This window comes from Phenylobacterium sp. LH3H17, from assembly GCF_024298925.1.
Taxonomy (GTDB): Bacteria; Pseudomonadota; Alphaproteobacteria; order Caulobacterales; family Caulobacteraceae; genus Phenylobacterium.
This window is the reverse complement of the sequence record NZ_CP101283.1, coordinates 1-110,553: the sequence shown is the minus strand read 5'-3', so window position 1 is coordinate 110,553 and position 110,553 is coordinate 1. Positions and strand designations below refer to the sequence as shown.

General features: G+C 69.4%; 114 protein-coding genes (1 of these 114 only partly in view). 76 read left to right on the top strand and 38 right to left on the bottom strand.

What is annotated here, in order from left to right:
• The 3 genes in view from M9M90_RS00570 to M9M90_RS00560 are tightly spaced (at most 9 nt apart) and all read left to right on the top strand, a layout consistent with a single transcriptional unit that may run on beyond the window.
• Positions 1–488: the 3' portion of a co-chaperone YbbN gene (locus tag M9M90_RS00570; RefSeq protein ID WP_254835226.1), read on the top strand. The gene continues 409 nt to the left of window position 1, outside the view; 488 of the gene's 897 nt are visible here — the last part of the coding sequence; its start codon lies beyond the left edge, outside the window; its stop codon occupies positions 486–488.
• A gap of 8 nt (positions 489–496) precedes the next feature.
• Positions 497–1,162: an LON peptidase substrate-binding domain-containing protein gene (locus M9M90_RS00565; protein ID WP_254835225.1), complete on the top strand. Its 666-nt coding sequence runs from the start codon at positions 497–499 to the stop codon at positions 1,160–1,162.
• A 9-nt stretch (positions 1,163–1,171) separates the two neighbouring features.
• Positions 1,172–1,372: a Trm112 family protein gene (locus M9M90_RS00560; protein WP_254835224.1), complete on the top strand. Its 201-nt coding sequence runs from the start codon at positions 1,172–1,174 to the stop codon at positions 1,370–1,372.
• A gap of 162 nt (positions 1,373–1,534) precedes the next feature.
• Here the strand turns inward: M9M90_RS00560 and M9M90_RS00555 are convergent, their stop codons facing one another.
• A complete protein-coding gene (locus M9M90_RS00555) occupies positions 1,535–2,788 on the bottom strand; it encodes a UbiH/UbiF/VisC/COQ6 family ubiquinone biosynthesis hydroxylase (RefSeq protein WP_254835223.1) in 1,254 nt (417 codons plus the stop codon).
• A 152-nt stretch (positions 2,789–2,940) separates the two neighbouring features.
• Between M9M90_RS00555 and M9M90_RS00550 the strand changes: the two genes are divergently transcribed.
• From M9M90_RS00550 to M9M90_RS00540, 3 genes are read left to right on the top strand one after another with little or no spacing between them, the layout of a single operon-like run.
• The gene (locus tag M9M90_RS00550; protein ID WP_254835222.1) at positions 2,941–4,038 is read left to right on the top strand and encodes an HlyD family secretion protein; all 1,098 of its coding nucleotides are present in this window, start codon (positions 2,941–2,943) and stop codon (positions 4,036–4,038) included.
• Between the two features lie 7 nt (positions 4,039–4,045).
• Positions 4,046–5,656 (top strand): DHA2 family efflux MFS transporter permease subunit, encoded by a 1,611-nt coding sequence (locus M9M90_RS00545; RefSeq protein ID WP_254835221.1) that lies wholly within the window; start codon positions 4,046–4,048, stop codon positions 5,654–5,656.
• Positions 5,656–6,264 (top strand): TetR/AcrR family transcriptional regulator, encoded by a 609-nt coding sequence (locus M9M90_RS00540; RefSeq protein WP_254835220.1) that lies wholly within the window; start codon positions 5,656–5,658, stop codon positions 6,262–6,264. The genes M9M90_RS00545 and M9M90_RS00540 overlap by 1 nt, the downstream gene beginning before the upstream one ends.
• On the opposite strand, the gene M9M90_RS00535 is transcribed toward M9M90_RS00540, so the two are convergent.
• Entirely contained in the window at positions 6,261–7,076 is an 816-nt protein-coding gene (locus tag M9M90_RS00535) for an enoyl-ACP reductase (protein WP_254835219.1), read from the bottom strand. The genes M9M90_RS00540 and M9M90_RS00535 overlap by 4 nt on opposite strands.
• A 152-nt stretch (positions 7,077–7,228) precedes the next feature.
• Between M9M90_RS00535 and M9M90_RS00530 the strand changes: the two genes are divergently transcribed.
• Positions 7,229–7,540 carry a hypothetical protein gene (locus tag M9M90_RS00530; RefSeq protein WP_254835218.1) on the top strand — a complete coding sequence of 104 codons (312 nt, stop codon included), beginning with the start codon at positions 7,229–7,231 and terminating at the stop codon, positions 7,538–7,540.
• On the opposite strand, the gene fabB is transcribed toward M9M90_RS00530, so the two are convergent.
• From fabB to M9M90_RS00515, 3 genes are all read right to left on the bottom strand, one after another.
• The gene (gene fabB, locus M9M90_RS00525) at positions 7,537–8,748 is read right to left on the bottom strand and encodes a beta-ketoacyl-ACP synthase I (protein WP_254835217.1); all 1,212 of its coding nucleotides are present in this window, start codon (positions 8,746–8,748) and stop codon (positions 7,537–7,539) included. The genes M9M90_RS00530 and fabB overlap by 4 nt on opposite strands.
• 11 nt (positions 8,749–8,759) lie before the next feature.
• Positions 8,760–9,275 (bottom strand): 3-hydroxyacyl-[acyl-carrier-protein] dehydratase FabA, encoded by a 516-nt coding sequence (gene fabA / locus M9M90_RS00520; protein ID WP_254835216.1) that lies wholly within the window; start codon positions 9,273–9,275, stop codon positions 8,760–8,762.
• Between the two features lie 91 nt (positions 9,276–9,366).
• Positions 9,367–9,921 (bottom strand): SH3 domain-containing protein, encoded by a 555-nt coding sequence (locus tag M9M90_RS00515; RefSeq protein WP_254835215.1) that lies wholly within the window; start codon positions 9,919–9,921, stop codon positions 9,367–9,369.
• A gap of 74 nt (positions 9,922–9,995) precedes the next feature.
• Here M9M90_RS00515 and M9M90_RS00510 point away from each other — a divergent pair, with 74 nt between their 5' ends.
• Complete coding sequence (locus tag M9M90_RS00510) at positions 9,996–10,982, top strand: D-glycerate dehydrogenase (RefSeq protein WP_254835214.1); 987 nt, start codon at positions 9,996–9,998, stop codon at positions 10,980–10,982.
• Here M9M90_RS00510 and M9M90_RS00505 read toward each other — a convergent pair.
• The gene (locus M9M90_RS00505; RefSeq protein ID WP_254835213.1) at positions 10,979–11,719 is read right to left on the bottom strand and encodes a molybdopterin-synthase adenylyltransferase MoeB; all 741 of its coding nucleotides are present in this window, start codon (positions 11,717–11,719) and stop codon (positions 10,979–10,981) included. The genes M9M90_RS00510 and M9M90_RS00505 overlap by 4 nt on opposite strands.
• A 41-nt stretch (positions 11,720–11,760) precedes the next feature.
• Between M9M90_RS00505 and hslV the strand changes: the two genes are divergently transcribed.
• The 4 genes from hslV to M9M90_RS00485 all read left to right on the top strand — a co-directional run bounded on the left by hslV (position 11,761) and on the right by M9M90_RS00485 (position 15,635).
• Positions 11,761–12,306, top strand: coding sequence for an ATP-dependent protease subunit HslV (hslV, locus tag M9M90_RS00500; protein ID WP_254837189.1), 546 nt, complete (start codon positions 11,761–11,763; stop codon positions 12,304–12,306).
• An 81-nt stretch (positions 12,307–12,387) separates the two neighbouring features.
• Positions 12,388–13,227 (top strand): DUF4440 domain-containing protein, encoded by an 840-nt coding sequence (locus M9M90_RS00495; protein ID WP_254835212.1) that lies wholly within the window; start codon positions 12,388–12,390, stop codon positions 13,225–13,227.
• Positions 13,228–13,271: 44 nt separating this feature from the next.
• Entirely contained in the window at positions 13,272–14,579 is a 1,308-nt protein-coding gene (hslU, locus tag M9M90_RS00490; RefSeq protein ID WP_254835211.1) for an ATP-dependent protease ATPase subunit HslU, read from the top strand.
• A gap of 204 nt (positions 14,580–14,783) precedes the next feature.
• The gene (locus M9M90_RS00485; protein ID WP_254835210.1) at positions 14,784–15,635 is read left to right on the top strand and encodes a hypothetical protein; all 852 of its coding nucleotides are present in this window, start codon (positions 14,784–14,786) and stop codon (positions 15,633–15,635) included.
• Here M9M90_RS00485 and M9M90_RS00480 read toward each other — a convergent pair.
• Positions 15,632–16,195 (bottom strand): DUF2244 domain-containing protein, encoded by a 564-nt coding sequence (locus tag M9M90_RS00480; protein WP_254835209.1) that lies wholly within the window; start codon positions 16,193–16,195, stop codon positions 15,632–15,634. The genes M9M90_RS00485 and M9M90_RS00480 overlap by 4 nt on opposite strands.
• 47 nt (positions 16,196–16,242) lie before the next feature.
• On the opposite strand from M9M90_RS00480, the gene nth reads away from it, so the two are divergent.
• Positions 16,243–16,920: an endonuclease III gene (gene nth, locus M9M90_RS00475; RefSeq protein WP_254835208.1), complete on the top strand. Its 678-nt coding sequence runs from the start codon at positions 16,243–16,245 to the stop codon at positions 16,918–16,920.
• Here the strand turns inward: nth and M9M90_RS00470 are convergent.
• Positions 16,917–17,372: a PA2169 family four-helix-bundle protein gene (locus M9M90_RS00470; RefSeq protein ID WP_254835207.1), complete on the bottom strand. Its 456-nt coding sequence runs from the start codon at positions 17,370–17,372 to the stop codon at positions 16,917–16,919. The two genes, nth and M9M90_RS00470, sit on opposite strands and share 4 nt — an antisense overlap.
• Before the next feature lie 162 nt (positions 17,373–17,534).
• Here M9M90_RS00470 and M9M90_RS00465 point away from each other — a divergent pair, with 162 nt between their 5' ends.
• On the top strand, positions 17,535–19,544 hold the full coding sequence (locus M9M90_RS00465; RefSeq protein ID WP_254835206.1) for a transglycosylase domain-containing protein: 2,010 nt from the start codon (positions 17,535–17,537) through the stop codon (positions 19,542–19,544).
• Positions 19,545–19,679: 135 nt separating this feature from the next.
• On the top strand, positions 19,680–20,222 hold the full coding sequence (locus M9M90_RS00460; RefSeq protein WP_254835205.1) for a hypothetical protein: 543 nt from the start codon (positions 19,680–19,682) through the stop codon (positions 20,220–20,222).
• 60 nt (positions 20,223–20,282) lie between these two features.
• Here the strand turns inward: M9M90_RS00460 and M9M90_RS00455 are convergent, their stop codons facing one another.
• Complete coding sequence (locus M9M90_RS00455; protein ID WP_254835204.1) at positions 20,283–20,570, bottom strand: hypothetical protein; 288 nt, start codon at positions 20,568–20,570, stop codon at positions 20,283–20,285.
• 129 nt (positions 20,571–20,699) lie between these two features.
• Here M9M90_RS00455 and M9M90_RS00450 point away from each other — a divergent pair, with 129 nt between their 5' ends.
• The 6 genes from M9M90_RS00450 to M9M90_RS00425 are packed head-to-tail and all read left to right on the top strand — an operon-like array spanning position 20,700 to position 24,765.
• Positions 20,700–21,689, top strand: coding sequence for an adenosine kinase (locus M9M90_RS00450; RefSeq protein WP_254835203.1), 990 nt, complete (start codon positions 20,700–20,702; stop codon positions 21,687–21,689).
• Positions 21,690–22,280 carry an imidazoleglycerol-phosphate dehydratase HisB gene (gene hisB, locus M9M90_RS00445; RefSeq protein WP_254835202.1) on the top strand — a complete coding sequence of 197 codons (591 nt, stop codon included), beginning with the start codon at positions 21,690–21,692 and terminating at the stop codon, positions 22,278–22,280.
• A gap of 10 nt (positions 22,281–22,290) precedes the next feature.
• Entirely contained in the window at positions 22,291–22,923 is a 633-nt protein-coding gene (gene hisH / locus M9M90_RS00440; protein WP_254835201.1) for an imidazole glycerol phosphate synthase subunit HisH, read from the top strand.
• Positions 22,920–23,642 (top strand): 1-(5-phosphoribosyl)-5-[(5-phosphoribosylamino)methylideneamino]imidazole-4-carboxamide isomerase, encoded by a 723-nt coding sequence (hisA, locus tag M9M90_RS00435; protein ID WP_254835200.1) that lies wholly within the window; start codon positions 22,920–22,922, stop codon positions 23,640–23,642. Before hisH ends, hisA begins: the two co-directional genes overlap by 4 nt.
• On the top strand, positions 23,642–24,436 hold the full coding sequence (gene hisF / locus M9M90_RS00430) for an imidazole glycerol phosphate synthase subunit HisF (RefSeq protein ID WP_254835199.1): 795 nt from the start codon (positions 23,642–23,644) through the stop codon (positions 24,434–24,436). Before hisA ends, hisF begins: the two co-directional genes overlap by 1 nt.
• Positions 24,433–24,765: a phosphoribosyl-ATP diphosphatase gene (locus M9M90_RS00425; RefSeq protein ID WP_254835198.1), complete on the top strand. Its 333-nt coding sequence runs from the start codon at positions 24,433–24,435 to the stop codon at positions 24,763–24,765. Before hisF ends, M9M90_RS00425 begins: the two co-directional genes overlap by 4 nt.
• On the opposite strand, the gene M9M90_RS00420 is transcribed toward M9M90_RS00425, so the two are convergent.
• Both M9M90_RS00420 and M9M90_RS00415 read right to left on the bottom strand, forming a co-directional pair.
• Positions 24,762–25,907: a hypothetical protein gene (locus tag M9M90_RS00420; RefSeq protein WP_254835197.1), complete on the bottom strand. Its 1,146-nt coding sequence runs from the start codon at positions 25,905–25,907 to the stop codon at positions 24,762–24,764. The two genes, M9M90_RS00425 and M9M90_RS00420, sit on opposite strands and share 4 nt — an antisense overlap.
• A 21-nt stretch (positions 25,908–25,928) precedes the next feature.
• Positions 25,929–26,612: an AraC family transcriptional regulator gene (locus M9M90_RS00415; RefSeq protein ID WP_254835196.1), complete on the bottom strand. Its 684-nt coding sequence runs from the start codon at positions 26,610–26,612 to the stop codon at positions 25,929–25,931.
• 355 nt (positions 26,613–26,967) lie between these two features.
• Here M9M90_RS00415 and M9M90_RS00410 point away from each other — a divergent pair, with 355 nt between their 5' ends.
• Positions 26,968–27,831, top strand: coding sequence for a CPBP family intramembrane glutamic endopeptidase (locus M9M90_RS00410; protein WP_254835195.1), 864 nt, complete (start codon positions 26,968–26,970; stop codon positions 27,829–27,831).
• Here M9M90_RS00410 and M9M90_RS00405 read toward each other — a convergent pair.
• The 4 genes from M9M90_RS00405 to timA form a co-directional block, all read right to left on the bottom strand.
• Positions 27,812–28,120, bottom strand: a complete 309-nt coding sequence (locus M9M90_RS00405) for a polyhydroxyalkanoic acid system family protein (RefSeq protein ID WP_254835194.1) — start codon at positions 28,118–28,120, stop codon at positions 27,812–27,814. The two genes, M9M90_RS00410 and M9M90_RS00405, sit on opposite strands and share 20 nt — an antisense overlap.
• A 62-nt stretch (positions 28,121–28,182) precedes the next feature.
• Positions 28,183–28,749, bottom strand: a complete 567-nt coding sequence (locus M9M90_RS00400; RefSeq protein ID WP_254835193.1) for a Smr/MutS family protein — start codon at positions 28,747–28,749, stop codon at positions 28,183–28,185.
• Complete coding sequence (locus M9M90_RS00395; RefSeq protein WP_254835192.1) at positions 28,746–29,900, bottom strand: MltA domain-containing protein; 1,155 nt, start codon at positions 29,898–29,900, stop codon at positions 28,746–28,748. Before M9M90_RS00395 ends, M9M90_RS00400 begins: the two co-directional genes overlap by 4 nt.
• Before the next feature lie 31 nt (positions 29,901–29,931).
• On the bottom strand, positions 29,932–30,546 hold the full coding sequence (gene timA / locus M9M90_RS00390) for a TIM44-related membrane protein TimA (RefSeq protein ID WP_254835191.1): 615 nt from the start codon (positions 30,544–30,546) through the stop codon (positions 29,932–29,934).
• A 152-nt stretch (positions 30,547–30,698) separates the two neighbouring features.
• Here timA and secB point away from each other — a divergent pair, with 152 nt between their 5' ends.
• Positions 30,699–31,196 carry a protein-export chaperone SecB gene (gene secB / locus M9M90_RS00385; protein ID WP_254835190.1) on the top strand — a complete coding sequence of 166 codons (498 nt, stop codon included), beginning with the start codon at positions 30,699–30,701 and terminating at the stop codon, positions 31,194–31,196.
• A 45-nt stretch (positions 31,197–31,241) separates the two neighbouring features.
• Here the strand turns inward: secB and dnaQ are convergent, their stop codons facing one another.
• Genes dnaQ through M9M90_RS00360 form a run of 5 tightly spaced genes read right to left on the bottom strand, consistent with a single transcriptional unit; the run spans position 31,242 to position 34,886 of the window.
• Positions 31,242–31,949, bottom strand: coding sequence for a DNA polymerase III subunit epsilon (dnaQ, locus tag M9M90_RS00380; RefSeq protein ID WP_254835189.1), 708 nt, complete (start codon positions 31,947–31,949; stop codon positions 31,242–31,244).
• A gap of 6 nt (positions 31,950–31,955) precedes the next feature.
• Entirely contained in the window at positions 31,956–32,603 is a 648-nt protein-coding gene (coaE, locus tag M9M90_RS00375) for a dephospho-CoA kinase (protein WP_254835188.1), read from the bottom strand.
• Positions 32,603–33,445 (bottom strand): shikimate dehydrogenase, encoded by an 843-nt coding sequence (gene aroE, locus M9M90_RS00370; protein ID WP_254835187.1) that lies wholly within the window; start codon positions 33,443–33,445, stop codon positions 32,603–32,605. Before aroE ends, coaE begins: the two co-directional genes overlap by 1 nt.
• The gene (locus M9M90_RS00365) at positions 33,442–34,041 is read right to left on the bottom strand and encodes a nucleoside triphosphate pyrophosphatase (protein WP_254835186.1); all 600 of its coding nucleotides are present in this window, start codon (positions 34,039–34,041) and stop codon (positions 33,442–33,444) included. The genes aroE and M9M90_RS00365 overlap by 4 nt, the downstream gene beginning before the upstream one ends.
• Positions 34,038–34,886 carry a pyruvate, water dikinase regulatory protein gene (locus M9M90_RS00360; RefSeq protein ID WP_254835185.1) on the bottom strand — a complete coding sequence of 283 codons (849 nt, stop codon included), beginning with the start codon at positions 34,884–34,886 and terminating at the stop codon, positions 34,038–34,040. The genes M9M90_RS00365 and M9M90_RS00360 overlap by 4 nt, the downstream gene beginning before the upstream one ends.
• A gap of 512 nt (positions 34,887–35,398) precedes the next feature.
• Between M9M90_RS00360 and hemE the strand changes: the two genes are divergently transcribed.
• The 4 genes from hemE to rho all read left to right on the top strand — a co-directional run bounded on the left by hemE (position 35,399) and on the right by rho (position 39,756).
• The gene (gene hemE, locus M9M90_RS00355; RefSeq protein ID WP_254835184.1) at positions 35,399–36,430 is read left to right on the top strand and encodes a uroporphyrinogen decarboxylase; all 1,032 of its coding nucleotides are present in this window, start codon (positions 35,399–35,401) and stop codon (positions 36,428–36,430) included.
• Positions 36,431–36,587: 157 nt separating this feature from the next.
• Positions 36,588–37,631, top strand: coding sequence for a ferrochelatase (gene hemH / locus M9M90_RS00350; RefSeq protein WP_254837188.1), 1,044 nt, complete (start codon positions 36,588–36,590; stop codon positions 37,629–37,631).
• The gene (locus tag M9M90_RS00345) at positions 37,628–38,089 is read left to right on the top strand and encodes a CopD family protein (RefSeq protein WP_254835183.1); all 462 of its coding nucleotides are present in this window, start codon (positions 37,628–37,630) and stop codon (positions 38,087–38,089) included. The genes hemH and M9M90_RS00345 overlap by 4 nt, the downstream gene beginning before the upstream one ends.
• Before the next feature lie 242 nt (positions 38,090–38,331).
• Complete coding sequence (rho, locus tag M9M90_RS00340; RefSeq protein ID WP_254835182.1) at positions 38,332–39,756, top strand: transcription termination factor Rho; 1,425 nt, start codon at positions 38,332–38,334, stop codon at positions 39,754–39,756.
• 182 nt (positions 39,757–39,938) lie between these two features.
• On the opposite strand, the gene M9M90_RS00335 is transcribed toward rho, so the two are convergent.
• Positions 39,939–40,910 carry a quinone oxidoreductase gene (locus M9M90_RS00335; protein WP_254835181.1) on the bottom strand — a complete coding sequence of 324 codons (972 nt, stop codon included), beginning with the start codon at positions 40,908–40,910 and terminating at the stop codon, positions 39,939–39,941.
• Positions 40,907–41,611, bottom strand: a complete 705-nt coding sequence (locus M9M90_RS00330) for a dienelactone hydrolase family protein (protein ID WP_254835180.1) — start codon at positions 41,609–41,611, stop codon at positions 40,907–40,909. Before M9M90_RS00330 ends, M9M90_RS00335 begins: the two co-directional genes overlap by 4 nt.
• 99 nt (positions 41,612–41,710) lie before the next feature.
• Between M9M90_RS00330 and M9M90_RS00325 the strand changes: the two genes are divergently transcribed.
• The 6 genes from M9M90_RS00325 (at position 41,711) to M9M90_RS00300 (ending at position 47,739) form a co-directional block, all read left to right on the top strand.
• The gene (locus M9M90_RS00325) at positions 41,711–41,962 is read left to right on the top strand and encodes a DUF6489 family protein (protein WP_254835179.1); all 252 of its coding nucleotides are present in this window, start codon (positions 41,711–41,713) and stop codon (positions 41,960–41,962) included.
• Positions 41,959–43,293 carry a tRNA uridine-5-carboxymethylaminomethyl(34) synthesis GTPase MnmE gene (gene mnmE, locus M9M90_RS00320; RefSeq protein ID WP_254835178.1) on the top strand — a complete coding sequence of 445 codons (1,335 nt, stop codon included), beginning with the start codon at positions 41,959–41,961 and terminating at the stop codon, positions 43,291–43,293. The genes M9M90_RS00325 and mnmE overlap by 4 nt, the downstream gene beginning before the upstream one ends.
• A 265-nt stretch (positions 43,294–43,558) precedes the next feature.
• Positions 43,559–45,418 (top strand): tRNA uridine-5-carboxymethylaminomethyl(34) synthesis enzyme MnmG, encoded by a 1,860-nt coding sequence (gene mnmG, locus M9M90_RS00315; RefSeq protein ID WP_371876887.1) that lies wholly within the window; start codon positions 43,559–43,561, stop codon positions 45,416–45,418.
• Complete coding sequence (rsmG, locus tag M9M90_RS00310) at positions 45,396–46,067, top strand: 16S rRNA (guanine(527)-N(7))-methyltransferase RsmG (RefSeq protein WP_371876886.1); 672 nt, start codon at positions 45,396–45,398, stop codon at positions 46,065–46,067. Before mnmG ends, rsmG begins: the two co-directional genes overlap by 23 nt.
• A gap of 7 nt (positions 46,068–46,074) precedes the next feature.
• Positions 46,075–46,866, top strand: coding sequence for a ParA family protein (locus M9M90_RS00305; RefSeq protein ID WP_371876944.1), 792 nt, complete (start codon positions 46,075–46,077; stop codon positions 46,864–46,866).
• Positions 46,867–46,875: 9 nt separating this feature from the next.
• On the top strand, positions 46,876–47,739 hold the full coding sequence (locus M9M90_RS00300; protein ID WP_254835175.1) for a ParB/RepB/Spo0J family partition protein: 864 nt from the start codon (positions 46,876–46,878) through the stop codon (positions 47,737–47,739).
• A 232-nt stretch (positions 47,740–47,971) separates the two neighbouring features.
• Here the strand turns inward: M9M90_RS00300 and holA are convergent, their stop codons facing one another.
• From holA to M9M90_RS00280, 4 genes are all read right to left on the bottom strand, one after another.
• Positions 47,972–49,024 carry a DNA polymerase III subunit delta gene (gene holA, locus M9M90_RS00295; protein WP_254835174.1) on the bottom strand — a complete coding sequence of 351 codons (1,053 nt, stop codon included), beginning with the start codon at positions 49,022–49,024 and terminating at the stop codon, positions 47,972–47,974.
• Positions 49,025–49,036: 12 nt separating this feature from the next.
• A complete protein-coding gene (gene lptE / locus M9M90_RS00290; protein ID WP_254835173.1) occupies positions 49,037–49,537 on the bottom strand; it encodes an LPS assembly lipoprotein LptE in 501 nt (166 codons plus the stop codon).
• Between the two features lie 7 nt (positions 49,538–49,544).
• On the bottom strand, positions 49,545–52,127 hold the full coding sequence (leuS, locus tag M9M90_RS00285; protein WP_254835172.1) for a leucine--tRNA ligase: 2,583 nt from the start codon (positions 52,125–52,127) through the stop codon (positions 49,545–49,547).
• A gap of 190 nt (positions 52,128–52,317) precedes the next feature.
• Positions 52,318–52,806 (bottom strand): DUF3576 domain-containing protein, encoded by a 489-nt coding sequence (locus M9M90_RS00280; protein WP_254835171.1) that lies wholly within the window; start codon positions 52,804–52,806, stop codon positions 52,318–52,320.
• 284 nt (positions 52,807–53,090) lie between these two features.
• On the opposite strand from M9M90_RS00280, the gene M9M90_RS00275 reads away from it, so the two are divergent.
• The gene (locus M9M90_RS00275; protein ID WP_254835170.1) at positions 53,091–53,468 is read left to right on the top strand and encodes an NtrZ family periplasmic regulatory protein; all 378 of its coding nucleotides are present in this window, start codon (positions 53,091–53,093) and stop codon (positions 53,466–53,468) included.
• On the opposite strand, the gene M9M90_RS00270 is transcribed toward M9M90_RS00275, so the two are convergent.
• Positions 53,458–54,039: a thiamine phosphate synthase gene (locus M9M90_RS00270; RefSeq protein ID WP_254835169.1), complete on the bottom strand. Its 582-nt coding sequence runs from the start codon at positions 54,037–54,039 to the stop codon at positions 53,458–53,460. The genes M9M90_RS00275 and M9M90_RS00270 overlap by 11 nt on opposite strands.
• Positions 54,040–54,058: 19 nt before the next feature.
• Between M9M90_RS00270 and M9M90_RS00265 the strand changes: the two genes are divergently transcribed.
• The gene (locus M9M90_RS00265) at positions 54,059–54,718 is read left to right on the top strand and encodes a YggS family pyridoxal phosphate-dependent enzyme (protein ID WP_254835168.1); all 660 of its coding nucleotides are present in this window, start codon (positions 54,059–54,061) and stop codon (positions 54,716–54,718) included.
• A gap of 153 nt (positions 54,719–54,871) precedes the next feature.
• Here the strand turns inward: M9M90_RS00265 and M9M90_RS00260 are convergent, their stop codons facing one another.
• Complete coding sequence (locus tag M9M90_RS00260) at positions 54,872–55,426, bottom strand: L,D-transpeptidase (RefSeq protein WP_371876885.1); 555 nt, start codon at positions 55,424–55,426, stop codon at positions 54,872–54,874.
• A gap of 10 nt (positions 55,427–55,436) precedes the next feature.
• Between M9M90_RS00260 and M9M90_RS00255 the strand changes: the two genes are divergently transcribed.
• Positions 55,437–56,123: a response regulator transcription factor gene (locus tag M9M90_RS00255; protein WP_254837185.1), complete on the top strand. Its 687-nt coding sequence runs from the start codon at positions 55,437–55,439 to the stop codon at positions 56,121–56,123.
• 2 nt (positions 56,124–56,125) lie between these two features.
• Entirely contained in the window at positions 56,126–56,575 is a 450-nt protein-coding gene (locus M9M90_RS00250) for a hypothetical protein (protein WP_254835167.1), read from the top strand.
• On the opposite strand, the gene xth is transcribed toward M9M90_RS00250, so the two are convergent.
• From xth to M9M90_RS00235, 3 genes are all read right to left on the bottom strand, one after another.
• Positions 56,572–57,378, bottom strand: coding sequence for an exodeoxyribonuclease III (xth, locus tag M9M90_RS00245; RefSeq protein WP_254835166.1), 807 nt, complete (start codon positions 57,376–57,378; stop codon positions 56,572–56,574). The genes M9M90_RS00250 and xth overlap by 4 nt on opposite strands.
• Positions 57,379–57,589: 211 nt before the next feature.
• Positions 57,590–58,234 carry an outer-membrane lipoprotein carrier protein LolA gene (locus M9M90_RS00240; protein ID WP_254835165.1) on the bottom strand — a complete coding sequence of 215 codons (645 nt, stop codon included), beginning with the start codon at positions 58,232–58,234 and terminating at the stop codon, positions 57,590–57,592.
• 89 nt (positions 58,235–58,323) lie between these two features.
• Positions 58,324–60,465, bottom strand: coding sequence for an ATP-binding protein (locus M9M90_RS00235; protein WP_254835164.1), 2,142 nt, complete (start codon positions 60,463–60,465; stop codon positions 58,324–58,326).
• A gap of 108 nt (positions 60,466–60,573) precedes the next feature.
• Between M9M90_RS00235 and M9M90_RS00230 the strand changes: the two genes are divergently transcribed.
• The 4 genes from M9M90_RS00230 (at position 60,574) to M9M90_RS00215 (ending at position 65,581) form a co-directional block, all read left to right on the top strand.
• Positions 60,574–62,172: a PAS domain-containing sensor histidine kinase gene (locus M9M90_RS00230; protein ID WP_254835163.1), complete on the top strand. Its 1,599-nt coding sequence runs from the start codon at positions 60,574–60,576 to the stop codon at positions 62,170–62,172.
• Between the two features lie 238 nt (positions 62,173–62,410).
• Positions 62,411–64,240 carry a phosphoenolpyruvate carboxykinase (GTP) gene (locus M9M90_RS00225; RefSeq protein ID WP_254835162.1) on the top strand — a complete coding sequence of 610 codons (1,830 nt, stop codon included), beginning with the start codon at positions 62,411–62,413 and terminating at the stop codon, positions 64,238–64,240.
• A 60-nt stretch (positions 64,241–64,300) separates the two neighbouring features.
• A complete protein-coding gene (locus M9M90_RS00220) occupies positions 64,301–65,113 on the top strand; it encodes an EAL domain-containing protein (RefSeq protein ID WP_254835161.1) in 813 nt (270 codons plus the stop codon).
• Entirely contained in the window at positions 65,114–65,581 is a 468-nt protein-coding gene (locus tag M9M90_RS00215) for a BLUF domain-containing protein (protein WP_256549222.1), read from the top strand. It abuts the gene before it with no gap.
• Between the two features lie 9 nt (positions 65,582–65,590).
• Here M9M90_RS00215 and M9M90_RS00210 read toward each other — a convergent pair whose 3' ends face one another.
• Positions 65,591–67,954: a DNA translocase FtsK 4TM domain-containing protein gene (locus tag M9M90_RS00210; RefSeq protein ID WP_254835159.1), complete on the bottom strand. Its 2,364-nt coding sequence runs from the start codon at positions 67,952–67,954 to the stop codon at positions 65,591–65,593.
• Positions 67,955–68,092: 138 nt separating this feature from the next.
• On the opposite strand from M9M90_RS00210, the gene M9M90_RS00205 reads away from it, so the two are divergent.
• Positions 68,093–68,500, top strand: a complete 408-nt coding sequence (locus M9M90_RS00205; RefSeq protein WP_254835158.1) for a hypothetical protein — start codon at positions 68,093–68,095, stop codon at positions 68,498–68,500.
• A 7-nt stretch (positions 68,501–68,507) separates the two neighbouring features.
• On the opposite strand, the gene M9M90_RS00200 is transcribed toward M9M90_RS00205, so the two are convergent.
• Entirely contained in the window at positions 68,508–69,419 is a 912-nt protein-coding gene (locus M9M90_RS00200) for a dienelactone hydrolase family protein (RefSeq protein WP_254835157.1), read from the bottom strand.
• Between the two features lie 93 nt (positions 69,420–69,512).
• Positions 69,513–70,124, bottom strand: a complete 612-nt coding sequence (locus tag M9M90_RS00195) for an alpha-ketoglutarate-dependent dioxygenase AlkB (protein ID WP_254835156.1) — start codon at positions 70,122–70,124, stop codon at positions 69,513–69,515.
• Between M9M90_RS00195 and M9M90_RS00190 the strand changes: the two genes are divergently transcribed.
• The 3 genes from M9M90_RS00190 (at position 70,111) to dnaJ (ending at position 74,033) form a co-directional block, all read left to right on the top strand.
• The gene (locus M9M90_RS00190; protein ID WP_254835155.1) at positions 70,111–70,644 is read left to right on the top strand and encodes a hypothetical protein; all 534 of its coding nucleotides are present in this window, start codon (positions 70,111–70,113) and stop codon (positions 70,642–70,644) included. The two genes, M9M90_RS00195 and M9M90_RS00190, sit on opposite strands and share 14 nt — an antisense overlap.
• A gap of 152 nt (positions 70,645–70,796) precedes the next feature.
• Entirely contained in the window at positions 70,797–72,728 is a 1,932-nt protein-coding gene (gene dnaK / locus M9M90_RS00185; protein ID WP_256549254.1) for a molecular chaperone DnaK, read from the top strand.
• 150 nt (positions 72,729–72,878) lie between these two features.
• Complete coding sequence (dnaJ, locus tag M9M90_RS00180) at positions 72,879–74,033, top strand: molecular chaperone DnaJ (RefSeq protein ID WP_254835153.1); 1,155 nt, start codon at positions 72,879–72,881, stop codon at positions 74,031–74,033.
• Positions 74,034–74,054: 21 nt separating this feature from the next.
• Here dnaJ and M9M90_RS00175 read toward each other — a convergent pair whose 3' ends face one another.
• Complete coding sequence (locus tag M9M90_RS00175; protein WP_254835152.1) at positions 74,055–74,582, bottom strand: GNAT family N-acetyltransferase; 528 nt, start codon at positions 74,580–74,582, stop codon at positions 74,055–74,057.
• Positions 74,583–74,686: 104 nt separating this feature from the next.
• Here M9M90_RS00175 and mutS point away from each other — a divergent pair, with 104 nt between their 5' ends.
• The 20 genes from mutS (at position 74,687) to trmB (ending at position 95,187) form a co-directional block, all read left to right on the top strand.
• A complete protein-coding gene (gene mutS, locus M9M90_RS00170) occupies positions 74,687–77,365 on the top strand; it encodes a DNA mismatch repair protein MutS (protein ID WP_254835151.1) in 2,679 nt (892 codons plus the stop codon).
• Positions 77,365–77,970 carry an HAD family hydrolase gene (locus tag M9M90_RS00165; RefSeq protein ID WP_254835150.1) on the top strand — a complete coding sequence of 202 codons (606 nt, stop codon included), beginning with the start codon at positions 77,365–77,367 and terminating at the stop codon, positions 77,968–77,970. The genes mutS and M9M90_RS00165 overlap by 1 nt, the downstream gene beginning before the upstream one ends.
• A gap of 131 nt (positions 77,971–78,101) precedes the next feature.
• Positions 78,102–78,356, top strand: a complete 255-nt coding sequence (locus M9M90_RS00160; RefSeq protein WP_254835149.1) for a hypothetical protein — start codon at positions 78,102–78,104, stop codon at positions 78,354–78,356.
• A 98-nt stretch (positions 78,357–78,454) separates the two neighbouring features.
• Complete coding sequence (locus M9M90_RS00155) at positions 78,455–81,280, top strand: [protein-PII] uridylyltransferase (protein WP_254835148.1); 2,826 nt, start codon at positions 78,455–78,457, stop codon at positions 81,278–81,280.
• A gap of 51 nt (positions 81,281–81,331) precedes the next feature.
• Positions 81,332–82,957 (top strand): murein biosynthesis integral membrane protein MurJ, encoded by a 1,626-nt coding sequence (gene murJ / locus M9M90_RS00150; RefSeq protein ID WP_256549221.1) that lies wholly within the window; start codon positions 81,332–81,334, stop codon positions 82,955–82,957.
• Between the two features lie 159 nt (positions 82,958–83,116).
• Positions 83,117–84,151 carry a tryptophan--tRNA ligase gene (gene trpS / locus M9M90_RS00145; protein ID WP_254835147.1) on the top strand — a complete coding sequence of 345 codons (1,035 nt, stop codon included), beginning with the start codon at positions 83,117–83,119 and terminating at the stop codon, positions 84,149–84,151.
• A 43-nt stretch (positions 84,152–84,194) separates the two neighbouring features.
• Positions 84,195–84,668 carry a universal stress protein gene (locus M9M90_RS00140; protein ID WP_254835146.1) on the top strand — a complete coding sequence of 158 codons (474 nt, stop codon included), beginning with the start codon at positions 84,195–84,197 and terminating at the stop codon, positions 84,666–84,668.
• 50 nt (positions 84,669–84,718) lie between these two features.
• Positions 84,719–85,294 carry a NifU family protein gene (locus M9M90_RS00135; RefSeq protein WP_254835145.1) on the top strand — a complete coding sequence of 192 codons (576 nt, stop codon included), beginning with the start codon at positions 84,719–84,721 and terminating at the stop codon, positions 85,292–85,294.
• Positions 85,295–85,343: 49 nt separating this feature from the next.
• The gene (locus M9M90_RS00130) at positions 85,344–85,835 is read left to right on the top strand and encodes a hypothetical protein (RefSeq protein ID WP_254835144.1); all 492 of its coding nucleotides are present in this window, start codon (positions 85,344–85,346) and stop codon (positions 85,833–85,835) included.
• On the top strand, positions 85,835–86,470 hold the full coding sequence (gene tsaB, locus M9M90_RS00125; protein ID WP_254837183.1) for a tRNA (adenosine(37)-N6)-threonylcarbamoyltransferase complex dimerization subunit type 1 TsaB: 636 nt from the start codon (positions 85,835–85,837) through the stop codon (positions 86,468–86,470). Before M9M90_RS00130 ends, tsaB begins: the two co-directional genes overlap by 1 nt.
• On the top strand, positions 86,467–86,922 hold the full coding sequence (locus M9M90_RS00120) for a GNAT family N-acetyltransferase (RefSeq protein ID WP_254835143.1): 456 nt from the start codon (positions 86,467–86,469) through the stop codon (positions 86,920–86,922). The genes tsaB and M9M90_RS00120 overlap by 4 nt, the downstream gene beginning before the upstream one ends.
• A 40-nt stretch (positions 86,923–86,962) precedes the next feature.
• Positions 86,963–87,370, top strand: coding sequence for a Fur family transcriptional regulator (locus tag M9M90_RS00115; RefSeq protein ID WP_254835142.1), 408 nt, complete (start codon positions 86,963–86,965; stop codon positions 87,368–87,370).
• Between the two features lie 53 nt (positions 87,371–87,423).
• Positions 87,424–88,758, top strand: a complete 1,335-nt coding sequence (miaB, locus tag M9M90_RS00110) for a tRNA (N6-isopentenyl adenosine(37)-C2)-methylthiotransferase MiaB (RefSeq protein ID WP_254835141.1) — start codon at positions 87,424–87,426, stop codon at positions 88,756–88,758.
• Positions 88,755–89,708, top strand: a complete 954-nt coding sequence (locus tag M9M90_RS00105; RefSeq protein ID WP_254835140.1) for a PhoH family protein — start codon at positions 88,755–88,757, stop codon at positions 89,706–89,708. The genes miaB and M9M90_RS00105 overlap by 4 nt, the downstream gene beginning before the upstream one ends.
• Entirely contained in the window at positions 89,705–90,169 is a 465-nt protein-coding gene (gene ybeY / locus M9M90_RS00100) for an rRNA maturation RNase YbeY (protein WP_254835139.1), read from the top strand. The genes M9M90_RS00105 and ybeY overlap by 4 nt, the downstream gene beginning before the upstream one ends.
• On the top strand, positions 90,162–91,037 hold the full coding sequence (locus M9M90_RS00095) for a hemolysin family protein (RefSeq protein WP_254835138.1): 876 nt from the start codon (positions 90,162–90,164) through the stop codon (positions 91,035–91,037). Before ybeY ends, M9M90_RS00095 begins: the two co-directional genes overlap by 8 nt.
• A 4-nt stretch (positions 91,038–91,041) precedes the next feature.
• Positions 91,042–92,604, top strand: coding sequence for an apolipoprotein N-acyltransferase (lnt, locus tag M9M90_RS00090; RefSeq protein ID WP_254837182.1), 1,563 nt, complete (start codon positions 91,042–91,044; stop codon positions 92,602–92,604).
• Between the two features lie 56 nt (positions 92,605–92,660).
• On the top strand, positions 92,661–93,074 hold the full coding sequence (locus M9M90_RS00085; protein ID WP_254835137.1) for a helix-turn-helix domain-containing protein: 414 nt from the start codon (positions 92,661–92,663) through the stop codon (positions 93,072–93,074).
• A gap of 126 nt (positions 93,075–93,200) precedes the next feature.
• Positions 93,201–94,421 carry a methionine adenosyltransferase gene (gene metK / locus M9M90_RS00080; protein WP_254835136.1) on the top strand — a complete coding sequence of 407 codons (1,221 nt, stop codon included), beginning with the start codon at positions 93,201–93,203 and terminating at the stop codon, positions 94,419–94,421.
• 88 nt (positions 94,422–94,509) lie between these two features.
• Positions 94,510–95,187 (top strand): tRNA (guanosine(46)-N7)-methyltransferase TrmB, encoded by a 678-nt coding sequence (gene trmB, locus M9M90_RS00075; protein ID WP_254835135.1) that lies wholly within the window; start codon positions 94,510–94,512, stop codon positions 95,185–95,187.
• Between the two features lie 181 nt (positions 95,188–95,368).
• Here trmB and ppa read toward each other — a convergent pair whose 3' ends face one another.
• On the bottom strand, positions 95,369–95,917 hold the full coding sequence (ppa, locus tag M9M90_RS00070; protein WP_254835134.1) for an inorganic diphosphatase: 549 nt from the start codon (positions 95,915–95,917) through the stop codon (positions 95,369–95,371).
• A 261-nt stretch (positions 95,918–96,178) separates the two neighbouring features.
• On the opposite strand from ppa, the gene rimP reads away from it, so the two are divergent.
• The 10 genes from rimP to pnp all read left to right on the top strand — a co-directional run bounded on the left by rimP (position 96,179) and on the right by pnp (position 107,880).
• Positions 96,179–96,727: a ribosome maturation factor RimP gene (rimP, locus tag M9M90_RS00065; RefSeq protein ID WP_254835133.1), complete on the top strand. Its 549-nt coding sequence runs from the start codon at positions 96,179–96,181 to the stop codon at positions 96,725–96,727.
• 12 nt (positions 96,728–96,739) lie between these two features.
• Entirely contained in the window at positions 96,740–98,467 is a 1,728-nt protein-coding gene (nusA, locus tag M9M90_RS00060; RefSeq protein WP_254835132.1) for a transcription termination factor NusA, read from the top strand.
• 8 nt (positions 98,468–98,475) lie between these two features.
• On the top strand, positions 98,476–99,126 hold the full coding sequence (locus M9M90_RS00055; protein WP_256549220.1) for an RNA-binding protein: 651 nt from the start codon (positions 98,476–98,478) through the stop codon (positions 99,124–99,126).
• A gap of 73 nt (positions 99,127–99,199) precedes the next feature.
• A complete protein-coding gene (infB, locus tag M9M90_RS00050; RefSeq protein ID WP_254835131.1) occupies positions 99,200–102,235 on the top strand; it encodes a translation initiation factor IF-2 in 3,036 nt (1,011 codons plus the stop codon).
• 72 nt (positions 102,236–102,307) lie between these two features.
• Positions 102,308–102,814 (top strand): DUF2939 domain-containing protein, encoded by a 507-nt coding sequence (locus M9M90_RS00045; RefSeq protein WP_254835130.1) that lies wholly within the window; start codon positions 102,308–102,310, stop codon positions 102,812–102,814.
• 38 nt (positions 102,815–102,852) lie between these two features.
• Positions 102,853–103,647 (top strand): dienelactone hydrolase family protein, encoded by a 795-nt coding sequence (locus M9M90_RS00040; RefSeq protein ID WP_254835129.1) that lies wholly within the window; start codon positions 102,853–102,855, stop codon positions 103,645–103,647.
• A 192-nt stretch (positions 103,648–103,839) separates the two neighbouring features.
• Positions 103,840–104,280 (top strand): 30S ribosome-binding factor RbfA, encoded by a 441-nt coding sequence (rbfA, locus tag M9M90_RS00035; protein ID WP_254835128.1) that lies wholly within the window; start codon positions 103,840–103,842, stop codon positions 104,278–104,280.
• Complete coding sequence (gene truB, locus M9M90_RS00030) at positions 104,280–105,224, top strand: tRNA pseudouridine(55) synthase TruB (RefSeq protein ID WP_254835127.1); 945 nt, start codon at positions 104,280–104,282, stop codon at positions 105,222–105,224. The genes rbfA and truB overlap by 1 nt, the downstream gene beginning before the upstream one ends.
• A gap of 3 nt (positions 105,225–105,227) precedes the next feature.
• Complete coding sequence (gene rpsO / locus M9M90_RS00025) at positions 105,228–105,497, top strand: 30S ribosomal protein S15 (RefSeq protein ID WP_254835126.1); 270 nt, start codon at positions 105,228–105,230, stop codon at positions 105,495–105,497.
• Between the two features lie 241 nt (positions 105,498–105,738).
• Positions 105,739–107,880 carry a polyribonucleotide nucleotidyltransferase gene (pnp, locus tag M9M90_RS00020; RefSeq protein WP_254835125.1) on the top strand — a complete coding sequence of 714 codons (2,142 nt, stop codon included), beginning with the start codon at positions 105,739–105,741 and terminating at the stop codon, positions 107,878–107,880.
• A gap of 64 nt (positions 107,881–107,944) precedes the next feature.
• On the opposite strand, the gene M9M90_RS00015 is transcribed toward pnp, so the two are convergent.
• Positions 107,945–108,211, bottom strand: a complete 267-nt coding sequence (locus M9M90_RS00015; protein ID WP_254835124.1) for a low affinity iron permease family protein — start codon at positions 108,209–108,211, stop codon at positions 107,945–107,947.
• A gap of 108 nt (positions 108,212–108,319) precedes the next feature.
• Here M9M90_RS00015 and M9M90_RS00010 point away from each other — a divergent pair, with 108 nt between their 5' ends.
• Positions 108,320–108,919 carry an SOS response-associated peptidase family protein gene (locus tag M9M90_RS00010; RefSeq protein ID WP_254835123.1) on the top strand — a complete coding sequence of 200 codons (600 nt, stop codon included), beginning with the start codon at positions 108,320–108,322 and terminating at the stop codon, positions 108,917–108,919.
• Between the two features lie 58 nt (positions 108,920–108,977).
• Here M9M90_RS00010 and dnaA read toward each other — a convergent pair whose 3' ends face one another.
• Entirely contained in the window at positions 108,978–110,432 is a 1,455-nt protein-coding gene (gene dnaA, locus M9M90_RS00005; RefSeq protein WP_254835122.1) for a chromosomal replication initiator protein DnaA, read from the bottom strand.
• Positions 110,433–110,553: the final 121 nt, after the last annotated feature.

The following is a 110,553-nucleotide window of genomic DNA, read 5'->3' as shown; positions in this document are numbered from 1 at the left end:
AGGAGTCGCTGGATGTCGGCGACGTCGGCGGCGCGGCCCAGGCCTACGCCCAGGTGCTGCAGGCCGATCCGGCCAATGTGAAGGCGCTTGGCGGCCTGGCCCGCTGCTATCTCGCCGGCGGCGATTCGGAGCGCGCCAAGGAGATCGCCGCCATGGCGCCGCCCGAGGCCAGGGATCCCGATCTCGACAGCGTCCGGGCCGCCCTCGCGCTCGCCGAGGAGGCGCCCGCCGAGACCACCGAGTTCGAGCAGCGCCTGGCCAGGGACGCGAACGACCACGAGGCCCGCTACGAGATCGCCAAGGCCCTGGCCGGCCGCGGGGCCTGGGCCCAGGCCAGCGACCACCTGCTGCACATCATCGCCGCCGACCGCACCTGGAACGAGGACGCGGCCCGCAAGCAGCTGATCACCATCTTCGAGGCCGCCGGGGCCGGCTCCGACATCACCCGGACGGGGCGGCGCCGGCTATCCTCGATTCTGTTCTCGTGAGGCTGAAGATGTCTGGCGCGCCCTATCGCCGAGCCTCCGACCTGCCCCAGGTCATCCCCGTCTTCCCGCTGGACGGCGCCATGCTGCTGCCCGGCGGCGACCTGCCGCTGCAGATCTTCGAGCCGCGCTATCTCAACATGATCGACGACGTCATGGCCGGCGACCGGATGATCGGCATGGTCCAGACCCGGGCCGGCGGCGAGCGGGCGCGGCCGAACCTGGCCAATGTCGGCTGCGCCGGGCGGATCACCAGCTTCTCGGAAACGTCCGACGGCCGCTACCTGATCACCCTGACCGGGATCTGCCGCTTCGCGGTGGGCGAGGAGGTGCCGGTCCGCACCCCCTATCGCCAGGTCCGGGCGGCCTTCGAGCCCTTCGCCGAGGACACGGCCGACGAAGAGGCTGACATCCCGGCCTTCGACCGTCGCCGGTTCGCCGCGGCGCTTAAGCGCTACCTGAACCGCCGCGAGCTGGACATCGACTGGGAGACCGCCGAGTCCGCGCCGCTGGAGGCCCTGGTCACCAGCCTGGCCATGGGCCTGCCCTTCGAGCCCGCCGAGAAGCAGGCCCTGCTGGAGGCGCCCGGCATGCTGGAGCGCTGCGACGCGCTCACCGCCCTGCTGGAGATCGATTCCCTGGAGGGCGACGATGACGAGCCGCACTCGATGCAGTAGAGGTCGCCCATGACCTCCTCCGTGCCCCTCTCCCTGACCGTCGAGGTTGATCCGCGCCTGCTGGAGGTGCTGGTCTGCCCGGTGACCCACGGCCCCCTGACCTATGACCGCAAGGCCGGCGAACTGATCTCCAAGGGCGCCAAGCTCGCCTATCCGATCCGCGACGGCGTGCCGATCATGCTCCCGGAAGAGGCCCGCGAGATCGGCTGAACTTCAGATCCTCCCCCAGCGCGCAGCGCGGATTGGGGGAGGTGGCGCGTCGCCCCCTTCGGCGACGTGACGGAGGGGGCTGAATCCCAAAAACAAGGGTCAATGTCCCCTCAGTCACCTGCGGTGACATCTCCCCCAGAGGGGGAGCATCTGGGTTTTCAGCTACAGGGCCTCGCCGCGCAGCAGCCTTGGCAAATCCCCGAGCGCGCCGCCGGCGTCATGCATGAAGAACCTTCGCGCCGGGGCGATGCGGTTCACCGCCGCCATGCCAGCGCCGCGCGCCAGCCGCAGAAGCGGGTGGTCGTTGGAGAACAGGCGGGTGAAGACGTCGGTGGCGGCGGCCAGCATCACGGTGTCGAAATTTCGCCAGCGGGCGTAGCGCTCCAGCACCAGCTCCGAGCCGATGTCCTCGCCCAGGCGTGAGGCCTCCACCAGCACCTCAGCCAGGGCCGCCGCGCCCTTCAGGCCCAGGTTCAGCCCCTGGCCGGCGATCGGGTGGATGCCGTGGGCCGCGTCGCCCAGCAGGGCCGCCCTCGGACCGGTCAGCCGCTCGGCCAGCTGCAGCGACAGGGGGTAGCTGAACACCGGCCCGTCCAGGGTCGCCTCACCCAGATAATCGCCGAACCGGCGTTGCAGGTGGGCGTGGAACACCTCAGGCCGCGCGGACTTCAGCGCCGCGGCGCGGGCTGTGGGCTCGGTCCAGACCAGGCTCGCGCGGTCGTCGGTCAACGGCAGGATGGCGAAGGGGCCGCCCGGCAGGAAATATTCGTGGGCCACACCCAGATGGGGTCTGGCCAGGCGCACGGTGGCCACGACTCCGGTCTGCGCATAGTCCCAGCCGACCACGCCGATCCCGGCCGCGCGGCGCACCACCGAACCGCGCCCCTCGGCGCCCACCACCAGCGGCGCGGTCAGCACCTGGCCATCGTCCAGGGTGACCCGGGCGGCGCGGGGGTCGAAGTCGACGGAGGCGACCTTGGCCGGGGCCAGGACCCTGATCCCGGCCCGGCCCACGGCGGCGGCCAGGGCGGCGCGGGTGCGGCGGTTCTCCAGCATGTAGCCCAGGGGCTCGCCCTCCGAGCGCTCGGCGATCTCTCCGGAGTCGAACCGCAGGTAGAAGGGGCTCGGCCCGCCGGCCGCGGCGCCCGGCGAGGAGCCGTCGGTGACCAGGATCTGCTCGATCCGCTGGGCGTGGGGTTCGATGTCGGCGGCCAGGCCCAGCGTCCGCCACTGGCGGAAGGCGGCGAAGGCGATGGCTGAGGCGCGCCCGTCGAAGGTGGGCGCCAGCTGGGCGTCGAAGACGATGGGATCGATCAGGATCGGAGTCAGGCCGCCGCTCTTCAGCGCCAGGGCCAGGGTCGCGCCCGCCATGCCCGCGCCGGCGATGATCACGTCCGCGTCGTACGTCTCAGCCATGGGCCGATATGCCGATGTTCAGGGGCCGGCGCCAAGCGGGTTGATTTTTAGACTAATCCGTCCACTTTAAGTATGGCGCATTACCGCGCCCGGGCCTTGGGCCCGCGGCCAATTTTTGACCTTCGTCTGTTTGACCCTTTTCGAGCTCTCCGATGCCCCTTCCGAAGAACCTCGTCCCCATCGCCGCGGCGTCCCTGGTCGCGGTCGTCGTCATCGTGGGCGGCAGCGTGTGGTGGTTCGATAAACAGAAGCACGAGAGCACCGACAACGCCTTCGTGGAGGCCGACAAGGTCACGGTGGCGCCCCAGGTCGACGGCTATGTCGCCGAGGTGCTGGTGGGCGACAACGCCCGGGTCGCCGCCGGTCAGGTCGTGGTCCGGCTGGACGCCGCGCCGTTGAGGGCGCGCCTGGCCCAGGCCGAAGCCAACGCCGCGGCCCTGGACGCCGCCGTGCGCGGGGTGGACGACAAGGCGCGGCTGGAACAGGCCATGATCGCCCAGAAAGCCGCCGGCGTGCAGAGCGCCGACGCCCAGGCCCTGATGGCCCAGTCGGAACTCGCCCGCTATGGGGCGCTCGCCAACCAGGGCTGGGTCTCGCCCCAGCGCGCCCAATCCGCCCACGCCGCGGCCAGCCAGGCCACAGCCGGCGTCGCCGAGGCTCGCGCCACGCTGGAAGCCGAGCGCCGCACCGCCGCCTCCCTGGGCTCGGCCCGCGCCCAGACCCTGGCCCAGGCCCAGGCGGCGCACGCCGCCGTCGATCAGGCGCGGATCGACCTCGATCGCACCGAGATCCGCGCGCCGGTGGCTGGCGTGATCGGCGCCCGCGCCGTCCGCGCCGGCCAGTATGTGCGGCCGGGCTCGGCCCTGATGAGCGTGGTGCCGCTGGGCAAGGCCTATGTGGTGGCCAACTTCAAGGAGACCCAGGTCTCGCGACTGCGCATCGGCCAGCCGGTGACCATCCGCGCCGACGCCTTCGGCAAGCAGGCCATCTCTGGGCGCATCGACAGCTTCGCCCCGGCCACCGGCTCGGAATTCGCCATGATCCCGGTGGAGAACGCCGTCGGCAACTTCACCAAGATCGCCCAGCGCCTGCCGGTGAAGATCGTGGTCGATCCCAAATCGCCCCTGGCCGGCGCCCTGCGGCCGGGCCTCTCGGTCCAGGTCAAGGTCGACGTCACCGCCGACACCGGCCCCAGCTTCGCCGAGACCAGCGCCGCGCCGCAATTCGCCCGCCACGGCGTCTCCCGCTAGCCGTCCCATGCGCCCCGAAGCCCTGCCCCACGGAGCCCACGACGCCGACCCCCTGGTGCGTCACCGCAAGCCGTCCGGCGAGGTCAACTGGACCGCCGTCTTCCTGGGCTTCGGCGGCATGGTGCTGGGCCAGTTCATGGCCGTGCTCGACATCCAGATCGTCGCGGCCTCGCTTTCGCAGATCCAGGCCGGGATCGGCGCCACCGCCGACGAGATCAGCTGGGTGCAGACCAGCTATCTGCTGGCCGAGGTCGTGATCATCCCGCTCACCGCCTACCTCTCGAAGATGTGGAGCACCCGGACGGTCTATGTCTGGGCCTGCGGCGCCTTCATCGTCACCTCGGTGATGACCGGTTTCTCGACCAATATCGAGATGATGATCCTGACCCGCACCCTGCAGGGCCTGGCGGCGGGCGCGATGATACCGGCCGCCTTCGCCACGGCCATGACGGTCTTTCCTCAGGAGCAGCGGGTCACGGCCAATGTGGTGTTCGGCCTTGTGGTGACGCTCGCGCCCACGGTCGGACCGACCCTCGGCGGCCACCTGACCGACGCCCTCTCCTGGCACTGGCTGTTCTTCATCAACGTCCCCGTCGGGCTGGTGGTGATGTTCCTGGTCTCGCGCTACGCCGACTTCGACCGGGGCGATCCGCGCCTGGGCAGCGGCATCGACTGGCTGGGGCTGGTGCTGATGACTGTGGCCCTGCTCTCCATGCAGTATGTGCTGGAGGAAGGCGCCAGCGAGAGCTGGTTCGACGACGAGCTGATCCTGGGCCTGACCGTGCTGGCCGTCATCACCGGGGTGAGCTTCATCCTGCGCGAGCTCAACTACCGACAGCCCATCGTCTCGCTGAAGCCGTTCCAGGACCGCAACTTCGCCCTGGGCGCGGTGATGAACTTCGTGGCCGGCGCGGGGCTGTTCGGCGGCACCTTCATCCTGCCGCTCTTCCTGGGCCAGGTGCTGCGCTACAACGCCGCCGAGGTGGGGACCACCATGCTGGTCTCCGGCCTGGTCATGTTCGCCATGGCGCCGGTGGCGGGCCGCATGGTGCGGGCGCTGGACGCCCGCATTCCCCTTGTGGTGGGCTTCGGCGTCACCGCCTACGGGATCGGCCTGGGCTCTCACGTCACCGCCGACTGGGGGTTCTGGGACTTCGCCCTGCTGCAGGTCTTCCGCGGCATGGGGGTGATGACCGCGATGATCGCCGCCTCCCAACTCTCGGTCTCGACCCTGCCGCCCTCGATGATGAAGGACGCCTCGGGGCTGGTGAACCTTGTGCGAAATGTCGGCGGGGCGGTGGGCATGGCCGTGCTGACCACGGTGCTCAGTCACCAGACCGCCGTCCATCTGGGCGAGCTGTCGGCGGCGGTGACCAGCGCCAGCCCGGCGGCCCAGGGCATGGTGGAGGGCCTGACCGGCATGATGAGGGAGCGCGGCATGGCCGACCCCGAGGGCGCGGCGAACAAGGCGCTCGGCATGATGCTGCGGCGGGAGGCTAGCGTCATGGGCTTCGCCGACGGCTTCGCCTTCCTCGCCCTGGCCTGCGCGGCCGCTGCGGCGCTGGGGATCCTGGCCAAGCCGGCCAAGGCCCCGCCCGTGCCCGCGGCTGGGCGCTGATGCCGCGCGTCGCCGGACAGATCGACCCGGCCAAGACCGAGGCGATCCTCGACGCCGCCGCCGAGGTGTTCGGCGAGCGCGGGCTGTCGGCCTCCATGGACCTGGTCGCCCGCCGCGCCGGGGTCTCCAAGCAGACCGTCTACAACCGCTATGGCTCCAAGGCCGAGCTGATGCGCGCCATGGTCGACCGTCGGGTGGCCGAGATCACCGCCCCGCTGGTGGTCCCCGGCGCGCAGGAGCATCCCGAGGAGGCGCTGGCCGCCTTCGGCCGCGTGATGATCGAGGCGGTGCTGAAACCCCGCGGGGCCTCCATACTGCGCATGACCGTGCAGGGCGCCGCGGAGATGCCCGACTTGGCCCGGGCCTTCTACGAGGCCGGCCCCGTCACCTCCCGCCGTCGCCTGGCGCGGTTCCTGGAGCTCGAGACCGCCGCCGGTCGAATCGCCGTCGACGATCCGGCCCTGGCGGCCGAGTTCTTCGCCGGCATGGTCATCGGCGTGCACCAGATCGCCCACCTGCTCGGCGCCGGCAGCGACCTGGAGGCCGGCGAGATCGACCGCATCGCCTGCGAGGCGGCGCGGCGGTTCATGAAGGCCTATGCGGACTAGCCTTCTTCGTCCTCGGTGAAGCCCATCATGTGGAAGCCGGCGTCCACATGGATCAGCTCGCCGGTGGTCGAGCGGCCGAGGTCCGACAGCAGCCACAAGGCCGCGCCGGCGACGCCTTCCATCGACGTGTCCTGCTTCATGGCAGAGAGGTCGCGACCCTTGGCCAGCATGCCCTTGCCGCCGGAGATCCCGGCCAGGGACAGGGTGCGCATGGCGCCGGGCGACAACGCGTTGACACGAATGCCCTTCGGACCAAGGTCGCGGGCCACATAGCGGCTTGCGGCCTCCAGGGCGGCCTTGGCCACCCCCATGGTGTTGTAGTTCGGGATCGCCCGCTCCGAGCCCATATAGGTCAGGCAGATGATGGAGCCGCCGTTGGGCATCAGCTTCTCGGCGCGCCGGGCGCAGTCGACGAAGCTGTAGGCCGAGATGTCCATGGCCTGCAGGAAGCCCTCGCGGCTGGCGTTGTCCACGAACGACCCCTTGATCTGGTCGCGCGGGGCGTAGGCGATGGCGTGGACGAAGAAATCGATGGTCCCGAAGGCCTTCTCGACGGCCGCGAAGGCCGCGTCCATCTGGTCGTCCTGGGTCACGTCCACCGGCACGATGACCTTCACCCCGATGCTCTCGCCCAGCGGCTGCACTCGGCGCTCCATGCCCGGCAGGTGGAAGAGGGCCATCTCGGCGCCCTGGGCGGCGAGCTGCGAGGCGATGCCCCAGGCGATGGAGTCATGATTGGCCACGCCGATCACGACGCCCCTCTTGCCCTTCATCAGCTCGCCCGTGGGCAAGTCCCAGCCGTCCTTGGCCATGCGCGTCTCCCTCGCGTTTTTTCGAGCAGGTTTGTGAACTCGCGCGTTCAGGCGCGCAAGCGGCAACCAGGGCCGGTCGACGACTCTGGTCGTGGCGCCTCCGAAGCCCTAGCCTCGCAATTCGACCATTCGGCGTAGTGCGGAGCATGTCGATGACAGTAGCAAGCCTCACCTTGGGAGCATCGGTTCCAGGCCAGGAGGATTTTGAGATTTCCCTGGAGATTGGCGCGCCCTACCTCGACCAATCGAGGGCGTGGCGGTGTCCAGTGTCACTGCGCCCCCTCTATGCCAAGCTGTCTGACATCACGGGAGAAAACTCGTTTCAAGCCCTGTGCCTTGCGATCGCCTTAGCGCAGGACCTACTGCACGATTTTGTCGAGAAAGGCGGATCTCTAACATCAGATGGCGAAGAGTTTCCGCTCGATGCGTACTCGATGAAGTGGCAGCGGGAAGGGCGGTCCTAAACCCGCGCCATCACCAGGCAGCCGTTGGTGCCGCCGAAGCCGAAGCTGTTGGACATCACGGTCTGAAGCTCCACGTCCTTGCGCTCGAGAAGGATCGGCAGGTCGGCGAACTCCGGATCGAGGTTTTCGATGTGGGCGCTCTTGGCCGCGAAGCCGTTGTTGAGCATCAGCAGCGAATAGATCGCCTCCTGCGCGCCGGCCGCCCCCAGGCTGTGGCCAGTGAGCGACTTGGTGGACGAGATCAGCGGCGGCTTGGCGCCGAACACCTCGCGCACCGCGCCCATCTCCTTGGAGTCACCCACCGGCGTGGAGGTGCCGTGCGGGTTCAGATAGTCGATGGTCCGATTGCCGGCGCCTTCGAGGGCCAGTCGCATGCAGCGCACCGCGCCCTCGCCCGAGGGGGCGACCATGTCGAAGCCGTCGGAATTCGCGGCGTAGCCGACGATCTCGCCATAGATCTTGGCCCCGCGGGCCTTGGCGTGCTCGTACTCCTCCAGCACCACGATCCCGGCCCCGCCGGCGATCACGAAGCCGTCGCGGGCCACGTCATAGGCGCGGCTGGCGGTGGAGGGCCGGTCGTTGAAGTTGGAGCTCATGGCGCCCATGGCGTCGAATAGCACCGACAGGGTCCAGTCCAGCTCCTCGGTCCCGCCGGCGAAGACGATGTCCTGCTTGCCCATCAGGATCTGCTCGTAGCCCGAGCCGATGCAGTGGGTGGAGGTGGCGCAGGCCGAGGAGATCGAGAAGTTCAGGCCCTTGATCTTGAACCAGGTGGAGAGCGTCGCCGAGGCGCCGGAGCTCATGGCCTTGGGCACCGCGAAGGGGCCGACCCGCTTGGGGCCGCGTTCCTTGGCGATGTGGGCCGCCTCGACGATCGCCTTGGTGGACGGTCCGCCCGAGCCGACGATCAGGCCGGTGCGCACGTTGGAGACCTGCGCCTCCTCCAGGCCGGAATCGGCGATGGCCTGTTCCATGGCGATGTGGCCGAAGGCCGTGCCCTGGGCCAGGAACCGGGCGGCGCGGCGGTCGACCATGCTCTCCCACTCGATGGCGGGCGCGGCATGGACCTGGGAGCGGAAGCCCAGCTCGGCATATTCCGGCGCGGCGCTCACGCCCGACTTGGCCTCGCGCAGCGAGGCCAGGACCTCGTTGGCGTTGTTTCCGATCGAGGAGACGATTCCGATCCCGGTGACGACGACGCGGCGCATGCTACGATCCCTTACCGCTGATAAAGGCCGACGCGCAGATCTTGGGCCCAGTAGATGGGCTCGCCGTCGGCTTCCAACACGCCGTCGCCGATCCCCATGACCAGCCGGCGATTGATGACCCGCTTCATCTCGACCTTGTAGGTGACCTTCTTGATCGAGGGCGTCACTTCGCCGCCGAACTTCACCTCGCCGCAGCCGAGCGCCCGGCCGCGGCCCTTGCCGCCGATCCAGCCGAGATAGAAGCCGACAAGCTGCCACAGGGCGTCGAGGCCCAGGCTGCCCGGCATGACCGGGTCGTTGATGAAGTGGCAGTCGAAGAACCAGAGCGCGGGATTGATGTCGAACTCGGCCTCGATCCGGCCCTTGCCGTGTGCGCCGCCCTCATCGGTGATCTCGATGATGCGGTCGAACAACAGCATCGGCGGGGCAGGCAACTGGGCGTTGCCCGGGCCGAACATCTCGCCGCGGGCGCAGGCCATCAGCTCCTCGAAACTGTAGTGGTCCTTGGCCTTCACACCCTGGCTCATGGTCGGCTTTCTTGGCGGCGGCCCGATGGGCCGGTGAATTGTGACGGTCAGGCCCTATCAGAGCCGACGCGGTTGCTCAACGCCAGGGAGGTCAACGGCGGGCCGGCGCCTTGCACTGCAGGGCGCCCGACACGCCCCAAAGGCCGCGCGCCGGCGTCCAGCCCGTCGCGCCGTCCAGCTTGACCTTGCACCAGCCCTTTTCGCACCGGTTCAACGCGGCCATTGATCTCGGGTTCAGATAGGCGACGATCTCGGCCTCGGCCTTGGGCTTCTTGCGGATCGCCACCGGCGCCCCCTGCGTCACCAGGACATTGCGCCGCCCGTCGGTCAGCCGCTTGTGCACCCAGGCCATGCCGCCGGAGGGATCGCAGATCCGCCGCCACTCGCTGTTTTCCGCCACGACCTGCACCGGCAGGCCCTTCACGCGGTAGACCCAGAGCAGGCGATGGTCTTCCCCGGGGCCGGCCCGGGCATAGACCTGGTCGAACTTCAGGGTGATATAGCGGGGCACGGGATAGCCGGACGGGGTCGCCCGCTCCGCCGCCCGCGCCGGCAGGCACGAAAGGGCCAGCACCAGCAACGCCGCCAGGACAGGCGCCGCCCAATTGTTACGCTCGATCAGTTGAGGCTCGCCTTGGCCGTCCATGGGGGCTTTGCTAGAGGTTCCGGGTTACAACTCAAAGCGCGCCGCGCGCAGTTAAAGATTCCTTTCAGACGCCCATGCCCGCCCGCAAGCCGAAAGTCATCGTCACCCGCCGACTCCCCGATGTGGTGGAGACCCGGATGCGCGAGTTGTTCGACACCGAGCTCAACCTCGAGGACGCGCCCATGAGCCGCGCGGCCCTGGTCGACGCGGTGAAGCGCGCCGACGCCCTGGTGCCCACCATCACCGACCGGATCGACGCCGACCTGATCGCCGAGGCCGGCGACAGGCTCAAGCTGATCGCCAATTTCGGCATGGGGGTCGATCACATCGACGTGGCCGCCGCCAACGCCCGCGGCATAGCCGTGACCAATACGCCGGGCGTGCTGACCGAGGACACCGCCGACCTCACCATGGCCCTGATCATGGCCGTCTCACGGCGGATCGTGGAGGGGGCCAATGTGGTCCAGACCGGCGGCTTCACCGGCTGGACTCCAACATGGATGATGGGCCGCCGGGTCAACGGCAAGCGGCTGGGGATCATCGGCATGGGCCGCATCGGCCAGGCGGTGGCGCGCCGGGCGCGCGCCTTCGGCATGCAGATCCACTACCACAATCGCAAGCCGGTCAGTCACCTGATCGCCGAGGAGCTGGAGGCCACCTACTGGGAGAGCCTCGACCAGATGCTGGCCCGGATGGACATCATCTCGGTCAACTGCCCGCACACCCCGGCCACCTACCACCTGCTGTCGGCGCGGCGGCTGAAGCTGCTGCAGCCTCACGCCATCGTGGTCAACACCGCCCGCGGTGAGATCATCGACGAGGGCGCGCTGACCGACCTGCTGGCCCAGGGCGCCATCGGCGGCGCGGGCCTCGACGTCTTCGAGTTCGAACCGGCGATCAATCCCAAGCTGCTCAAGCTGCCCAACGCCGTCCTGCTACCCCACCTGGGCTCGGCCACGGTCGAAGCCCGCACCGACATGGGCGAGAAGGTGATCATCAACCTCAAGACCTGGATGGACGGCCACCGGCCGCCGGACCGGGTTCTGACCTCGATGCTCTAGGCGCCGCCGCAGACCTCGCACTCGGGGTCGGCGCCGATCCTGACCGTCCGGGTCTCGGCCGCCAGGGCGTCGTAAATCAGCAGACGGCCGGCCAGGGGCTCGCCGGCGCTGGTGATCAATTTAATCGCCTCCAGGGCCATCATCGAGCCGACCACCCCGGCCAGGGCCCCGACAACGCCCACGGCCGAACAGGTCTCGGCCTCGGGCGGGATCTCCGGGACCAGGCAGCGGTAGCAGGGCTTGCCGCGGAACACGCCCACCTGGCCGGTCCAGCGGCCGATCGCCCCGGAGACCAGGGTCCGCTCATGGGCCACGCAGGCGGTGTTCACCGCGAAGCGGGTGGCGAAGTCGTCCGTGCCGTCCAGCACCAGGTCGACCCCGGCCACCAGGGGCCCGGCGTTGCAGGCCTCCAGATGCACCGGCGCGCAATCCACATGGACGTGGGGATTGAGGCCCCGCAGGCGTTCGGCGGCGGCCTCGACCTTCAGCCGGCCCACATCGGCGTCGGCATAGATCACCTGTCGCTGGAGGTTGGAGGCGTCGACCACGTCGGGATCGGCCAGGACGATGCGGCCCACCCCGGCGGCGGCCAGATAGAGGGCCGCGGGCGCGCCCAGCCCTCCCGCGCCGACGATCAGCACGCTTGCGGCCTTCAGCCGCTGCTGGCCCGGACCGCCCACCTCGCGGAGCACCAGATGGCGGGCGTAGCGTTCGACTTCGTCGTCGGTGAAACTCATCGCGCTTGACCTTACACGCGGCCCTGACCACATCGCAGGACATGACGAACAACAATTTTCCGGACTGGCACGGCACGACCATCCTGGCGGTGCGCAAGGACGGCAAGACCGTGATCGCCGGCGACGGCCAGGTCTCGATGGGCCAAACCATCGTCAAGGGCAACGCCCGAAAGGTGCGCGCCCTGGCGGGCGGCAAGGTCCTGGCGGGCTTCGCCGGGGCCACGGCCGACGCCTTCACCCTGATCGAGCGCCTGGAAGCCAAGCTGGAGCAGTATCCGGACCAGCTGGCGCGCGCCTGCGTGGACCTGGCCAAGGACTGGCGCACCGACCGCTATCTGCGCCGGCTGGAGGCCATGCTGCTGGTGGCCGACAAGGACGCCATCTTCACCGTCACCGGGGTCGGCGACGTGCTGGAGCCGGAGACCGGCGTCGCCGCCATCGGCTCTGGCGGCAACTACGCCCTGGCCGCCGCCCTGGCGCTTTCCGACAGCGCGTTGTCGGCCGAAGACGTGGCCCGCAAGGCCATGGGGATCGCTGCCAGGATCTGCGTCTACACCAACGGCGAACTGACCGTCGAAACGCTCTAAACGCGCGCCGGACTGGGGGTTTTCGCGTTTTCGCCGCGCGGCGGACGGCGCATGGTCACGCTCGGACATCGGAGACATCGCGTGCGCCTGATCCTCGCCCTCGCCCTGTTCGCCACGCCGGTCGCGGCCGAGGTGGATCCCGCCCCGGTGGTCGCCGCCGAGCGAGCCTTCGCGGCCGACGGCCTGACGCTGGGCGTCCGCGACTCCTTCCTCAAGCACTCCGCGCCCGAGGCCATCGTCTTCCAGCCGGACCTGGCCAGGGTCCACGACACCTTCCCCAAGCTGCCGGACGACAAGGGCGGACCGCCGCTCGCCTGGTGGCCGCTCTGGGCGGGGATCGCGCTCTCCGGCGACCTCGGCTTCACCACCGGCCCCTACACGGTGGGCGGCAAGCCGGGCGGCTACTACTTCACGGTTTGGCGCAAACAGCCCGACGGCGGCTGGAAGTGGATCTATGACGGCGGGCCGGGCAGCGATCCGGCCGGCGCGGCGCCGGCGGGAAGTCCGGTCGCGTATCTGCCGCTCGCCACCGCCAAGGCCGGCTCGCCGGAGCGGGCCAGGTCGGAGGTCGCCGCCCTGGAAGCCAGGCTCAACGCCGCCGCCGCGGTCGACCTCGCCCAGGCCTTCACGCCGGCAATGGCGCCGGACGGCCGGATCGCCGGTTCTCGCACCGCGCCGCAGAACAGCCCCGCCGGCCAGGCCCGCGAATTGGCGACGCGGCCGAAGACCATGACCCTGCGCGCCGTCGGCTCGGAAGCCTCCCAGGCCGGCGACCTGGTCTGGACCCATGGCGAGGCGGCCTGGACCCGCGACGGCCAGCCGCGCGAGGGCCGCTACATCCGGGTCTGGCAGGACCGCAAGGAGGGCTGGAAACTGGTATATGACGCCATCCTGCCTAGCCCGCCCAGGCCACCGGCCTGACCGTCGACAGGTGACATGCCCGCGCGGACGCCTATATCGCGGGTATGACCGAATTTTCCCCGCGCGAGATCGTCTCCGAACTCGACCGCTTCATCGTCGGCCACCCCGAGGCCAAGAAGGCCGTGGCCGTGGCCCTGCGCAACCGCTGGCGCCGCCGCCGTGTCCCCGCCGACCTGCGCGACGAGGTGACGCCCAAGAACATCCTGTTGATCGGCCCCACCGGGGTCGGCAAGACCGAGATCGCGCGGCGGCTAGCCAAGCTGGCCCACGCCCCTTTCCTCAAGGTCGAGGCCACCAAGTTCACCGAGGTGGGCTATGTGGGCCGCGACGTCGACCAGATCGTGCGCGATCTGGTGGAGAGCGCCATGGCCATGGTGCGCGACAAGCGCCGCGCCGCCGTCCGCGCCCGGGCCGAGGCCTCGGCGGAGGAGCGGCTGCTGGACGCCCTGACCGGGCCCGGCTCCACGGCCGCCCGCGAAAGCTTCCGCAAGAAGCTCCGCGCCGGCGAGCTTGACGACAAGGAGGTGGAGCTGACCCTGGCCGACACCGGCGGCGGCATGCCCGCCTTCGAGATCCCCGGCCAGCCCGGCGCCTCGATGGGGGTGCTGAACCTCTCGGAGATGATGGGCAAGGCCTTCGGCGGCCGCACCAAGACCCACAAGACCACGGTGTCGGGCGCCTGGGCGCCGCTGATCGCCGAGGAGAGCGACAAGCTGCTCGACCAGGAGGCGCTGGTGCAGGAAGCCCTGGCCCTGGCCGAGAACGAGGGCATCGTCTTCCTCGACGAAATCGACAAGGTGGCCTCCTCCCGCGAGCGCTCCGGCGGGGCCGACGTCAGCCGCGAGGGGGTCCAGCGCGACCTGCTGCCGCTCATCGAGGGCACCACCGTCTCCACCAAGTACGGGCCGGTGAAGACCGACCACGTGCTGTTCATCGCCTCGGGCGCCTTCCACGTGGCCAAGCCCTCGGACCTGCTGCCCGAGCTGCAGGGCCGCCTGCCGATCCGGGTGGAGCTGAAGGCGCTCAGCCGCGACGATTTCCGCCGCATCCTCACCGAGCCGGAGGCCAATCTGGTCCGCCAGAACCAGGCGCTGCTGGCCACCGAGGGGGTGACGCTCACCTTCACCGAGGACGCCATCGACGCCATGGCCGACGCCGCGGTCACCGTGAACAACGCCGTGGAAAACATCGGCGCCCGCCGGTTGCAGACCGTGATCGAGAAGGTGCTGGAGGAGATCAGCTACACCGCCTCCGACCGCAGCGGCGACACGGTGGCGGTGGACGCGGCCTATGTGAAGGCCAGGGTCGGGGATCTCGCGAAGAACGCCGATCTCAGCCGGTTCATCCTCTAGCCGACCCTACACTCGTCATCCTCCGGTCGCCCGAAGGGCGATCCGGGGGACCCATGCGCCCTTGCCCAACTGGCGCCTCAGCTTGGGTCCCCCGGACCAGCGTTCCGCTGACCGGAGGATGACGACTTTGGCGGCGAACGATTGCGCTTGTCCTTCGCGCCGCATTCGGCGCTGAATTCCCCATCGCCGCAGGGGAACTCGCGCATGCAGGTCGAACTCGCCGAGGAGCGGGTGTTCCGGATGACCGACCGGTTCACCCTGGAGCACGCCGAGGGCCGCGCCTGGTCCAAGCGGATCGAGGCCTTCGGGGCCATGGCCCGGGTCACCGGCCTGTTCGCCCAGCCCAAGGACGACGAGTTCGAGGTCGTCTATCGCGAGCGCCGGCTCCAGCCGTTCTGGCGGCTGATCGTGTCGACCTCCACGACCTATGAGCGGGCCCGCGACTACGAGATGAAGGTCCTGCCTGAGGTCCGCGAGGTGACCATCGGCGAGCAGGTGCTGCCGGTGGTCGCCGGCCAGTTCAAGGTCCGCGGCCTGGAGAGCTGCAAGGATGAAACCCGCCGCGAGACTCTGATCGACGGGCTATCCAAGCAGGTGACGCCCGGCCTGTCGGCCTATCTGCAGCACGACGCCATCGAGATCGACGCCGACGCGCTGGCCGCCGCCACGGCCGAGGGCCTGGTGGTGGTGCCGCCCGAGGCCAAGGCCTCCATGGTGGTGCGCGACGTCATCGCCGCGGCCATCGGCAAGATCGACGCCGACCGGGTGCTGGAGGAGCTGGTGCGTGTCGAGGCGGTGGACCTCTACTACCGGCCCGTCCACGCCTTCCGCTATCGCCGGGCCGGCAAGGAGGCGGTGGTGGAGTTCGACGCGGTGACCGGCGAGGTTCGGACCGGCGGCGCCACCTTCGAGCAGCACCTCGGCAAGGTGATGGACACGCAGTTCCTGCTGGATGTCGGGGCCGAGACGCTGAACATGGTCATCCCCGGCGCGAACCTGGCCAAGCTAATGATCGTCAAGGGCATGGCCCTGCGCGAGAGGCGCGACCCCAGCTAACCCCGGCGCGCCTCGTAGATCGCCCATTCCAGGTGCCGCGCGAAGTCGGCGCGCTCGGGCGGGCTTAGCGCCATAGCCACCGAGGCGTGGCGGCCGGAGACCGCCAGGCGCACCGCCTGGACCACCTCATCCTCGTCCAGCTCGAGGGCGACCCGGGTGAAGGCGGTCGGGCTCTCCCAGACCACCTCGCTATGGCTTGGCGTCTCGCGCACCACCCGCACCTCGCGGGAGGTGACCCGCACGCGCTCCACCCGCCGGGCGGCCGCGTAGCTGGCCAGGAAGGCGGCGATCACCGCCAGGACGTCGAGGCCCAGGAAGAAGGGCACCAGGGTCGCGCCCATGGCCAGGAAGACCGCGGCGGCGGCGCAGTTGAAGAAGGTGACGATGCAGATCAGCACGATGAACCCCCGCTGCGACAACGAGCGGTTGGGGGTGATCACGGCGTCCATATAGACGAGGCCATCCATCGCCCGCAGACCATAGACCTGTTTGCCGGGACGCCAAGGCTCCGGATCGTTTTCCGGCGAAGCGGCCCCGGTTCGCCGAAGAAAACGGTCCAAAACAAAAACTCTGGGCGTCGTCGCCGACGCAAGCGATGGTCCCGGCCATGGCCAAGCCCCCCGCCAAGCGCAAACCCCTTCCAAAGGCCGAGCGAGCCCGGATCGAGGAAATCTTCCACCGGTTCCTGGCGCTCTCCGACGATCCGCGCACCGAGCTGAACTATGACAGCCCCTACACCCTGGTCACCGCCGTGGCGCTCTCGGCCCAGGCCACCGATGTCTCGGTGAACAAGGCCACGGCCCGGCTGTTCGCCGTGGCCGACACCCCCCAGAAGATGGTGGCGCTGGGCGAGGAGGGGCTGATCCCCTACATCGCCTCGATCGGCCTCTACCGGACCAAGGCCAGGAACGTCATGGCCGCCGCCCGGATGATCCTGGAGCAGCACGGCGGCGAGGTGCCCCTAGAGCGCACGGCCCTGCAGGCCCTGCCGGGGGTGGGCCGCAAGACCGCCAGCGTCGTCCTGAACGAGCTGTGTATCGAGCCCGCCATCGCCGTCGACACCCACGTCTTCCGTGTCGCCCACCGGCTGAAGCTGTCGACGGGCAAGACCCCGGACCAGGTCGAGGCCGACCTGATGGCCTTGGTCCCCGGGCCCTACCTGACCCGGGCCCACCACTGGCTGATCCTGCACGGCCGCTACACCTGCGTGGCGCGGCGGCCGAAGTGCGAGGATTGCCCGGTGGCCGATCTCTGCCCGTCGAAGCTGCTGTTCGTCGCGGCTTAGTTCAGCGAGTGCTTCAGGGCGCTGACCTCATCGTGGTCGGCCTTGATCGTCACATAGGCGCGCTGGACCGCCTGACGGGCCGTCGGCGGCAGGTCGTCGTCCTTCAGCGCGTGTTCGTACTTGCCCTTGATGAAGTCCTCGCCGCGCTCGACCTCGGTGATCACCGCCTTGTCGTCATGGCCGCCGGTGAGCGCCGCCTTGAGGTCGACGAACTTGTTGTGGGCCTTGCCCAGCAGCGACTGGTCGTCCTCGGGCTCGCCGCCGAAGGTGCGGACCTCGGCCTGCAGCTCGCGGGTGATCTCCATGCGCTTCTGCGAACGCTGGGCGAACATGGTCTTGTATTGGCTGCTGTCGGCGTTCTCGGCCGCTTCCTTGTAGCCGTTGGCGCTGTCGAGGGTGGTTTCGATGAGGCTGTTCAGAACCTTGACGGCGTGGTGATGGGTCGAGTCCATGGCGGGTCTCCAATTGTTGGCCTGGACGCCTAAACCGTCCGGCGCGCGGGCCGTTCCTAAAGCTCAGCTCCGTCGCGCCTCGCCAGGGGCGCCTTGCCCGCCGGCGCTCGCCTGGGACGCGCGAGGGCTTGCCCCCGTTTTCCGGCTCAGCCATGAGTCGGTATGGCCGACGCCCCTCCAGTCATACCCGGCGAAGGACAGGCGGCGGTCCGCCATCGACCCATAAGCTGGCCGCTGGCCGGCGCGGTCGTCCTGCTGATCGTCAACCTGCTGCTGGGCGGCTGGGCGGCCTTCGACCTCGCCTTCCTGCGCGACCTGCCGCCCATGCCCAAGCGCGAAGCGCTATGGGCCATGGGCCGGCCGGCGGGGATCACCTTCCTCGGCCCCGACGGGCGGGTCGTGGCCTATCGCGGCCCGCGCCACGGCCAGGCGGTGAAGCTGGCCGAGCTGCCGGCCCATGTCCCCCTGGCCTTCCTGGCCATAGAGGACCGCCGGTTCTACCAGCATGGCCCGGTCGATCTGCGGGCCATCGTCCGCGCCGCCTGGACCAACCAGCAGGCGGGTCACACCGTCGAGGGCGGCTCGACCCTGAGCCAGCAACTCGCCCGCACCCTGTTCCTCGCGCCGGACAAGACCCTGCGGCGCAAGGTGCAGGAGACCATCCTGGCCGCCCGCCTGGAGCGGATGCTGACCAAGGACGAGGTGCTGGAACTCTATCTGAACCGAATCTATTTCGGCGATCGCGCCTACGGCATCTCGGCGGCGGCCCAGACCTATTTCGGCAAGCCGGCCTCGGACCTCACCCTGTCGGAGGCGGCGCTGCTGGCCGCCCTGCCCCGCGCCCCCAGCAAACTCGCCCCCACCAACGATCCCGCCGCCGCCTGGGCCCGCGCCCGCATCGTGCTTGAACGGCTGGCGGAGATGGACTGGATCGATCCCAGGACCGCCCGCGCCGCCGCGGCCGGCCCGCCGCCCGCCATCGTCAAGCAGGCCATGGGCCATGAGGGCGACATGGGCTGGGCGCTCGACGCCGCCCAGGCCCAGGCCCTTGCGCTGGTGGGCGATGCGACCCCCGACCTGATCATCCGCCTGACCGTGGATTCGGTCGCCCAGGCCAAGGCCGCCAATATCGTGCGCGGTGCCATGGCCCGGGACGGACGCCGGCGTGGCGCGCGCCAGGCCGCCCTGGTGGCCATGGCCACCGACGGGGCGATCCGCGCCATGATCGGCGGGGTCAGTCGCGACACCGACCGCTTCAACCGGGTGATTCAGGCCCGCCGCCAACCCGGCTCGGCCATCAAGCCCATCATCTGGGCCGCGGCCCTGGAGCGCGGGGTGCGGCCTCTCGACCGGCGTGACGACGCTGCGATCCGCGTGGGCGCCTGGCGGCCGCAGAACTATGGCGGCGGCTATCGCGGCGAGGTGACGGTCCAGGCGGCGCTCATCCAGTCGATCAACACCGTCTCGGTGCGGCTGGCGCGGGAGACCGGCCTCGAAGAGGTGGGGGCCCTGGCGCGGCGCTTCGGCCTGGTGGAGACCCCGGCCCATCCCCTGCCCTCCCTGGCGCTCGGCGCCTACGAGGTCAGCCTGCTGCAGCTGGCCGGCGCCTACCAGGTGCTGCAGACCGGCGGCGGCCAGAGCCGGCCCTACCTGATCTCCAGCATCACCGACGCGCGGGGCCGCCTGCTCTACGCCCACCCCGCCAGCGACGCGATCCCGGTCTATCCGGTGTTCGAGGCCGCCCAGATGGTGCGCATGATGGAGGGTGTCATCAGCTCAGGCACGGCGCGCGGCGCGGGCTTCGGCCGTCCGGCCGCCGGCAAGACCGGCACCAGCCAGGACCATCGCGACGCCTGGTTCGTGGGCTTCACCCCCGACTGGCTCTGCGCGGTCTGGGTGGGCAATGACGACAATCGGCCGATGTCGAAGGTGACCGGCGGCCAGATTCCGGCCGACATCTGGCGGCGCTTCATGGTCGAGGCCCATCGCGGCCTGCCCGTCCGTGGCTTCGACTGGTTCCCGGCCATACTGCCGCCCGCGGTTCCGGTGCTGCAGCCGGAGCGGCCGCGGGTCATCCCGGTGCGCCGGGAGTACGCCGTCTCACCCGACAGCCTCGACCTCGCCGACGTCTCCGCCCGCGAGCCCGATGCGTGGTCCGAGATTCCGTACTGAGGCCCGACGGACCGATCCCCAGGTCGTCACGGCCGGCCTCCGTACCGTCGCATCGTTGACGCGGCGCTCCGGGAAATACCTGCTACGCGCGAGTGGCCCCAACCGCCGACAAATGGCCGATCAACCGGAGCAGGAATGGGCGTCAGAAATTACTTGATCGAAGGCGTTTCGGGCGCCGGGAAAACGGCAGTCGCCACAGAACTGCAGCGGCGCGGCTACCAGGCCATCCATGGTGACCGGGAATTGGCGTATCGCGGCGATCCGAAGACGGGTCTTCCGATGGCCCCGGAAACGGGCACGCCGACGGCTATCTGGATGTCCGACCACCAGATCTGGGATGTAGACAAAGTAAAAGCCTACGTCGCCAACCAGGATGAGGCGGTCACCTTCTTCTGCGGCGGCTCCCGGAATTTTTCAAAATTCATCGACTTGCTCGACGGCGTTTTTGTCCTGGAAGTCGACTTGGCGACCATGAACCGGCGGATTGATGAGCGAGTGGCGCTGGATCCAACTGACTTCGGCGGAAAACCGGAGGAACGTGAGCTCATTGCGCGATTGTATGCGACGAAAGAGGATATTCCGAAGAACGCGATGAGCATTGACGCTACGGCGCCGATCGCCCGCGTCGTCGACGATATTCTGTCGAAATGCACAGAGGCCGACCACGGGACCGACTAGGAGTTGTCGGTCCCGGCGAATGCCCGGCGAGGATTACGAACGGGTAGGGCCGGCCAACCCTTAGGTGATCCGCTTGACGCTCACGGGATCGCTCGACGGGAAGCTCTCTTCCAGCGCCTCGTCCAGCAGGGCCTCCTGGCGATCCTCCGCCAGGGCCTCCTTGTCGGCGAGCTGGTCGTGCTTCTCGCCCTCGACGAGGGGTTCGACCCGGCGCGCATGGGGCGCGAAGCTCTTGTGGTCCTCCAGCTGCGGCTTGCCCTCGACGGCCGCGTCGGCGGCGCCGCCGCCCTGGCCCTTCATCGGGTCGCGCTTCTTGTCGCTCGGAGTGTCGCGGGTGTGGGTCGGCATGATCGTTCTCCCAACTGAGCCACGAGAACGCCCCGGCGCGGCGAGAGTTGCAGGGCCCTTGCGTTGCCCCAACGGCCTTTTGCCTGTAGTCACCCCGCCACCGTCCTTCGCAAAAGCTGACCTCCCCACATGCCCGAGCTCTACGACGTCGCCGCCATCGGCAACGCCATCGTCGACGTGATCGCCCCGGCGACCGACGAATTCCTGCGCGAGCAGGCCATGGACAAGGGCGCCATGATGCTGGTGGACGAGGTGCGCAGCGCCGCCCTCTATTCGGCCATGGCGCCGGGCCTGGAAGCCTCGGGCGGCTCGGCGGGCAACACCATCGCCGGGATCGCCTCGTTCGGCGGCCGCGCGGCCTTCCTGGGCAAGGTCGCCGACGACCAGCTCGGTGAGGTCTTCACCCACGACATGCGCGCCATCGGCGCCCACTTCGACACCCCGCCCCTGGTGAACGGCAAGGCCACGGCCGTCTCGATGATCAACGTCACCCCGGACGGCGAGCGGACCATGTCCACCTTCCTGGGCGCCTCGACCGAGTTCGCCCCGGACGACATCGACCCCGTCGTCATCGAAGGCGCCAAGATCGTCTATCTGGAAGGCTATCTGTTCGACGCGGAGGCCGCCCGCCACGCCTTCGCCAAGGCCGCGGGCCTGGCCCGCGCCTCAGGCCGGATGATCGCCATCACCCTCTCCGACGGTTTCGTGGTCGAGCGTCATCGCGAAGCCCTGCTGGGTTTCCTTGAGACCCAGGTCGACCTGGTGTTCGCCAACGACACCGAGATCACGGCCCTTTTCCAGACCGACGACTTCGATTCCGCCGTCGACCAGCTGCGCGGCAAGGTGAAGATCGCCGCCGTCACCCGGGGCGCCCAGGGCTCGGTGATCACCGCAGGCGGGGAAACCTTCACCGTTGACGTCTTCCCGGTGGAGAAAGTCGTGGACACGACGGGCGCTGGCGACCAATACGCAGCCGGGTTCATGTACGGCCTCGCGACGGGCCGGCCGCTCAATGTCTGCGGCCAGTTGGGTTCGCTCGCGGCCGCCGAGGTGATCTCGCACTACGGCCCGCGTCCTCTGGTGTCCCTGAAGGACCTGGCGGCGGCGAAAGGACTCTAGATGGCCCGCACCGCGGAAGTCGTCCGCAACACCAAAGAGACCCAGATCACGGTTCGCGTCGATCTGGACGGCTCGGGCGTGTCCGATGTCGAGACCGGCGTCGGCTTCTTCGACCACATGCTGGACTCGTTCGCCCGCCACGGGGGGATCGACCTCTATGTCCGCACCCAGGGCGACCTGCACATCGACTTCCACCACACGGTGGAGGACACCGGCATCGTGATCGGCCAGGCCGTCGCAAAGGCGCTGGACGGGTTCAAGGGCATTCGGCGGTTCGGCCACGCCTATATCCCCATGGACGAGACCCTGACGCGCTGCGCCATTGACCTCTCCAACCGCGCCTATCTGATCTGGAAGGTCGCCTTCAAGACCCCGAAGATCGGCGAGATGGACACCGAGCTGTTCAAGGAATTCCACCACGCCTTCGCCATGAACTGCGGCGCCTGCGTGCATCTCGAGACCCTCTACGGCGACAACAGCCACCACATCGCCGAGAGCGGCTTCAAGGCCCTGGCCCGCGCCCTGCGCACGGCCGTCGAGCTGGACCCCAAGACCCATGGTCACGCGCCGTCGACCAAGGGCGTGCTCTAGGATCTCATCCATGCAGAGCGTCGCCCTGATCGACTATGGGTCGGGCAATCTCCGCTCGGCCGAAAAGGCGCTCGTTCGCGCGGCGGACGGGTCGGCGGAGATCCGTGTCACCAGCGACCCCGCCGTCATCCTGGCCGCCGACCGCATCGTCCTGCCCGGCGTCGGCGCCTTCGCCGCCTGCATGCGCGCCTTCCAGGCACGGCCGGGGCTGGAGGCGGCGCTGAACGAGGCCGTGCGGGAAAAGGGGCGGCCCTTCCTCGGCATCTGCGTCGGCATGCAGCTGGTCGCCACCCGCGGCCTGGAGTTCGGCGAGACCAAGGGCCTGGGCTGGATCGCCGGCGACGTGCGCCGCATCGAGCCCGACAATCCCGCCGCCAAGGTCCCGCACATGGGCTGGAACGAGCTGATCGATCCGCACGGACCCCCGCTTATCGCCGGGATCGGACAGGCGCCGATGTATTTCACCCACTCGTTCGCCTTCTATCCGGACGACCCCGCCGACGTGGCGGCCTATGTGGACCACGGGGGGAAGTTCCCCGCCGCGGTCGCCAAGGCCAATGTGGCGGGCGTACAATTCCACCCTGAAAAGTCGCAGAGCGCCGGGCTTGCCCTCCTGGCGCGATTCCTGGAGTGGCGACCGTGATCCTCTATCCCGCCATCGACCTGAAGGACGGCCAGTGCGTGCGCGTCCTGCACGGCGACCTCAACACCGCCACCGTGTTCAACAACTCGCCGGCCGCCCAGGCGGCCAGCTTCGTGGAGAGCGGCTTCCACTGGGTGCACGTGGTGGACCTGAACGGCGCGGTCCAGGGCCGGGCGATCAATGAGAAGGCCGTCGAGGCGATCCTCGAGGCGGTGTCGATCCCCGTCCAGCTCGGGGGCGGCATCCGCAACCTCAAGGATATCGAACGCTGGATCGAGGCCGGGGTCAGCCGGGTGATCCTGGGCACCATCGCGGTCACCGAACCCCATATCGTCAAGGAGGCCGCCCTGCTCTGGCCCGAGCAGATCGCCGTCTCTGTGGACGTCCGCGCCGGCAAGGTTGCGACCCAGGGCTGGACCGAGAGCTCCGACCTCGACGCGGTCACCGTCGCCCGCCGCTTCGAGGACGCCGGGGTCGGCGCCCTGATCATCACCGACATCGACCGCGACGGCACGGTCATGGGCTTCAATGTCGAGGCCTTCGGGGCCATCGCCGACGCGGTGGCCATCCCGGTGATCGCCGCCGGCGGCTTGGCCAGCGTGGACGACATCGTGCGGCTGAAGTTTCGCAAGGGCGTGCCGATCGCCGGGGCGGTCCTGGGGCGGGCGCTCTACAACGGCGCCATCTCGCCCGAGGAAGCCCTGAAGGTCGCCGCCTGATGTTGCGGGTGCGCGTCATCCCCTGCCTGGACGTCAAGGACGGCCGCGTGGTGAAGGGCGTGAACTTCGTGGCCCTGCGCGACGCCGGCGATCCGGTCGAGCAGGCCCGCGCCTACGACGCGGCCGGCGCCGACGAACTGATGTTCCTGGACATCACCGCCAGCCACGAGCGCCGCGGCGCCATCCTCGACGTCATCGCCCGCACCGCCGACGTCTGCTTCATGCCGCTCAGCGTCGGCGGCGGCATCCGCCAGGTCGAGGACGCCCGGCGGCTGCTGCTGGCCGGGGCCGACAAGATCAGCGTCAACACCGCCGCTGTGGAGAACCCCGACCTGATCAGCGCCTGCGCCGACGCCTTCGGCAGCCAGGCCGTGGTCGTGGCCATCGACGCCAAGCATGGTCCCTCGGTCTCCGGCCGCGGCGCACGCAACGACGGCTGGCGAGTGTTCACTTATGGCGGACGCAACGATACGGGCCTCGATGTGATCGAATACGCCGTCGAAGCGGTGAGGCGGGGGGCCGGAGAGATCCTGCTCACCTCCATGGACCGCGACGGCGCCAAGACCGGCTACGATCTCGACCTGTTGAAAGCGGTGACGAACGCGGTCAACGTGCCGGTCATCGCCTCGGGGGGGGCCGGGAACGCGCAGCACATGGTCGAGGCCGTCACCCTGGGCGGCGCCGACGCGGTGCTCGCCGCCTCCATCTTCCATTTCGGCGAGGTCTCGGTGTCCGAGGTCAAACAGGCGATGGCCGCCGCCGCCATCCCGGTCCGCATGGTGGAGCCCGCATGAGCCGTTTCTCTGAGACCCTGGACCGCCTGGCGGCCACCATCGAGAGCCGTCGCGGCGGCGACCCGGCGAGTTCCTACACCGCCAAGCTGCTGTCCGAGGGTCCCGACCGCGCGGCCAAGAAGTTCGGCGAGGAAGCCTTCGAGACCGTGATCGCGGCCATGCAGGGCGACAAGGACGGCCTGGCCGCCGAGAGCGCCGACCTGCTCTACCACTGGCTGGTCCTGCTGGCCCGCTCCGGCGTCAGCCTGGACGAGGTCGCCGCCTGGCTGGAAAGCCGCGAGGGCCGCTCGGGCCTTGAGGAAAAGGCCTGGCGCAAGAAGTCGACCTAGGTCTTCGCGGCCGGCGTTACCCACAACTGATCCGCCGGCCTGCCCAGCACCCTGGCCGCCGCGGCGTGCAGGCTGGCCGGGGCGAGCTTGCCGCCCTTGGCCGCCGCCGACATCCAGGCCTCCAGATCGCCGCCCGTCCGGTCGTAGCCGTCGGCCTTCAGCAGGCCGTAGAGGCCTGCGGCGAGCACGTGCATCCCCTGGTCGTTCTTCGTCCAGCGCTCGGCCGCCGGCCGCACCACATAGCCCAGCCGTTCCTGGATGATCTGGTCGAGCGCCTGGCAGGTGTCCTCATTGAGGATGCCGTCCAGCTCGTTATAGCCGGTTCCCTTGTCCTTCTCCGCCAGGATGCGTGTGAAGAGGGCGTCCTTCTCCAGCACCGCCAGGCAGGCCCTGGCGGTCGGTCCCGCCATGTCGAAGGGCGGGTGCAGGATCTCGTGGGCGGCGGTCAGGACCATGACCTGGTCGCTGGCTCCCACATGGGCGATGAACCTCTGGCCCTGCACCTTGACCCCGTGCGGCCGGCAGAACCACGAGAGGTCGATCTCGATCCGCGGGTCCAGTCGTCGGCCCAGCAGCCGTTCCTGCTCGGCGATGATGTCGAGGCGGGCCAGCAGCGGGTTGAGTTCCGCGATCCGCCTGGCGGCCGGCGCCTCGGCCAGGCTCCTGCGGAACTCGGGAAAGCCCGCGTCGCGCAGGCCGGTCAGCACCAGGCGCAACCGGTCGCGGCCGGCCAGGAAGCGGGCCCAGTCGGCGGCGTCCCAATAGACACTGGCCTGGAAGGGCGGCTTCAGCACGGTCTCGGCGGCGTCGAGGCTCGCCAGCAGATCGCCCAGCGTCGCCGTCGGCCCGCCGGAGAACACCAGGGTCAGGCCGGGCCAGAGCAGGCCGCCCGCCGCGTCGGCCTCGGCGTGCAGGCTCGTCAGCGCCTCGGCCGCCGCGGCGGGGAGCCGCGGCTTGAAGACCGCCATCTCGGCCTCGCAATAGCGGGCGTAGAAGGGCTTGCCCGACAGCGGGCCCAGGATGGCGATGGCGTCCAGCCCCTCGGAGCTTTTCACCGTCCAGCGGGTGCGGATCGAGGTCTGCGCCAGGGCGGGCGCGGCGATGAGGGCCAGGGTCGTGGCCAGGAGGGTGCGTCTGAGCATGAGCCAAGTTTGGGCCCAGGCTCAGGCGGCCGTCTTGCACCCACTTGACCAACGCCGCCAGGCGCCGGGGGCGTGGCCGGTCAGGTCGCTCACCGCGCGGCTCATATGGGCCTGGTCGGCGAAGCCGGCGTCGAGCGCCAGGCCGGCCAGGGGCGCGGCGCCGCCGAACACCGCGCGCAGGGCCGCCCGCGCCCGCCCCTCGTAGCGGAACCGCTTGGGACTGACCCCGAAGGCCCGGCCGAAGCCGCGCGAGAGCGTCTCCACCGCCAGGCCGCGGGCGCGGGCCCAGTCGCCCAGGGCCAGGCCGGGATCGGCGGCCAGGTCGCGGGCCAGCAGATCGGGCCAGTCCAGCACCTGGGCGGCCATCGGGACCAGGCCGGCCCGGAGCAAGTCGGCGGCGGCGGCGGCGTCGCGCTCGGCCAGCCGCGCGACGGCGTCCGGGTCGGCGATGGTCGCGAAGCCGCCCGGCAGGCCGCCCGTCTCCAGGTTCAGCACCACCGCGCCGGTCCGGTCCACAGCGTTCAAGTGGCCGTCGAACATCTCATGGATCGCCACGTCGCCGGGCGCCAGGCGCCGCCGACCGGCCTCGCCCCCCTCCTCGTAGCCGCCGCGCAGCACCAGGGCGACATAGGCCCGCTCATGGCGATGGCGGCCGAACCGCTCGCGCGGGGCCAGGCTCTGGCGGACGGGAGGTTCGGCGACCATGGGTCGGTTTTCGCCCGAGCTTCGCGGCCCGGCAAGTTAAGGCTGGGTCATGCTAGTCCGGCAACACCAGGACGTGGCGCGTTCCGGGTCGCGCCGGCCAGACAGATTCCCGCGCAGGCGACCTCGACCCCCCCGTCGAGGCGCGACGCCGGTCAACCGGTCCGGCAAGTTCAGGTCGCCCAGCCCTCGCATGGGCCCAGGTCCTGCGCGCGAAGGTCCACGGTCAAGGCCGGTTTCGCCTGACAGGCGAACTATCTGCCCCTTTACGCCGTCGGCTGGCGGGTCGGGAGAAATTGTTGCGGCGAAAGGGTTTCGGGCTCGACCGGCCGCGTCGCGCGGCCGCATAGTCGCCGACGTGACCTCACCATTCCTCCAGTCCCTGACCCCGCATGACCGCCACTGGCCGCGGGTGATCGTCATGCTGGTGTCCGCGCCCGTGGCGGGCCTGCTGATCAGCTTCCCCGTCATGATCGCCCTGTACGCCCTGGGGGCGGCGGAGCCGGAAGGACCCCGGCTGCAGCGTTCTGCGCTCTATGTCCTGCAGCTCGCCCTCATGCTCGGCTCACTGGCGGCCGGGGTGGTGCTGGCCGCCCGGGTGATCTTCGGCCGGCCGGTGGCCACCTGGGTCACCGCCATGCCGCGGTTCCGCAAATCCCTGTTGCTCCTGGGCGCCGCGGCGACCCTGCCGGCCGTGGCCGTGCTGATGGCGATCGACGCCCTGGCGTTCGGCGGCGACCTGCAGTTCCCGATCCTTGAGCCCGGAGGCCTGGACCTGCGGCTCGGCTATCTCTGCGCCATGGTCGTCGGCCTGCTGGTGGCCGCCGCCGCCGAGGAGGTGGTGTTCCGGGGCTATGTGCTGCAGCAGACCGCCGCCTTCACCCGCAATATCTGGGTGATCGTCGCGGTGAACGGGGTGCTGTTCTCCCTGTTCCACCTGGAGTTCGACCCCTCGGCCCTGGCGGCGCGGGCGCTGGCCGGGGCGGCCTTCGCCTGGGCGGCCCTGCGGCTGGGCGGGCTGGAGTTCGCCATCGGCGCGCACCTGGCGGCCAACCTGATGCTGGCCCTCTTCCAGGCGCCGATGCTGCCCGAGGACCCGGTGGCGGCTGGCGGATTGGACGAGGTCGTGGGGGAGGTGGCGCTGGCCGCCTACACGGTCTGGATCGTCGAACTCCTGCGCCGCCGACCGAACCTGACGGGCGCTATTTCTTCTCCAGCATGAGCTGGCCTTCCTTCTTCAGGCGACCCTTCACCTTATCGGCGATCATCGCGAAGAAGGGCGGCAGGTCGACCTCCATCTTCACGGCCTCCTCCAGGACGTCCAGGCGGCCGGACACGGCCTGACCCACCACCTTGGCGGCGAAGCTCAGCCGGTCGCCTTCCCAGGTGTGGGTCATCCTCACACCCTCGCCGAACTGCTGGAGCATCCGACCCATGCCCTCCTCGACGCGCTTGCGGGCCTCGGCCTTGCCGAGGTCGTGGGGGATGCTGACGGTGATCGGCTTGGCCATGGGTGTCCTCCTGAACCAGCTATAACGCCTTAGCCGGCCGATTGGCGCCAGGACCTACCCGCTTATCCCCGCGTCTTGCGCTTCAGCGCCACATAGAGCGCGCCTTCGCCGCCGTGGCGGCGGTGGGCCTCGGATATCCCGGCGACCACGTCGCGCAGGGCGGGATCGGCCAGCCATTCCGGCGTGCGGCGGCGCAATATGCCGTCGCCCTGCACGCCCTTGCCGGTGATCACCAGCACGGCCCGGGCGCCGTCGTCATGGCTGCGGCGCAGGAAGGCCTCCAGGGCCGCCCGTGCGCGGTCCTGGGTCATGCCGTGCAGGTCGATCCGTCCGCCGATGGGGTCGCGCTCCCGGGCGATGCGATGCTTGCGGCGCGGCTCGATGGCCCTGTCCTCGGCGTCCGCCTTGCTCGCCCGCAGCGCGGGCCGGCGCCCCGCGAGCTCGCCGACCGCGAAGGCCGCGCCGTCCCACCGCGGGGTCGGCAGCGGATCGGCCGTCGCCCTGGGCGGAGCTATCGGGGCGGACTCGGCTTTCGGGACGGGCGCGGGCTTGCGGCCCGGCAGGGGGTGGACCGTGGCCGCCACCATCGACCAGAGCCGGTGCTCGTCTGGCCTGATGGGGCGTTTCACCGTCCCGGACCAACCTTGGGAACCAGGCGGTGCATCCGCAGCGTATGACGCACGCGTCCGGCCTCGACCCCGGCCTCGGGGCCCTGACCGAGATAGAGGTCGGCGCGCACCTGGCCCTTGATCGCCCCGCCGACGTCGAGCGCCACGACCGTGCGGCGATAGCTGGGGAAGGCGCCGCTGAGGGTGGGCGCCTGGCCGTCGATGAAGAAGGGCTGGCCGAGGGTGTTGCGGCTCACATCGACGGCGATCGCCCGGCCCGGGGGCAGGGGAACCCCCGCCGCGCCCACCGGCTGGCGCCCGTCGTCCGGCGCCAGGGTGAAGAACACGTAGCGGGGATTGAGCGCCATGACCTGCTGGGCGTCGGCGCCGCGATGGCTGGCCAGCCAGGTCCGGATCGCCTCGCCCGAGGTGTTGTTGGCCGCTAGCAGGCCTCGGTCGCGCATGGGATTGGCGATGCCGGCGAAGGGCAGGCCGTTGGTGGCGGCGAACACCGCCTTGAGCCGCCGCCCGTCGGGATAGGTCAGCACCCCCGAGCCCTGGATCTGCAGGAAGAACTTCTCCTCCGGCCGCATCCAGGCGAGCACCGGGCCGCCGCTTTGCGCCTCGATGGCCGCGCGGTCGGGATAGGGGGCGAGCTTGCCGTCGGGACCGCGCTTGAGCGCGTCCTTGGCGCCGGGGCCCGAGGTCACCAGGTCGGCGGGCTTGGGGCGCAGCGGGGCGGAAAACTCGGCGTTGGGCCGATCGCGGGCCTCATAGACCGGCGAGAAATAGGCGGTCAGCACCCCTTCGCCGGCCACCAGCTCGGGCCGGAAGCTGTCCTCGAAGAAGGCGCGGGCGGCCGGCGCGCTGAGCGGCGGCAGGCCCCGGGCCCGACGGCAGATCTCCGCCAGGGCCGCATCGCGGGCCACCCCGCAGGTGGCGCGGAAGGCGTCGAAGGCCGCGGCGTGGTCGTCGTTCGCCCAGCCGGGCAGGTCCTCGAAACGCTCCAGTCGCTCGGGCGGCGGCGTCGGCGCCGGCGCGGGCAGGGGGCTGACGGGCGACGGACGAACCGGCGCGGTGGGCCGGGGCGTGGCGCAGGCGGCCAGGCTGAGCGTCAGCAGGACCGCGGCGAGGACGCTCCATGGCGCGCGGGGCGTGAGTCTGCGGGCCAAGATCACCCCTCCAATCGGGAAACGGGCGGTCCTACGCCTCGGCGGCGTCGACGTGAACCAGCATCCAGTTGGGATCGCGGCTCTTGAGATTGCGCTCGAAGGTCCAGAGTTCGGCGGTGCGCTTGTCGTCCACGGCCTCGCCCTCGGGGCCCTTGGAGCGGCTGCGGAACTCGGCCAGGAAACGTACCGTGATGCGGGCGGCGTCGCCCACCAGCTCGGCCCGCTCCATGTCGGCGCGGGGGGCGTGCAGGAATTCCACGGTTTCCGTGGCGCCGCTGGCCTCGCGCGCGTCGATCCCGGCCTCGAAACTGGACATCACGTTGGGCGCCAGCAGGTTCTTCAGCGTCTCGCGGTCGCCCGCGGCGAAGGCGCGCACGATCATCTCATAGGCGCCCTTGGCCCCCGCCAGGAACCGCGAGAGGTCGAAGGAGGGGTCGCGGTGCTTCACCGCCGGCAGGCCGGTGAGCCCGACCCCGTCGTCCGGGGCGTCGAGCACCGGCGTCGCGGGCGCCCCGGAAACCGCGGCCTTGTCGGCGGCGGTGTCCTCGGGCTGGCGGCCCACACGGCGGCCCAGCACCGAATACAGCTGGTAAAGCACCACAGCAGCCAGGCCGGCGAAGATGATCAGCTCGAGAACGTTGGACAACGGTTAGGGCTCGTAGAAACGGGAAAGGCTCAATATAGGACAGCGGAACGCCCCCGTCAGGGGCGACGTTGCATCGGCTTAGGCCACATGATAGCAGCCCGCGCCACAAACAGGACGTGAATGGACGTCCGATCAACCGGATTTTCCAGAACATGACCGATACCGACGTGGCCCCCGAGACCAACGGCGCCGATACCGAAGAGCCCGGCATCCGCATCCTGGCCCAGTTCATCCGCGATCTGTCCTTCGAGAATCCCCGCGCGCCCGAGACCCTGCGCACCCAGTCGGCGGGTCAGCCGCAGATCGACATGGGCGTCGAGATGAACGCCCGGGGCCGCGAGGACGGCCTGTTCGAGGTGGACCTGAAGCTCTCGGCCCGGGCCACCCGCGAGGACGGTCCGGTCTTTCATGTGGAGCTGCTGTACGGCGGTGTCTTCCAGATCACCGGCGTCGCCCCGGCCGATATCGAGCCCGTGCTGCTGGTGGAATGCCCGCGCTTCCTGTTCCCCTTCGCCCGCCGGGTGATCGGCGACGTGACTTCGGACGGCGGCTATCCGCCCTTCCTGCTGGACCCCATCGACTTCGCCGGCGTCTATGCCGCCCGCAAGGCCGGCGGCGAGATCCAGGGCCCGGCCATGGGCAACGCCTAAACCACGTCGTCATCCTTCGGCTGACCGGAGGATGACGACGGGTGGCTACAGGCCGTGCTTCTTCCAGAGCAGGTCGCTCTTCACGACCTCGCGGATGAAGCTGGCGTGCAGTTCGCGTTCGGCGTCGGTCGAACGGAAGGCCAGCGGCCTCGGGCGCGCGCCATAGGCCCCCTGGGTCGCGATGGACACCGCCTGGGCCAGGGCCTGGCTGGTGGTCAGCTCCAGGCGGCGCTCGCGCCCGCCCTTCAGCTCCAGATAGACCGCCGCCAGCAGCCGGGCGTCGATAAGCGCCCCGTGCTTCTCGCGGTCGGCCAGCGAGATCTTGAAGCGCTTGCAGAGCGCGTCCAGCGAGTTGTGCATGCCCGGAAACCGGGTGCGCGCCAGGGCCAGGGTGTCGACCCAGCGGTGCTCCGGGATGATCTCCCGGCCGCAGACGGTCAGCTCGTGGTTCACGAACGCCCGGTCGAAGCCGGCGTTGTGGGCGATGATCGGGGCCTCGCCGACGAATTCCAGGAAGGCGTGGTGGATCTCCAGGTCGGCGAACTTCGGCTTGCCGCGCAGGAAATCGATGGACAGGCCGTGGACGCGCTGGGCCTCGGGCGGCATGTCGCGCTCGGGATCGATATAGACGTGGAAGGTCCGCCCGGTCGGGACGAAGTCCTCGATCTCCAGGCAGGCCAGTTCCACCAGCCGGTGCCCCAGGTGCGGCTCGAAGCCCGTGGTTTCGGTGTCGAGGACGATCTCACGCGCCATGGCCGATCAATCGCCCCGTTTGGCCTGGCCTTCAAGCGGGGCCTGTTGTCGCGTGGGACGCTTCTGTGGATCGCGCATCGTGGCGATAATCTCGGCCACCTGGGCCCGCGCCGGCTCCAAGCCGCGCCCGGTGTCGACCACGAAATGGGCCCGGGCGCGCTTCTCGGCGTCGGGCGTCTGGCGCGAGAGGATGGCGTCCAGCCGTTCCGGTGTCATGCCGGGCCGCGCCAGGACCCGCTCGCGCTGCTGGTCGGCGGGGGCCGAGGCCACCACCACCGCGTCCATGTTGGCGTCGCCGCCGGTCTCGTAGAGCAGGGGGATGTCCAGCACGACCATGTCGGCGCCGGCCGCCTCCGCCGCCCTGAAGAAATGCCCTCGGTCGGCGCCCACCAGCGGATGGACGATGGAATTTAGCTTGGCCATGGCCGCGTCGTCGCCCAGGACCCGGGTCCGCAGGGCCTCGCGGTCCACCGCCCCGTCCTTGGTGACGCCGGGAAACGCCGCTTCCAGCGGTCCGACCGCCGCGCCGCCCTGCACATAGAGGTCGGCCACCGCCGCGTCGGCGTCATAGACCGGAATGCCGGCCTCGCGGAACATGGCCGCCGTGGTCGACTTGCCCATGCCGATGGAGCCGGTGAGCCCAAGGACCAGCATCAACGCCCCTCCAGGAATTTCAGCGCCAGGGCGCGGACATCGACATCGGCCGGTGGCGGTCGGCCATAGAAAGCCTCGAATGACGGGATCGCCTGGCCGATCAGCATGGCCAGGCCGTCGACCGTGCGGCGTTCCAGCGCCTGGGCCCGCGCCAGGAACGGCGTGAGCAGCGGCTTGTAGACCATGTCCATCACCACGCAGGTCGTGGGGGTTGCCTCCAGCGGTGCGTCCAGTTCGCCCTCGCCCGCCAGTCCCGCCGAGGTGGCGTTGACCACCGCGATAACCCCCTCGAAGGCGGCCGCCGCCCGGTCCAGGCCGAAGGCCTCGCCGCCCAGCACGTCGGTGATCGCCTGGGCCCTGGCCTGGGTTCGGTTGACGATGCGCACCTCGGGGCAGCCGGCCGCGGTGAAGGCCGCCGCCGCGCCCCGCGCGCCGCCGCCGGCGCCCAGGATCGCCACCGGCCCGGATCCTGGATCAAAGCCCGGCGCCTGCCCCGCGAGGGCGGCCAGCAGGCCCAGGCCGTCGGTGTTGTCGGCGAGAATGCCACCGTCCGCCTCGAAGACCAGCACATTGGCCGCGCCCGCCATGGTCGCCCGCTCGCCCGGCCGATCGGCCAGGGCCAGGGCCTGCTCCTTGAAGGGGATGGTGACGTTGAGCCCCCGCACGGAGCCGCCACGCAAGGACTCCACGAAGCCCGTAAACCGGTCCTCGGCGACCCGGAACGGGACATAGGCCCCGTCGATCCCCGCCGCCGCCAGCCAGGCGTTGTGCAGGATCGGGCTCATGGAGTGAGCGATGGGGTTTCCCACTACCCCGGCCAGCAAGGTCGCGCCGCTGATCATGCCTTAAGCGCCCCATGCCTGCGGAACAGGTCCAGCAGGCCCATCAGGGGCAGGCCGAGGATGGCGAAATAGTCGCCCTCGATCTTCGAGAACAGCTGGGCGCCGGGACCTTCCAGCCGGTAACAGCCCACCGAGCCAAGAGCCTGGTCGCCCTCGGTGACCAGATAGGCCGTGAGGAAATCGTCGGAGAAGTCGCGCATGGTCAGCGTCGCCGAGACCACCTCGCGCCAGATCGGCGCCCCGTCCTTGGCCACCACCACGGCGGAGTGCAGCTTGTGCGGCTTGCCCCGCATCGCCTTCAGCCGCTCGGCGGCGGCCTCCATGGTCTCGACCTTGTCATAGAGCCGGCCCTCGAACTCCAGGGTCTGGTCCGAGCCGATCACGAAGCCGGGCTGCGAGCGCGACACCCGGATGGCCTTCAGTTCGGCTAGGGCGTCGGCCACGTCGCGCGGGCTCGCGCCCTGCGCCAGCATGGCGGTCTTGACGGCGTCCTCGTCGACCCCGGCCACCGACACCTCGAACGGCACGCCGGCGCCGGTCAGCACGGCGCGACGCGCAGCGCTCTTGGAGGCCAGGATGATCGGCTCCGCGCTCATCCGAGCACTTCCACCTGGCCGTGGCCGCCGTGCAGCAGGTTGAGGACCGACGCGGCGGTCTCCTCGACGCTGCGGCGGGTGACGTCGATCACCGGCCAGCCCTGGCGCTCATAGAGCCGCCGGGCCTTCACCGTCTCCTCGCGCACCGCCTCGATGTCGATATAGGAGGATTCCCGGTCTTCCTTGAGGCTGAGCAACCGGTTGCGGCGGATCTGGATCAGCCGGTCCGGCGAGATGGTCAGGCCCACCACCAGGGTGTTCTTCAGCTCGAACAGCTTCTCCGGCGGCGGCCGCGTCGGCACCAGCGGCACATTGGCCGCCCGCACGCCGCGGTGGGCCAGATAGATGCAGGTCGGGGTCTTCGACGTCCGCGAGACCCCCACCAGCACCACGTCGGCCTGCTCCAGATCCTGGCCGCCCTGGCCGTCGTCATGGCCGATGGCGTAGTTCAGGGCGTCCATGCGGTTGAAATAGTCGTTGTCGAGCGCGTGCTGCACCCCCACCCGGCGGCTGATCGAGGCGCCCAGATAGCGCTGCAGGGACGAGACCAGCGGGTCCAGGGCGGCGATGCAGGGCATGTCCAGCCGCCGAACCCCTTCTTCGAGCGCCGTGCGCAGCTGGTCGTCGACGATCGTATGGATCACGACGCCGGGCGCCTCCTCGATGTCGGTCAGCGCCCGCTCCAGCTGCCGGGGCGAGCGCACCAGGGCGTAGATGTGCTCGATGGGCAGCACGTTCTCGAACCGGGCGCAGACGGCGCGCGCCATGGCGTTGAGGGTTTCGCCGGTGGAGTCCGACACCAGGTGCACATGGAAGTAGGTGGCGATGCGCGAGGGCGAGGTCATCGGATCCTAAGGCTGGCTGCGACGAAATGGCTTAGGCGGAAATCTGGGGATCAAAGAGTCGATACCTTCTTAGCGAAGGCGAACGAAATTGGGGATAGCCACGCCGCCGGCCGGCCAGCGGTGGACGGATGGGAGAACTGGCCCGGTTTGAGTCCGACTGATCCACGCTCTGGGAGGTTAATGAAGTCTTACCAAGGTATGACCAAAGGATTAACCAGCGACCGGCGTTCAGCCACGATCGGCCCCCGGTCAGGGGTTAACAAAAGGTAAACCCTAACGAGGGGTTAACGACGCTCCCCGCAATTCACAGGCTTTACCGTGAGCGTCTCGAAACCGTCGTATGGCTTGTGGGCGAAGGCTTCGCGGCATGTGCGGGGCGCGACTTGTCCCCATTGATCGGCGGCCCTGCTTCTACCCCTTCCGCTTAGATTCAAGATTCTAATTAGGAAGAAGGCAGGCGGGTTTGAGCCCAGGCCTTGAGCCCGGCGCGCTAAGCCGGTTTAACGGCGCCCATGTCAGAAGGTTCAAAACCGCGCCTCTTGCGGGCGCTCGCCGGCGAAACCCTGGACCGGCCCCCGGTCTGGTTCATGCGCCAGGCCGGACGCTCCCTGCCGGAGTACCGTGAGCTGCGCACCCGGGCGAAGGACTTCATCGCCTTTTGCCACAATCCGGAGATGGCGGCCGAGGCGACCTTGCAGCCCATGCGCCGCTTCCCGCTGGATGCGGCCATCGTCTTCGCCGACATCCTGCTGATCCCGCGGGCGCTGGGCCAGGAGGTCTGGTTCGAGGCCGGCGAGGGGCCCCGCCTGGGCGAACTGCCGCCCCTGGAAAGCCTGGCGGACCAGGTCGAGGCTTCCACGGAACGCCTGAGCGCCATCGGAGAGACCCTGGCCCGGGTCCGCGCCGAGCTGGAGCCCGACCGCGCCCTGATAGGTTTCGCGGGCGCGCCCTGGACCGTGGCCACCTACATGATCGAGGGCCGGGGGTCCGACCGCACCGGGGCGAGGACCTACGCCTACGAACACCCCGAGAAGCTGGACCGGCTGCTGGACATACTGGTGGAGTCCACCGCGCGCTACCTGGTCATGCAGGCGAAATCCGGCGCCCAGGTGCTGAAGCTGTTCGAGAGCTGGGCGGAAGGCCTGGCGGAGGACGTCTTCGAGCGGATCGTCATCAGGCCGCACATCGCCATCATCGAGCAGGTCCGCGCCGCGGGGATCGACACCCCGTTCATCGGCTTCCCGCGCGGGGCCGGCGCGCTGGTCGAGACCTATGCCGAGAAGGTCCCTGTCCAGGCCGTGGCCCTGGACACCCAGGCCTCGGCCGCGCTCGGCCGCAAGATCCAGGCGGGGGGCAAGACCATCCAGGGCGCCCTGGACAACCTGCTGCTGCGGGCCGGCGGTCCGGCCCTGGACGCCCGGGTCGACGCCCTGATCGCCCAGTGGAACGACAGGCCCTACATCTTCAACCTGGGCCACGGCGTCCTGCCCGACACGCCCATCGAACACATCGAGCGCACCATCCGCCGGGTGACGGGACGGTGAGAGACCCCCTCCGTCTCTCCGCTTCGCTCCGAGCCACCTCCCCCAAAACGCGCTGCGCGCTGGGGGAGGATCTGGATTGGCGTAACTCAGGTGCTCCCCTCCTGGGGGAGCTGTCAGCGAAGCTGACTGAGGGGGACTTTGACTCTAGCGCGGCCGGATCATGACCAGGCTCGCCGTCGTCCTCTTCAATCTCGGTGGCCCCGATGACCAGGCCACGGTCCGTCCCTTCCTGCAGAACCTGTTCAGCGACCCGGCGATCCTCGACCTGCCGGCCATCGCGCGCGGGCCGCTCGCCTGGTGGATCGCCAAGCGGCGGGAGAAGGCGGCCCAGGCCAACTACGCGCTCATGGGCGGCGGCTCGCCCCTGCTGCCGGAGACGCGCAAGCAGGCCGCGGCGCTCGAGGCCAGCCTGGCGGCGGCGCGGCCGGACCTGACGGTGAAGGTCTTCATCGCCATGCGCTACTGGAAACCCTTCGCCGGCCAGACGGCCAAGGAGGTCGCGGCCTTCGCGCCGGACCAGATCGTGCTCCTGCCGCTCTACCCGCAGTTCTCGACCACCACCTCGGCCTCGTCCCTGAAGGACTGGGAGGCCGCCTATGCCGGTCCGGGGACCAGCCGAACGGTCTGCTGCTTCCCCACGGCGCCGGGCCTCACCGAGGCCCACGCCGCGGCGATCCGCGCGACCTGGGAGCAGGCCGGAAGCCCTGCCAGTGTCCGGCTGCTGTTTTCCGCCCACGGCCTGCCGGAAAAGGTCATCGCCGCGGGCGATCCCTACCAGGCCCAGGTGCAGGCCACGGCCCAGGCGGTGGTCTTCCGGCTGCCGGAGTTCACCGACTGGAACGTCTGCTACCAGAGCCGCGTCGGGCCGCTGAAATGGATCGGTCCCTCCACCGACGACGAAATCCGGCGAGCCGGCGCCGAGGGCAAGGGCGTGCTGATCTGCCCGATCGCCTTCGTCTCCGAGCACGTCGAGACCCTGGTGGAGCTGGATCACGAATACGGCGAGCTGGCCCGCGAGGTCGGATGCGCCCCCTATCTCCGCGCGCCCGCGCTCGGGACGGCGCCCCGTTTTATCGGCGCCCTGACGACGGCCGTGACCAATGCGCTCGCCCGGCCCGGCGGCGCCCGGCCAGACGGCCCGTGGCGCTGCCCGCAGGACTATGCGAAATGCGCCTGTCAGACCATGGGAGCTGCGGCGTGAACCTCTTCGATACCTTGCGGGGCCTGCACATCATCGCAGTCATCGCCTGGATGTCTGGGATGATGTACCTGCCGCGGCTCTACGCCTACCACACCGAAACCGCGCCGCCCGGCAGCGAGTTCGACGCGAACTTCCTGGTCTGGGAGCGCAAGCTCCTGAAGATCATCATCAATCCGTCCATGATCCTGACCTGGATCCTGGGCGTCAGCCTGATCTTCTGGCACGTCCATGCGGCCAAGGAGGGTTGGGCCTTCCTGGCTCAGCCTTGGATGATCGTGAAGCTGGCGGCGGTGATCTTCCTCTCGGGCTGGCATGGCTTTCTGGCCGGGTCGTACAAGAAATTCCTGGCCGGCGAGCGCTCGAAGTCCGCGAAATTCTGGCGCGCCACCAACGAGCTGCCGTTCCTGGCGGCGGTCGTCGCGGTGCTCGCCGTGACCCTTCAATTCGGCCAGCGCTGACCCTATCTGTCTCGGCGACGGCGACCGCGCGGCTTGACCCCGGGCCCAGCATGTGGTTCGGCTCATCCCACGTGGCGTCGGATTTCCGAAGCCGCGCCCCGCCCTACCTCCGTGCGCCGCGCGCTTGTCAAAGCCGCATCGGCCCGGCCCTCGAACATAAATCGGCGTCCCCCTAACGCCCCCGACGATTCTCCCCGCGCCCGAAAACCGTTCGGCCGGCGGGGACCTATCAGAGTAATCCCATGACTGAAGACACCCCAACCGACGTCGTCGACACCCAGGTCGAAGCTGAGTCCGCCATCGAGGACGCCCAACTCGAAGCCTCCGCCGAGGCCGCCTCGGGCGAAGATGACGGCGACGACGACCATTCCGAGGTCGCCGCGGCCATCGCCGCCATGGGCCTCACCCGCATGTCGCTCCAGGAGCTGAAGGACAAGTCGCCCGTCGACCTGCTGGCCTTCGCGGAGACCATGGAGATCGAGAACGCCAATTCCATGCGCAAGCAGGACATGATGTTCGCGATCCTCAAGACCCTGGCGGAGGAGGGGATCGAGATCTCCGGCTCGGGCACCCTGGAAGTGGTGTCCGACGGTTTCGGCTTCCTTCGCTCGCCGGAGGCCAACTACCTGCCGGGTCCCGACGACATCTATGTCAGCCCCTCCCAGATCCGGAAGTTCGGCCTGCGCACCGGCGACACGGTCGACGGCGCGATCCGCGCGCCCCGGGAAGGCGAACGCTACTTCGCCCTGACCAAGGTCGACCTGACCAATTTCGAGAACCCCGAGAACGTCCGCCACAAGGTCCTGTTCGATAACCTGACCCCGCTCTATCCCGACGAGCGGTTGAAGATGGAGATCGAGGATCCGACCCTGAAGGATCGCTCGGGCCGGCTGATCGATATCGTCGCCCCGCTGGGCAAGGGCCAGCGCTGCCTGATCGTGGCGCCGCCCCGGGTCGGTAAGACCGTGATGCTGCAGAACATCGCCAAGTCGATCGCGGCCAACCACCCCGAGTGCTACCTGATCGTCCTGCTGATCGACGAGCGGCCGGAAGAAGTCACCGACATGCAGCGCACCGTGCGCGGCGAGGTGATCTCCTCAACCTTCGACGAACCGGCCACCCGCCACGTCCAGGTCGCCGAGATGGTGATCGAGAAGGCCAAGCGCCTGGTCGAGCACAAGCGCGACGTGGTCATCCTGCTGGACTCGGTGACCCGCCTGGGCCGCGCCTACAACACCGTGGTGCCGTCGTCCGGCAAGGTGCTGACCGGCGGTGTCGACGCCAACGCCCTGCAGCGCCCCAAGCGCTTCTTCGGCGCGGCGCGGAACATCGAGGAGGGGGGTTCGCTGACCATCATCGCCACCGCCCTGATCGACACGGGCAGCCGGATGGACGAGGTGATCTTCGAAGAGTTCAAGGGCACCGGCAACTCCGAGCTGATCCTGGACCGCAAGGTCGCCGACAAGCGCATCTTCCCGGCCATCGACGTGCTGAAGTCCGGCACCCGCAAGGAAGAGCTGATCACGCCCAAGGAGCACCTGCAGAAGACCTACATCCTGCGGCGCATCCTCAACCCGATGGGCGCCCAGGACGCCATCGAGTTCCTGCTCGACAAGCTGCGCACCTCGAAGAACAACGAGGACTTCTTCCAGTCGATGAACACCTAGCCGGGCGTCGACCCACCGAAACGAAGAAGGGGCCCGCAGCGATGCGGGCCCCTTTTGCGTAGGCGGCGCCACGTGTCGGCCGCCGGCTCATCCACCGTCGTCATCCCGGGTTGCGCAGCAAGCCCGGGACCATACGTGAGCTAACCATTTGAAGTAACTCAAATTCCACGTGAAACGCCGGCCTACGGGATGAGCAAACTCGCGCCAACCGTTTCACGCCCCTCCAATGCCTCGTGCGCGGCGCGCGCCTGCGCCAGTGGGAAGGTCTGGCCGATCTCGATCTTCACCGCGCCGGAGGCGATGACCTCGAACAGGGCCGCGGCGCTGGCGTCGAGCTCCTCGGTGGTGGTCTGGTAGTCGCCCATGGTCGGTCGGGTGAAGAACAGCGAGCCCGCCTGGCTCAGGCGAAGCGGGGCGAACGGCGGGACGGGCCCAGAGGCGTTGCCGAATGAGACGAACAGGCCGCGCCGCGCCAGGCTGCCCAGCGTTCCCTCGAAGGTGGCCGCCCCGACGGAGTCATAGGCCACGGGGACGCCCTTGCCGTCGGTCAGGCGGCGGACCTCGGCGGCCACGTCCTGGTCCCGGTAGAGTATGACGTGATCGGCCCCAAGCGCTCGGGCCCGATCGGCCTTGGCCTCCGACCCGGCGGTGGCGATCACCCGGGCGCCCAGGTGCTTCGCCCACTGCACGGCGATAGAGCCGACGCCGCCGGCCGCCGCGTGGATGAGGATGGTCTCGCCCGCCTGCACCGGATAGCAGCGGCGCAGCAGGAACTCGGCGGTCATACCCTTCAGCAGGGCCGCCGCGCCGGTCCGGGCGTTGACGCCCGGGGGCAGGAGGATGGTCCGCGCCGCCGCCGGGGTGTTGTACTCGGCATAGGCCCCCATGGGCCCCGAGGCATAGGCCACGGTGTCGCCCACCCTGAACCGGGTCACGCCTTCGCCCAGGGCTTCGACGACGCCCGCCGCCTCCATGCCCAGGCCGCTGGGCAGCTTTAGCGGATAGAGGCCGGAGCGATGGTAGGTGTCGATGAAGTTGACACCCACGGCCTCGTGCCGGACCAGGACCTGGCCTGGGCCGGGCGTCGGGGTGGGCAGGTCGACGACCTGCAGGACCTCGGGGCCGCCCGTGGTCTCGAAGCGGATCGCCTTCACTGGTCGTCTCCCAGGTGCTGTTGGAAGAAGGCCAGGGTGCGGCCCCCGGCCGACTTGGCGTCGGCCTCGTTATAGTGCTCCCCGCCCACCCGGGCGAAAGCGTGGTCGCGGCCCGGATAGGTGTGGATCTGGATCTGCGGGTGGTTCTTCAGGGTGGTCAGGATCAGGGCCTGGGCTTCCTTGGGGACGAACTGGTCCTCCTCAGCGATGTGCATCAGCAGGGGATTGGCCAGTTTCTCAGCCTCGGCCAGCCGACCCTCGATCCCGACGCCATAGTAGGAAACGCTAGCGTCGGAGTCGGTGCGCGCCGCGGTCAGGAAGGCCAGCAGCCCGCCCAGGCAGAAGCCCACCGCCCCGACCTTTCCGTTGACCTCGGCCATGGCTCGCACTTGGTCGATGGTCGCGGCGATGTCCTTCATCCCGGCCTCCACGTCGAAGGCGTTGAACAGCTCGAAAGCCCGTTTCCACTCGGCCTCGGACTGGTCGGTGATGTCGATGCCGGGTTCGATCCGCCAGAACAGGTCCGGGCAGACCGCCAGGAATCCCTCGGCCGCCAGGCCGTCGCAGATATCCCGCATGACGGCGTTGACCCCGAAGATTTCCTGGATCACCACCACGGCCGGCGCCTTGGGCTTGGCCGGTCGCGCCAGATAGGCGGTGAAGTCGCCGTCCTCACCCTTGATCGTGATCGTCTCGCCCATGGCCATCTCCCGTTGCACGTGAAGCCCTCGCGGGGGCTACTAGCGCGCGGGCGGCGACACCGGCCATAACAATGTCGTCAGGACGCCGGAGGATTTGAGATGAAGATGACGATCGAAGTCGACTGTTCCGCGCAGGAAGCCCGCGCCTTCCTGGGTCTGCCGGATGTCACAGCCCTCAACGAGAAGCTGGTCGAGGAGATGCAGAGCCGCATGACTTCCAACATGGCCATGCTCTCGCCCGATGAGCTGATGAAGAACTGGACCGCCTTCGGGGTCGGCGCCCAGGAGCAGTTCCGCAAGCTGATGTCCGCTGCGGTCGACGCGGGCATGGGCAACACCCGCCCGAAATGACGGATACGATCTTCGCCGCCGCCACCGCCCCGGGCCGCGCGGCGGTGGGCGTCGTGCGATTGTCCGGTCCGAAGGCGGGCGGGGCGGTCGACGCCCTGGCCGGCCGCCGTCCCCGCACGCGCCAGGCGGCCCTGCGAACCCTGAGGCACGAAGGCGCGATCTTGGACCAGGCCCTGGTCCTATGGTTCGAGGGGCCGCACAGCTATACGGGCGAGGACTGCGCAGAGTTTCATGTGCATGGCGGGCCCGCGGTCATGACCGGGCTGCTGGAGGCCCTTAACAGCCTTGGCCTACGCCTGGCCGAACCGGGGGAGTTCACCCGCCGCGCCTTCCAGCACGGAAAGTTGGACCTGGCCCAGGCCGAGGGCGTGGCCGACCTCATAGAGGCCGAGACCGAGGCGCAGCGCCGCCAGGCCCTGGATCAGCTGGGTGGGGCGTTGGGCCAGGCCCAGACCCGCTGGCGCGACGCCCTGATCGAGGCCTTGGCCATGTTTGAAGCGGCGGTCGACTTCCCTGACGAGGAGGTGCCGGCGGACGTGGCGGCCCGCGCCAAGCCGATCCTGGCTGGGCTGATCGGCGAACTGGAACACGCACTTGCCGACACCCGGCGGGGTGAGCGGGTACGGGAGGGTTTCAAGGTCGCTCTGATCGGCGCGCCGAACGCCGGCAAGAGCACCATCCTCAACGCCCTGGCGCGCCGGGAGGCGGCCATCGTCACTGCCACCCCGGGCACTACCCGCGACATCATCGAGGTTCCCATGCGGTTCGCGGGCTACAAGGTCCTGCTGGCCGACACCGCTGGCCTGCGCGAAACCAATGACGAGATCGAGGCCGAGGGCGTGCGCCGGGCCCGCGCCTGGGCCCACGAGGCCGATCTGCGGGTCTGGGTGGTGGACGGGGCCAGCGACGCCAGGGCCAGCGCCCCAGGCGACCTGCATCCGCACGATCTCTGCCTGATCAACAAGGCCGACCTGCCGGCGGGGGCGGAGACCGGTCACGCCCTGGTGGAGGCCCGGGCGCTGGGGATTGATGTCCTGCGGCTCAGCGCCCGTGAAACCGCCGACATCGCCGCCCTGGAGGCCGCGTTGGAACGCCGAGTGGTCGAGGCGCTGGCCGGGGCCGAGCCGCCCACCGCCACCCGCCTGCGGCACCGGGAGCTGCTGGGGGAGGCGCTGGAGCGACTCCAGCGGGCCGAAGCCTATGACGACCAGCTCGAGCTGGCGGCGGAGGACGTGCGCCTCGCCGGCCGCGCCCTGGACCGGATCACCGGCCGCATCGACCCCGAGGATGTCCTCGACCGGGTGTTCTCCAGCTTCTGCATTGGAAAATAGGCTGTTTCACGTGAAACAGGGGACCGTCTAGATCCTCCCCCAGCGCGGAGCGCGGTTTGGGGGAGGTGGATCGTCGCCGCTTCGCGACGAGACGGAGGGGGTTGAAGCGCGTTAAAGCGAGCCAAAGCCCCCTCAGTCAGCTTTGCTGACAGCTCCCCCAGAGGGGGAGCATCGAAACCGGCCAACCTTTCACGTGAAAAATGGCACGCCCTTCGCTATACAGGCCTCGCTCGCCCCCGGTCCGCCGGGGGCGTCTTTCTTCGGGATGCGAAGCTTGAGCGCTTGGGACGTCATCGTCATCGGGGGAGGGCACGCCGGCTGTGAGGCCGCGGCGGCCTCGGCGCGCTTCGGCGCCCGCACCCTGCTGCTGACGCACAAGCTGGAAACCATCGGCGAGATGAGCTGCAATCCGGCCATCGGCGGGCTGGGCAAGGGTCATCTGGTCCGCGAGATCGACGCCCTGGACGGCCTGATGGGCCGGCTGGCCGACCAGGCCGGCATCCAGTTTCGCATGCTGAACCGCTCCAAGGGCGCGGCCGTGCGCGGACCGCGCAGCCAGATCGACCGCAAGCTCTATCGCCAGGCCATGCAGGCCGAGCTCGCCCAGACCCCGAACCTCACCGTCCTGGCCGAGGCGGTCGAGGATCTCATCGTCGTGGACGGCGTGGTCCTGGGCGTCGTGGGGGCCACGGGGACCGAGTACCGGGCCGGACGCGTGGTCCTGACCACGGGAACCTTCCTCAAGGGCCTGATCCATCGCGGCGAGATGCGGATCCCTGCCGGCCGGGTGGGCGACGCCCCCGCCATCGGGCTGTCGGACCGGCTCTATGCCAGCGGGCTCTCCATGGGGCGGCTGAAGACCGGCACGCCCGCGCGGCTGGACGGCTCGACCATCGCCTGGGACGGGCTGGAGATGCAGGCGGCTGACGCGGAGCCCATCCCGTTCTCCTTCCTGACCGACAAGATCACCACGCGCCAGATCGAATGCGGGGTGACCTACACGACCGCGGCCACCCACAGGATCATCGCCGAGCGGCTGACGGAGTCGGCGGTCTACGGCGGCCGGATCAATGGGCGCGGGCCGCGCTATTGCCCGTCCATCGAGGACAAGGTGGTGCGCTTCGGCGACAAGGACAGCCACCAGATCTTCCTGGAGCCGGAAGGCCTCGACGACGACACGGTCTATCCTAACGGCATCTCCACCTCGGTCTCGGAAGAGACCCAGGACCTGTTCCTGCGGACCATTCCGGGGCTGGAGAACGTCCAGGTGCGCCGCTACGGCTACGCCATCGAATACGATTATGTGGACCCCCGCGAACTTTACCCGAGCCTGGAGGTCAAGCGGCTGCCCGGCCTCTACCTGGCCGGCCAGATCAACGGCACCACCGGCTACGAGGAGGCGGGCGCCCAGGGGCTGGTCGCCGGACTCAACGCTGCCCGGGCCGCCTCGGGCCTCGACGCCGCCGCCTTCGGTCGCGACGAGGCCTATATCGGCGTCCTGATCGACGACCTGGTCACCCGCGGTGTGACCGAGCCCTACCGCATGTTCACCAGCCGGGCGGAGTTCCGTCTGTCCCTGCGCGCCGACAACGCCGACCAGAGGCTGACCGATCGCGGCCTCGCCCTGGGCGTCGTCGGTGTTTCACGTGAAACAGCATGGAAGCGAAAGTCGGACGCCCTGGCCCAGGCGCGATCCCGCGCCGCCGAACTGACCCTCACCCCCAATGTCGCGGCCAAGGCCGGCCTGCCGGTCAAGGCCGACGGCGTCGTCCGAGACCTGACCCAGCTCCTCGCCTACCCGACCATCGGGTTCGAGGACCTCTCGATCATCTGGCCAGAGATCGCCGCCTGGGCCCCGGAAATCCGCGAGCAGGTGGAGATCGACGCGGCCTATGCAGGCTACCTGGACCGTCAGGCGGCCGACGCCGCGGCCTTCCGCCGCGACGAGAACCTGCGCCTGCCGGCCGAGCTGGACTACGCCGGGGTCGGCGGTCTCTCGAACGAGGTCCGCGAGAAGCTGGGCGCTGTCCGCCCCCTGACCCTGGGCCAGGCGGCCCGCATCGAAGGCGTCACCCCCGGCGCGCTCACAGCCCTGCTGGCCCATGTCCGTCGCCACGCGGCCTGACCCCGCCCCAGAGCCTGGCCGCGTGATCGAGGTGGCTGACGCCGCCGATTTTGCGGCCGCCACCGGCGCCGGTCCTGCCGCCCTGGCCGATCTCGAGCAATACCGGTCATACCTGGTCGACTGGAACCAGAGGATGAACTTGGTCGGCCCCGCGACCCTCGACGTCTTCTGGTCGAGGCACGCCTGGGACTCGGCCCAGATCCTTCCCCTGGCGCCCGACGCCCTGACCTGGGCCGACCTCGGCACGGGTGCAGGATTGCCCGGTATCGTTCTGGCGATCCTGCAAAAAGATCGCCCCGGCTTTCACGTGCATCTGGTCGACAGCCTGGCCAAGCGCTGCCGGTTCCTCACCGAGGTGGTGGACGGACTGAAGCTGCCGGCCACCGTTCACAATTCTCGTGCGGAGGACTTGTCCCTGACTGTGGATATCGTCACCGCCCGGGCTTGCGCGCCCTTGCACCGGCTGTTGGGGTATGGCCAGCCTTACCTGAAGCGTGGCGCCGTGGCGCTGTTCCTCAAAGGCCAAGATGTTGCGTCCGAACTCGAAGACGCTACGAGATATTGGGATTTCGAGGCGGACGTGTTGCCCAGCTTAAGCGATGCCAGAGGCCGGATCGTGCGCGTCAGGAGGCTCGGCCGTGGCCGCTGAACGAAAACTGCGCGTGCTGGTGATCGCCAACCAGAAGGGCGGGGTGGGCAAGACCACCACGGCCATCAACCTGGGCACGGCGCTCGCCGCCGTCGGCGAGCGGGTGCTGTTGATCGATTCCGATCCGCAGGGCAACGCCTCGACGGGCCTGGGCATCGGCCGGGCCCTGCGCAAGGTGACCCTCTACGACGTTCTGATGGGCGAGCATTCCCTCGCGGAGTCGGTGATCAAGACCGCCATCCCCGGCCTCGACCTGTCGCCCTCGGACCCGGACCTTTCCGGGGTCGAGCTGGAGCTGGGCCAGATGCCGCGGCGCTCCTTCAAGCTGCGCGACGCCCTGGAGCCAGTCCGGGCGTCAAAGGCCTACACCTATGTGCTGATCGACTGCCCGCCGTCGCTGAACCTGCTGACGGTCAACGCCATGGCTGCCGCCGACGCGGTCCTGGTGCCCCTGCAGTGCGAGTTTTTCGCCCTGGAAGGCCTCACCCAGCTGATGCGCACGGTGGAGCTGGTCAAGGGCAGCCTGAACCCCGCCCTGGATATCCAGGGCGTGGTGCTCACCATGTACGACCGCCGCAACAGCCTGTCGGAACAGGTGGCGCGCGACGTGCGCGGTCACTTCGGCGACACCGTCTACCAGACCGTGATCCCGCGGAACGTGCGGGTCTCCGAGGCGCCGTCCTTCGGCAAGCCGGTGCTGGTCTATGACCTGAAGTGCCGGGGCTCGCAGGCCTATCTGAAACTCGCCCGCGAGGTGGTGGTGCGTGAGCGCGACCGCCGCGCCAAGGAAGCCGCGTAGGGAATGAGCATGGCCGAGAAACGCGGACTGGGCCGGGGCCTGTCGGCCCTGCTGGGCGACGTCGAGGAGACCAACCTCGCCACGGGGACCGGCGAGGCCGCGAGCGTGCGCGAAATCCCCATCGAGCTGATCCACGCCAACCCCGACCAACCGCGCACCCACTTCGCAGCCGCCGAGATCGACGAGCTGGCCGACTCCATTCGCGGCAAGGGCGTGCTGCAGCCGATCCTGGTGCGGCCCGATCCCGGCGCAGCCGGCGGTTTCCAGATCGTCGCCGGCGAGCGCCGCTGGCGCGCCAGCCAGAAGGCCGGCCTGCGGGTTATGCCGGCCCTGATCCGCGAGCTGGACGACCGGCAGGTCCTCGAGATCGCGGTCATCGAGAACGTCCAGCGGGCCAACCTCAACCCGATGGAAGAGGCCGCGGCCTACCAGCAACTGGTCGATCGGTTCGGCCACACCCAGGACGAGGTGGCGCAGAGCGTCGGCAAGAGCCGCAGCCATGTGGCCAACACCCTGCGGCTGATGAACCTGCCGGCCTCGGTCCGTGACCTGGTGCTGGAGGGCAAGCTCACCGCGGGCCACGCCCGAGCCATCCTCACCGCCGAGGACCCGGCGCGGCTGGCGCAGGAGATCGTCGCCCGCGGCCTCTCGGTGCGCGATGCCGAGGCCCTGGTCCGCAAGCCGTCCGCCGGCAAGGCCAGGTCGAGACCGACCAAGGACACCGACACCCTGGCCCTGGAGAGCGACCTCTCGGATGTGCTGGGTCTCGACGTCGAGGTGGTCGATCGGGGCGGCGTGGGCGAGCTGCGGATCAAGTACGCGACCCTGGAGCAGCTCGACGAGCTCTGCCGCCGGCTGACCACCCGAGGCTGATTTTCACCCTCCGCTAAGTCCTTGATTTATAAGGGCGCGTTTTCGGAATTCGACCTGTGGCGAAACGACCGTGTACGAGTACGGACGGTCGGTCCTCTGTGCGCGTGAGAGGCAGTTTTCCGAGGGCGGCTTTGGGCCATCCGCCGCGAGTCAAAGTCCCCCTCAGTCAGCTTCGCTGACAGCTCCCCCAGGAGGGGAGCGTCGCCCTCTTCGGCGACGTGACGGAGGGGGCCTACAGCCCCAGCCGCCGCGCCCGGCCCGCCACGGTCAGCGCCAGCCGCTCGGCGATCAGGCCGTCCGGCGAGCCGGCGGTCTTGCAGGCCTTGTCGGCGGCGAGCACCTCCGGCTGCAGCCGGTCAAGGTCGTCGAGGGTCCAGGACCGCGCCTGGCGGAGGAACTCGCGCTCCTGTTTCCAGAACACGCCGCTGGCCTTGGCGGCCTCCTGCAGGCCGGCGCCGTTCTTGGCCAGGGTGAGGGTGCGGCGCATGCGGCCGAGGTACATGCCGATGGCGCGGACCGCGGCAGGCCCAGCCTCACCCTCGGCGGCGGCGCGGCGCAGTCCGGCCTGGGCCTCGGCAAGCCGGCCGCCGAAGGCGTCGGCGGCGGCGTCGGACAGGGAGGCCTCGGGTTCGACCCCCAGGAAGTCCTTCAGGTCCTTCGGCGAGGCGGTGCGGCCGCTGCCTGGCTCGAGATAGAGGGCCAGGCGCTCGATCTCCTGGCGGGCTACCCCGCGCTCCTTGGGCATGCGGCTGACGAACAGCTGCAGGGCCTGGGCGTCGAGGCCCACCCCGTCCTTCGACAAGGTCTCGCGGACCAGGCGGGCCACATCGCCGGGCTCGTCCTCGTAGCAGGGGATGACCGCCGCCCCTGGCGCCTTCTCGGCGGCCTTGCGCAAGGCGGAGTCGCGGCCGAGCGCCCCGGCCTCGATCAGGAAGAAGGCGTCCGGATTGAGCTTGCCCTCGGCGTGGGCGGTAAGCGCCTCGGCCACCTGCTTGTCGAGGCTGGCCTTTTCGGTGGCGAACTTCAGACGGACCAGGCGCCGGCCGCCCATCAGCGACTGGGAGGCGAGTTCGTTCTCCAGCCGCGCCCCGTCGCCGTCCAGATCGCTGTCGGTGAGCAGGGCCACATTGAAGGGGTCGTCCGGATCGGCGGCCACCTTGCGGGCCAGGTCCTTGGCCCGGTCGCGCACCACCCCGATGTCCCGGCCATAGATCAGCACCGCGCGGATCTGCGGGTCCGGCCGGGCCAGGAAGCGTTCGATATCCGGCCGCTTGGCGAGGATCACGGCCTGCGCCGCCTAGGACTTGTTGGCCTGGGTGGCCAGCCAGGCGGCGAGTTCGAGCTCGATCTTGCGGGCGGCCTCGGCCGCGGCGCGGTCCTGGGCGTCCTGCTGGGCCGAGATCGAAGCGTAGGGCTGGTCGGCGCTGTCATAGGTGACCTCGACCCGCGCCACGCCATTCTTCACCGGCGAGCCCGAGGGCAGGGCCGAGAGGGTGTAGGCCGCGGTCAGCACGTATTCGTAGCGGGTGGCCACGTTGTCGACCCGCACCCCGCGCGGATAGCGGGTCTCTGAGAGCTGCAGGTCCATGCGGTAGCGGGGGGCGGCGCCCTTGTCGCGGGCGAGCGCGTCGTCCAGGTGCTCGCGGATCAGCTGGCCGGTACGCCCCGGCGGGGTGGTCACCTGGATGGCGGTGAGCTGGGCGGTGACCCCCGGCGCGCCGTAGAGCGGCGTGAACCCGCAGCCCGCCAGGCCGAGGCCGGCGGTCATGAGGGCGGCAGCGAAGACGAGGCGGTTCATGTCTGGCTCACCCGGCCACGATGTTGACGATGCGATCCTTGACCACGATGACCTTGCGGATCGTGAGACCCTCAAGGCGCCGCGCGATCTCCGGATCGTCAAGCACGATCTTCTCCACATCGGCCGGTTCGGCCCCCGCGGCCACGGAAATCTCGCCGCGCCGCTTGCCGTTGACCTGGACGGGCAGGATGCGGACGGCGTCCTGCGTCAGTGCCGGGTCGAAATCGGGCCAGGCGGCGGAGACCACCATGCCGGTCCCGCCGATACGCGCCCAGGCCTCTTCGGCCAGGTGCGGGGTGAAGGGGGAGATCAGCCGGGCGAAGGCCGACAGGGCCTCGTGGCGCGCCGCCAGGACCGGGGCGGTCGCGCCATCGGCCGGGAATTCCTTGAGTTTATTAAGGAACTCGTACATCCGCGCGATGCCCGAATTGAACCGGAAGCCCTCGACCGCCTCGGTGACCGCCTTGATCGTGCGATGGGTGAAGGCGCGCAGCTCGTCGGCCCTCGGGTCGGGCGAGGCGCCGGGGGCGGGGCCGGCCGGCTGGCTGTCGAACTCGTTCCAGACCCGGTTGACGAACCTCCAGGCGCCCTCGACGCCGGAGGCCGACCAGATGGAGTCGCGCTCGGGCGGGCTGTCCGACAGCACGAACAGGCGCGCGGCGTCGACGCCGTAGACGTCGAAGATGTCGCCGGGAGCCACGGTGTTGCGCTTCGACTTCGACATCTTCTCGATGTCGCCGATGATCACCGGCTGGCCGTCCAGGGTCCGCCGGGCGCGGCGGGTCTGGCCCTCCACGACGATTTCCAGCTCCTTGGGCTCGACCCAGTCGCCGTTCTGCAGGCGGTACGTCTCGTGGGTCACCATGCCCTGGGTGAACAGGCCTGCGAACGGCTCCTTGGCCTCCAGCATGCCGGCGTCCGACAGGGCGCGGTTGACGAAGCGGGCATAGAGCAGGTGCAGGACGGCGTGCTCGATGCCGCCCACATATTGGTCGACCGGCATCCAGTAGTCGGCCGCGGCCTTGTCGATCGGCTCGGCGGCGGTCGGGTTGGTGAAGCGTGCGAAGTACCAGGACGAGTCCACGAAGGTGTCCAGGGTGTCGGTCTCGCGCGTCGCCGGGCCGCCGCAGCCGGGGCAGGTGGTGTGCTTCCAGGTGGGGTGGCGGGTGAGCGCATTGCCGGGCTTGGAGAAGTCGAGGTCCTCGGGCAGGGCCACCGGCAACTGATCCTTCGGTACAGGGACGACCCCGCATGTTTCGCAGTGGACCACCGGGACCGGGCAGCCCCAGCCGCGCTGGCGGGCGACGCCCCAATCGCGCAGGCGGTAGACGGTCGCGCCCTGGCCCTGGCCCTGGGCCTCCAGCCGCGCCACGGCCGCGGCCTTGGCCGGCTCGATCTCCAGCCCATCAAGGAAGTCGGAATTGAAGATGGTCCCGGGGCCGACATAGGCCTCGTCGGCCACGTCGAAGCCGGCGGGATCTTCGCCGGGCGGCAGCACGACCGGCTTGACCAACAGCTTGTATTTGCGGGCGAAATCCAAGTCGCGCTGGTCATGGGCCGGACAGCCGAAGATAGCGCCCGTGCCGTAGTCCATCAGGATGAAGTTGGCGATCCAGACCGGCAGCTTCCAGTCGAGATCGAAGGGGTGGGCGACGGTCAGGCCGGTGTCGAAACCGATCTTGTCGGCGGTCTCGATCTCGGCCTCGGAAGCGCCCCCCTTGCGGCACTCGGCCAGGAAGGCGGCGACCTTGGGGTCCGCGGCCAATTGCTCCGCCAACGGATGATCGGGCGCGATCCCGACGAAGCTCGCGCCATAGAGGGTGTCGGGACGGGTGGTGTAGACCTCCAGCCCGGCCTCGAAGCCGGCCGGGGGTTCGCCCGCGAACTGGAACGCGAACCGGGCGCCCTTGGAGCGGCCGATCCAGTTCTCCTGCATCAGGCGGACCTTCTCGGGCCAGCGGTCCAGGGTCTTCAGGCCCTCCAGAAGTTGGTCGGCATAGTCGGTGATGCGCAGGAACCACTGGTTCAGCTTGCGCTTCTCGACCACCGCGCCGGAGCGCCAGCCGCGGCCGTCGACCACCTGCTCGTTGGCCAGCACGGTCTGGTCGACAGGATCCCAGTTGACCACCCCCTCGCGGCGATAGACCAGGCCGCGCGCCATCAGGTCCAGGAACCAGGCCTGCTGCTGGCCGTAATAGGCCGCGTCGCAGGTGGCGAACTCGCGACTCCAGTCGATGGTCAGGCCCAGCTGCTGCAGCTCGGCCCGCATCTTGGCGATGTTGTCGTAGGTCCAGGCGCGCGGATCGACGCCGCGCTCCATGGCGGCGTTCTCGGCGGGCAGGCCGAAACCGTCCCAGCCCATGGGATGCAGGACGTTGAAGCCGCGGGCGCGCTTGTAGCGGGCGTTGGCGTCGCCCAGCGTGTAGTTGCGCACATGGCCCATGTGCAGGCTCCCCGACGGATAGGGGAACATCTCGAGCGCGTAGTACTTGGGAACGCCCGGCGCGGGCGGGCCCGCACGGAAGACGTCGGCGTCGGCCCAGGCCTTACGCCACTTCGGCTCGGTCTCTTTCGGATTGTAGCGGGCCATGCGGGCTCTTCAGATCAGTAGGAATTCGGCCAGCGCCGATATCGCGCCGACCCGATGTGGGAGAGCGCATCCTGACTGGTGTCCCCGAATGCGCCCGACCATTTTCCGACGAAGTGGTAGCCGGTTCGTCGAAGAAAATGGTCGCCTTTAGAAACCCTCTCGCGAAATCCAAGAGGATCTCGCGGGTTGGTTAGCCGATGTTCGACAGTCGAAGCTGCCGGGCCTTGGTAAGGATGGCGTTTTCCAGGTCCGTCTCGGTCTGGCCGGCCGAGGCCGCGTCGACCCAGTTGCCGGCCGCGTCCTTGTTCTGCTTGAAGACCGCCACGTTCAGTCCGTCGGCGCGCAGGCGCGAGTCCAGGATATAGACGGTGCACTTGAAGCGCTCGTCCGGCTTTTCCGGATTGACGTACCAGTCGGTGATCACCACGCCGCCGTAAGGGTCGGCCGATGCCAGCGGCATGAAGGAGAGCGTGTCCAGGGTGGCGCGCCACAGATAGCCGTTGACGCCGATGGTCGGCGCGCCGCCGGCCGGGCCGCTGGACTTCTTGCCGCCGCCGAACAGGCGGAAGCCGCCGCCTTCTTCCTGGCTTTGGAAAGTGCGCGAGCCGCCGCCCACGCTCGAGCAGGCCGTCAGGCCCACGAGGCTGAGCAGCAGCACTCCGGTCGTCACGCCACGCATAAACTCACCGCGCACAAACGGCATATAGTGCTCCCAGTCGTTAGTCCGCGTCGGATCAGCGCCGCGGCGCCGCCCCCCGAGCCGGAGGAGCCTCTATAACAACGCCCGTGGAACCGCCAAACAGGAATCGCGTTGCCCTGCCGCCACAGGCGCCGATGGATTCGACCGGGGGCCCGGGCGGAGGGGCCGCATTCAGTTGACCTGGGGTCCGGCGCGACTTTAATCGATCCAACGGTTCCGCCGTGTAATGGCGGGGCCGGGGCTTAGGGGCTATATAGGTGGTCATGTCCAAGCGTTTGGTCATTTCGTTGGTCGGTGCGGCGCTCCTCGCGAGCGGCGCCTCGGCGGCGCATGCCCAGGCGGCGAAGGGCAAGACCGCCGATTTCACCGTGCGCGGTGAGACCACCGCGACCCCGCAAGGGACCAAGTCGCTGTGGGATTCGCGCAAGGGGCGCTGGGGGGTCACGCTCAACCTCAATCAACGGGCTGAGCGCGACATGCAACTGAACGACATCCAGGCGGGGGCCTACTTCCGGGTGACGCCGAGCCTTCGGGTCGGCGGCGCGGTGGCGTTCGGCGAGCAGGAAACCCCGGAATACAAGAAGACCCAGCCGGTCGACGCCGCCCCGCGGGTCCGCCTCGAGACCGCCTTCAAGTTCTAAGCGCCTCCACGGCCGCGATCCCGACCACGCCCGTAGGCAGCAGCCTGCGGGCCGTTTTGTCATTGACGCCGCCCAGGGCGTAGACCGGCCCGCCGGCGGCGCGGACCAGGATGGCCAGCCGGACCGGCCCCATGGGCGATCCAGCCGAGGGGCTGGCCGAGGGGAAGATCGCCGAGACCACCACCGCGTCGGCGCCCCAGGCGAAGGCTCTGCGCGCCGCGCGCAGACCGTGGGCCGCTGTGGTGACCCGGAAACCCGGCCGCCCAAGGCCGCGCGCCTGGGCCGCCAGCCGCTCGGGCAGATGGACGCCGTGGGCGCCGATCCGTCGGGCCAGTTCGGCGTCGGCGCCGATCAGGAGGAATAGACCCCTGGCGCGGGCGATCGCCAGCAGGCCGCGCGCCCGGCGTTCGGCCTTGGGATCGCCGAAGCTGCGATAGACCACAGCCGCGCCGCGCGGCAGGCGCAGCATGGCGGCCTCGATGTCGGGGGTGCGGTCGGGATCGGTGAAGAACAGCAGGGAGGGCTTCCGCCACGCGCCGCGCGCGCCTAAGGCTGCCGCCGTCCGCGCCACTGTCCAGAAGCCGCCCGAAATGACCGTCTCTCCCGCTAGCCTGACCGACGTCCTAGACCGGATCGCCCGCGCGGCGAAGGCGTCGGGCCGCGAGCCGTCCGACGTCACACTGGTCGCGGTCTCCAAGCAGCAGCCTTGGGAGAAGGTGGCGCCCATCCTGGCGGCCGGCCAGACCGTGTTCGGCGAGAACCGGGTGCAGGAGGCCATGGAACGCTGGGCCGAGCGGCGCGAAGGGGTCGAGCTGCGGCTGATCGGGCCGCTGCAGAGCAACAAGGCCAAGGAGGCGGTCGCCTTCTTCGATGTGATCGAGAGCCTGGATCGGGAGAAGCTGGCCGTCGCCCTGGCTGCCGAGGTCCGGAAGCAGGGCCGCTCGCCCCGGCTCTACGTCCAGGTCAATACCGGCGAGGAGCCGCAGAAGGCGGGCGTGATCCCGGGCGAGGCCGACGCCTTCATCGCCGCGGTCCGCGGGACCCACGGTCTGGAGGTCGAGGGCCTGATGTGCATCCCGCCGGTGGGCGAGCCCCCCGGTCCGCATTTCGCTCTTCTGGCCAAGATCGCGGCGCGCAACGGCCTGGCCAAGCTCTCCATGGGCATGAGCGACGACTTCGAGACCGCGGTGCGCTTCGGCGCCACCAGCGTGCGGGTGGGCTCGGCCCTGTTCGGGGCGCGGGCGACGTAGGGCGCCCTCTGCTAGATCCTCCCCTTCTGGGGGAGGTGGATCGTCGCCTCTTCGCGACGAGACGGAGGGGGTTGCAGCCCACGACCGCGAGTCACGGTCCCCCTCAGTCAGCTTCGCTGACAGCTCCCCCACGAGGGGAGCATCTTGAGGGCGCTAAGCCCGCACGATAGCGATGGCGTCGCCCAGCCTGGCCTTGGCGAGCAGCTCCAGCAGGTCCTCCCGCGCCAGGGCGACGCATCCCTGAGTGGGCGGGTAGCCCGGCTTGGCCAGGTGGAGGAAGATCGCCGAGCCGAGCATGGGGACCGGCGGGTCGTCGTTGTGGGCCAGGACGCAGACCAGGTCGTAGATGTCGTCGCCGCGCCACATGTGCTCGGCGCTGGCGGGGTGGGGTAGCTTGACGGCGCGGTTGTAGGCCGGGTCCAGCGGGGCGTCGCACCAGCCGTCGTCGCGGGCGAGCGCCTTGGTGGGCAGGCCGGTCTCCGGGGCCTCGCCCTTGTCGGGCCGGTAGAGCACGCGGCGGATGGCCCAGGTTCCGAGCGGCGAGGCGCCGTCGCCTTCACGCTTGTCCTTGGCGGCGATCACCCCGCCCATGCCGAGCGCGCAGCTTACCGTCCGGCCGCCCAGATCGAAGGTTCCGTCTGACATAGCCGTGAAGATCATGGTCTGCCGGGCTTCCAAAGGTTGGCGCGCGGGGGCGATGCGGTGCATGTTCCGGCTCATGGCTCAACGCAAGACCTTACTCGTCGTGGACGACAACGAAGACCTGCGCGGCGCGATCGCCGAGCAGCTTCAACTTTCCGAGGAATTCTCGGCCATCGAGGCCGCCACCGCCAGCGCGGGCGTGAAGTCGGCGGTGGAGAATCGCCCGGATCTCATCCTGCTGGACGTAGACTTACCGGACATGAACGGCCGCGAGGCCTGCCGGCAGATGCGCGCCCAGGGGGTGGCGTGCCCGATTATCATGCTGACGGCGGCCGACACCGACGATGATCAGATCTCCGGCCTGGACGCCGGGGCCAACGATTATGTGACCAAGCCCTTCAAGTTCCAGGTGCTGCTGGCCCGCATCCGCGCCCAGCTGCGCAGCCACGAGCAGTCGGAAGGCGCGGTCTTCCACCTGGGTGCCTACGAGTTCCGCCCCTCGGCCAAGATGCTGGTCGACGCCAACCAGAAGAAGATTCGGCTGACGGAAAAAGAGACCAACATCCTGAAGTACCTCTACCGGGCCGGCGAGAAGCCGGTGAGCCGCGAGGAGCTGCTGGCCGAGGTCTGGGGCTATAACGCCGGGGTCACCACCCACACCCTGGAAACCCACGTCTACCGCCTGCGCCAGAAGATCGAGCCCGATCCCGGCAATGCACGACTGCTGCTGACCGAGGCGGGCGGCTACCGGCTGGCGCCCTAGCCGTGGCGGCGGCCCGGTGGGGACTGGCCAGGACCTTTCCCCTGATGATGATCGGGGCTCTGGTGGTCGGCATGACGGCGGTGGCCGTGACCTCCTACCAAAACCGCATTCACAAGATCGCCGAATCCGAGGCGGCCACCACGCCGTCGGCCTTGACCGGCCTGCCGTGCCCGGTGCTGACCAAGGCCGAGTTCGACGCCCTGGCGGTGAAGCCCAGCAAGACCTTCATCTTCAATGAGGTGACCTTCGTCCGCCGCTTCGGCCATGTGACGTGCAACGTCATCAGCCATGGCGGCGGAACCGGTTTCGCGCCGCTCTGCGAGTTCACCGCCCCGGCCGTGCTCAAGGTGACCACCAGGCAGGGCGAGTTCTACTTCAAGACCGGCGTCGGCAAGCCGGTGAGCGTGAGCACGCCGGGCGGCATTCCGAAGTGCGTGGTGGCGGCTCGTTAGAGCCCGAAATCCGCGCTGACCGGGGCGTGGTCGCTGGGGCGCTCCCATTCGCGGACGTCGTCGTGGACCCGGGCCGCCGCCGCGCCGAGGCGGAAGGCCGCCTCGCGCAGGCCGGGTGAGATCAGGATGTGGTCCAGCCGCAGGCCGCGGTTGGAGGCGCGGAAGTCGGCGGCCCGGTAGCTCCACCAGGAGAACAGCTTCTGCGGATCTGGCACGGCCTCGCGCACCAGGTCGGTGAAGCCGAGGCTGGCCTTGAGCGCGGCGAAGGCCTCGAGCTCGATGGGGGTGTGGCTGACGATCTTCGACATCTGCTTGTGGCTCCAGACGTCGAACTCGCCCGGCGCCACGTTCAGGTCGCCGACGATGGTCAGGGGATCCTTGGGGTCGCGGCGGGCCATCTCGGCGCTGAGCTTTTCATAGAAGTCGAGCTTGTGGTCGAACTTGGCGTTGACCCCCCGGTCGGGGATGTCGCCGCCGGCCGGGATGTAGAAGTTCTGCACCTCGACCCCGGCCACCTTGCCGGAGACGCAGCGGGCGTGGCCCTCGCGGCACACGTCCAGGGGGGCGACGTCCTCGATGGGCAGGCGCGAGGCGATGGCCACGCCGTGCCAGCCCTTCTGGCCGGCGATCTTGATGTGCGGCAGGCCCATCTGCTCGAAGATGGCGCGGGGGAACTCGCCCTCCTGGCACTTGATCTCCTGCAGGCACAGGACATCGGGCGCCTGCTCGTCGACGAAGCGGGCGACCTGTTCGGCGCGCAGGCGGACGGAGTTGACGTTCCAGGTGCAGAGTCGAAGGCGCATGGGTGGATGTCTAGTGGGGGTCGGGCGCAAAAGAAACGCCCGGGCACTGGAGAAGCCCGGGCGCTAGTTGTCTCTCATGCCGCCGCCGGGAGGGGATAGGTTCCGGCACGGATCAGGTCCGCGATCGCGCGAACCTCATAGTTGTATTAATGACACTTCACCCCGGAAAAATCAAGCCCTATCAGGTAAGATATTGCCTGTTGTGATTGTGTCACATTTTGGCACGGCCGACGTTCTTCGGCCGCGGATCGTTGAGCACGAAGAGCGACGGGGCCAGGCCCGAGGCGGGCGCAAGGTCGATGAGCTGGATGCGGGTGGAGGCGCCCTGGGCGTCGGTCACCGTCCAGCCGGCGAGCCGCAGGGGCTTCTCCGTGAAGGTCAGCGTGATCTGCCCCTCCGCCTGCTTCTTGCCGTCGCGGGCGGTGATGGCGAAGCCGTCGGCGAAGCGGACCACCCGGCTGATCACCACCCCCTGATCCAGGCGGACCTGGCGGGCGAGGAACAGCGACAAAGGCGTCGCCATCAGCGGGTAGGACTCGAAGGTCTTCAGTCGCGCGTCGTGGATGGAGACCTTGCCTCCGTCCGAAACCACCAGCAGGCCCGAGGGCGGCTCATAGTCGAACCGCGCCTTGCCGGGGCGCTTCAGATAGACCGCGCCGCGAGTGGTGACGCCGCGGGGATCGGTCTGGACGAATCGTCCCTTGGCCTGGGTCAAGGCCTGCAGATAGGCGGAGGCGCGGTCGACCAGGGCCTTGTCGGCGGCCGACAGCGGCGTGGCGGCGGGCCGCTGGGCCAGGGCGGGCAGCGGCAGGGCCGCCAGTCCGATCGCCAGGGCGCGGCGGGAGAGTTGGGTCATGGTCGCTCCAGGTTCGCAGCACGCAGGCCTATAGGGCGCTGCGGGCGTCAATAGGGCGCAACAACGGCGGAGACGAGGGCGGCGTTCCGTCAGCCGGCCAGCTCGGCCGCCGGATCGGCGTCCTCGCGAGGCGCGGACCAGATGGCCAGGGCTTCCAGGAGCTTGGCCGGTTCGATGGGCTTGCCCAGGTGGTCGTTCATGCCGGCCTCGTGGCAGCGGTCGATCTGATCGGGCAGGACGTTGGCGGTCATGGCGATGATCGGGGTCGAGCGGGCGCGCTCGTGGGGCAGGGCGCGGATCGCCCGGGTGGCGGTCAGGCCGTCCATCACCGGCATCTGGACGTCCATCAGCACGATGTCGAAGGCGCGGCGTTCCATGGCCTCGACAGCTTCCTGGCCGTTCTCGGCGGTCTCGATCTCCAGGCCGAATGGGCCGAGCAGCGCCTGGATCAGCTCGCGGTTCACCGCGACGTCCTCGACCAGCAGCAGGCGCAGGGGACGCTCCAGGGCCTCCGCGGGCTGGATCTGCGGCTCGCCGGTCACCGGCTCGTCGGTGCGCGGCAGGACAAGCTCGAACCAGAAGGTCGAACCCGCGCCCGGGCTGGAGGTGGCGCCGATCGCGCCGCCCATAAGCTCGATCGTGCGCTTGCAGATGGCCAGGCCGAGGCCCGTTCCGCCGTACTGGCGCGAGACCGAGGCGTCGGCCTGGGTGAAGCGCTCGAACAGGTGCTCGATCTGGTCGCCGCGCAAGCCGATACCGGTATCGGCGACCTCGATGCGCAGGCGGCCGCAATCGCCCGGAGCCGCGGTCTGGCGCACGGTGACGGCGACCTCGCCCTGGGCGGTGAACTTGATGGCGTTGGAGACGAAGTTCAGCAGCACCTGGCGGATGCGGCCGGCGTCGCCCAGCAGGGGCAGGAGCTCGCCCTCGGTTTGGACGGTGAGGGTCAGGCCCTTGGCCTGGGCCTGCTCGCTCATCAGCGCGGCCATGGCGCGGGCGGGGGCGGCCGGGTCGAAGGGCCGGACCTCCACCTCCACGGCGCCGGCCTCCAGCTTGGAGAAGTCGAGCACGCTGTTGACCAACTCCAGCAGCGAGCCGCTGGCGTCGTGGATCAGCCCTACATGGCGGGCATCGTCACCCGTCAGTCGCGGCGAGACCCGCAGGACGCCCGAGAAACCGATGATGGCGTTGAGCGGGGTGCGCAGCTCGTGGGTCATGTTGGCCAGGAAGTCGGACTTGGCCGCTGCGGCCTGCTCGGCGCGGCGGCGGGCCTCCTTGAGCTCGGTCTCCATCTGCTTGCGCGCCTCGATGTTGCGAGACACCGAAACCACCTGCGGCGGCGCGTCGGGATCGTCGTTGGCGACCCGGCAGAAGGTGGTCTCCACCCATATGGCCACGCCGTCCTTGCGGACGATCCGGTACTCCAGCGTGATCTTGCCCGGCCCCGCGGCCATGTCGGCTATGGCGCGCGGCAGCCAGACGGCGTCGTCGGGGTGCAGGTAGGTGTAGGTGGGGGTCTCGAACAGTTCATGGGCCGTGTAGCCGGTGGCCCCCGCGATGCTGGGCGACAGATATATCCGCCGGCCGTCCAGGGTCGAGAGCGCGATCACGTCGGTGAGGTTGTCGGCCAGCATACGGTACTGGGCGTCGCTCTCGGCGAGCTTGCGCTGCGCGTCGTTGAAGTTGCTGCGTGCCTTGAGCATCTGGATGGCCCCGTCGCCGGCGAACAGCAGCCCCAGGATCAGGAAAGGGACGACGAGCGCGAGATCGAGGTTGAGCGGGTTGGGGGCGAACGCGACGATCGCCAGCATCAGGACGCCCGGAACCGCGCCGCCGGCGGCGAGCCCCATGCGCGACTGATAGCCGTGGGTCTGGGCGTGGTAGATAACCGCCAGCCAGATGCCGATGGCCGAGACGGCGTTCTCCACCCGCCCGGACGACCACAGGACCGCGCCGAACACGATCCACCAGCAGCTCACGAGCAACAGACAGGCGGCGTAGTTGGCGCGTAGCGCCGTCCCGGCGCGCTCGCCCGCGAACTGGCGGCGGGTCACGAAATGACACCAGATCTCGCCGACGAAGACTCCTGCGCCCCAAAGAGCGCAGAACCAGAGCGGCAGCGTCATGGCGCCGACGGCGGCCACCACGATGGCGATGACAATCCGCAACGCCACGCCCCGGTGGACGGCGGCCGCAAGCCCGTCGAGGCCCTCGTCCAGCAGATTGGTCACGCTTGCGGTTCCCCCCCGCCAGTCAGTGGCTTGACCATGGACCAGGGCGTGTTGAGACGGAGTTACCGGCCGCTCTCAACCCATTGAGGGTTCACGCGTTGAGTCGGCATGGACGTGGCGGGGACACATGCGCCGGCGGCGCGGGGCGACGACTTCCTGACCGGTGGCGGGGAGATGGGGGCCCTTGTGCGCGCCCACGACTGGAAACTATCGCCCCTGGGGCCCTCAAGCGCGTGGCCGCAGAGCCTGCGCACCGCCGCCAGCATCATGCTGAACTCCGCCCACCCGATGTTCCTGGCCTGGGGACCATCGCTGGTCTTCATCTATAACGACGCCTACGCCCCGATCCTGGGGACCAGACATCCCCACGCCCTGGGTCACCCCTTCCAGGCCATCTGGAGCGAGATCTGGCACGAGCTGACCCCGCTGATCGAGACGGCCCTCTCAGGCCGGGCCACCTGGTCGGAAGACCTGCACCTGATCATGCTGCGCAACGGCTATCCCGAGGACACCTGGTACACCTTCTCCTACAGTCCAATCCGCGACGAGAGCGGCGGAGTGGGCGGCTTGTTCTGCGCCTGCACCGAGACGACGGCAAAGGTTCTGGTCCAGCGGCGGTTGACCTTTCAGGTCGAGCTGGCCGAGCGCCTGCGGGCCGCGATCAGCGAGGCCGAGGTCCGGCGCGTCGCCTCGGCCCTGCTGTGCGAACGGCTGGGGGCCGACCGGGCCGGCTATAAGGAGTTCGACCCCGACGGAGAGCACTTCGAGATCGACGACGGCTGGCGCCATGACGGCCTGCCGCCGATCTCCGGGCGACATGCGCTCAGCGACTTCGGGGTCGAGGTCGCCGAAGCCGTCCGCGCCGGGCGCGCCCTGCGGGTGGACGACGTGGCGTCCGATCCCCTGACCCGGAACGCGACCGCCGCCCTCGCCGCCCTGCAGGTTCGCGCGATCCTGATGGTCCCGCTGATGCGCCACGGACGCATCGTGGCGGCGGTGTCGGCTCACATGGCGCGGCCGCGCCGCTGGACGGACGACGACGAGGCCCTGGTCGCGGCCGTGGTCGACCAGGGATGGCAGGCCCTGGAGCGCCTGCGCGGCGAGGCGCGGCTGCGCCTGCTGGTCAACGAGCTGAACCATCGGGTGAAGAACACCCTCGCCACGGTGCAGTCGATCGCCAGCCACACCCTGCGCGGCGCGATCTCGCCGCAGGACGTACGGGCGGACTTCGAGGCGCGCATCCTGTCGCTGTCGCGCGCCCATGACGTCCTGACCCGGCGGACCTGGGAGGGCGCCGACCTGGACGAGATCGCGGCAGCCACCCTGGAGCCCTTCGCCGGGCGCGGCGAGACGCGCGTCCTGCGCCAGGGCCCGGAGGTCGCGGTCTCCCCGCGGGAGGCGCTCGCCATCTCCATGGCCCTTCACGAACTGGCCACCAACGCGGCCAAGTACGGGGCGCTCAGCACGGCCGACGGGCAGGTAAGCATCGCCTGGGACCTGCTGCGCGGCGCGCGCTCGCGCCGCCTGCGCCTGACGTGGACCGAGACGGGCGGCCCCCCGGTGGCGCCGCCGCCGCGGCGCGGTTTCGGGACCCGGCTGATCGAGCGGGGGCTTGCCCGTGAACTGAACGGTTCGGCTCACGTCGCCTTCCCGCCGGAGGGCGTGGTCTGTACGGTCGAGGCGGTGCTGGAGCCTGAGGCCGGCTAGGCGCACGGATACCGAAGGCCAGATATCGGCGTGCTGAAGCTTGGTGAATCTACACGCCATCCGGCGAGTGTTTTCGATGACACCGGTATCATTTCGCGCCGACGGGGTAACTTGCCGCGTTAAGCTTGTGCCTCGGATTATTCATACTTATCACCGGCCGGACACCGCCCGCGATGACCCCCTTCAGCGGGCCGCGGGCCATTGTGATGGCGTGGGATTAAAAAGGGGCGAAGCCTAGATGGGCAAGGCCATTCCGGGGCTCGACCAGGCTCCGACCAAGCATGCGGGCCTGTTGGCCTGGGTAAACAGCGTCGCGGCGATGACCCAGCCGGATCGGGTCCACTGGTGCGACGGCTCGGACGCCGAGTGGGCCGCACTGACCGCCGAGTTGGTGAAGGCGGGCACGCTCACACCGCTGAACCCTGAGAAACGGCCCAACAGCTTCCTGGCCCTTTCCGACCCCAAGGATGTGGCCCGGGTCGAGAGCCGCACCTTCATCTGCTCGAAGGACCCCGCCGACGCGGGTCCGACCAACAACTGGCTCGATCCCGAAGAGATGCGGGCCGACCTGGAAAACCTGTTCGAAGGCTGCATGCGTGGCCGGACCATGTACGTGGTGCCGTTCTGCATGGGGCCGCTGGGCTCGAAGATCTCCGCCCTGGGCGTCGAGATCACCGACTCGGCCTATGTCGCCATCTCGATGCGGGTGATGACCCGGATGGGCCAGGGCGCCCTGGATGAGCTGGGTGAGGACGGCTTCTTCGTGCCGGCGCTACACTCGGTGGGGGCGCCTCTCGCCGAAGGCCAGGCCGACGTCGCCTGGCCCTGCAACGACATCAAGTACATCGTCCATTTCCCCGAGGCCCGCGAGATCTGGTCCTACGGCTCGGGCTATGGCGGCAACGCCCTGCTCGGCAAGAAGTGCTACGCGCTGCGCATCGCCTCGGTGATGGCCCGCGACGAGGGCTGGCTGGCCGAGCACATGCTGATCCTCAAGCTGACCTCACCGGCCGGCGCGGTCCGCTACGTGGCCGCCGCCTTCCCCAGCGCCTGCGGCAAGACCAACATGGCCATGCTGCAGCCCACCATCCCCGGCTGGAAGGCCGAGACCGTGGGCGACGACATCTGCTGGATGCGCTTCGGCGACGACGGCCGGCTCTACGCCATCAATCCCGAGGCCGGCTTCTTCGGCGTGGCCCCCGGCACCGGACACGCCACCAACCACAACGCGGTCGAGGCCCTGCACGCCAACACCGTCTTCACCAATGTCGCCCTGACCCCCGACGGCGATGTCTGGTGGGAAGGCCTGACAGAGACCCCGCCCGAGGACCTGATCGACTGGAAGGGCCAGGCCTGGACCCCCGGCGGCGAGCCCGCGGCCCATCCCAACGCCCGCTTCGCGGTGCCGGCGGACCAGTGCCCGGTGATCGCCGACGAGTGGGACGATCCGGCCGGCGTGCCGATCTCCGCGATCCTGTTCGGCGGCCGCCGCGCCAGCGCCGTGCCGCTGGTGACCGAGGCCTTCGACTGGGCGCACGGGGTGTTCCTGGCCTCCAACGTCGCCTCGGAAGGCACGGCGGCGGCGGAGAACAAGGTGGGCGAGCTGCGCCGCGACCCCTTCGCCATGCTGCCGTTCTGCGGCTACAACATGGGCGACTATTTCGGCCACTGGCTGAAGGTCGGGGCCGACGCCGACGCCGCCAAGCTGCCCCGCATCTATTTCGTGAACTGGTTCCGCAAGGGCGCCGACGGCAAGTTCCTGTGGCCTGGCTACGGCGACAACAGCCGGGTGCTGAAGTGGATCGTCCAGCGGCTGGAGGGCGATGCCGAGGCGGTCGACACGCCCATCGGCCGGCTGCCGACCAAGGAGAGCCTGGACCTGTCGGGGCTCAACCTGGGCGACGCCGCCCTCTCCACCCTGCTCTCGGTGGACGCCGAGGTCTGGGCCGAAGAGGCCTCGCTGATCCCGGAGGCCTATCGCAAGTTCGGCGATCGCCTGCCCAAGGAGCTGTGGGCCCAGTACGAGGCGCTCACCCAGCGCCTGGGCGCGCGGGCGGCGGCGGAGTAGGCTCGGCACGAGCTCAAGGCGCCGCTTCCCGAGTGCGGAAAGGCTTCATTCAAGGTTGACGTGATAGCGCTTCTCGCAAGTACGGCTTGCGGGAGTTGGATGATGGCGTCGGGATGCGAAGGCTGCCGGGACGGCGACGGTTTCGACATCCCCTTCTCCATGGCGTTCCAGCCGATAGCCGATATCACCACCGGCGAGATCTTCGCGCATGAGGCCCTGGTCCGCGGTCCGAACGGCGAAGGGGCGCAATCCATCCTCTCGGCGATCGACCCGAGCAATCGCTACGCTTTTGACCAGCAGTGCCGCGTCAAGGCGATCGACCTGGCGACAGGCCTGGGTCTGGCGAAGGACGGTGCGCGGCTTTCGATCAATTTCATGCCGAACGCTGTCTACGAGCCCCGCGCCTGCATTCGGCTGACCCTCGCGACCGCGCTGCGGACCGGTTTCCCCCTCGATAAGATCATCTTTGAGTTCACCGAGGACGAGAAGCTCGACACCGACCACATCCTGAACATCCTGCGGACGTATCGCGCCATGGGGTTCAAGACCGCCATCGACGACTTCGGGGCCGGCTTCGCCGGCCTGTCGCTCCTGACCAAGTTTCAACCTGACATCGTCAAACTCGACATGGAACTGATCCGTGGGATTGACCGCGACAGGGTCAAGTTCCGCATTGTCGATCACATGATCCGGCTTCTCAACGACCTCGACATCACGACGATCTGCGAGGGCGTCGAGACCCTGGAAGAGTTGGCGGCCCTGCAGGACCTGGGGGTCCGGCTCGTTCAAGGCTACGTGCTTGCGAAGCCGGCGTTTGAGGCGCTCGCGGCGCCCAGCGCGATCATCCCGACACCAAGGTTCAACGTGGCGTAGATGTCGAGCATTCGACGGATAAGTTACGCAAGCCGCCTGAGCGCGAACTCCGGCGCGGTGAGCCCGGACGTGCTTCGCGACATCCTGGACGCTTCCGTCCGCAACAACGCCAAGGTCGGCGTTACCGGCATGCTGCTTTGCTACAGAGGGACTTTCCTGCAGATCCTGGAAGGCGCCGACTCAGCGGTCGAGTTCATCTATCGCCGGGTCAGGACCGACAGCCGCCACTACAACCTCAAGACGCTGTCGGACCAGATGGTTTCCTCGCTCTCATTTCCAAAATGGGCGATGTGCGGAAAGAACGTCACAGCCGCCGATGACGAGATCCTGGCCGTGCTTTCCAAGCGCTCCAGTTTCAACCCGTTCGACATGACCGGGTCCGACGCTCTGCGCCTGCTGAAGACGGTGCACGGCATACATGTCCGTACGGCTGGGCTTGAAGGCGCGTTGCGGGTCGTCGAGATCTGAGCGTCCGCCCTATGGCGCCGCGCCCACCAGCACGTCGCGCTTGCCGGCGTGGTTGGCGGGGCTGACCACCCCTTCCTGCTCCATGCGCTCGATGAGCGAGGCGGCGCGGTTGTAGCCCACCTGCAGGCGGCGCTGGACATAGCTGGTCGAGGCCTTGCGGTCGCGGGTGACCACGGCCACCGCGCGGTCGTAGAGGTCATCGCCGGAGCCGCCGCCCTCGTCGCCGATGCCCGACTCGCCATCCTCATCCTCGTCGCCGCCGGCGGTGACGTCCTCGAGGTATTGCGGCTCGCCCTGGCTGCGCAGGAACTTCGCGACCGACTCCACTTCCTCGTCGGAGACGAAGGGGCCGTGCAGTCGGGTGATGCGCCCGCCGCCGGCCATGTAGAGCATGTCGCCCTGGCCCAGCAGCTGCTCGGCGCCCTGTTCGCCCAGGATGGTGCGGCTGTCGATCTTGGAGGTGACCTGGAAGCTGATCCGGGTCGGGAAGTTGGCCTTGATGGTGCCGGTGATCACGTCCACCGACGGGCGCTGAGTGGCCATCACCAGGTGAATGCCGGCGGCCCGGGCCATCTGGGCCAGGCGCTGGACGGCGCTCTCGACCTCCTTGCCGGCCACCATCATCAGGTCGGCGACCTCGTCGATCACCACCACCAGATAGGGCATGGGCTTGGGATCGATCCGCTCGCTCTCGTAGATCGGCCGGCCGTTGTCGTCGAAGCCGGTCTGAACGGTGCGCTCGAAATGCTCGCCCTTGGCCGAGGCCTCCTTGGCGCGCTCGTTGTAGGAGGCGACGTTGCGCACCCCGATCTTCGACATCAGGCGATAGCGGTCTTCCATCTCGCGCACGGTCCACTTCAGCGCGACGATGGCCTTCTTCGGGTCGGTGACCACCGGCGCCAGCAGGTGCGGGATGCCGTCATAGACGGAAAGCTCCAGCATCTTCGGGTCGATCATGATGAACCGGCACTGCTCGGGGGGCAGGCGGTAGAGGATCGACAGGATCATGGCGTTGACGCCCACCGACTTGCCCGAGCCGGTGGTGCCGGCGATCAGCAGGTGGGGCATCTTCGACAGGTCGGCGATATAGGGCTCGCCGCCGATGTTCTCGCCGAGCGCCATGGGCAGGGCCTGGGTGGAGCGCTCGTACTCGGCGCTGGCCAGCAGGTCGCGGAGATAGACGGTCTCGCGGCGCGCATTGGGCAGCTCGATACCGATGGCGTTGCGGCCCGGCACCACGGAAACGCGGCAGGCGGCCACCGACATGGAGCGGGCGATGTCGTCGCTGAGCGCCACGACCCGGGCCGATTTCACGCCGGCGGCGGGGACCAGTTCATAGAGGGTGACCACGGGGCCGGGACGGATCTGATCGATGGCGCCGCGCACCCCGAACTCGGCCAGCACGCTTTCCAGCAGCTGGGCGTTCTGGCGCAGGGCCCCCTCGTCGAAGGCCGAGGCGCGGGGCTTGGGCTTGGCCAGCATCGCCAGTTCCGGCAGGGCGAAGCCGCCCGGCTTGACGAAGTCGAAGGCGCCCTGGGCCTCGCGTTGCTCGCGGCCGGAGTCCTTGGGGCCGGCCTTGGGGGCCTTGATGGCGACGGGCGCGGCCAGGGGATCAGCGGCGGGCGACGGCGCGGGCAGCGGATCGGCCAGGGCGGCGGCGGGGACGCCGTCACCCTTGGCGGCGCGGGCGCGGCGGGCCACCGAGGCGCGGGCCTCGGCCTTGGCCGGTGGCGGTGCGGGGCCCTTCCTCGTCGCCTCGCGGAGCCAGAGCAGGGCGGCGGAAAGTTCATCGCGGCGCACCCCGATGGCGTAGCCCAGTCCGGTGGCGGCCGCCGCGGCCAGCAGCCCGGCCGAGAGCACGGTTCCGAGCGGCACGTGTGCGTAGGCGAAGGCGCTGGCCAGCCCGTGCAGCAGACCGTCACCCCAGAAGCCGCCCAGGCCCTTGGCGAGCGGCCAGGCCGCCGGCGGGGCCGGGGCCGAGAGCAGGCCGGCCAAGGCCAGGACACCCAGGGCGCCGACGAAGGCGCGCAGCCGCACCTGGCCGCGGGTCTGGTCCGGGTGAGGCGAGGCCGCCCGATAGAGGCCGAACAGCACCATCAGCAGGGCCGCAACCCCGGCGGCCAGGCCGAGGGATTGCATCCCGGCGTCGGCGGCGGTGGCCCCGGGAGCGCCCAGGGCGTTGAGCGGGGCGACGGCCGAGGCGGCGTTCAGGCTGGGATCGGCGGCGTTGTAGGTGACCAGGGCGACGGCGAAGGCCAGGCCCGCGGCGGCGATCAGCCCGCCCCGGAGCCGCGCGGTGGTCGGATGAGTCCAGGCGAGGCCCGCGATGTGCAGCCCCAGCTCCAAACCCGTTTTCCGCGCCATCCGCGCCATGCCGTCCGCTCCCCGTTCTGGAAACGCCATATCTGCGGCCTAGAGGGTTAAGAGGCGTTTACTCTGCCGTGACGTGAACGCGGCCTTTTCGCATTGTGCCGATTGTGGGCGAAGCTCTGGCCGATTAGGTTCGCGGCCATGTGGAGCATGCCTCAAAGCGTCCTGCGGGTCGTGGCCGTGATCATCGCCGTCTGCGCCGTCAGTGGTTTCGCGCTGGGCCTTCGCAATGTGCCCGACAAGCCGCGGCTGCCCGGCGAATCGGCCGGCGGGACCTCCTCGGCCCTGGAAGCCACCGACGCCCAGCCGGTGGGCGAGCTGCTGGTCACCGATCCGCCGCCCCCGCCGCCCGAGGAAAAGGCGGACGAGGAGGACACCACGCAGAAGACCGAGGAAGTCCGCGCCGCGGAGATGGCCAAGCTGGAGGCCGAGGCCAAGGCGCTTGCCGCCGCCAAGGCCGCCGCCGCGCCTAAGGCCCCGGCGCCGGAAGACAAGGTCGGCGACCTGATCGACGCCCTGCCGCCGCCGCCGGAACAGCCGCCTTACTGAGTGCGGACTACCCCGCCCGATAGCTCTTCGGCTTGACCCCGTTGGCCGCGAAGTGGGCCAGCATGCGCGTCCAGGCGTCGGCAGCGGCCGTGGCGTCGTAGCTGGAGCGGTAATCGGCGTGGAATCCGTGCTGGCTCTCCGGATAGAGCACCAGGTCCGACCTGGTCTTCCTGGCCGCCACAAGGGCCGCGCGCATGGCCTCGACGTCGCTGACCGGGATGCCGCCGTCCTTGCCGGCGTAGAGGCCGATCACCGGCGCGTTGAGTTGACCCACCACCTGCAGCGGCCATGTGCGGTTGGGCTCGCCCAGGAACTCCCCGGGCTTGGGCGCCGACAGCCGGCCATACCAGGCCGCGCCGGCCTTGATGTCCTTGAACCGGGCCGAGGACAGCCAGACGATGGCCCCGCCCCAGCAGAAGCCGGTCATCGCGATCTTGCTCTTGTCGGCGTATTTCTGGGCCTTGATGAAGGTGAGCGTGGCGGCGACGTCGCCCATGATCTGGGGCTCCGAGGCGTCGCCGACGATCTTCCGCACTGCGGCGAAGTCGGCCGCCTTGGACGGATCGCCCTGCCGCACGAAGAGGTCCGGCGAGATCGCCACATAGCCCAGCTTGGCCAGCCGGCGGCAGATGTCGCGGATGTATTCGTGCAGGCCGAAGACTTCGGGGATCACCAGCACCACAGGGAAGCGGCCCTTGGCGTCGGGGCGGGCGACGAAGGCGGGGATGGCGCGGTCGGGTGTCTCGACCATCACCATCCCGGTGACCAGGCCTGCGGCGTCGGTGACGACGGGCGCGGCTTCGGCCGAGCGGGCGGCCAGCGCGTAGCCTGCCAGGACGGCGGCGGCGAGTCCGCGGCGAGAGAGGTGGAAGTCCTCGGGTTCGGCGCCTTCCGGCCGGGTGGGGGTGAGCACGACCATGACCAGTGACCTTTTGCGGTAAGCGCCTCCATTTGCGTCCGGCGCGGGGTCGGTGTCAAAGGCGCGTTGGGGGCGCGTTGAGACCTCGAGACCTCAGGCCGGCGCGGCGCGGCGCAGGGTCAGATTGATCCGCCCGCCCCCCGGAATCAGGCGCGAGGATCCGGGCAGGATCCGGTCCACGCCGTGATGGATCAGCCGGGCTTCGCCTGCCAGCAGGCAGACATCCCCCGAGGCCAGCCTCAGCGAGCGCGTGGGATCGCCGCGCTTCAGGCCTCCGAGCCGGAACACCGCCGTGTCGCCCAGCGAGACCGACAGCACGGGAAAGCCGAAATCGGCCTCGTCGCGGTCCTGGTGCAGGCTCATGCGCGCCTGTGCGTCGTAGTAATTGACCAGGCAGGCGTCGGGCGGGGTCTCCGGATCGGCGAGCTCGGCCCAGAGGTCGAGCAGGGGCCGGGGAATGTCGGGCCAGGCCGCCCCCGTCGTCGGATGGCGCGGCTCGTAGCGATAGCCCGCCAGGTCGGTGGTCCAGCCCAGCGCCCCGAAACTGGTCATGGCCACGCTCATCGGCTTGCCTCCGGGGGTCACCTGGCGGACGAAGGGCGCGGCCTGGACGCGGGCCATGACCTCGGCCAGCAGCGCCTGCTGGGTGGGCAGGTCCAGGGCGCCGGGCAGCAGGCGGAAACCGGTGGTCGTGGAGAGGCTCATCAAGGTCCATATAGGGGCGATGGACGGCATTTCGCTCATGAAGCCACTGCGATGGCGAGGGCTGACCGACGGCGAGCGGCGGCTTTCGGACGAGGTGTTCGGGGCCGACCTGGACACGGCCCGCATCCGCATCTTCAGCATCCCGATCTGGAACCGGCCCTTCGTCCCGAGCGGGCGGCTGGTGGTGTGGCCGGCGATGGGCGCCTATGCCGACTTTTCGGAGGCGCCGCTGTGGATCCGCTCGGTGCTGGTGCACGAACTGGTCCATGTCTGGCAGGCCCAGTCCGGGGTCAATCTGCCGCTGGCCAAGCTGTGCTGCGGGGACGGTCCGGCGGCCTATGCCTATGATCCGACCGACGGTCGGGATTTTTCCGCGCTGAATATCGAGCAGCAGGCCATGGTGGTGCAGCATGCCTACCTGGCGCACCGGGGCGGGGCCGCGCCTCATTCCGCGCCGGCTTATGCAAGGATTTTAGAAGCTTGGCCGAACAGCGATCTATCAAGACCCCGCATTGATTAGGGTCATTCGCCCTTGCAGGGCGCGCGTGCGATCCCATATCGCGACTCGACGCCGGTTTCCCCGTGGGTTAACCGGCCGAGCCCTTATTCGAACCGGGGACGTTGACAAGAAACGGGGTGCTTCATCCGAAGGCCCTTCAGACGGCGTCCGCCATTCAGGAGCGAGCAAGACTCGATATGAGCAAGATCATCGGCATCGACCTGGGCACGACCAATTCGTGCGTGGCCATCATGGACGGCAAAACGCCGAAAGTGATCGAGAACGCCGAAGGCGTCCGCACCACCCCGTCGGTGGTGGCCTTCCTGGAGGACGGGGAACGCCTCGTCGGCCAGCCCGCCAAGCGCCAGGCCGTCACCAATCCGTCCAACACCCTTTTCGCCATCAAGCGGCTGATCGGCCGTAACTACAACGATCCGGTGGTCGAAAAAGACAAGCACATGGTGCCCTATGACATCGTCAAGGGTCCCACCGGCGACGCCTGGGTGAAGGCCCAGGGCAAGGACTATTCGCCCCAGCAGGTCTCGGCCTTCATCCTGCAGAAGATGAAGGAAGCCGCCGAGCAGCATCTCGGCGAAAAGGTCGAGAAGGCCGTCATCACGGTCCCGGCCTATTTCAACGACGCCCAGCGCCAGGCCACCAAGGACGCGGGCAAGATCGCCGGGCTTGAAGTCCTGCGCATCATCAACGAACCCACCGCCGCGGCGCTCGCCTACGGGCTGGAGAAGAACGACGGCAAGAAGATCGTCGTCTACGACCTGGGCGGCGGCACCTTCGACGTCTCCATCCTGGAGATCGGCGACGGCGTCTTCGAGGTGAAGTCGACCAACGGCGACACCTTCCTGGGCGGCGAAGACTTCGACATGCGGATCGTCGACTACTTGGCCGACGAGTTCAAAAAGGAAACCAGCGTCGACCTGCGCAAGGACAAGCTGGCCCTGCAGCGCCTGAAGGAAGAAGGCGAGAAGGCCAAGAAGGAGCTCTCCTTCACGCCCCAGTACGAGGTCAACCTGCCCTTCATCTCGATGAACGCGTCCGGCCCGCTGCACCTGAACATCAAGCTGTCGCGCTCCAAGCTCGAAGCCCTGGTCGAAGACCTGATCGCGCGCACCGTCGGCCCCTGCGAGCAGGCGCTGAAGGATGCGGGCATGAAGAAGTCCGACATCGACGAAGTGATCCTGGTCGGCGGCATGACCCGCATGCCCAAGGTCGTGGAGACGGTGAAGGAGTTCTTCGGCCGCGAGCCGCACACCGGCGTGAACCCGGACGAGGTCGTGGCCCTGGGCGCCGCGGTCCAGGCCGGGGTGCTGCAAGGCGACGTCAAGGACGTGCTGCTGCTGGACGTGACCCCGCTGACCCTGGGCATCGAGACCCTGGGCGGCGTCTTCACCCCGCTGATCGAACGCAACACCACCATCCCGACCAAGCGCTCCCAGACCTTCTCGACCGCCGACGACAACCAGTCGGCCGTGACGATCCGGGTGTTCCAGGGCGAGCGGCCGATGGCGGCCGACAACAAGATGCTGGGTCAGTTCGACCTGGTCGGCATCCCGCCGGCCCCGCGCGGCGTGCCCCAGGTCGAGGTCACCTTCGACATCGACGCCAACGGCATCGTGAACGTCTCGGCCCGCGACAAGGCCACGGCCAAGGAGCAGTCGATCCGCATCCAGGCCAATGGCGGGCTCTCCGACGCCGACATCGACAAGATGGTCAAGGAAGCCGAGTCCAACAAGGCCGACGACGAGAAGCGCAAGGCCCTGGTGGAAGCCAAGAACCAGGCCGAGGCGGTGATCCACTCGACCGAGAAGGCCCTGGCCGAGCACGGCGACAAGATCGTCGGGCCCGACAAGGACGCCATCGAGACCGCGCTCACCGACCTGAAGTCGGCGCGCGAGGGTGACGACGCCGAGGCGATCGCCGCCAAGACCCAGACCCTGATCCAGGCTTCGATGAAGCTGGGTGAGGCCATGTACGCGGCCCAGCAGGGCGGCGGCGCGGCCGGGGAGCAGCCGGAAGCCTCGGGCGACGACGTTGTCGACGCCGAGTTCGAGGAAGTCGGCGACGACGACGAGAAGAAGTCCGCGTGACGTTTCGCCCCATGGGCGCTTTCCGCAAGCCTTGCGAGAAAGCGCTCATGGGCCATCCGCCCATTTGCGCGGATGGCTTGGGAGACCTTGCAGCGAAGCTCGCGCCCACCCACCTCATTCACACAGATCAATTTGAACGCCTGACATAAGATGCGGGATTATTACGACATCCTGGGCGTGGCCCGGGGCGCGGACGACGCGGCCCTGAAGGCCTCCTTCCGCAAGCTGGCCATGGAGCATCACCCCGACCGCAACGGCGGCTGCGGTGAGGCCGAGGGCCGATTCAAGGAAATCAACGAGGCCTATTCGGTCCTCTCCGATCCGCAGAAGCGCGCCGCCTATGACCGCTTCGGCCACGCCGGCGTGAACGGCGCCAACGGCGGCGGCGGCGGAAACGGCCAGTTCCACGACGTAAACGACATCTTCAACGAGGTGTTCGGCGACGTCTTCGGCGACATGTTCGGCGGCCGCGGCCGCCAGCGCGGCGGCCCGGCCCGGGGCCAGGACCTGCGCTACGACCTGGAGATCACCCTCGAGCAGGCCTATGCCGGCTCCGAGGTCGAGATCACCGTCCCGGCCTCCATCACCTGCGAGACCTGCGAGGGCTCCGGCGCCAAGCCCGGCACCAGCCCGACGGTCTGCGGCAGCTGCGGCGGCGCAGGCCGCGTGCGCGCCAGCCAGGGCTTCTTCTCCATCGAGCGGGCGTGCCCGCGCTGCGGCGGCTCCGGCCAGCTGGTGCTGGACCCCTGCGAGGACTGCCACGGCCATGGCCAGGTGCGGAAGGAACGCGTCCTGCAGGTGCGCATCCCGGCCGGCGTCGATGACGGCGCCCGGATCCGGCTGGCTGGCGAGGGCGACGCGGGCGCGCGCGGCGGATCGCGCGGCGACCTCTACATCTTCCTGTCGGTGAAGCCGCACGAGCTGTTCGACCGAGACGGCCTGGATCTGCTCTGCACCGTGCCGGTGCCGATGTACGTGGCCGCGCTCGGCGGCGACATCGAGGCTCCTTGCCTGATGGGCGGTGAGAACTGCGACGGCGAATGCCGCATCGAGGTCAAGGTGCCCGAGGGCTCCCAGACCGGCCGAACCGTGCGCTTGAAGGGCAAGGGCATGCCGTCACTGCGTTCGCGCGAACGGGGCGACCTGGTGGTGGAGTTGTTCGTCGAGACCCCGAGCAAGCTCAGCGCCCGCCAGAAGGAGCTGATGCGAGAACTCGCCGAACTCTCCGGCGAGCAGCAGCACCCCAAGTCCGCCAACTTCATCGGCAAGGCCAAGCGCTTCTGGGAAGACGTCACGGGCGCCTAGCGCCGGCCTTCGACCGCCAATTCAATCGTCGAGTAGAACCCTGATCTCGGGCCAGCGGTAGCTCACCTCATAGGTCACCCCGCCGGGGCCGGCCTCGCGGCGGGGGGCCTCGGCCTGGCCGCCCAGGTGCTCGTAGAACCCCCGCGCCGGGATGTTGTCGCGCAGCACCGAGATCAGCAGCGAGGTCGCCCCGTTGGCCGCGAACACCCGGGCGATGGACGAGACCAGCCGCCGGCCGGTCCCCTGGCCCTGGGCGGCCTTCAGCAGGTAGAGGGTGGTGATCTCCGCCTCGCCCAGCCGCCGGACCCGGGAGGGACCGCCGGCCACATAGCCCACCAGGCCATCGCGGTCGGCGGCGGCCAGCGTCGCCTCGTGTTCGCCGGGCCGCAGCAGGCTTGTCCGGAAGCGCCGGGTGTGCACGCCGGGCGACAGGCGGGCCAGATAGGAGTCGGGCAGCAGGCCGACATAGGTCTCGCGCCAGGAGGCCACGTGGATGCGGGCCAGGTCCTCGGCGTCGTCGGGTCCAGCGGGGAAGATGAGGTGGGTCAAGCGCGGCTCCTCACTCAAGTCCAAGCTTGGGAGTCGCGCGGCACGGTTCAAGGGGCCGTGGGGGCTGACGCGCGCGGCGGGCGCGGCTAGGCTCACGGCGACGCATGAACGCCCAGACCCCCGCCCTTCCCGACGCCGCCGGCGCCACGCCGGTCATGGCCCAGTTCTTCGAGGCCAAGTCGCGCCAGCCCGACGCGCTGGTCTTCTTCCGCATGGGCGACTTCTACGAGCTGTTCTTCGAGGACGCCGAGCGGGCCTCCGCCGCGCTCGGCATCACCCTCACCGCCCGGGGCAATCACGGCGGAGCGCCGATCCCCATGTGCGGCGTGCCGGTCCACGCCGCCGAGGCCTATCTGGCCAAGCTGATCCGCTCGGGCTTCAAGGTCGCGGTCTGCGAGCAGATGGAGGACCCCGCCGAGGCCAAGAAGCGCGGCGGCAAGTCCATCGTCCGGCGCGACGTGGTGCGGGTGGTGACCCCGGGCACGCTCACCGAGGACGGCCTGCTGGACGCCCGCGGCTCCAACCGCCTGGCCGCCGTGGCGGTGCGGGCCGGGGCCGCGGCGGTGGCCAGTGTCGAACTCTCCACCGGCGAGGTGGAGTGCATGACGCTCTCCCGCGACGGCCTGGCCTCGGCCCTGGCCTCTCTGGGTCCCTCCGAGATCCTGGTCCCCGACCGGCTGTTCGCCGACGAGACGCTGCGCGAGACCTTCAAGAGCGTCGGCGGCCTGATCCAGCCCATGGCCTCGGCGCTCGCCGAACCCGCCGCGGCCGAGGCGCGGCTGAAGCGGCTCTACGGGGTCGACACCCTTGACGGCTTCGGCGAGCTGTCGGGGGCCGAGGTCTCGGCTCTGGGCCTGATCGCCGCCCACCTGGAGACCACCCAGGCCGGGCGACTGCCCGCGCTCACCGCCCCGCGGCGGGCGGGCGAGGCCGACGTCATGGCCATCGACCCCGCCACCCGGACCAGCCTGGAGATCGAGAAGAGCCTGTCGGGTGGCCGCGACGGATCGCTGCTGGGGGCCATCGACCGCACGATCACCGCGCCGGGCGCCCGGATGCTGGCCGCGCGACTGGCCCGCCCGCTGCTGGACCCCGCCGCCATCGATGCGCGGCTGGACGCGGTGGAATGGTTCTGCGAACGCCGTCCCCTGCGCCAGAAGCTGCGCGAGACCCTGCGCCGCATGGGCGATATGGCCCGCGCCCTCTCCCGTCTCGCCCTGGGCCGGGGCGGTCCCCGCGACCTGGGTTACCTGCGCGACGGCCTGGCCGGCGGCGAGGTCATCGCCGATCTGTTCACCCACCCCGAACCGCTGGACCCGCCGCCGCCGGCCGAGATCGCCCGGGCCCTGGCCGCCCTGCATCCCCTGGCCCATGCGGAGCTCGCCGAATTTCGCCGGATGCTGGATGAGGGCCTCGGGACCGAACTGCCGGCCCAGACCCGCGACGGCGGCTTCGTGGCGCCCGGCGTCCGGGCCGAGCTCGACCAGGCCCGCGCCCTGCGCGACGACAGCCGCAAGGTGATCCTGCAGCTCGAGGCGCGGCTGCAGGCCGAGAGCGGGGTGGCGCTGAAGGTCCGTCACAACGCCGTGCTGGGCTATTTCGTCGAGACCACCGCCAAGGCGGCCGAGCCGCTGATGGCGCCGCCGCTGAACGCCGTCTTCATCCACCGCCAGACCCTGGCCAACCAGGTGCGCTTCACCACCGTGGAGCTGGCTGAGCTGGACGCCCGCATCGCCCAGGCCGCCGAGCGCGCGCTTGCCATGGAGGTCGCCACCTTCGAGGCCTGGCGCGAGGCGGCGATCGCGGTCGCCGCCGCCATCCAGGCCGCCGCCCACGGCGCCGCGGCTCTGGACGTGGCCGCCGGGATCGCCGAATGGGCCGACGACGTGGGCGCCAGCCGCCCCCTCATCGACCGCTCCACGGTGTTTGAGGCCGAGGCGGCGCGCCATCCGGTGGTGGAGGCCGCGGTCAAGCGGGCCGGGAATCCGTTCACCCCCAATGACTGCCGCCTCGACGGGGCCGGCGTGGCCGGGGCCAGGCTTTCCATCGTCACCGGGCCGAACATGGCCGGCAAGTCCACCTTCCTGCGCCAGAACGCGCTCCTGGCCGTGCTCGCCCAGGCGGGCTGTTTCGTGCCCGCGAGGCGCCTGCGGCTAGGCGTGGTCGATAGGCTGTTCAGCCGGGTGGGGGCGGGGGACGACCTGGCGCGGGGCCGGTCGACCTTCATGGCCGAGATGGTGGAGACCGCGGCCATCCTGACCCAGGCCACGCCGCGCTCCCTGGTGATCCTGGACGAGATCGGGCGCGGCACGGCCACATATGACGGCCTGGCCATCGCCTGGGCCTGCGCCGAGGCCCTGCACGAGACCAACCGCTGCCGGGGCCTGTTCGCCACCCACTATCACGAGCTGGCCGTGCTGGAGGGCCGTCTGGCCTTCGTGGCCAACCTCTCGCTCAAGGCCAAGGAGTGGAACGGCGAGCTGATCTTCCTGCACGAGGCTGGTCCCGGTCCGGCCGATCGTTCCTACGGCGTGCAGGTGGCCAAGCTGGCCGGAGTGCCGCCCGCCGTGGTGGTCCGGGCCCGCGAGGTGCTGGACCGGCTGGAGCGGGAGGCCGGCGCGCCCGCTCACCTGGACGACCTGCCGCTGTTCGCCGCCAGCGCGCCCGAGCCCGAACGCCGGGGACCAAGCGCCGCGGAAACAGCCCTGCGCGACCTCGATCCCGACAGCATGAGCCCGAGGGAAGCCATGGACGCCCTCTACCGCCTGAAGGGCCTGCTCTAGTGGGGCTGCGGGCCCTGATGGTGGATGTGGACGGGGTGGTGGTGCGCCATCCCGAAGGCCGCCGCTGGGACGCCGACATGGAGGCCGACCTCGGCCTTTCCCCCGAAGACCTGCAGCGGGCGTTCTTCACGCCGCACTTCGAGGACATCGTGCTCGGCCGCGCCGACCTGCACGAGCGCCTGGCGCCGGCCCTGGCCGAGATCGCTCCGCACCTGACCAGCGACCGGCTTGCCGCCTACTGGTTCGAGCAGGATGGCCATCTGGACCAGGTGCTGCTGGAGGACCTGGCCGCCCGCCGCGCCGGCGGACTGGAGCTGCACCTGGCGACGGTCCAGGAGCACCATCGCGCCCGGCACCTGTGGCAGACCCTGGGGCTGAACGCCCGGTTCGAGGCCATGCACTACGCCGCCGACTATGGCTGCAAGAAGCCGGACGCGGCCTTCTTCCGCCTGGTCGAGCAGCGCACCGGCTTCGCGCCGCACGAGCTGTTGCTGATCGACGACAGCGCGCGCAACGTGGAAGCCGCCCGCGCCTGCGGCTGGTCGGCGATCCTCTGGACCGGCGAGCATCGCCTGGCTGAGGCCCTCGCCCAGGCGGGCGTCTGAACCCTCCGATCGCGGATCATTGTGCGTCGCACAAAATTAACCACCGCGTTGCACCATAAATTAATCCCGAGCGTCGAAAAGGCCCCTGTCAGCGCGGATATTCCTCCCGCCGCGCCAAAGGAGAATTTGAGATGATCCGCATTGCCGTCCTGACCGCCGTCGCCGCCATCACCTTCGCCGCCCCGGCTTCGGCCGCCGAAGTCCGCGTTTCGCTGGTGGGCAAGTCCGCCGCCCAGATCGACGCCGACCTGACCCGCGCCGCCCGCAGCGTCTGCATGCGCGAAACCTACGGCGAGAGCCTGTTCACCAACGCCTACGGCCGTTGCGTCCGCGCGACTCTGAAGACCGCCCAGGCCAAGCTGGCCGAAGCCCAGTCGGCCGACTAAACCGAATTTCTATATTGTTGCGTTCAAGGGCCGGCGGAAACGCCGGCCTTTTTCGTATCCCCTGACGCGAGGGCGCGGCTTGCCCTATATGCGGTGACATGCCCCCCCGTCTTCGCCCTACCCGCCTGGAATATGTCGTCGACGGCGTGCGGCTGCGCGCCCAGCTCTCGGCGGCGGCCCTGGACGCGGCGGGCGATGAGGCCGAGCAGCGCCGCCGGGCGCTGGAAATTCTCAAGCAGGCGCTGTTCCGCGGCCGGATGATCGCCAAGGAGCGGCTGGAGAACGGCGCCGGCGGCATCGAGACCGCCCGGCTGCTCTCGGGGGTCACCGACGAGGTGGTCACCGCGCTCTACGACTTCACCACCGTCCACGTGTTCCGGGCCCGCAACCCCACCGAGGGGGAGCGTCTTGCCCTGATCGCGGTGGGCGGCTACGGCCGGGGCGCACTGGCGCCCTTCTCCGACCTCGATCTGTTGTTCCTGCGCCCCTACAAGCAGACCGCTCACGCCGAGAGCGTGATCGAGTACATGCTCTATGCCCTGTGGGATCTGGGCTTCAAGGTCGGCCACGCCTCGCGGACCGTGGAGGAGTGCATCAAGCTCTCCCGCGAGGACTATACGATCCGAACCTCGATCCTGGAGGCGCGCCGGCTGACCGGCGACGAGAAGCTGGCCGACGAACTGACCCGTCGGTTCCGCGCCGAGGTGGTCAAGGGCACGGCCGCCCAGTTCGTCGCCGCCAAGCTGAAGGAGCGCGACGAGCGCCAGGACCGGGCCGGCGCCAGCCGCTATCTGGTCGAGCCCAACGTCAAGGAGGGCAAGGGTGGCCTGCGCGACCTCAACACCCTGTTCTGGATCGCCCAGTACCTGCATCCGGTCGCCCAGGTGGATGGCATCGTGCAGCTCGACATGTTCGAGCGCCGAGAGGTGGCGGCCTTCATCCGGGCCTTCGACTTCCTGTGGGCGGTGCGCGGCCACCTGCACTTCGCCACCGGAAGGCCCGAGGAGCGGCTGACCTTCGACCTGCAGCCGGAGATCGCCCGGCGGATGGGCTATGGCGACCGCGGCGACGCCCCGGCGGTGGAGCGGTTCATGCGCCGCTACTTCCTGATCGCCAAGGAGGTCGGCATGCTGACCCGGGTCTTCGCGGCCAAGCTGGAGGCCGAGCAGATCAAGCAGCAGCCGCGCGGCTTCTCGCGGCTGATCCCGGGGCGCGGGCGGCTGAAGAAGAAGCCGCTGGATCCCGGTTTCCACGAGGAGGGCGGCCGCCTCAACATCGACGGCCCCCACGTCTTCGAGTCCGATCCGATCAACATGCTGCGGCTGTTCCGCCTGGCCGACCGGCGCGACCTCGACCTGCACCCGGACGCCTTCACCGCCGCCAGCCGTGGCGTGGCGATGATCGGCTCGAAGGTGCGGCGCGATCCCGAGGCGGCCAAGGTGTTCCTCGACATCCTCGCCCACGGTCGCAATCCGCAGCGCACGCTGTCGATGATGAACGAGGCCGACGTCCTGGGGCGGTTCGTGCCGGAGTGGGGCCGCATCGTCGCCCAGATGCAGTTCAACATGTACCATTCCTACACGGTGGACGAGCACACCCTGCGGGCGATCGGCGTGATCGCCGACATCGCCAATGGCCGGTTCGCCGAGGACCATCCGCTGTCGACGGCGATCATGCCGCTGATCGACGACCGCGAGGCCCTGTTCCTGGCCATGCTGCTGCACGACACCGGCAAGGGCGGGGCAGGGGGGCAGGAGAAGGCCGGGGCGCGCGCCGCGCGCCAGGCCTGCGAACGCTTGGGCCTGGACCGCAAGCGCATCGAGATGGTGGCCTGGCTGGTCGAGCATCATCTGGTGATGAGCGACTACGCCCAGAAGCGCGACGTCTCCGACCCGCGCACCGTGGCCGACTTCGCTCGCATCGTGGAGACCCCCGAGCGCCTGCGCCTGCTGCTGGTCCTGACCGTGGCCGATATCCGCGCGGTGGGCCCGGGCGTCTGGAACGGTTGGAAGGGCCAGCTGATGCGCGAGCTCTATAGCGCCACCGAAGCGGTGTTCCGCGGCGGGCGCGGCTCGGACGCCGCCGCCGCCATCCGCCGCTATCACGAGAACGCCGCCTATGACGCGCGCGTCCGGCTGATCGCCGCGGACCCCTCGTCCGAGGCCTGGGCCACCTCGATGGAGGACGCCTATTTCACCTCCTTCACCGACACCGAGATCCTGGCGCACGCCGAGCTAGGCCGCCGGGCCCAACAGGCCGGGGGCGCCGCCGCCGAAGGCCACATCCGCTCAGGCCTCAACGCTTCGGAGGTGGTGGTCGCCGCCACCGACCGCCAGCGGCTGTTCGTCGACCTGGCCGCCGCCATCACCGGGGCCGGCGCCAATGTCGTGGGCGCGCGGGTCTTCACCTCCCGCCAGGGCCAGGCGCTGGACGTGTTCTTCGTGCAGGACGTCGGGGGCAAGCCCTTCGGCGACGACAATCCCCGGGTGCTGGCCAAGCTCGCCCAGTCGCTGGAAGCCGCCGGCCGCGGCGAGGTCAGCAAGGCCGAGCCGCGCCGCGTGGCCGACTTCGGCCGGGCGGCCGCCTTCACCATCACGCCCACGGTGATGCTGGACAACGAGGCCTCGGAAGCCTCGACCGTGGTGGAGGCCTCAGGCCGCGATCGCCCGGGCCTGCTGGTGGCACTGGCGCGCAATATCTCCGAGGCGGGCCTGTCGATCCTCTCGGCCCATATCGATAGCTATGGCGAGCGCGCCGTCGACGCCTTCTACGTGGTCGAGGCTGACGGCCGGAAGCTGACCGACAGCAAGAAGATGACCGCGCTCAAGGCCCAGCTCATGGCCTCACTGGAAGAGGTCGAGGCCGCCGCCACGCCCAAGTCCCGCGCCAACATCCAGAAGGCCCGCGCCAGCGTCGGACGGTAGCGCCACGCGGCGGCTTGACCCTGGCGCCGGGCTCGGCGCACACAAACGCTCGTGACCGCCCCGCCATCCCCTCCGCCCAAGAGCGGCCTGATCCGCTCCTCGCTGGTGCTGTCGGGCTTGACCCTGATAAGCCGGTTCATGGGGCTGGCGCGGGACCTGGTGCTCACCGCGCGGCTGGGGGCCAGCGCGACCATCGCCGCCGACGCCTATTACACGGCGCTCTCCTTCCCCAACCTGTTCCGGCGGATCTTCGCCGAGGGCGCCTTCACCTCGGCCTTCGTGCCGTCCTACACCAAGACCCTTGGCGGTGACGGCCAGGCGGAGGCCGACCGCATCGCCTCGGACGCCCTGGCCACCCTGGCGGCGGCGACCCTGCTGCTGACCTTGGTGGCGCAACTGGCCATGCCCTGGCTGATGTACGCCATCAATCCGGGCTACGCCTCGGACCCGGAAAAATTCAAGCTGGCCATCGTGCTGACCCAGATCAGCATGCCTTACCTGCCCTGCATGGCGATCGGGGCCCTGCTGTCGGGGGTGCTGAACGCGCACCGGCGGTTCATCGTCACCGGGATATTCCCAACCATCCTCAACGCCGTGATGCTGATCGCCGTCTGGCCGCAAAACGACCCGATCCGCGCGGCCTACGCCGCCTCCATCGGCATCCCCATCGCCGGGGTGCTGCAGGCTGGCCTGCTGTGGTGGGGGGCCAAGAAGACCGGCGCCCATATCAGGCTGCGACGGCCCAGGCTGACCCCCGAGATCAAGTCGCTGATCGGCCTGGCCATCCCCGGCGCCATCGCCGCCAGCGCCGTGCAGATCAATATCTTCATCTCCGGGATCCTCGCCTCCCAGGTGGCCGGCGGTCGGGCCTGGACCGAGGTCGCCGCCCGGCTGTACCAGCTTCCCCTCGGCCTGATCGGCGTGGCGGTGGGCGTGGCCCTGCTGCCCCGGCTCTCCACCGCCATCCAGGCCGGCGACCATGAGGACGCACAGGGCGCCACCGACCAGGCGGTGATCTTCGCGCTCGCGCTCACGGCGCCGGCCGCCGCGGCCCTGGTGGCCATGCCCTTCTTCCTGATCGACGGCCTGTTCACGCGCGGCGTATTCACCGTGGAGGACGCCCGCCAAACCGGCCAGATCCTGTTCCAGTACGGCTGGGGCGTCCCGGCCTTCGTCCTGGCCCGCGTGCTGCAACCGGCCTTCTTCGCCCGCGCCGACACCAAGGCGCCCATGCGCTTCGGCCTGATCTCGGTGGCGGTGAACATCGTGCTCGGCCTGTCGCTGTTCCCGCTGGTCGGCGTGCAGGGCATCGCCGCGGCGACCAGCGCGGCGGCCTGGCTGAATGTGCTGCAGATGGCGGTGCTGCTGGCCCGCCGGGGCGACTATTCCCCGACGATGAAGGCCTGGAGCCGCATCGCCCGGATCACCGCGGCCAGCGCCGCCTTTGGCGGCCTGCTGGCCTTCGCCTCGTACCAGCGGGCCTGGTTGGAGGCGCCCCTCGAGGGTGTCCGCGTCCTGGGCCTGGGCCCCAAGGAGATCGCCGTGCTCTGCGTCAGCGCCGTGGGCGTCGGGGTCTATGGCCTGTTGTTGCTGGCCTTCCGGGGCATTACCCCCAGCGAGATCCGTACCGCCCTGCGCCGCCGGGCGGGCGACGCGCCGCTGCCCACCGACCTTTGACGGACTTGCGGGCCGCCGCGCGAAGCCTTATTCGCTGGCGCCATGGCTCACGGACGAAACACTCGGCGATGGCGCCGCGCCTGACCCCGCCCTCCCGGCGCGCGATGTCGCGCCCGTCTGTTCCCCCATTCGAAGCCTGACCCCCAAAAGTCTGACCCCATGACCGACCAAGCTCCTCCCGTCTATTCGGGCCCCTCGCGCGTGCTCTCCGGCGTCCAGCCGTCCGGCGCCCTGCATCTCGGCAACTATCTCGGCGCCCTGGTGAAGTTCACCCGGCTGCAGCACGAGATGGACACCTTCATCTTCGTGGCCGACATGCACGCCATCACCGTGTGGCAGGACCCCAAGCTGCTGGCCTCCCAGGTCCGCGAGATCGCCGCGGCCTACCTGGCCTCGGGCCTGGATCCGAAGAAGGCCACCATCTTCCCGCAGTCGGCGGTGCCCGAGCACGCCGAGCTCGCCTGGGTGTTCAACTGCGTGGCCCGGCTCGGCTGGCTGGACCGGATGACCCAGTTCAAGGACAAGGCCGGCAAACACAAGGAGCGCGAGAGCGTCGGGCTCTACACCTATCCGGTGCTGCAGGCCGCCGACATCCTGGTCTACAAGGCCACCCACGTGCCGGTGGGCGAGGACCAGCGCCAGCACCTGGAACTGACCCGCGACATCGCCGCCAAGTTCAACCACGACTTCGAGGCGCCGGCCTTCTTCCCCCTGCCCGAGGCCCTCACCGAGGGGCCGGGCGCGCGGATCATGTCCCTGCGCGATGGCGCCGCGAAGATGAGCAAATCCGATCCCTCGGACAATTCGCGGCTCAACCTGCTCGATGACGCCGACACTATCGCCCAGAAGGTGCGCAAGGCGCGGACCGACCCCGATCCCTTGCCCGCCACCCTGGAGGAGCTGAAGGACCGGCCCGAGGCGCTGAACCTGATCGGCATCTACGCCGCCCTGGAAGGTCGCGGTCCGGCCGAGGTGCTGACCGAGTTCACCGGCCAGGGCTTCGGCGCGTTCAAGCCAAAGCTGGCCGACCTGGCGGTGGCCAGGCTCGGCCCGGTGGGCGCAGAGATGCGCCGGTTGATGGCCGACCCGGCTGAGATCGACCGCATCCTCGCCGACGGCGCCCAACGCGCCCGGGCCGCGGCGGCTCCGAACCTGGCCCAGGTGAAAAAGATCGTCGGCTACTGGGGAAGCTGAGCCGAGGCTTGCGCGCGGTCGTCCCGCGCGCCACCGTCGCCCCATGAGCCAGCGCAAGTTCCTCGTCATCGCCGACGACAGCCCGGAGTTCCAGGCGGCCCTGCGCTTCGCCTGCCGCCGCGCGCGCTCCACCGGCGGTCACGTGGCCCTGCTGCGGGTCATCGAGCCGGCGGTGTTCGAGCACTGGAGCGGGGTGCGCGACGAGATCGAGCGCCAGGCCCGCGAGGAGGCCGAGCAGGTCCTGCAGAAGATGGCCGAGTACGTGGTGGAGCAGTCCGGCATGGCGCCGGAATTCATCATCTTGGACGCCGACAACACCCGCGCGGCCCTGCGCAAGGTCATCTCCGATGATCCGGACATCAAGATCCTGGTCCTGGCCGCCGCGGTCGGCGGGCGCGGTCCAGGCCCCCTGGTCGCCTCCATCGCCAAGGAAGGCGTCAAGTGGGGAGCCCGCAAGGTCCCGGTCACCGTGGTGCCGGGCGACCTGACCGACGACGAGATCGCCGACCTGGCCTAGGGCGCGCCGCCAAGCTTGCGATTCCGGCTCCAAAGCGCCACATCTCCCCCATGTTCATCCAGACCGAAGCCACCCCGAACCCCGAGGTCCTGAAGTTCCTGCCCGGTCGCGAGATCATGGCCGAAGGATCGCGCGACTTCCGCAGCGCCGACGAGGCCGAGGCCTCGCCCCTGGCCACCGACCTGTTCGCCGTCGAGGGCGTGACCCGGGTTTTCTTCGGGACCGACTTCGTCACCGTCGGCAAGGGCGAGGACCTGGACTGGGCCCACCTGAAGGCGCCGATCCTGGCGGCGATCATGGACCACTTCACCTCGGGCCGGCCGCTGTTCTCCGACAGCCAGGGCGACGAGGCCGGCGGCCACGACGACCAGGTCTATGAAGGCGAGACCGCCCAGGTGGTGGCCGAGATCAAGGACCTTCTCGACACCCGTATCCGCCCGGCCGTGGCCCAGGACGGCGGCGACATCCTGTTCAACCGCTTCGAGCCCGAGACCGGCGTGGTCTGGCTGCACATGCGCGGCGCCTGCTCGGGCTGCCCCTCCTCCTCGGCGACCCTGAAGGCGGGCGTGGAGAACATGCTGAAGCACTATGTGCCCGAAGTGACCCGGGTCGAGCAGACGCTCTAGACCTGTGAACCGGGGGCGGATCCTTCTCCTATCGCTGGCGGTCGCGGCCGTGGCCGCGCCATGCCTGGCCGACGAGGACGACTGGCCGGTGCTGAAGGGCGCGCGGGTGGAGAACCGGCCGCCGGCCGTGGCCTTCGCCGTCTATCGCAGCCATCGCTCGACGGGCTTCGGCGTCTACCGGATGCAGAGGCCCGACGCCTTGAAGCCCTATCTGCTGGCGCGACGGGTCGAGGCCCAGTCGGGCAGGGCCGAGATCTCCTGGACGAGTTCGGAGACCTGCCCGCAGCTCGAGCCGGCCCTGGCCGAGCTCGCGCGCCTGCCGACGCCCGTGATCGCGCCGCCTGGGACGGCCCCGCTCGGCGACCTGAAGCGCCCTCCCAACGGCAGCAGCTATTTCCTATGGGCCACCGACGCGCGCTGGTCCGCCGGTGACAGCGCCGCCGGGATGGAGCTGCGCGCCGTCGATCACTCCCCCGTGGCTACCTGGACCGAAAAAACCCTGAAGAGCCTGGAGCCCTGCTGGGGCCCGACCCGGCCGTGATCATCCTCGCCCTCGACACCTGCCTCGGCGCCTGTTCGGCGGCCGTGGTGGACGGCGAGCGCGTGCTGGCCGCTCGCGTGGAGCCCATGGCGCGCGGTCACCAGGAGCGGCTCGCGCCGCTGGTCGCCGAGCTGATGGCCGAGGCGGGGACCTCATTCGACCGGCTCGACCGGGTGGGCGTCACCGTGGGGCCGGGCTCGTTCACCGGATTGCGGGTGGGGCTGGCCTTCGCCAAGGGGATCGGCCAGGCCCTGGCCATCCCGGTGGTGGCGGTGGGCACGCTGGAGGCCCTGGCGGCGGGTACGCCGGGCCGGGTCCTGGCGGTGCTCGACGCCAAGCGCGGCCAGGTCTACCTCCAGGCCTTCGCCGACGGCGTCCCGGTCAGCGCCCCTGATGTCCTGCCCCTCGAGACCGCCGCGGCGCGGGTCGCCGAGTTCGCGCCCGAGGTGCTGATCGGGTCCGGCGCGGCTCTCCTTTCCGACATGACGCCCACCGCCCGCGTGATCGCCGCCGACCAGGCCGACCCGTCGGCGGTGGCGCGATTGGCCGCCGCCCGTTCGCCGGTCCCGCCCCGGCCGCTCTATCTGCGCGCGCCCGACGCCCGCCTGCCGGGCGGAAAGCTGCCGCCGCCGTGAGGCTGCGCGGCGCCTGGAGCCATGAGGCCGGCGCGCTCGCCAGGGTCCACGCCGCGGCCTTCGATGTCGCCTGGCCGCCCCGGGAGATCGCCGGCCTGCTGGACGGACCTGGCGGCTTCGCCCTGCTGGTCGAGGAGGATGAGCGGGCGCTAGGCTTCATCCTGTGCCGCGCCGTGGCCGGGGAGGCCGAGATCCTCACCCTGGCCGTCGATCCCGCCGCGCGGCGCCGAGGCCTGGCGCTGGCCCTGGTGGAGGCGGCCACGGGCGCGGCGCGGATAGCCGGGGCCGAGACCCTGTTCCTGGAGGTCGCCGACGACAACCCCGCGGCCCGGGGGCTCTACGCCAAGGCGGGCTTCGGCGAGGTCGGGTTGCGGCGCGGATACTACGACCGCGGACCAAAACCGCGGGCCGACGCGGTGGTCATGCGTCTCGACCTTGGCCCGTCGGCCTAGGGGCTCTATCGTGCGCCCACCAAATCGCCAGGAGCCGTTCGTGGACCGGATCGAGAATCTCTGCGTCGAAAAGGGCATGCGGATGACCGAACAGCGGCGCGTGATCGCGCGCGTGCTGTCGGAAGCCCATGACCACCCGGACGTGGAAGAGCTCTATCGCCGCGCCCACGACGTGGACCCGCACATCTCCATCGCCACGGTCTATCGCACCGTGCGGCTGTTCGAGGAGGCGGGGATCATCGCCCGCCACGATTTCCGCGACGGACGCTCTCGTTATGAGGAAGCCACCGAGATCCACCACGACCACCTGATCGACATGAAGTCCGGCAAGGTGGTGGAATTCGTCGACGAGGAGATCGAGGCCCTGCAGGAGGCCATCGCCCGCAAGCTCGGCTACAAGCTGGTGGACCACCGGCTGGAACTCTACGGCGTGCCGATCGAGGATTGACGGCTTCCGGCTGTCGGCTTGCGCCCAACTATCCACAGCCCCATAAACCCGCCATGTCAGTGCCCACCAAGCGCCTCTTCATCAAGACCTATGGCTGTCAGATGAACGTCTATGACAGCGAGCGCATGGCCGACGTGCTTGGCCCGCTGGGCTACGCCATGACCGAGCGGCCCGATGACGCCGACCTGGTGGTGCTGAACACCTGCCACATCCGCGAGAAGGCCACCGAGAAGGTCTATTCCGAGCTCGGCTACATCAAGGCCATGAAGCTGGCCCGCCGGGCGGCGGGCGGCGACATGGTGATCGCGGTGGCCGGCTGCGTGGCCCAGGCCGAGGGCGAGCAGATCATGCTGCGCCAGCCGGCGGTGGACCTGGTGGTGGGGCCGCAGGCCTATCACCAGCTTCCGGAGCTGATCGCCCGGACCCACCGGGCGCGGGGCGAGCGGCTGGCCGCCGACTTCGCCGCCGACGAGAAGTTCGACGCCCTGCCCACGGAGCGCCATCCCACGGGGGTCACCGCCTTCCTCACCGTCCAGGAGGGTTGCGACAAGTTCTGCACCTTCTGCGTGGTGCCCTACACTCGCGGCGGCGAGTGGTCGCGGCCGGTGGAGACCATCCTGGCCGAAGCCCGCAGCCTGGCCGAGCAGGGGGTGCGCGAAGTCACCCTGCTGGGCCAGAACGTCAACGCCTATGCCGGTGAGGGCGGCCTCGCCGGCCTGGCGCGGAAATTGGCGCGGATCGAGGGCCTGGACCGCATCCGGTACACCACCAGCCACCCGGCCGACATGGACCAGGCGTTGATCGACGCCCATGCCGAGCTGCCGCAGCTGATGCCCTACCTGCATCTGCCGGTGCAGTCGGGGTCGGACAAGATCCTCAAGGCCATGAACCGCGCCCACAATGCCGAGAGCTACCTGCGGCTGGTGGAGAAGATCCGCGCGGCGCGGCCCGACATCGCCATGTCCGGCGACTTCATCGTCGGCTTCCCCGGCGAGCGGGATGTCGACTTCGAAGCGACGTTGAGCCTGGTTCGAGAGGTCGGCTACGCCGCGGCCTTCAGCTTCAAATATTCCCGCCGCCCGGGCACCCCGGCCGCGGCCATGCCGGGCCAGGTCGCCGAAGAGGTCAAGGACGAGCGCCTGGCGCGGCTGAACGCCCTGCTGGACGAGCAGCAGAAGGCCTTCAACCTGAGCCAGGTCGGCAAGGTCCTGCCGGTGCTGTTCGAGAGGAGCGGCCGCCATCCGGGCCAGCTTTCGGGCCGCAGCCCCTATCTTCAGGCCGTCCACTGCGACGGTCCGGATCGTCTGATCGGAAAGATCGTTCCGGTGCGTATCGAAGCCGCCGCCAAGATGAGCCTGGCCGGCGCCCTGGAACAGGTCCCCGCGTGAGCAAGCCCCCGGAATTCATCCCGCTCTCCGACGCCGCGGTTCGCGCCGTGGCCGGAACCTCCAGCCGCCACGCCGCCCTGATCGAGGACGCCCTGGACGTCCTGGTGGAGACCCCCGGCGGCGGCGTGGCGCTCAGCGGCGACTCCAAGGCCCGGGCCAGCGCCAAGCAGGTGATCAACGCCCTGGCCGCTCGCGCCGACGCCGGCCATGAGGTGGCTGAGGCCGATGTGCGCGTGGCCATCGGCCAGGCCCGCACCGGCTCGGGCAAGGCGCCCGGTGGTCTGCCCACCGGCAAGCGCGGCCAGGTGGCTCCCAAGACCCCCGGCCAGGCGCGCTATCTGCAGGCCCTGGCCAATTGCGAGCTGGTCTTCGGCCTGGGACCAGCCGGCACCGGCAAGACCTTCCTGGCGGTGGCCCACGGGGCGGGCCTGCTGCTCCGGGGCGAGGTCGACCGGCTGATCGTCTCGCGCCCGGCTGTGGAGGCGGGCGAGCGGCTGGGCTTCCTGCCCGGCGACCTCTCGGAGAAGGTCGATCCCTACATGGCCCCGGTCTGGGAGGCGCTCACCGACATCCTGGGGCCCGAACAGTTCCGCCGCCGCCGGGAGAAGGGCGAGATCGAGGTGGTGCCCATCGCCTTCATGCGCGGGCGCACCCTTAGCCACGCCTTCGTCATCGTCGATGAGGCCCAGAACACCTCGCGCCTGCAGATGAAGATGGTGCTGACCCGACTGGGGGAGGGCGCGCGCATGGCGGTGACCGGCGACCCCACCCAGATCGACCTGGTCAACGCCTCGGATTCGGGCCTGGCCCACGCGGTCAGCCTGCTGGAGGGCGTCCAGGGGGTGGGGGTCAACCGGTTCACGGTGGAGGACGTGGTCCGCCATCCGATGGTCGAGCGGATCGTTCGCGCCTATGACGCCGACGCCGCCAAGCGGGGGCGCACGATGTGATCGACCTCGAGATCGAGGACCAGGCCTGGCTTGCCGCCGAACCCGACGCGGAAGCCCTGGCCCTGGCCGTGACCCAGGCGACGCTCGCCTATATCGATTTCACCGAGGGTTCGGTCACGCTATTGCTGACCGACGACCAGTCGGTGCGCGAACTCAACCTCCGTTTCCGGCAGAAGGACAGCGCCACCAATGTCCTGTCCTTCCCGGCGCCCCAGAACCCCGAGCGGCACCTGGGCGACGTGGCCCTGGCCTACGGCGTCTGCGCCCGCGAGGCCGCCGAACAGGGCAAGCCCCTGGGTCACCACCTTCAGCACCTGGTGGCGCACGGGGTGCTGCATCTAGTAGGATACGATCACGAGACCGACGCCGAGGCCGAACAGATGGAAGGCCTTGAGCGCGTCATCCTGGCGGGACTGGGGGTCCCTGATCCCTATGCCGCCGAACAGGGAGACCATGGCTAACTCCTCCGACGGTTCCAGACCGCCCGAACCCGCCCGGCAGAGCCGGGGCGTTCGGGCCTTCCTCCGCCGACTGCGCGGCAAGGCCGGCGAGGTCCTGGCCGTCCCGTCCGCCAACGGCGCCGGCGGCGCCCTGGTGGAGCAGGCCGCCGCCTTCCAGACCATGCGGGTGGACGACGTGATGACGCCTCGGGTGGACATCGTGGCCGTCGAGCTGTCGACCCCCTTCGCCGAGGTGGTGGAGCGATTCGCCGAGGCCGAGCACAGCCGCATGCCGATCTTCCGCGAGACCCTCGACGACCCCATCGGCGTGATCCACGTCAAGGACATCTTCAAGCTGCTGGCCGGACGTGGGAAGCGGCCCGGCCCCAGCGACCTGATCCTGCAGAAGCTGCGCCGCGAGGTGCTCTATGTGCCGGGCTCCATGCGCTGCGCCGACCTGCTGCTGCGCATGCAGGCCGAACGCACCCACATGGCCCTGGTCATCGACGAGTTCGGCGGCACCGACGGCCTGGTGACCATGGAGGACCTGGTCGAGGCGGTGGTCGGCGACATCGACGACGAGCACGACGAGGCCGCCGTCGCCAGCGTCACGCCGCGTCCCGGTGGGGTGTTCGAGGTGGACGGCCGCGCGCCGCTGGAGAAGCTCGAGGCGGCGCTCGACACCGATCTGGCCCCGCCCGACCTGGACGAGGAGATCGACACCGTGGGCGGCCTGGTGTCGGCCCTCGCCGGACGCGTGCCGCAGCGGGGCGAGGTCATCGCCCATCCCGGCGGCTTCGAGATCCAGGTGCTGGACGCCGATCCCCGGCGGGTGAAGCGCGTGCGGTTCAAGCCCGCCGCCAAGCCCGAACCCATGGTCGAGGCCTAGGACCCTGAAGCTTCTGTCCGCCTGGCCCGCGCGCCTGCTGGCGCTCGCCGCCGGCCTGGCGGCCGGGTTCGCTCACCCGCCGTTCGGACTGCTGCCCGGCCTGCTGGGCTACGCCCTCTTGCTGGGTTTGATCGAGACCGAGGGTGCTCGGCCGAAGCGCTCGGCCTTCTTCCGGGGCTGGCTGGCCGGGGTCGGCTATTTCGCGGTCGGCGTCTGGTGGATCACCGAGCCCTTCCAGGTGGACGCCGCCAACCAGGGTTGGATGGCGCCCTTCGCCCTGATGTTCATGGCCGGGGGCCTCGCCCTGTTCTGGGGTCTGGCGGCCCTAGCCTACCGGTGGGCGGCGCCCAGAGGCCCCTGGAGGGTGCTGGCGTTCGCCGGGATCCTCGCGGCGCTGGAATGGACGCGGGGGCATGTCTTGACGGGCTTTCCCTGGAACCTGCCGGGCGAGACCTGGCCGGCGGGCGGTATGGTGTCCCAGGCCGCGGCCATCGTCGGCGCCTACGGTCTCACCTGGATCACCCTGGCGATCGCCGCGGCTCCGATCCTGATCCTGGACGCCGCGCCGCGCCGGACGCGGGCCGTGGCGGTGGGGATCGCCGCCCTGGCCCTGGCGGGCCTCCATGTCGCCGGCGCCGCGCGGTTGGCCGCCGCGCCCGCTCCGGCCGCCGATGCGCCGCGGGTGCGCATCGTCCAGGCCAATATCGATCAGAAGGACAAGTGGAAGCCCGAGAACCTCGACGCGATCGTCGCGGCCTACGGGCGGCTCACCCGCCAGGGCGGGGCGACGCCGCAGATCGTGGTCTGGCCGGAAGGCGCCCTGCCGGCGGTGATCGACGATCTGCTGGCGCCCGGCAGCCCCTACGTGGACCGACTGGCCGAGGCGGTGGCGCCGGGCCAGACCCTGCTGATGGGCGCCAACCGCGCCGGGCTCTCGCCGACCGGCGGCGTGGACTATTTCAACAGCCTGGTCGCCCTGCGCCGCGAGGGGAGCGGGTTCACGGTCACCGGGGTCTATGACAAGCACCGGCTGGTGCCGTTCGGCGAGTTCCTGCCCCTTGGCGACCTGGCGACCCGGTTGGGGATCCGCAGCCTGGTCCACATGCCCGAGGACTTCACCGCCGGCCCCGAGCCCCGGCCGCTGGCGCCGCGCGGCCTGCCCGCCTTTCAACCGCTGATCTGCTACGAGGCCCTGTTCCCGCACTTCTCCGGGGTGGCGGCGCAACGGGCGGGGCTGCGGCCGGCCTGGCTGCTCAACGTCTCCAACGACGCGTGGTTCGGCGGGACCAGCGGGCCGCTGCAGCACCTGAATATCGCCAGCTACCGGGCCATCGAGGAGGGCCTGCCCATCGTGCGGGCCACGCCCACGGGCGTCTCGGCCATGATCGACGCCCACGGACGCACCAAGGCCAAGCTTGGCCTGGGTATGGAAGGGGTGATCGACGCGGCGCTGCCCGCAGCCCTGCCGACGACCCCGTATTCCCGCTTCGGGGACGCCGCTTTCGCCGCGATGTTGCTCATTTCAGGGGCGATTCTGGCGCTGGGGCGGGTCAGGCGCCGGCCTTGAAATGACGGGGTCGTCAATTTTTTGACGGTCAGGCTCCCCTTCGTCTAGGGTTAGGGATGGCCAAGGAACCCGACGCTGCCCCCAACCCGGTCGATCTGCATGTGGGTCTGCGCATTCGACTGCGCCGGAAGGAGATGGGCGTCAGCCAGGAAAGGCTCGCCGAGGCCATCGGCCTGACCTTCCAGCAGGTGCAGAAGTACGAGCGCGCCGCCAACCGGGTCTCGGCCTCCAAGCTCTATGAGATGGCCCGGGCGCTGAAGACCACCATCGCCTATTTCTACGAAGGCCTGCCCGAGGGCGACGCGGTGGGGCTGGAGGCCGTGGAAGCCAGGCCCGGCGCCCAGGCCTTCCTGCTCACCGCCGAGGGCCTGGAACTGGCCGACACCTTCCCCAAGATCCGCCGCGCCCGAGTGCGCCGGCGCATCCTCGACCTGGTGCGCGCCATGGTCGAGGAGGAGGACGAGGCCTAGGGCGCCTTAACCAAGCGCGGAATGCTCGCGCTTGCGGGATATAAGGATTTCTTTATAGGTTCGCGCCGACGTTCAGTCGGATCGCCCGGAAGCGGTGGTCCGCGCCCATTTTCCGGAGCTATCGTCTTGAGCCGTTCCTCCTATATCTTCACCAGCGAAAGCGTGTCCGAAGGCCATCCGGACAAGGTGGCCGACCGCATCTCCGATACGGTCGTGGACGCCTTCCTGGCCGCCGAGCCCGAGGCTCGGGTGGCCTGCGAGACCCTGGTGACCACGAACCGCATCGTGCTGGCCGGGGAAGTGCGCGCCGGCAAGCCGGGCAGCTCCAAGGCCGAGAGCAAGCAGCTCACCAAGGACATCCTGGCCAGCCTGGAGCCCAAGGTCCGCGCCGCGGTGAAGGACATTGGCTATGCCCAGAAGGGCTTCCACTGGGAAAAGGCCAGGTTCCAGAACTACCTGCACGCCCAGTCGGCCGACATCGCCGTGGGCGTGGACTCGACCGACAAGAAGGAAGAGGGCGCCGGCGACCAGGGCATCATGTTCGGCTACGCCTGCGACGAGACCCCGGCCCTGATGCCGGCCACCCTGCAGTTCTCCCACGACATCCTGCGCCGTCTGGCCGAGGTCCGTCACTCAGGCGAGTGCGAGGCCCTGGAGCCCGACGCCAAGAGCCAGGTGACCGTGCTCTATCAGGACGGCCGGCCGGTCGAGATCCTGCAGATCGTGGTCTCCACCCAGCACAAGAAGAAGATCGGCGACCTCGGGGCCAATTCGAAGCGCATCCAGGCGCTGATCAAGCCCTATGTGGAAAGCGTCCTGCCCGCCGGTCTGCTGACCAAGAAGACCAAGTGGCACGTCAACCCGACCGGCCGTTTCCTGATCGGCGGCCCGGACGGCGACGCCGGCATCACCGGCCGCAAGATCATCGTCGACACCTATGGCGGCGCCTCGCCGCACGGCGGCGGCGCGTTCTCCGGCAAGGACCCGACCAAGGTCGACCGCTCGGCGGCCTACGCCTGCCGCTACCTGGCCAAGAACGTCGTGGCCTCGGGCCTGGCGCGTAAGTGCACCATCCAGATCAGCTACGCCATCGGCGTCGCCAACCCGCTCAGCTTCTATGTGGACCTGCACGGCACCGGCGAGGTCGATCCGACCAAGCTGGAGCTCGCCCTGCCGCAGATGATCGGCGGCGCCACGCCGCGCGCCATCCGTGAGCACCTCGGGCTCAACCGCCCGATCTACGCCCGCACCGCGGCCTATGGCCATTTCGGCCGCCAGCCGGACAACGAAGGCGGCTTCTCCTGGGAAAAGACCGACCTGGTCGACCAGCTGAAGGGCCTGGCCTGATCCCATAGGCGCGTCGACTCGAGCAGGGCCGTCGCGTGACAACGCGGCGGCCTTTGTCATTGCGGCCCCGGCGGGGTAGAGGCCGCCCATGGAAGAGACCGCCCATCCGTTGATGCGCTCCTACGGGCGCATCAAGTCGCGCCCGATCAAGCCGCGCCAAGCCGCCCTTGTGGAGACCCTGCTGCCGCAGATCCGCGCGCCGCAGGTCCCCTTCGATCCGCGCGAGCTGATGCCGGAGGCGCGCGAGGTCTGGCTGGAGATCGGCTTCGGCGGCGGCGAGCATATGGCGGCCCAGGCCGGCCGCGCGGCCGAGGTGCTGATCATCGGCTGCGAACCGTTCCTGAACGGGGTTGCCAGCGCCGTGCGCCACGTTTCCGAACAGGGCCTGAAGAACGTCCGTATCCAGGACGGCGACGCGCGCGAGCTGATCGCCCACCTGCCGGACGCCAGCCTGGAGCGGGTCTTCATCCTGTTCCCCGACCCCTGGCCCAAGGCGCGCCACCACAAGCGGCGCATCCTGCAGCCCGAGGTGCTGGAAGACCTGGCCCGGGTGCTGAAGCCGGGCGGGCGCCTGCGCTTCGCCACCGACGTGGCGGGCTATGCCGACTGGGCGCTGGAACGCGTCCTGGCCTCGCCCCACTTCGAATGGCAGGCGGAGCGGGCCGACGACTGGCGTACGCCGCCCGCCGACCACATCACCACCCGCTATGAGGAAAAGCGCCTGGGCGACTGCGCCCCGGTGTTCTTCGACTTCGTTCGCAAATAGGCGCGGGCCAGATCCTCCCCCAGCGCGCAGCGCGACTTTGGGGGAGGTGGCTCGGAGCGAAGCGGAGAGTCGGAGGGGGTTGAAGGGCGCCGAAGCGAGTCAAAGTCCCCCTCAGTCAGCTTCGCTGACAGCTCCCCCAGAGGGGGAGCATCTCTAATCCCGATGCTAGCCGACTGGAGAGCTAGTCCTTCCAGCCCTTGCCGGCGGCGTTGGCGCGTTCGATGCCCTGGCGGATCAGCTCGCCGGTTTCCTCGGGATCGGCCCAGCGGACGATCTCCACCGACTTGCCCTTTTCCAGGTCCTTATAGTGCTGGAAGAAGTGGGCGATCTGCTCGGTGAGGATGGTCGGCAGGCCTCGCCAGGAATCCACGCCGGCGTAGAACGGGTGCAGCTTGTCCACCGGCACGGCCAGGACCTTCTCGTCGCCACCGGCCTCGTCGACCATCATCAGGGTGCCGATCGGCCGCACGCGGATCACCGCGCCGGGCACCACCGGGGTCGGACCCACCACCAGCACGTCCATCGGATCGCCGTCGTCGGACAGGGTGTGGGGGATGAAGCCGTAATTGCCTGGATAGTACATGGCCGTGTGCAGGAAGCGGTCGACGAAGATCGCCCCGGATTCCTTGTCCAGCTCATACTTCACCGGCTCGCCGCCCTGCGGGATCTCGATGATGGCGTTGACGTCGTAGGGCGGGTTCACGCCGACGGGGATCTTGGTGATGTCCATGGGGAGGAGGACCTTGTCCGAACACAAAAAAAGAAAGCGGGCGGTGTGTGGACCAAGACGGGCGGAGAGGGAAGGGCGCCAGAGCGTCAGCGGACGCAAATCCTTGCAACTGCGCGATGGACGCACCGTGTCGACACCCCGTGACAAGCCTCCGTCCGCGCGCTATACAGGCCTCCACATCGTCCGTTAGCGCTGGATAGCGCCTACGAGCGGCAGGCTTCGGCCCGGCCGCTTTTTTGTTGCCGGAGAGCGGCCAAGCTTATGCGTGGCAAGACCGCAGAGGATCAAAAGCTCCTGGAGCTGCTCGACCCCGTGGCCGAAGCCGCCGGCTATGAGATCGTGCGCCTGCGCCTGATGGGCGGCGAGCACGCCCGGCGCCTGCAGATCATGGCCGAGACGCCCGACGGCGAGATGGTGGTCGAGGACTGCGCGCGGCTCAGCCGGGCCATCTCCGAGATCATGGACGCCGCCGACCCGATCTCCGGGGAGTATACGCTGGAGGTCTCCTCGCCTGGGGTCGACCGGCCGCTGACCCGGCTGAAGGACTTCGCCAACTATGAGGGCCACGAGGCCCGCATCGAACTCGACCGCGTGGCCGAGGGACGCAAGCGCTTCCGCGGCGTCCTGGCCGGGGTGGAAGACGAGAACATCGCCATCGACCTGGAAGGGGAGGAGGCGACCGCCCTGGTCCCCTTCGCCTGGGTGGTCGAGGCCAAGCTGATCCTGACCGATGCGCTGATGAAGCGCGGCGCCGAAGAGCGCGCCGCCCGCCTCGTCGGCGACGACCCGCAACAAGAGACCTCCGAATAAAGGACGACACCCATGAGCCTGACCGGCATCTCCGCCAACCGGCTTGAACTGCTCCAGATCGCCGAGGCCGTGGCCCGCGAAAAGTCGATCGACAAGGAGATCGTCATCGAGGCGATCGAGGAGGCGATCCAGAAGGGCGCGCGCTCGCGTTACGGCGCCGAGCACGACATCCGGGTCCATATCGATCCCAAGACCGGCGAGACCACCGTCAAGCGGGTGGTCACCATCGTCGATGACGGGGTGAGCTGGGACGTCGAGGCCGGCGAAGAGGAGCCGGTCGGCATCATGCGCCTCTCGGACGCCAAGCGCGTCTACAAGGACGCCGCGGTCGGCAAGACCTACGAAGAGATCCTGCCGCCCTTCGAGTTCGGCCGGGTGCAGACCCAGATGGCTCGCCAGGTGGTGACCGGCAAGGTCCGCGAGGCCGAGCGCGAGCGCCAGTTCGAGGAGTTCAAGGACCGGGTCGGCGAGATCGTCAACGGCGTGGTCAAGCGGGTCGAGTACGGCAACACCGTCGTCGACCTTGGCCGCGGCGAAGGCATCATGCGCCGCGACCAGTCGATCCCGCGCGAGAACTTCAATATCGGCGACCGGATCCGCTGCTACATCTACGACGTCCGTCGCGAGACCAAGGGCCCGCAGATCCTGCTCAGCCGCGCCCATGGCGGCTTCATGGCCAAGCTGTTCGCGCAGGAAGTTCCCGAGGTGTATGACGGCGTGATCGAGATCCGCGCCGTGGCCCGCGATCCGGGCTCGCGCGCCAAGATGGCCGTGGTTTCCAACGACAGCTCCATCGATCCCGTCGGCGCCTGCGTCGGCATGCGCGGCTCGCGCGTGCAGGCGGTGGTGGCCGAACTGCAGGGCGAGAAGATCGACATCATCCAGTGGAGCCCGGACGAGGCGACCTTCATCGTCAACGGCCTCGCCCCCGCCGAAGTCTCCAAGGTGGTGATGGACGAGGAGGACGAGCGCGTAGAGGTGGTGGTTCCCGACGAGCAGCTGTCGCTGGCCATCGGCCGTCGCGGCCAGAATGTCCGCCTGGCCAGCCAACTCACCGGCTGGCAAATCGACATCATGACCGAGAGCCAGGAAAGCGAGCGCCGCCAGCGCGAGTTCTCCGAGCGCACCCAGCTGTTCCAGGAAGCCCTGGACGTCGACGAGGTCATCGCCCAACTGCTGGTCACCGAGGGCTTCGCCACGGTGGAAGATGTCGCCTATGTGGACGCCTCGGAAATCGCGGCCATCGAAGGCTTCGACGAGGACACCGGCGAGGAAATCCAGGCCCGCGCTCGCGACTTCCTTGAGAAGATCGCCGCCGAATACGACTCCAAGCGCACGGCGCTCGGCGTCGAGGACGCCCTGCTGGAGATCGAGGGCGTCACCCTGCCCATGGCCGTGGCCCTGGGCGAAGGCGACGTGAAGTCCGTCGAGGACCTCGCCGGCCTGATCCCCGACGACCTGCGCGGCTGGTTCGAGACCAAGGACGGCGAGCGGGTGCGTGAGAAGGGCATCCTGGAAAGCTTCAACATGGACCCGGCCGACGCCGAGGCGCTGATTATGCGCGCCCGCGTCGCCATGGGCTGGGTCGAGGCGCCGGAACCCGTGGTCGAGGTCGAGGAAGAGGTCGAGTACAACGAGGCCGAGGCCGTGTTCGGCCAGCGTCCGGCCGCCGCGGTCGCGCCCGAAGCTGACGCCGAGGCGGTCGCCGAGGCCGAACCCGATCAGCCCACGGAGGCCTAAGGACCCTGTTGAACGCCCCCGCAACCCTGGCGGAAGCCGCTCGCGAGCGTCGCGACATCGTCTCGGGCGAGGTGATGGACGAGGCGCGCCTGCTGCGCTTCGTCGCCGGACCGGGGGCCATCGTGGTTCCCGACCTGGCGCGCAAGCTGCCGGGACGGGGGCTATGGGTCGAAGCGACGCGGGCGGGGGTCGAGGCCGCGGCCAAGAAAGGCCTGTTCTCGCGGGCCGCCAAGACCAAGCTGGCGGCCGGGCCGGGCCTGGCCGATCAGGTCGAAACCCTGCTGCGGAAACGCCTCCTGGACGGCCTGGGCCTTGCCAAGCGGGCCGGAGATCTTATCTCGGGCTATGAGAAGGTCGCCGCCAGCCTGAGCGCCGGCAGGACCGCCTGGCTGATCGAGGCCGCCGATGGCGCGCCGGACGGCCGGCGCAAGATTCTGAATGTGGCCCGCAAGTCACCCAAGCCGGTCGAGGTCTTCGGACTCTTCGGCGTCGAGGAATTGGGTTTGGCCTTGGGGGGCGAGAATGTGATACACACCGCCTTCCTTGCGGGGCGCGGCGCCGATCGTTGGACATTCGATGTCCGGCGCCTGTCCGGCTTCAGCCCGCTTACTCCTGAGAGTTGGCGCGAGGAAAAGCCTTCTGAGGCGGGCGGAACCTAAGGCGGTTTCGCGCGCCTAGACCTATTCGAGATGATTGGTCGGGACCGTCCCGGCCGTAAGTTAAAGCGAGCGCATGAGCGACGAGAACGACAACGGCCGAGCCCCCGGCGGGCGAGCTCCCCTGACCCTCAAGCCCCGTGGGGCCGGTTCGGTCAGCGCGGGCACGGTGAAGCAGAGCTTCAGCCACGGCCGCTCCAAGACGGTGGTCGTCGAGACCAAGCGCGCGCGCACCCACACTGCGCCGGCGGGCAATCTTGCTGCGCCGTCCTCGGCCGAGAAGCGCACCTTCACGCCGCCGCCGGCCTCCTCGCCGCGTCCGGCCTCGCCCTCGGGCGACGGATCGGGCCTTTCGGCCGACGAGCAGCGCGCCCGCCAGCGCGCCATTGAACTGGCTCGCGAACATCAGGCCCGCCAGGCCGCCGAGCAGCAGGCCCGCGAAGAGCGCGCCCGGACCGAGGCCGCGGCGTCCGCCGCCGCCGCCAAGGCTGCTGACAAGGTCGCCGAAGCCCCCGCGGCTCCGACCCCCGCGGCGCCGCCGCCCGTCGTTGCGCCTGAAGCGCCCGCGCCCGTCGCCACGGCCCCGGAGGCTCCGGCCCCCGTCGCCCAGGCGCCGACGCCGGTCGCCGCGCCGCCGGCCGCGCCACGCGCCGAGGCTCCGCGTCCGGCTCCGACCGCCGCTCCGGCGGCGGGCCAGACCCGTACCTACGAGCCCTCCCGCGAACGCCGCGACGACCGGGCCTCGACCACCACCTATCGTCCGGAGCGTTCGCCCGGTCGGTTCGAGAACACCAACTTCGGCCAGCGCGCGCCGCGGCCCGATCAGGGCGGCTATCAGCAGCGTCCGCCGCAGGGCGACGCCCGGCCGCAGGGCGACCGGGCCCCCCCGCGTCCGCAAGGCGACCGCCCGCAGGGCGACCGTCCGCGTCCGACCGGCGAGCCCGTACGCTATTCGGCCCTGTCGCCGCGTCCCGCGCCTGGCGGCGCCGGCCGTCCCGGGGATCGTCCCGGTGGAGCGCGTCCGGCCCGAGGCGCCGCCCCCAACGCGCCGCCCGCCACGCCTGAGATCCAGCGCGCCACCCGCCAGGCCCCTCGGCCCGGCGGCGGCGACACCGCGCGTCGACCCGACGATGACGAGGATACGCGCCGCAAGGCCGCGGCCGCGCCGAACAAGGCCATCTCCCGCGTCAAGGGCGCCCAGCAGCGCCGTGAAGGCCGCCTTACCATCCAGGCCGTGGCCGGGGACGATGAGGGCGCCGTCGAGCGGATGCGTTCGCTGGCCTCGGTTCGCCGGGCCCGCGAGCGGGAGCGTGAGAAGCGCAAGGGCGGCGGCCAGGAAGCCGCCCGCGCCGCGCGCGAAGTTGTCATTCCCGACGTCATCACCGTGGCGGAGCTCGCCAACCGGATGGCGACCCGCGGCGTGGAGATCATCAAGTTCCTGATGCGTCAGGGCGTGATGCTCAAGATCAACGACGTCATCGACAACGACACCGCCGAGCTGGTGGCCACCGAATTCGGCCACACGGTCCGCCGCGTGTCCGAGGCCGACGTGGAAGAAGGCTTCATCGGCGAAGAGGATGTCGACGTTCACCTGCTGCCGCGTCCCCCCGTGGTGGCGGTCATGGGTCACGTCGACCACGGCAAGACCTCGCTGTTGGACGCCCTGCGCTCGGCCGATGTGGCGGCCGGCGAACACGGCGGCATCACCCAGCATATCGGCGCCTATCAGGTGCGGTTGGAGAACGGCCAGGCCGTGACCTTCCTCGACACCCCCGGCCACGCGGCGTTCTCCGCCATGCGGGCGCGCGGCGCCGACGTCACCGACATCGTGGTGCTGGTGGTGGCCGCCGACGACGGCGTCATGCCCCAGACCATCGAGGCCATCCAGCACGCCAAGGCTTCCGGCGCGCCGATCATCGTGGCGATCAACAAGATCGACAAGCCGGGCGCCAACCCGACCAAGGTGATCAACGAGCTGCTGCAGCACGAGATCGTGGTGGAAAGCCTGGGCGGCGAAACCCAGGCCATCCAGGTCTCGGCGACCGAGAAGATGGGCCTGGACGACCTAATCGAGGGTATCCTCCTCCAGGCCGAGGTCATGGACCTGAAGGCCAATCCGGACCGCACCGCCGACGGCACCGTCATCGAGGCCAAGCTGGATCGGGGCCGTGGCGCGGTCTCCACCGTCCTGGTCAAGCGGGGCACCCTGAAGCGCGGCGACATCGTGGTGGCCGGCTCCAACTTCGGCCGTGTGCGCGCCCTGCTCAACGAGCGGGACGAGCAACTGGACGCCGCCGGCCCCTCGGTTCCGGTGGAGATTCTCGGCCTGGACGGCACGCCGTCGCCGGGCGAGCCCTTCGCCGTGGTGGAAAACGAAGCCCGCGCCCGCGAGCTGACCGAGTACCGCACCCGGGTGAAGCGCGAGAAGGCCGGCTCGCCGGTCGCCGCCGGCGTGACCATGGCCGACTTCATGGCCAAGCTTCAGGACAAGAAGATCTCGGAGCTGCCGGTCATCATCAAGGCCGACGTGCAAGGCTCCGCCGAGGCCATCGTGGGCTCGCTGGATGCGCTCGCCACTGACGAGGTCCGCGCGCGGATCATCCTGCAGGGCGCCGGCGCGATCAGCGAGAGCGACGTCATGCTGGCCAAGGGCTCGGGCTCCCCGATCCTCGGCTTCAACGTCCGCGCCTCCAAGCAGGCCCAGGCGCTCGCCGAGCGCGAAGGCGTTGAGATCCGCTACTATGCGATCATCTACGACCTGATCGACGACATCAAAGGCGTGCTCTCGGGCATGCTGGCGCCGGAACAACGCGAAACCTTCCTGGGCAACGCGCGGGTCCTGCAGGTGTTCGACATCACCAAGGTCGGCCGGGTCGCCGGTTGCCGGGTCACCGAAGGCGTGGTGCGCCGCGGCGCCCGCGTCCGGATCATCCGCGAGGACATCGTGGTGCTGGAACTGGGGACGCTCAAGACCCTCAAGCGCTTCAAGGACGAGGTGGCCGAGGTCGGCTCCGGCGTCGAGTGCGGGATGTTCTTCGAGGGCTTCCAGGACATCAAGGAGAACGACGTCATCGAGTGCTTCAGCCTCGAAGAGGTCGCGCGCAGCCTCTGATTGGCCGCAAAGATCGTCAAAACCCTCCCGGCGACGGGAGGGTTTTTTCTTGCCCGCCGCCCGAGGTCCGCCATGCGCATCGCTCTTCTCACCGTCCTCGCCCTGACCCTCTCCGGCTGCGCCACGGTCCAGCGCTACGACGCGGCCAATGACGTTCACGCCCTGCTGGTCTCGATCCGCGACAATGACCGGCGAGCCTTCGACGCCCATGTGGACCGCCCGGCGCTCAAGCGGCAGATCGAGAGCCGGCTGCTTGCCGAGACTCGCCAGGCCGAGGCTAGGGACGGCCTGGCGGCGCTCAGCATCCTGCTCTCTCCGGTCGTGGCCGATGTGGCCGGCGAGCTGCTGGTCCAGCCCCGGGTGTTCCGGGCGGTGGCCGACTACTATGGCTATGGCCCCGACACCCCGATCCCCAGCGCCCTGGTCATCGGCGCCCAGCTCAAGCCGGCGGGCGAGGGCCGGGTCTGCGCCACCCGCAGTAAGGACGGCCCCTGCCTGCTGACCTTCACGCAGACCTCGGGGACCTGGCGGCTGTCGGGCTTCGAGGGCGATCTTTCCATGCTGCGGACCAAGCGCTGACCTGTGTAAGCTCGAGCTCCACCTTGGGGGAGCGGGCGATGGGCTACGAGGCCGCACTGGCGGACTATGAGGACACCGCGTTCACCCATGGCGGCCGGACGCGGCGGGTGTTCAAGAAGGGCTCCGGCCCCGCGGTCATCGTCATCCATGAGATGCCCGGCCTGCATCCCCTGGTCATCAAGTTCGCCGACCGGGTCGCGGCGTCGGGCATGACCGTCTATTGCCCCAGCCTGTTCGGCGAGCCGGGTCGGCCGGTCACCACCGGCTACGCCCTGCGCGAGTTGATCATCGGCATCTGCATCCGACGCGAGTTCAATGTCTGGGCCACCGACAGGTCGAGCCCCATCGTCGACTGGCTGAAGGCGCTCGCCCGAAAGGCGCACGCCGACTGCGGCGGCAGGGGTGTCGGGGCGGTGGGCATGTGCTTCACCGGCGGCTTCGCGCTCGCCATGATGACCGAGCCCTCGGTGGTGGCGCCGGTGCTCTCCCAGCCCTCCCTGCCCTTGGCCGGCAAGAACCCCAAACGAGGCGCGGCGATCGGCGTCTCGGCCGACGAGATCGCCTGCGCCCGCAAGCGGTTCGAGGGCGAGGACCTGTCGATGATCGGCCTGCGCTTCAAGAGCGACGCCTTCGTCCCCGACGCCCGGTTCGACACCTATCGTCGCGAGTTCGGCGACAGGTTCGAGGCCATCGAGCTGGAGGACGCGGATGCCGCCCCCGCGCAGATGAAGCCGCATTCGGTCCTGACCCTGCACCTGAAGGATGACGGCCCCACCAAGGCGGCGGAAGAGCGGGTGCTGGCCTTCTTCCGCGAACGGACCGGGGCGGCCTGACGGGGTGGACTTCCAGGCCCCACGCGACTAGAAGCCCGCCCTTCCCCTGAGCCAGCCGCGTCCGATCCGCGGCAAACCATTTTCCGACGAAGTGGCCACCGGTTCGTCGAAGAAAATGGTTCAACGAAAAAGTCTTGAGCCTTCTCCGATCCAAAGGGATCGGAAAGGCTCGGGGTCTTGAAAGGCCAAGCCATGAAGAAGAACAACGCCCCCCGCCCGCGCGGCGTGGCCGCAGGCCCCACCCAGCGCCAGCTACGAGCCGGCGAGCTGATGCGCCACGCCCTGGTGGAGATCATGCGCACGTCGGACTTTACCGACGTCGATCTGGCCGACCGCTCCGTGACCGTCACCGAGGTGCGGATGAGCCCCGACCTGCGCCACGCCGTCTGTTTCGTGGAGCCGCTGGGCGGCATCGACGCGGAAAAGGTGGTGGCGGCCATGAACCGGCACACCAAGTTCATCCGCGGCCAGCTGGGCCGGCGCATCGACATGAAGTTCACCCCCGACCTGAAGTTCCTGCACGACGAGAGCTTCAACGAAGCGACCCGGATCGGGGCCCTGTTCGACAATCCCAAGGTCCGCCAGGACCTGACCCCCGACGCGCCTTCCGACAGCTGGAAGGACGAGGACTGATGGCCCGACGCAAGAAGGGCGACGCCGTCTCGGGTTGGGTCTGTCTCGACAAGCCCTACGACCTGGGCTCCACCAGCGCGGTCACCCGGGTGCGAAGGATCTTCAACGCCCAGAAGGCCGGCCATGCCGGGACCCTGGACCCGCTCGCCACCGGCATCCTGCCGATCGCGCTGGGCGAGGCCACCAAGACCGTCGCCTTCCTGATGGACGCCGACAAGTCCTACCGCTTCACCGTCGCCTGGGGCACGACCACCGCCAGCTTCGACCGCGAGGGCGCGGTGACCGCCACGTCCGACGTGCGTCCGACCGCCGAGGCCGTCGCCGCCGCCCTGCCGGAGTTCATCGGCGAGATCCAGCAGGTCCCGCCCATCTATTCGGCGGTGAAGGTGGACGGCGAGCGAGCCTACGACCTGGCCCGGGCCGGGGAGAAGGTGGAGCTTTCGGCGCGCACCATCCAGGTCCACGACCTGCGCGTGGCCGGTGTCGTGGACGCCGACCACATCGAACTGGAAATGGACTGCGGCAAGGGCGCCTATGTCCGCGCCGTGGTCCGCGACCTCGCCGAGCGCCTGGGCGCCTGCGGCCATGTCAGCGCGCTGCGGCGAACGCGCGTCGGCCCGTTCCGCGAGGAAGATGCGATAACACTGGAATTGCTTGAGGATTTGGGCCATAAGGCCCGCTGCTTGGAGGCCCTGCTTCCGGTCGAGACCGCCCTGGACGACATCCCGGAGCTGGCCGTGACCACCGAAGACGCTTTCAAGCTCAAGCAGGGACGGCCGATCGTTCTCGTTCCCCGACAGGTTGAAGCGCTCAAGGCCCGGCTAAACCCCGGGACCCGAACCGTTTCGGCCATGGCGGACGGCGTGATGGTGGCGCTCTGCGAGATGCGCGCGGGCAAGCTCGAGCCCTCGCGGGTCTTTCATCTGGATAAGAGCGGAGACTAACCGATGTCGATTACTCTTGAGCGCAAAGCTGAGCTCATCAAGGCCCACGGCCGTTCCGACGGCGACACCGGAAGCGCCGAAGTGCAGGTTTCGATCCTCTCCGAGCGGATCGCCAACCTCACTGAGCACTTCAAGACCCACAAGAAAGACAACCATTCGCGCCGGGGCCTTCTGAAGATGGTCTCCCAGCGCCGCCGCCTTCTCGATCACCTGAAGCTCTCCGACGCCGGACGCTATCAGGCCCTGATCGAAAAGCTGGGTCTGCGCCGCTAAGACTTCGGTCGGCCCCCGGGAAAACCGGGGGCTTTGCGTATCAGGCCTATCCATAGCGCCGCTCGTTCCGCGACAGGCCGGAACGATCAAGCGGCGATCCGGGCGCCCATGGTCGGGCGCTCCGCTACACGCCGAGGGCTCAAGAAGTCCTCAACCCGCCCGTCAGTTGGAGAGGATTTCGGAAGTCCGACGCCCTGTCCGTCCCCGCCGGGAATACGCCCGCGGGATAGAAAGAAGAAAAATGTTCGATATCAAACGCAAGACCATCGAGTGGGGCGGCAAGACGCTCACCCTCGAAACCGGCCGCATGGCCCGTCAAGCCGACGGCGCCGTCCTGGCCACCTACGGCGAGACCATGGTGCTGGCCACCGCCGTCTTCGCCAAGAGCGCCAAGCCGGGTCAGGACTTCTTCCCCCTGACCGTGAACTACCAGGAGAAGTTCTACGCCGCGGGCAAGATCCCGGGCTCCTTCCCCCGCCGCGAGGGCGCGCCCTCGCAAAAGGAAACCCTGACCTCGCGCCTGATCGACCGTCCGATCCGCCCGCTGTTCGTCAAAGGCTTCAAGAACGAAGTCCAGGTCGTCACCACCGTGCTGGCCCACGACCTCGAGAATGATCCCGACATCGTCGCCCTGGTCGCGGCTTCCGCGGCCCTGGTGATCTCCGGCGCCCCGTTCATGGGCCCGATCGGCGCGGCCCGCGTGGGCTACGTCAACGGCGAGTACATCCTGAACCCGACTCTCGACGAGATGAAGGAATCGGCGATGGACCTGGTCGTCGCCTCGACCAGCGACGCCGTCATGATGGTTGAGTCCGAGATCCAGGAGCTCAGCGAAGACGAAGTCCTGAAGGGCGTCATGTTCGCCCATGCCGGCATCCAGCCCGTGATCGACGCGATCATCGAGCTGGCCGAGCACTCCGCCAAGGAGCCCTTCGAGTTCACGCCTGACGACACCGACGCCATCAAGGCCGAAGTGAAGAAGCTGATCGGCAAGGACCTCGCCGCGGCCTACAAGATCGTCGCCAAGGGCCAGCGTCAGGACGCGGTCTCCGCGGCCAAGGCCAAGGCCACCGAGAAGTTCGGCAAGTCCGACACCAATCCGGCCGGCATCGCCCCCGACAAGCTGGGCGGCGTGTTCAAGGAGCTGGAAGCCGACGTCGTCCGCCGCAACATCCTGGACACCGGCATCCGCATCGACGGGCGCACCGTCGACAAGGTCCGCCAGATCGTCTCGGAAGTGGGCGTCCTGCCCCGGGCCCACGGCTCGGCGCTGTTCACCCGCGGCGAGACCCAGGCCCTGGTCGTGGCCACCCTGGGCACCGGCGACGACGAGCAGCTGATCGACGCGCTGGAAGGCAAGTACTACGAGAAGTTCATGCTGCATTATAACTTCCCGCCGTTCTCGGTCGGGGAGACGGGCCGCATGGGCGCGCCGGGGCGCCGCGAAGTCGGCCACGGCAAGCTGGCCTGGCGGGCGATCCGTCCGATGCTGCCGAAGCAGGAAGACTTCCCCTACACGATCCGCCTGGTCTCGGAGATCTTCGAGTCCAACGGTTCCTCGTCCATGGCCTCGGTCTGCGGTTCCTCGCTGGCCCTGATGGACGCGGGGGTGCCCCTGAAGAAGCCGGTTTCCGGCATCGCCATGGGCCTGATCCTCGAGAAGGACGGCTTCGCGGTCCTGTCGGACATCCTGGGTGACGAAGACCACCTGGGCGACATGGACTTCAAGGTCGCCGGCACCGAGGACGGCATCACCTCCCTGCAGATGGACATCAAGATCGCCGGCATCACCGAAGCGATCATGAAGCAGGCGCTGGAACAGGCGAAGGGTGGCCGCAAGCACATCCTCGACGAGATGGCCAAGGCCATGGAAGCCCCGCGCACGGAACTGGGCGAGTTCGCCCCGAAGATCGAGACCATGAAGGTCCCGGTCGACAAGATCCGCGAAGTGATCGGTTCGGGCGGCAAGGTGATCCGCGAGATCGTGGAAAAGACCGGCGCCAAGGTCGACATCGAAGACGACGGCACGATCAAGGTCTCGGCCTCCGATCAGTCGAAGATCGACGCGGCCAAGGAGTGGATCAAGTCCATCGCCTCGGAACCCGAGCTGAACGCCATCTACACCGGCAAGGTCGTGAAGATCGTCGACTTCGGCGCCTTCGTGAACTTCTTCGGCGCCAAGGACGGCCTGGTCCACGTGAGCCAGATCTCCAACGAGCGCGTCGGCAAGGTGTCGGACGTCCTGACCGAGGGCCAGTCCGTGAAGGTCAAGCTCCTGGGCTTCGACGATCGCGGCAAGACCCGCCTCTCCATGAAGGTCGTCGACCAGGAGACCGGTGAAGACCTGTCGGCCAAGTCGCCGGCCGAGACCGAAGAAGCCTAAGGCTTTCAGGCCCAAGAGTTCGAGGGGGCGGCCGCAGCAATGCGGCCGCCCCTTTCGTTTGGGCCTAGCGCCGCCGGGCCTCGATCTCGTCGATCGGCTGATTCTCCACGGCGGCGATCTCGTTGCGCGCGCCGTCGGTGGCGTGGATGAGCTCGTCCAGCTTGGCCTGCAGGGCGGTGGTGTCGCGCCGGGCGTTGCGCTCGATGATGATGGCGATGATGAAGGTGATCAGCGTCGCCGCGGCGTGCCAGTCGAGGCTCTCGCGGTCGAAGATCGACCAGGCGCCAACGAAGAGGAGCATCGCCAGCAGCGATGAGGTGTGGGTGAGCACGCGGCCCGCCGCGTCCAGTGCCCGGCTTATGATCGTTACCTTCATCCTGCTAGAACGGCGAAGGCCCGATGGCGTTGCAGCTCGCGCTCCGCGCGCTAACCTCGCGCCATGTGCAACGAATTCGCCCGCCAGAAGCAGCTGGCCGACGCCATCGCCGAGTTCGACAAGCGCGCCTTGCCGCTGTTCGGGTGGCGCGACGGCCTGGTCCCCAACCTCGACGCCCAACCCTCGATCCGCATCCGCGACACCGCCGTGGTGGTGCGGCTGCGGGACGGAAGGCTCGAAGGCGACGCGGTCACCTGGGCCTGGCCCGGGCCGCGGGGCGCGCCGGTGTTCAATTTCCGCTCGGAGGGCCGGGACTTCTCCCTCAGCGACCGGGTCCTGGTCCTGGCCGACGGCTTCTTCGAGTACACCGCGCCCCAGGCCAAGGGCGTGAAGCTGAAGGATCGCCACCGCTTCACCCTGGCGGGGGCGGACTGGTTCTGGATCGCCGGCATCGTCAAGGAGGGCTGCTTCACTCTGCTGACCACGGAGCCGGGTCCGGACGTGAAGCCGTACCACGACCGCCAGATCGTCACCTTCGCGCCCCAGGCGGGCATGGATTGGCTGACCCTGGCCCGGCCGGAAGGCGAGCTGCTGCGGCCCGGGCCGGCGGGGACGCTCGTCGCCCAGACCCTGCGCAAGGATGGCGTCGACCTGGCCGCCTGAAACGCGAAAGGCCCGCCGGTGAGGGCGGGCCTTTGGCTTCCAGCCTGTTTCGGCGGGATCAGCCCCTGAGCTTGCGCAACAGCACGTCCACGTCGCGGGCGATGACCGGATCCTCCGCCTTCAGGCTCTCGATGCGGCGCACGGCGTGCAGCACCGTGGTGTGGTCGCGGCCGCCGAACCTGCGGCCGATGTCGGGGAGGGAGCGGGTGGTGATCTGCTTGGCGATCCACATGGCCACCTGGCGGGGCCTGGCGACCGCGCGGGCCCGGCGCTCGGAGATCATGTCGGCCTGCTTCAGCTGATAGTGCTCCGCGACCACCTTCTGGATCTGATCGACGGTGACCCGGCGCTCGTTACAGGCCAGGTGGGGGCGCAGGATGGTCTGGGCCTCGTCCAGGGTCAGGCGGGCGATATCCCCGCCCACGCGGGCGATCAGGGTGTTCAGCGCCCCTTCCAGCTCGCGGACGCTGTCGGTGAAGCGGTCGGCCAGGAACTGCAGGACCTCGGCCTTGGCGGAGGGCACGAAGCGGCCCTGGGCGGCCAGGGTGGCCAGCTTGCGCTCCAGGATGCCCAGGCGCAGCGTCCGGTCGGCCGGCTCAATGCCGCAGACCAGGCCCGACTGCAGATGGCTGCGCAGGCGCGGCTCCATCTCCGAGAGCTCGGCGGGCGAGCGGTCGGCGGTCATCACCACCCGGCGGCCGTCCTCGACCAGGGCCAGCAGGGTGTGGAACAGCTCCTCCTGGGTGGAGGTCTTGCCGGCCACGAACTGGACGTCGTCGATCAGCAGCAGGTCGGCGTTGCGCAGCTCGTCCTTGAAGGCCGCGGTCTGGCGGTCCTGGACGGCCTTGACGAAGGTCGTCGTGAAGCGCTCGGCGGTGATGTAGACCACGCGCTTGCCGGGACCGGTCTGCATGGCCTCCCAGGCGAGCGCGTTCAGCAGGTGGGTCTTCCCGAAGCCATAGGGGCCGTGGAAGATCACCGGATTGAAATGGCCGTCGGCCCAGGACGCCACCCGGCGGGCCACGGCGAAGGCGAACTCGTTGGCCGGGCCGGCCACGAAGGTCTCGAAGGAAAAGCGCTCCTGCAGGCCCTGCTGGCGGGCCGCGCGCGCTTCGAGGCTGGGCGCCGCGACCGGCGCCTCGATCTCGATGACATCGGTGTCCACGGCGATGAGCGAAGGAGAGGCCAGGGCCTGGGTCTCCGCATAGGCGCCCTGAGGTTGGGCGTCGAACTCCATGCGCGACTTCAGGTCGAGGCTGCGACCCATCGGGTCGTTCTGCGCCCACAGCTCACCGATGCGGCGCCAGGCATGACGACGAATCCAATCGCGAGCGACGCCGGTGGCGGCCACCAGGCACAGGTCCGACCCGCGTTCGCGCAGGGCGGCCTGGCCGAGCCACGATCCAAAGGTCGCTTCGCCCAGCTCCCGCTTCAGCGCGAGGCAGGTTTTCGTCCAGACAGCCCCCGCCGGCGCATCAGACATAGAACCCGCAATGCCACCATTGGCCATCATTCCAACCCCATCATGTGTCATCGGCCCAGCGCCCCCGCGACGGCTAACTTTGTTTAACGAACACAAAGCCTTATTCAGCGCGAGCATAGCCCTCGCCGCCGTCTGTTTTCATCCGAGATCA

Bases quoted from the DNA above. Each gene is read 5' to 3' on its own strand.
- M9M90_RS00565 (WP_254835225.1), top strand. From the start codon at position 497: ATGTCTGGCGCGCCCTATCGCCGAGCCTCCGACCTGCCCCAGGTCATC.
- M9M90_RS00560 (WP_254835224.1), top strand. From the start codon at position 1,172: ATGACCTCCTCCGTGCCCCTCTCCCTGACCGTCGAGGTTGATCCGCGC.
- M9M90_RS00555 (WP_254835223.1), bottom strand. From the start codon at position 2,788: ATGGCTGAGACGTACGACGCGGACGTGATCATCGCCGGCGCGGGCATG.
- M9M90_RS00550 (WP_254835222.1), top strand. From the start codon at position 2,941: ATGCCCCTTCCGAAGAACCTCGTCCCCATCGCCGCGGCGTCCCTGGTC.
- M9M90_RS00545 (WP_254835221.1), top strand. From the start codon at position 4,046: ATGCGCCCCGAAGCCCTGCCCCACGGAGCCCACGACGCCGACCCCCTG.
- M9M90_RS00540 (WP_254835220.1), top strand. From the start codon at position 5,656: ATGCCGCGCGTCGCCGGACAGATCGACCCGGCCAAGACCGAGGCGATC.
- M9M90_RS00535 (WP_254835219.1), bottom strand. From the start codon at position 7,076: ATGGCCAAGGACGGCTGGGACTTGCCCACGGGCGAGCTGATGAAGGGC.
- M9M90_RS00530 (WP_254835218.1), top strand. From the start codon at position 7,229: ATGACAGTAGCAAGCCTCACCTTGGGAGCATCGGTTCCAGGCCAGGAG.
- fabB (WP_254835217.1), bottom strand. From the start codon at position 8,748: ATGCGCCGCGTCGTCGTCACCGGGATCGGAATCGTCTCCTCGATCGGA.
- fabA (WP_254835216.1), bottom strand. From the start codon at position 9,275: ATGAGCCAGGGTGTGAAGGCCAAGGACCACTACAGTTTCGAGGAGCTG.
- M9M90_RS00515 (WP_254835215.1), bottom strand. From the start codon at position 9,921: ATGGACGGCCAAGGCGAGCCTCAACTGATCGAGCGTAACAATTGGGCG.
- M9M90_RS00510 (WP_254835214.1), top strand. From the start codon at position 9,996: ATGCCCGCCCGCAAGCCGAAAGTCATCGTCACCCGCCGACTCCCCGAT.
- M9M90_RS00505 (WP_254835213.1), bottom strand. From the start codon at position 11,719: ATGAGTTTCACCGACGACGAAGTCGAACGCTACGCCCGCCATCTGGTG.
- hslV (WP_254837189.1), top strand. From the start codon at position 11,761: ATGACGAACAACAATTTTCCGGACTGGCACGGCACGACCATCCTGGCG.
- hslU (WP_254835211.1), top strand. From the start codon at position 13,272: ATGACCGAATTTTCCCCGCGCGAGATCGTCTCCGAACTCGACCGCTTC.
- M9M90_RS00485 (WP_254835210.1), top strand. From the start codon at position 14,784: ATGCAGGTCGAACTCGCCGAGGAGCGGGTGTTCCGGATGACCGACCGG.
- nth (WP_254835208.1), top strand. From the start codon at position 16,243: ATGGCCAAGCCCCCCGCCAAGCGCAAACCCCTTCCAAAGGCCGAGCGA.
- M9M90_RS00470 (WP_254835207.1), bottom strand. From the start codon at position 17,372: ATGGACTCGACCCATCACCACGCCGTCAAGGTTCTGAACAGCCTCATC.
- M9M90_RS00465 (WP_254835206.1), top strand. From the start codon at position 17,535: ATGGCCGACGCCCCTCCAGTCATACCCGGCGAAGGACAGGCGGCGGTC.
- M9M90_RS00460 (WP_254835205.1), top strand. From the start codon at position 19,680: ATGGGCGTCAGAAATTACTTGATCGAAGGCGTTTCGGGCGCCGGGAAA.
- M9M90_RS00455 (WP_254835204.1), bottom strand. From the start codon at position 20,570: ATGCCGACCCACACCCGCGACACTCCGAGCGACAAGAAGCGCGACCCG.
- M9M90_RS00450 (WP_254835203.1), top strand. From the start codon at position 20,700: ATGCCCGAGCTCTACGACGTCGCCGCCATCGGCAACGCCATCGTCGAC.
- hisB (WP_254835202.1), top strand. From the start codon at position 21,690: ATGGCCCGCACCGCGGAAGTCGTCCGCAACACCAAAGAGACCCAGATC.
- hisH (WP_254835201.1), top strand. From the start codon at position 22,291: ATGCAGAGCGTCGCCCTGATCGACTATGGGTCGGGCAATCTCCGCTCG.
- hisF (WP_254835199.1), top strand. From the start codon at position 23,642: ATGTTGCGGGTGCGCGTCATCCCCTGCCTGGACGTCAAGGACGGCCGC.
- M9M90_RS00425 (WP_254835198.1), top strand. From the start codon at position 24,433: ATGAGCCGTTTCTCTGAGACCCTGGACCGCCTGGCGGCCACCATCGAG.
- M9M90_RS00420 (WP_254835197.1), bottom strand. From the start codon at position 25,907: ATGCTCAGACGCACCCTCCTGGCCACGACCCTGGCCCTCATCGCCGCG.
- M9M90_RS00415 (WP_254835196.1), bottom strand. From the start codon at position 26,612: ATGGTCGCCGAACCTCCCGTCCGCCAGAGCCTGGCCCCGCGCGAGCGG.
- M9M90_RS00405 (WP_254835194.1), bottom strand. From the start codon at position 28,120: ATGGCCAAGCCGATCACCGTCAGCATCCCCCACGACCTCGGCAAGGCC.
- secB (WP_254835190.1), top strand. From the start codon at position 30,699: ATGACCGATACCGACGTGGCCCCCGAGACCAACGGCGCCGATACCGAA.
- dnaQ (WP_254835189.1), bottom strand. From the start codon at position 31,949: ATGGCGCGTGAGATCGTCCTCGACACCGAAACCACGGGCTTCGAGCCG.
- coaE (WP_254835188.1), bottom strand. From the start codon at position 32,603: ATGCTGGTCCTTGGGCTCACCGGCTCCATCGGCATGGGCAAGTCGACC.
- aroE (WP_254835187.1), bottom strand. From the start codon at position 33,445: ATGATCAGCGGCGCGACCTTGCTGGCCGGGGTAGTGGGAAACCCCATC.
- M9M90_RS00365 (WP_254835186.1), bottom strand. From the start codon at position 34,041: ATGAGCGCGGAGCCGATCATCCTGGCCTCCAAGAGCGCTGCGCGTCGC.
- M9M90_RS00360 (WP_254835185.1), bottom strand. From the start codon at position 34,886: ATGACCTCGCCCTCGCGCATCGCCACCTACTTCCATGTGCACCTGGTG.
- hemE (WP_254835184.1), top strand. From the start codon at position 35,399: ATGTCAGAAGGTTCAAAACCGCGCCTCTTGCGGGCGCTCGCCGGCGAA.
- rho (WP_254835182.1), top strand. From the start codon at position 38,332: ATGACTGAAGACACCCCAACCGACGTCGTCGACACCCAGGTCGAAGCT.
- M9M90_RS00330 (WP_254835180.1), bottom strand. From the start codon at position 41,611: ATGGGCGAGACGATCACGATCAAGGGTGAGGACGGCGACTTCACCGCC.
- M9M90_RS00325 (WP_254835179.1), top strand. From the start codon at position 41,711: ATGAAGATGACGATCGAAGTCGACTGTTCCGCGCAGGAAGCCCGCGCC.
- mnmE (WP_254835178.1), top strand. From the start codon at position 41,959: ATGACGGATACGATCTTCGCCGCCGCCACCGCCCCGGGCCGCGCGGCG.
- mnmG (WP_371876887.1), top strand. From the start codon at position 43,559: ATGCGAAGCTTGAGCGCTTGGGACGTCATCGTCATCGGGGGAGGGCAC.
- rsmG (WP_371876886.1), top strand. From the start codon at position 45,396: ATGTCCGTCGCCACGCGGCCTGACCCCGCCCCAGAGCCTGGCCGCGTG.
- M9M90_RS00300 (WP_254835175.1), top strand. From the start codon at position 46,876: ATGGCCGAGAAACGCGGACTGGGCCGGGGCCTGTCGGCCCTGCTGGGC.
- lptE (WP_254835173.1), bottom strand. From the start codon at position 49,537: ATGAACCGCCTCGTCTTCGCTGCCGCCCTCATGACCGCCGGCCTCGGC.
- leuS (WP_254835172.1), bottom strand. From the start codon at position 52,127: ATGGCCCGCTACAATCCGAAAGAGACCGAGCCGAAGTGGCGTAAGGCC.
- M9M90_RS00280 (WP_254835171.1), bottom strand. From the start codon at position 52,806: ATGCGTGGCGTGACGACCGGAGTGCTGCTGCTCAGCCTCGTGGGCCTG.
- M9M90_RS00275 (WP_254835170.1), top strand. From the start codon at position 53,091: ATGTCCAAGCGTTTGGTCATTTCGTTGGTCGGTGCGGCGCTCCTCGCG.
- M9M90_RS00265 (WP_254835168.1), top strand. From the start codon at position 54,059: ATGACCGTCTCTCCCGCTAGCCTGACCGACGTCCTAGACCGGATCGCC.
- M9M90_RS00260 (WP_371876885.1), bottom strand. From the start codon at position 55,426: ATGCACCGCATCGCCCCCGCGCGCCAACCTTTGGAAGCCCGGCAGACC.
- M9M90_RS00255 (WP_254837185.1), top strand. From the start codon at position 55,437: ATGGCTCAACGCAAGACCTTACTCGTCGTGGACGACAACGAAGACCTG.
- xth (WP_254835166.1), bottom strand. From the start codon at position 57,378: ATGCGCCTTCGACTCTGCACCTGGAACGTCAACTCCGTCCGCCTGCGC.
- M9M90_RS00240 (WP_254835165.1), bottom strand. From the start codon at position 58,234: ATGACCCAACTCTCCCGCCGCGCCCTGGCGATCGGACTGGCGGCCCTG.
- M9M90_RS00230 (WP_254835163.1), top strand. From the start codon at position 60,574: ATGGACGTGGCGGGGACACATGCGCCGGCGGCGCGGGGCGACGACTTC.
- M9M90_RS00225 (WP_254835162.1), top strand. From the start codon at position 62,411: ATGGGCAAGGCCATTCCGGGGCTCGACCAGGCTCCGACCAAGCATGCG.
- M9M90_RS00215 (WP_256549222.1), top strand. From the start codon at position 65,114: ATGTCGAGCATTCGACGGATAAGTTACGCAAGCCGCCTGAGCGCGAAC.
- M9M90_RS00210 (WP_254835159.1), bottom strand. From the start codon at position 67,954: ATGGCGCGGATGGCGCGGAAAACGGGTTTGGAGCTGGGGCTGCACATC.
- M9M90_RS00205 (WP_254835158.1), top strand. From the start codon at position 68,093: ATGTGGAGCATGCCTCAAAGCGTCCTGCGGGTCGTGGCCGTGATCATC.
- M9M90_RS00200 (WP_254835157.1), bottom strand. From the start codon at position 69,419: ATGGTCGTGCTCACCCCCACCCGGCCGGAAGGCGCCGAACCCGAGGAC.
- M9M90_RS00195 (WP_254835156.1), bottom strand. From the start codon at position 70,124: ATGAGCCTCTCCACGACCACCGGTTTCCGCCTGCTGCCCGGCGCCCTG.
- dnaJ (WP_254835153.1), top strand. From the start codon at position 72,879: ATGCGGGATTATTACGACATCCTGGGCGTGGCCCGGGGCGCGGACGAC.
- mutS (WP_254835151.1), top strand. From the start codon at position 74,687: ATGAACGCCCAGACCCCCGCCCTTCCCGACGCCGCCGGCGCCACGCCG.
- M9M90_RS00160 (WP_254835149.1), top strand. From the start codon at position 78,102: ATGATCCGCATTGCCGTCCTGACCGCCGTCGCCGCCATCACCTTCGCC.
- M9M90_RS00155 (WP_254835148.1), top strand. From the start codon at position 78,455: ATGCCCCCCCGTCTTCGCCCTACCCGCCTGGAATATGTCGTCGACGGC.
- trpS (WP_254835147.1), top strand. From the start codon at position 83,117: ATGACCGACCAAGCTCCTCCCGTCTATTCGGGCCCCTCGCGCGTGCTC.
- M9M90_RS00140 (WP_254835146.1), top strand. From the start codon at position 84,195: ATGAGCCAGCGCAAGTTCCTCGTCATCGCCGACGACAGCCCGGAGTTC.
- M9M90_RS00135 (WP_254835145.1), top strand. From the start codon at position 84,719: ATGTTCATCCAGACCGAAGCCACCCCGAACCCCGAGGTCCTGAAGTTC.
- miaB (WP_254835141.1), top strand. From the start codon at position 87,424: ATGTCAGTGCCCACCAAGCGCCTCTTCATCAAGACCTATGGCTGTCAG.
- M9M90_RS00095 (WP_254835138.1), top strand. From the start codon at position 90,162: ATGGCTAACTCCTCCGACGGTTCCAGACCGCCCGAACCCGCCCGGCAG.
- M9M90_RS00085 (WP_254835137.1), top strand. From the start codon at position 92,661: ATGGCCAAGGAACCCGACGCTGCCCCCAACCCGGTCGATCTGCATGTG.
- trmB (WP_254835135.1), top strand. From the start codon at position 94,510: ATGGAAGAGACCGCCCATCCGTTGATGCGCTCCTACGGGCGCATCAAG.
- ppa (WP_254835134.1), bottom strand. From the start codon at position 95,917: ATGGACATCACCAAGATCCCCGTCGGCGTGAACCCGCCCTACGACGTC.
- rimP (WP_254835133.1), top strand. From the start codon at position 96,179: ATGCGTGGCAAGACCGCAGAGGATCAAAAGCTCCTGGAGCTGCTCGAC.
- nusA (WP_254835132.1), top strand. From the start codon at position 96,740: ATGAGCCTGACCGGCATCTCCGCCAACCGGCTTGAACTGCTCCAGATC.
- infB (WP_254835131.1), top strand. From the start codon at position 99,200: ATGAGCGACGAGAACGACAACGGCCGAGCCCCCGGCGGGCGAGCTCCC.
- M9M90_RS00045 (WP_254835130.1), top strand. From the start codon at position 102,308: ATGCGCATCGCTCTTCTCACCGTCCTCGCCCTGACCCTCTCCGGCTGC.
- M9M90_RS00040 (WP_254835129.1), top strand. From the start codon at position 102,853: ATGGGCTACGAGGCCGCACTGGCGGACTATGAGGACACCGCGTTCACC.
- rbfA (WP_254835128.1), top strand. From the start codon at position 103,840: ATGAAGAAGAACAACGCCCCCCGCCCGCGCGGCGTGGCCGCAGGCCCC.
- truB (WP_254835127.1), top strand. From the start codon at position 104,280: ATGGCCCGACGCAAGAAGGGCGACGCCGTCTCGGGTTGGGTCTGTCTC.
- rpsO (WP_254835126.1), top strand. From the start codon at position 105,228: ATGTCGATTACTCTTGAGCGCAAAGCTGAGCTCATCAAGGCCCACGGC.
- pnp (WP_254835125.1), top strand. From the start codon at position 105,739: ATGTTCGATATCAAACGCAAGACCATCGAGTGGGGCGGCAAGACGCTC.
- M9M90_RS00010 (WP_254835123.1), top strand. From the start codon at position 108,320: ATGTGCAACGAATTCGCCCGCCAGAAGCAGCTGGCCGACGCCATCGCC.
- dnaA (WP_254835122.1), bottom strand. From the start codon at position 110,432: ATGATGGCCAATGGTGGCATTGCGGGTTCTATGTCTGATGCGCCGGCG.